The sequence below is a fragment of the Bacillus sp. FJAT-29814 genome, from assembly GCF_001510715.1.
In the GTDB taxonomy this organism is placed as follows: domain Bacteria; phylum Bacillota; class Bacilli; order Bacillales; family Cytobacillaceae; genus Neobacillus.
The window spans coordinates 1-96,384 of record NZ_LMTJ01000011.1 but is presented as its reverse complement, the minus strand read 5'-3'; the positions used below and the strand labels follow the sequence as shown (position 1 = coordinate 96,384).

Sequence of the window (96,384 nt, the reverse complement as noted above, 5' to 3'; positions counted from 1 at the left end):
TTCCCATCCCGAACACGGAAGTTAAGCTTCTCAGCGCCGATGGTAGTTGGGGCGAAAGCCCCTGTGAGAGTAGGACGTTGCCAGGCTGTGTTTTTAAAACACTATATTCTTATTGTCGCGGGGTGGAGCAGTCTGGTAGCTCGTCGGGCTCATAACCCGAAGGTCGCAGGTTCAAATCCTGCCCCCGCAATTCGGTCTGGTAGTTCAGTTGGTTAGAATGCCTGCCTGTCACGCAGGAGGTCGCGGGTTCGAGTCCCGTCCAGACCGCCACTTTTATAGCATATAAATGAAGTTCGAAACACGGTTTCGGCTTTTTTTATGTTCATTTTTTAAATACATAGGAAATAAATAGCCTTAGGAGAGCTCCTAAGGTTTTTTTTGCAAATAATTAAGGTACAATGAGGATATAGATTGCTAAAAGGTGATGGCATGGATAAATTTAAATTAGTAACTTCCAATTCGGAAGAGACTGCGCAATTTGCTGAAAAATTGGGTGGGCAATTGCAGCCCGGGGATGTGATCGCCCTGGAGGGTGATTTAGGTGCGGGAAAAACCACTTTTACTAAGGGATTAGCTAAGGGTTTGGACATAAAGCGTACTGTCAATAGCCCGACATTTACGATTATAAAAGAATATCAGGGCCGGCTGCCCTTATACCATATGGATGTGTATCGTGTTGCTGATGCCATGGAGGATCTCGGCTTTGATGAATACTTTGAAGGCGATGGTGTAACAGTAGTGGAATGGGCCCATCTGATTAAGGAACAGCTGCCTACTGAACTGTTGACGATTTACTTATACCATGAACAAGAGGACCGACGAAAACTGGTTCTCGTGCCGAAGGGCAAACGTTACGAGGAATTATGTAAGGAGCTTTTTCAATGACGATATTATCAATCGATACTTCCAATTACACGTTGGGGGTAGCACTTTTAGAAGAGGATCAGGTACTTGGCGAGTATATAACAAACTTGAAAAAGAACCACTCCATCCGTATCATGCCGGCCATCCAAACCTTAATGAAGGATTGCGGCAAGGCACCTGCAGATTTGACTAAAATTGTCGTGGCAAAAGGTCCGGGCTCCTATACCGGTGTAAGGATTGGTGTGACTATTGCCAAAACCTTGGCATGGACCCTGAATATCCCGCTTGTCGGGATTTCCAGTTTAGAGATTTTAGCTGCTGGGCCAGGGCGGTATTTTTCCGGATATATTTCCCCAATATTTGATGCTCGCAGGGGACAAGTCTATACAGGGTTGTATCATTACAAGGATGGCAGCCTGGTAGCCGTAGAGCAGGATCAATTGGTCATGTTGGCGGATTGGGTTGAGAAATTAACTTCATCCAATGAACCCATTTTATTTATCGGGAATGATTTGCCGATTCATCGAGCAAAGATTGAAGAGGTACTGAAGGCCAAAGCGATGTTTGCAACGGTCACGGAACAAAATCCCCGTCCGGCTGAACTAGCCCTACTAGGCAAGGATATCCCGGGCGAGGATATCCATACATTTGTTCCGAATTACATTCGCCTGGCTGAGGCAGAGGCAAAATGGCTGGAGGCCAAGGGCAAAACTTTAAATGGATAAGGGTAGAGAGAAATGGAAGATTCGTTTGTTTTTCGGTATATGCGGGAAGAGGATCTGGACCAAATAATGGAGGTAGAACATGCCTCATTTACGGTCCCATGGAGTCGGGAAGCTTTTTACAATGAATTATATAACAATAAATTCGCGGTTTATCTTGTTCTTGAAACGGATAATCAGGTAATAGGGTATTGCGGGGTTTGGATTGTCATTGATGAGGCTCACGTGACAAATATTGCGGTTCTGCCTGAATATAGAGGCAAGAAGCTAGGAGAAGCGATGCTGCGCAAGCTGATGTCCATTGCGAGGGAGAGGGGCGCAAGGAGCATGACTCTGGAGGTTAGAGTGACAAATCATGTGGCCCAGTCTTTATACCGAAAACTAGGATTCCAAAATGGCGGGATTCGCAAAAACTATTACTCGGATAACCAGGAAGATGCATTAGTAATGTGGGTGAATTTATGAAAAAGGATCAATGGATTTTAGGAATTGAAACAAGCTGCGATGAAACAGCTGTTGCGATCATAAAAAATGGCCGTGAAATTGCGGCGAATGTGGTTGCCTCCCAGATTGAAAGTCATAAGCGCTTTGGCGGCGTAGTTCCGGAGATAGCTTCGCGCCACCACGTTGAGCAAATTACGATTGTCATGGAAGAGGCGTTAAATCAAGCGGGGATTACAATGGCTGAAGTAGATGCGATTGCGGTAACAGAAGGTCCCGGCTTGGTCGGTGCACTGTTAATCGGGGTAAATGCCGCCAAAGCGCTAGCTTTTGCCCATAACAAGCCGCTTGTCCCTGTTCATCATATCGCGGGGCATATTTATGCGAACCGGCTCGTGACCGAATTACAGTTTCCTTTATTGGCGCTGGTCGTTTCAGGCGGCCACACGGAACTGGTTTATATGAAAGAGCACGGCAGCTTTGAGGTAATTGGTGAAACCCGGGATGATGCGGCCGGTGAAGCATATGATAAGGTAGCGAGGACACTAAATATGCCCTATCCGGGCGGACCGCATATTGACCGCTTGGCTCACGAAGGCAGTCCGACGATTGATTTGCCACGGGCTTGGCTTGAGGAAGGCTCTTATGATTTCAGCTTCAGCGGATTAAAATCAGCCGTGATCAATACAGTCCACAATGCCGAGCAACGCGGTGAAACGATTGCTCCGGAGAATTTGGCGGCGAGCTTCCAAGCCAGTGTCATTGACGTGCTGGTAACGAAGACGCTTAATGCCGTGGCTGAATACGGTGTAAAGCAAGTGTTGGTAGCCGGAGGGGTTGCTGCCAATAAAGGGCTTAGAAATGCCCTTGAGGCTGCTTTTACAGGCAGGGACGTCGAGCTGGTCATTCCGCCGTTAAAATTGTGCACGGATAACGCGGCGATGATTGCCGCTGCCGGGAGTGTCATGTTTGAAAAAGGCATCCGGGCCGATTTGGCTCTAAATGCAAATCCGGGCCTGGATATTGAAATTTATAATTAGACCCTTTCCTTTAAGGAGAGGGTTTTTTAGTGGAAAAAACTAATCAAACGATTAATTAAAAAGTCCGGCGAACTAAATAAACGTTTGTATAGTATAGCCTAATACTAACCAAACGTTTGATTAAAGCGACCCAAAGCCAAGATAGGCTTAGATTCTTAAAAATAGTGCAAAACTAGCCAAACGATTGATTAGTAAAGCATATTCTTAATCAGACGTTTGATTGAAACGTTTTGTGGATACTTTTTTTAAAAAAAATCGTAAGAATGTGGATAAAACGCGTTTTAATGTTGATAGTGTGGATAAGTTCGGCTTTTTCTGTGGATAATGTGGAAAAGCGAAGGGAAGTCCTGAAATAATGGTATTTTAATTGTGGATAACCTTGTGGAAAACGTAGGCCTTTTGACCTTATTGAAAACAAGGATGTGTCGAAAATATGGCAATTGTAGATATCCTTTAAATTTTGTAGATATCCCTTCAAAATTGTAGATATATCCCTAGAATTGTAGATATCCATCCATAATTTGTAGATAAAATACAAACTCACCACATCTGAACAAAAAACCGAGCCTAAAGGCTCGGCGTTATTTATTATTCGGCTAATTCCGCCCATTCTTCCATCAATTCATCGAGTTCGGCCTTCGCTTTTTCGTTCTTCAGATTGATTTCCAATACCTTTTCGTGGTCCTGGAACACTTCCGGGTCACATAATTGTTGTTCGAAGCTTTCAATCTGCTCCTCAAGCTCAGTAATCCGCAGTTCAATCTCTTCCAATTTACGTTTTCGCTGGCGTTCGAGCTTTTTCGTCTCTTTATCCAGTTGATAACTGGATTTATCCACAGGCTCAAGTGCAGCCGTCTTCTTTTGGGCGGCGGCCAAGGCGAGCGCGGCTAATTCTTCCTGCTCGAGCTTTTTCTCAACATAATAGTCATAGTCCCCAAGATATTCGGTACTGCCCTGTGGACTCAACTCTAATACCTTGGTGGCAATCCTGTTAATAAAATACCGATCATGGGAGACGAACAAAAGGGTCCCTGGATAATCAATCAAAGCATTCTCTAAAATTTCCTTGCTATCAAGGTCAAGGTGGTTGGTCGGCTCGTCCAAAATTAAAACATTTGCCTTTTCCAGCATTAGTTTGGCGAGAGCCAGGCGAGCTTTTTCACCACCACTCAAGGATGACACTGTTTTTAAAACATCATCGCCGGAAAATAGGAAATTCCCCAGCACTGTTCGGATTTCCTTTTCCGGTTTAAGCGGGTACTCGTCCCATAGCTCGTTCAGTACCCGTTTATTCGAGGTCAAATTTGCCTGTTCCTGGTCGTAGTAGCCGATGGAGAGATTGGTTCCGTAAGCAATTGAACCTGCCAGGGGCGGCAATCGCTTAATGATGGTCTTTAACAGCGTTGATTTACCGATGCCATTTGGGCCGACAAGCGCAATGCTGTCGCCTTTAAAGACGCGGAAGGAGATCCCTTCAGACACCTTTTCACCATCATAACCGACCGCCAGTGAATCAACGGTCAACACATCGTTGCCGCTTTGGCGCTCAATTTCAAACGAGAAGCTAGCAGATTTTTCATCGCCGAGCGGCCTGTCGACGAGCTCCATTTTTTCGAGCTTCTTCCGCCGGCTTTGGGCCCGCTTTGTCGTCGTGGCCCTTGCTATATTCCTTTGAATAAAATCTTTAAGCGCCGCAATTTCTCCCTGCTGTTTTTCATATAGCTTCATGTCACGTTCATAATTGGCGGCTTTTAGCTCAAGATAAGAACTGTAGTTGCCGGGAAAACGTTGTATCTGCTTGCGCGAAATTTCATAAACCTCTGTAACTACCTTATCTAAAAAATAGCGATCGTGCGAGACGATTAAAATGGCTCCGTCATAGCCCTGCAAGTATTGTTCTAGCCAGGATAATGTCTCAATATCGAGATGGTTGGTCGGCTCGTCCAAAATTAAAATATTGGGCTTTGTTAATAGGAGTTTGCCCAGTGCCAAACGCGTTTTTTGTCCGCCGCTTAAACTGGAAATCATCGCATTATGGTCCCGGAAACTTAAACCATGCAGTACGGAGCGAATATCAGCTTCATATTGATAGCCACCCTGTTCTTTAAATTTCACTTGCAATTCGTCATATTCTTTTAATACCCGATCGTACTTTACCGAATCTTCAAAGATAGTGGGGTCCGCCATTTGCGCTTCAAGCCTGCGAAGTGATTTTTCCATATCCTGAAGGCCCGTAAAGACGGTCAGCATTTCTCCCCAAATGGACAAATTGGATTCAAGGCCGGTATTCTGTGCCAAATAACCAATTGTGACATCCTTTGGTTTGATGATCTCACCGCCATCATAGCCCAGTTCCCCAGCGATTATTTTTAACAGTGTAGATTTGCCCGCACCGTTCCGTCCGACAAGGGCAACACGGTCCCGGGTTTGTAATTCTAGCTTTATATTGGATAAAATAAGGTCAGCACCATAATATTTTTCAAGTTGGTTAACCTGCAATAAAATCATTTTTTGTCACCTCTATTACCTATGAATAGTGTACCGTATTCCTTGATGGTCGGCAATAAAGTGCGGTAAGCTTAATTTTTGTATATAAAAGTTCAAAGTTTCACAGACATTGGTGAAAAAATATTGTATCATTTGATGGGAGGCATGTAATGATGGCTGATTTTACGCATTTTAATGAAGAAGGCAGAGCTAAGATGGTTGACGTCAGCGACAAGCCGGAAACGGCACGCACGGCGATCGCCCGTTCCAGCATAACAGTAAGCAACGAAATTTATCAAAAAATAACGAATCATGAAATGAAAAAAGGCGATGTATTGGCGGTGGCCCAAGTGGCGGCAGTAATGGCGGCCAAAAAAACTTGGGACATTATTCCAATGTGCCATCCGATACCGTTGACAGGGGTAAATGTCCGCTTCTCTTGGGAAGAGGTTCAGCAGCAGTATATATTACATATAGAGGCATCGGTTAAAACAAAGGGCAGCACAGGTGTTGAAATGGAAGCGCTGACAGCAGCCTCGGTTTGCGCCTTAACCGTGTACGATATGTGCAAGGCCGTGGATAAGGGAATGGTGATTGGCCCAACTTATTTAATTGAAAAAACAGGCGGCAAAAACGGCGATTTTAAACGAGAAATGTAACGGGGTGTAGAAGTATGGCAAATGAAACAACGAAAATACCGCAGGCCACGGCAAAACGACTGCCTTTATATTACCGATTTTTGAAAAATCTCCACTCTTCCGGGAAGCAGAGGGTTTCCTCAGCGGAATTAAGTGAAGCAGTAAAGGTTGATTCTGCGACAATCCGCCGTGATTTTTCCTATTTTGGGGCCCTCGGAAAAAAAGGCTACGGGTATAATGTCAACTACTTGTTAAGCTTTTTCAGCAAGACGCTGGATCAGGACGAATTGACAAAGGTGGCGCTAATCGGGGTCGGTAATCTGGGGACTGCCTTTTTGCATTATAATTTTTTGAAAAATAATAATACGAAAATAGAATGCGCGTTTGATGTCGATCCGGGGAAAATTGGCACTTCCATCGGCGATGTCCCGATTTATGCGCTGAATGATTTGGAGGAGCGTTTGCTGGCGGATAATATATCGGTGGTCATCCTTACGGTTCCCGCTCCCGTTGCCCAAATGATTACGGACCAAATTGTCAAAGCCAATGTAAAAGGGATATTAAATTTCACGCCGGCAAGGTTAAATGTACCGCCCGGCATTCGTGTCCATCATATTGACTTGGCCGTTGAACTGCAATCGCTGGTCTACTTCTTAAAGCATTATCCAAATGATGAAGAGATAGAAGAATAATCGGTTTAGGGGCGTTTCACAAATTAAGTGAAACGCCCATTTTGTTATTATAACTATACAAAATGGAGAGAGGGCGATAAAATAGTATATAAATCCAATATGAAAGGTTGGAATTAAATTGACTTTGGGGAATTCTGTTCGTTCTATCCCGCGGCCACTTGTTAAGGCGAACCAATGGACGATTGTTTTAAGTGTGATTCTAACATGGCTAACAGGTCAAGAATGGATATTGTTAGTGCCATTGTTGGCCGGTCTATCTGGTTTGATATTTGGATTTAATCCGGTTATGCAATTGGCAAAAATATTTTTAAAAAAAGACCCTAAAGCATATATTCCTGAAGACTGGGAGCAGCAGCAGTTTAATCAAAAAATTGCCGTTACCTGTCTTGCGGTCGGTTTTACCGGCTTTTTACTCGACTGGAATGGAATTGGCTATGTGTTTACGATTATGGTAGCGGCAGCAGCATTTATAGCGATTCTTGGTTTTTGCATCGGCTGTTTTATTCACTATCAATGGAAACAATATCGCTTTCGAAGGGCACACAGATAATCGTAATAGGTCTGACACAGTCAGGCCTTTTTATATTTTTAGGATTTGTTTGACGCTTACAATATTTACCTTTACAATATTACTGAAAATTAAGAATCTTTGGAAGGTGTGACAATAATGAACATAGCTTCTCAGGATACTGAACTCAGAGGGAAAAATACGTATAGCTTTGATGAGTTTCTTCAAAAGCGGGACAGTCTCGACTGGTATCGCGATGAGCCGTTTTTGCAAAAAGCTGCACAACATTTTATCGGAGACCAGTTTGGGGAAATTAGCAAAATGCTGCAAGATTTCGCACCTGTGGTATCGTCCAAATGGAATAGGCTGGCGGAGCGGATTGCCCGACCTGAGGTCCGTCCATACATGCTCCATTATGATGCCTTCAATCATCGTATTGACAGGATCGTCCGGCCCCAGGAGGTTCACCAGCTTGAATCAGAGATTTTTGGCGAAGGTCTATTCTCCAGCAAAATGCCAGCTTGGGAAAGCTTTGTGAAAAGAATGCTGATTCATCAATTGGGCGAAGCCGGAGTTACCTGCCCCTTGACCTGTACGCATGGCTTGGTGGCGCTATTGGACCAGTTTCCAGACGAAGCTTATCCGGAGCTTTATGATGTTTTAATGCATACAAAGGAGGGCGTGAACGGTGAGTTTGCGATTGGCGCCCAGTATATGAGTGAAATTCAGGGCGGCTCGGATTTGCCGGCCAATGTTTTAGAAGCTATTCCCGACGGCCAGCATTATCGATTATATGGAAACAAGTTCTTCTGCTCTGCGGCACATGCCGATTATTCGGTTGTTACGGCAAAAATTTCTGGAACTGACAAAGTATCTACGTTTGTGGTCCCAGCTTGGCTCCCTGGCGATAAGGAGAAAGAAAAACGAAACGGATATGAAATTAACCGAATTAAATGGAAGATGGGGACTTCTGAGCTGCCAACCGCAGAAATTCAATACAAAGGGGCGATTGCCTATCCAATTGGTCCAAAGGATAGGGGAATCGCTGTTGCGGTTGGAATCGTGTTGACTTTATCGCGGCTGGAAATCGGCATTGCCTGTGCCGGGTTTATGCTCCGTGCTTCCCGTGAGGCCAATCTGTACGCCGATTTCCGGTCGGTGTTTGGAAAAAAGGTAAAGGACTACCCGTTATCCGCCAGCAAACTGAAGAAAATTGAAAATGCTGCACAGCGGACCACGGCTGGCGCTTTTAAGATTTATGATATGTTTCTGCAATTGGAGAAGCCACTTAATCCGGGAATAAAGGCGGATCAGCCGCTGGAAATCAGGAAAAAGCTGTTTATGTTGCGTGAGCTTGTCCTGCTGCAAAAAATTTGCGCCACTAATGAGGGGGCTGAGGTATTGCGTGACGCCATTTCCGTGTTTGCCGGTCACGGGGTGATGGAGGAGTTTTCTTCGTTGCCGCGGATTTTCCGGGATGTCGTAGTGAACGAGCAATGGGAAGGTCCGCGTAATCTGCTGCTGACGCAAATCTACCGCGATTTAGGCCGGGTAGCCGAGTGGTACCCGCCTGGGGAATTTGTGGCGGATGTGCTTGAGGGTGCAGAGACCGCTATTATGCAGCGATTCACTGCGCAGTTGGAGGACCTCCTGCAGAGACCTGTGTTGGGAGAAGTCAGCGATGCTTCACTTGAAGCCGCAGCCGAATGGGATACGTTTTGTGATGAGTTTTTTAAGGCGTATCAGGAAGTGGCACTAAAAGAAATTGGGTAAGGTTTTATTGACGACAGGATGGGTGGAAATTATGAGGAAAGTATCGTCAATAAGGCCTCTTGGCGACAGAGTTGGTGGAAATTATGAGGAAAGTGTCGTCAATAAGGCCTCTTGGCGACAGATTTGGCGGAAAACCAGAGGAAAGTGTCGTCAATAAGGCCTCTTGACGACAGTTTTAGTGGAAAACCAAAGGAAAGTGTCGTCAATAAGGTCTCTTGGCAACAGTTTTGGTGGAAATCCAAACGGAAATGTCGCCAATCGCCCCAAAAATAAAAGGAAAATCCCTATCTTCATACGAAGAGGGATTTTCCTTTTATTTTTTCAACTGATCTTTATATTTAAAATGAAACACAAGCATTTTTAGCCCCGAGCCGAAGTCAAACGTGGCCAAGATGACGAGCAGGTAACTGAAGAAGCCCCAGCCATTATTTTGAACATCGTCAATGGCAAACCAGGTGAACAACGCGCCCAATAAAAAATAAATCAAACCGGAAATCAAGGGTGAACGTTTCATAAGAAGAATCCTCCGATAAAGTTTTGAATCGCTTCAGCCTCACGCATCAGCCGCTCGATATCATCCTTGTAAACGGACTGGACCAAAACGACCATCGTATTCATAGCCACATGGGCAAAGATCGGGACGATAATCCGCTTTGTTTTTACATAAAGAAACGCAAACGTAAAGCCCATTCCTGAATAAATGAGGATATGTGCAGGATCCATATGCACGAGCGCAAAGATGAGTGAACTGATCAATGCTGAAATAAAGAAATTAAAGCGTTTGTATAGCGCGCCAAAAATGATTTTTCGAAATACGATTTCTTCCAAAATCGGCCCGACAATACTGGTAACCAGAATCGCCAGTGGGAACGTTTCGATAATGGAAAGAATCTGCTCCGTATTCTCAGAGCCCATTTTAATGCCAAGCATACTCTCAATGATGGCTGCGAGATACTGGGCGAACAACGCCATAAAGAATCCGAGGATGCTCCACTTTATCAAAAAGCCGGCAGAGTTTCCCCGTTCGTTTAATCCAGTGGCACCCATTTCCTTTCTTAAAATAAACAGAATAATGATGAGTGCAACCGTAAAGCTAAAAATTAGCCAAATTGGTACAGCCAATCCCACGTCTTTTCCTAGGAACCCAAACACAAACATCAACACCGGAATTCCAGCAATGCCGGAAAGCTGCATGGCGATGTAGACAATTAAGATAATCCAAAATTCTCTTTTCAAATAGTTTGTCTCCTTTATGTTCTTTTTAAAAAGGACAGAGATTCATATCCTTCATTGTACCGTTAAAATCCCACAAGTTTCAATTTTGAGGGACTTTGGACAAAAATGATGAATAGAAAACGAAAACAATCACATACTTTATAAGGTGGAAAAAAGCGGTAACTTTTTTTAATAATTTTTATGCATGATACTTGCAAAAGATTTTTAGATTCATTATTATAATAATTGTGTTAGCACTCATTGAGAGTGAGTGCTAATAATAAACATAACCACATATATTTGAGGAGGTTGTTTATAGTGTTAAGACCATTAGGTGATCGCATCATCATCGAACTAGTTGAATCAGAAGAGAAAACTGCAAGCGGTATCGTGTTGCCGGATACAGCAAAGGAAAAGCCTCAGGAAGGAAAAGTTGTAGCCGTAGGTACTGGCCGCGTGCTTGACAATGGTGAGCGCATAGCTGTAGAAGTTTCTGTAGGCGATCGCATTATCTTCTCAAAATACTCTGGTACTGAAGTGAAATACCAAGGTACTGAATACTTAATTTTACGTGAAAACGACATCCTTGCTATCGTTGGCGAATAACTAGAAAAAAGAATAACGTCTGTTCGGGACGCTGAAAACAGAAATGTTGTCTAAGTTCATAAAATAAAAGTTCTAATTTTACGAGGAGGTTTTTTAACAATGGCTAAAGAGATTAAGTTTAGTGAAGACGCTCGCCGCGCGATGCTTCGCGGTGTTGATACCCTTGCTGATGCAGTTAAAGTTACTCTTGGACCTAAAGGACGCAACGTGGTTCTTGAGAAGAAATTCGGTTCACCGCTTATCACGAATGATGGTGTAACGATTGCAAAAGAAATCGAACTGGAAGATGCATTCGAAAACATGGGTGCAAAGCTTGTTGCTGAAGTAGCAAGCAAAACAAACGATGTAGCCGGTGACGGTACTACAACTGCAACTGTTCTTGCTCAAGCGATGATTCGCGAAGGCTTAAAGAACGTAACTGCAGGCGCTAACCCAATGGGTATCCGCAAAGGGATTGAAAAAGCAGTTGCTTCAGCTGTAACGGAATTAAAGGCTATTTCAAAGCCAATCGAAGGAAAAGAGTCAATTGCACAAGTTGCTGCAATTTCTTCCGATGACAAAGAAGTTGGCCAATTAATTGCTGAAGCAATGGAGCGCGTTGGCAACGACGGCGTTATCACAATCGAAGAGTCAAAAGGCTTCACTACTGAGCTAGACGTAGTAGAAGGTATGCAATTTGACCGCGGCTACGTATCGGCTTACATGGTAACAAACACTGAAAAAATGGAAGCCGTTTTAGAGAACCCATATATCTTAATTACTGATAAGAAAATCTCCAGCATTCAAGAAATTCTTCCTGTTCTTGAGCAAGTGGTTCAGCAAGGCAAGCCACTATTATTGATTGCTGAAGACATCGAAGGTGAAGCATTATCTACATTAGTAGTGAACAAGCTTCGCGGAACATTCAATGCAGTAGCTGTTAAAGCTCCTGGCTTTGGTGACCGTCGTAAGGCAATGCTTGAAGATATCGCAACTTTAACTGGCGGTGAAGTGATCACTGAAGAGCTTGGCCGTGACCTTAAATCGGCAACAATCGCCTCTTTAGGCCGCGCTGCCAAGATCGTTGTAACAAAAGAAAATACAACAATCGTTGAAGGTGCTGGTTCTACTGAAGATATCCAAGCGCGCGTAAACCAAATCCGTGTTCAATTAGAAGAAACCACTTCTGAATTTGACCGTGAAAAACTGCAAGAGCGCTTGGCTAAATTAGCTGGTGGCGTAGCAGTAATCAAAGTTGGTGCTGCAACTGAAACAGAATTAAAAGAGCGCAAGCTTCGTATTGAAGACGCGTTAAATGCTACTCGTGCAGCTGTTGAAGAAGGAATCGTATCCGGTGGTGGTGTTGCCCTTCTTAACGTATACAGCAAAGTGGCTGAGCTTCAAGCTGATGGCGACGAGCAAACAGGTGTCAATATCGTGCTACGTGCGATGGAAGAGCCAGTTCGCACAATCGCTACAAACGCTGGCCTTGAAGGCTCCGTTATCGTTGAGCGCTTAAAGCATGAAGAAGTTGGCGTTGGCTTCAATGCAGCTACTGGCCAATGGGTAAACATGGTTGATGCCGGTATCGTTGACCCAACTAAAGTGACTCGTTCTGCCCTTCAAAACGCAGCTTCTGTTGCGGCTATGTTCTTAACAACTGAAGCAGTTGTTGCTGACAAGCCAGAACCTGCTGGCCCTGCAATGCCTGACATGGGCGGCATGGGCGGAATGGGCGGCATGATGTAATAACGCCCTCAAACCCTTGATATGACTGGGTTTTGGAGTAAGATGAGAGTGGAATGCTAACATTTTGCTAACATTGAGGAAATTAACGGAGGCTTCTCATGAGTTCAGCGAACTTTTGAGAGGCTTCTTTTTTCATTTCTTGGGTTACATGGAGATACACATTTTTTGTGATTTGGTCATCGGTATGACCAAGACGGTCCATAATTTGTTCAAGTGAAACACGGGCTTCCGCAAGAAGCGACGTATGCGTGTGTCTTAGACTATGCGGTGTTAAATCCTCATTTAAACCTGCGATAGCAAGAAGTCTTTTCATTCGATCTCGTACGTTTTTAATCACAATAGGATAACCAAATTGCCGTTCCATTTTGGCAAAGATAAAGTCTTTGTTATGGTAAGCATCCCCTAACCGCTTGATGACTTCATCTTGAACCTTTTTATGTTCCTTCAAAACGTTAATCACCTCTTCATCCACAATAATTTTTCTTCGTGATTTTCTCGTCTTCGGTGTGACTAGTTGATATTCCAAGGCATTATTATTTGGATTGTAATACGTTTTGGTAATGCTTATCGTGTGATTGATGAAGTCAATATCTTTCCATTTTAGAGCAACTAACTCTCCAACTCGGATTCCCGTATAGGCTAGAATCAAAAACACCAAGTAATCATGTTCAAGTCCATGACTTTTAGCTGTTTCTAAAAACAAGGCAAGTTCTTCTTTTTCAAGATACTTTGGGATTTCTTCTTCTTCCAATTGTTCAACTGTTTTCTTATCGATTTTTACATAAGCAGCACGCTATCTTGTTATTCAGAGCTGGTGTTTCTTGCGAACTTATTAAGGTCCGGTTAGGTAATAAGAGATTGGAGACAATACTAAACAGATTTTATCCAAATAGTTCTTAATGGCGACACAAATTTAAAAGGTAAATAGCATAGCATTCCTGAAAGGAGCTCAACTACAAGTTAATTGAGCTCCTTTTTTGATTGTAAAAGAAATAAATAACGATTTTATATTTAGTTTTATCACTGGTGCGTAAATTAAAATATAATTTAAAAATAAATTTCACTGGAGTGTTGACAATTCATTGCTTAAGTGATTTAATGTAAATATAGATAAAACGCGCCAATGGATTTAAATAATAATTATTAAAAGGAGGTAGTCGCGTCAATGGGTGAACAAAGGTATTGGAGGGTGGTATGTCGGTATGGTCATGTAGGGAAGAAGAAAGAGGTTAGTGTTCCACGTTATCTTCAAACAGATTGCAATTGTGTGTTAATGGATGTACTGGAGATAGTGGCAGAAATGCCAGGTGTAAAAAAGAGCAATACTATTTTATATAGTATTGCCGACGCTAAGGCTATTGATAAGATAGAATATGAACGCGGCAAAGAGGAAGAAAAAGAAAACTTTTACTTGCAAAGGTTAATGAAATTTAATGAGAAAACAGGAGCAATTAGTGCTTAGTTGAAGAGGAGTGAACTCCAGTGGAATTATCACTTGAGAGAAAGTTATTAAATCAAACTGAAAAAGAATTAAAGCATAAAGGGTTACCTATTGTTAAACGGGATGTAAAAATAGGACGTGGTGGCCCTGATTTAGTTGGTTATACATTAGATAATGATGGGAATGAAGAGGTTCAGGTGGTAGTTGAAGTAAAAGAAAAACCTGAACCTGCAGCCCAACAACAATTAATGAAATATGTTCAGGGAATCAAAGCGCCATATGCATTGTTAGTGTTCCCAGATAATAAATACTGGTTTGAAGGAAATACATTTCTACCAATTAATGAGCCTGAATTCGAAAGTAAACAATTATTTATCACTAAAGATGATTTAATTGAAAGAACTGGTTGGGAAGCTTTAGAGGGGATAAGAGGATATCTTCCAAGCGAGCAATATGGAAAGGTAATGGCCCATTCATTATTGGTAAGAGCTTACTTGAGTGCGCAGAATCAAATAGATAGGTGGGTAAAAATTGAAAATTTCCAACATTTTAAAGATATGCTCCTTGAAGCATCAAAGTTTTATAGGGTAGACATTCAGCATGTAAACTATGAGCTTCAATCAGAGCAATTAGTGACCTTTTTAAACAAATTAAGTGTTCTACCACCTATCCATTCAGCATTAAGATGGTTAATTATGAAATGTTTTGAGGTTAACAAACCAATTATAGGTCAATTCAATGCTCCTACTCATTTGCGGGAATTGTATGTTGGGTTAGTTAAGCAATTAGATTTTGAAAAGGGGAGTGTTGTGGATTTAGCATCTGGTTATGGTTCAATAGCTTTTGATGTAATTGAAGCAAATAACATTCTAAATCTTGTTGGGTTTGAGGTTTATCATGAAACATGTATCATTTCAAAGATAATAGCTATTGTGACCGGAATAAACGCATTTGAAGTAAATTGCGCAGATTCAATTAGAGAACAAGAGCAGTTACAAACTAATACTTTTTCTCTAACTTTACTAGATCCACCATTAGCTGGGAAATATGACTTACCTGAAGAAATACGAAGCAATTATATATTAGCTCAAAAAAGAGTTGATCTAACAGATTTATTTATTGAAAAGGCAGTTAATGTAACGAAACCAGGTGGATACATTGTAATGTTAACTCCTGAAAGTACATTGTTTAGTGAAAAGTATGGAAATACAAGAGAGTTTATAAAAGAAAAAACAATTATTGAGTCTATTGTAAGTTTACCACCACATACGTTAAAGCCATATACTAGTGTGAAGTTGAGTGTATTAGTTTTACGTAAGAAAAAAGAAGAGAATGAGTCAGCTGATGAAGTTTTCTTAGCAAGAGCAGATAGCGTTGAAGATTTTAAGGATATTGTTAAAGGGTTTTCCCAATGGAAAAAAGGGGGACTGCCAAATGGGTGAAATGAGATCGCTTCCATATGACATCATTAATAATGATGAATGGGTTGTAGCTTCATTATTTTCAAAGCAGAATATGGAGTCAATAAAAGGTACGCCATTAAATGAAATTGTAGATTTTAATCCAGAACGATTAAATGAAGATCAAATCGTAGATAATCGCGAATATCGGTATGTTGATTTGAGTTGTATTACAGACGAAGGGATCCTTTTATCTGCGAAAAAAATGCAAGGAAAAGAACTACCAGCTAGAGCGAGGCTAATAGTGAAACAAGGAGACATCCTTATTTCAACAGTTCGTCCTGAGCGTAATTTAGTTGCGGTTGTTACTGATGAATTTGAAGGGTGTATTGTAACTACAACTTTTGCGGTATTACGCCCTCAAGGAATACTGGCCGAAGTCCTTTACTTTCTATTAAGAAGTATTCCTTTTAATGAGCAGATTACCGCTTTGTCAACAGGAATGACAGTTCCAACAGTTAAGTTAAAAGACTTAAAAGACTTAGAAGTTCCTGATAATTGTTTTCATGATGCTATTAAAAGGGAAGCCCCAAAACATTTCTCCCTATGGCTAGAACGAAATAATAGCATAAAAACTACTCAACAAGTTGTAGAAGAAGTGTTTTCTAAAAACAATGTATTAATAAAAGAAGATTTGTTAGAGCAGTCTTCTCTGTATATACCCTATTCCTATAAAAAATTGAAAGATAGACTCGATGTAGGTTATTACATGGATAGCACGAGACAAGATTGGTCTGTAGAAACTAAATCGTTGGATGATGTCACCATTGAATTTAGGGCAGGCGCAGCAATTCCTTCTAAGGAGTATAAAAGTGAAGGTGTACCATATGTTCGTATTAAGGATCTAAAAGAAAATATTATATCAGATGAAGAACTAGTATTTATTGATGAAAAAATTAAGGATAAGAATGATAAGAGTACAATGCATACAAAGGAGTTACTTATTTCTCGGGTAGGAACTATTGGTAAAGCTGCATTAGTTAATAAAAAATATGAAGGGGCAGTTGCCAATCAGCATCTTACTATTGTAAAGCCAGATATAAATCAAATTATACCGGAGTTTTTGGTTTATTACTTCAATACAACATGGGCTGAAAAGCAATTTGTAAGCCGGTCAGGAGGGGTTGCTCAACAGTTTATAAAGCTTGGAGCAATCAAAACAATCAAAGTACCTGTACCGACTATCCAATTACAACAAAAGATAATCAATGAAGTTAACCAAGAACTGAAATTAATGGATCACACAGTTCTCAAAAAGCAAGTTGAGGAATTCTCAAACTTATTATTTAACTAAGGGGGTATTCTTTTGTCAGACAATGAGTTAGTAATGGAAATGGAACTTGTAATTGATTATATCGTTAAAGAGATAAGTGTTTCTAATGAAATTGTAGAGAGGGTATTGGATAGTGAACTAGACTTTTTAAACGAGAAGGGGTTAGTGGCAGATGCCCCTCATAATATTGACCTCCATGAAAGTGATAACTTTGTTGATGTAAATGAATTACTAGATTTTGTCGTTAAGAAAACTGGACTGTCACCAGAGGTTGTGCAGAATGTTCTTGAAAAAGAAGAGGAATACATGGTCAAAAATAATTTTATGTATTAAGTTGGATGTACCAAGCTAAAAATTAGTGGTTGGTGGTAAGAGCTGTAAAGAACCTTTTACTGCCAACCAACTACTATAAGGAAATTCTAGATAGTGATATAATAATAGTTGGAAAAATCAAGGAGGTAACAGGATGATAACAGGTGAAATTAGAAATAAAGTAGATAAAATATGGGAAACGTTTTGGACAGGCGGTATTACAAACCCATTAACAGTTATAGAACAATTTACTTATCTATTATTTATAAAAGGACTAGATGAAACAGAAACAACGAAAGAAAAGGAAGCCGAGTTTCTTGGAATGGAACATCAAGGCTTGTTTCCCAAAGATAAGCAGCATTTGCGCTGGAGCCAGTTTAAACAACTTGGGTCAGCTGAAGAAATGTATGAAGTTGTATCCAAAGAGGTATTTCCTTTTATAAAGAATTTACATGGTAAAGAAGATTCCGCGTACTCAAAATATATGAATGATGCAATGTTTATGATTCCTACTGCAAATATGCTTTCTAAGATTATTGATGGAATTGATAACATCCCAATGAAAGATCGTGATACAAAAGGAGATTTATACGAGTACCTGCTATCAAAAGTAGCAACTTCTGGGACAAATGGGCAGTTTCGTACACCACGCCATATTATCGATATGATGGTGGAACTCATGAAACCTACTCCTGAAGATGTTATTATTGATCCGGCAATGGGGTCAGCAGGTTTTCTTGTATCGGCGGCAGATTATTTACGTAAAAATCATAGTGATTTGTTTTTAGTGCAAGGCTTAAAAGAGCACTTTAACAACACAATGTTTTACGGAAATGATATGGACAGAACGATGTTGCGTATCGGTGCAATGAACATGATGCTACATGGCATTGATAATCCTAATATCGACTACCGTGATTCTCTTGCAGAAGTGAATAAAGATAAAGACCAATATACCCTTGTACTTGCAAACCCTCCATTCAAAGGTTCACTTGATGAAGAAGGAGTTTCAAACGAGTTATTAAAGATAACAAAAACTAAGAAAACCGAATTACTCTTCCTAGCTCTTTTTATTCGTATTCTAAAAGCTGGTGGTCGTGCGGCTGTGATTGTTCCAGATGGTGTTCTATTCGGTAGCACAAATGCACATAAACAGATCCGAAAAGAGATTATTGATACTCATAAATTAGAAGCTATTATTTCAATGCCAAGTGGTGTATTTAAGCCTTATGCTGGAGTATCGACAGCAATAATGATTTTTACAAAAACAGGAGCGGGTGGTACAGATAAAGTATGGTTTTATGATATGGAAGCAGATGGCTATTCGCTTGATGATAAACGAAGTCCTATTGAACAAAATGATATTCCTGATATCATTGCCCGGTTTAATGATTTACAAACAGAAAAAGATAGAAAACGAACAGAACAATCTTTCTTTGTATCAGTGGATGAGTTACGTGAAAATGACTATGATCTGTCTATTAACAAATACAAAGAGATTGAATATGAGGAAGTAGAGTATGAGAAGCCGCAGATAATTATAGGTGAAATTAAATCCCTAGAAAATGATATTATCTTGGGATTACATGAAATTGAAAACTTGTTAGGACTTGATAAGGATGAAAAATAATTGGAGATTAATTAAAATTAGTGATTTTGCCGAAGTAGTGACTGGAGGCACTCCAAGCACGAAAGTTAATGAGTATTGGAAAAATGGCACAATTCCTTGGTTACCTTCTGGAGCATGTCAAGATAGAAAAATATATAGTGCTGATAAATTTATTACAGAGTCCGGATTGAAAAATAGTTCTGCCAAACTAATGCCTAAGAAGACAGTAGTAATAGCACTTACTGGTGCTACTACAGGAAAAGTGGGATTATTAGAATTTGAAGCTACAGCTAATCAGTCAGTAACTGGAATTATTCCAAATGAAAAATTTGTTCCAGAATATTTATATTTCTTTTTAATTAGTATTAGAAAAAAAATATTATTTGATAGTTACGGTGGAGCGCAAAAACATATTAGCCAGGGTTATGTAAAAAACATTAAGTTACCATTACCTGATGTACCTACACAACAAAGAATTTCAAAAATATTAATGTTAGCTCTAAATTTAATCGACAAACGCAAAGCCCAAATCGAAGCAATAGACCAATTAAAGGAAAGTGTGTTTTTGGAGATGTTTGGTGACATTCCTTCAAATTCAATGAACTGGGAAATAAAAAAAATAAGTGAAGTTGTAGATTCTGTTGTTTCTGGTTGGAGTGTAGGTGGAGATGAAAGAGATAAAAAACCAAATGAAATAGCAGTTCTAAAAATTAGTGCAGTAACTAGAGGGGAATTCGACCCTAATGAATACAAAGTTATAGATAAAAATGTAGAAATAAAAAAGGCAATACACCCTAGTAAGGGAAGTATTCTATTTAGTCGAGCAAATACAAGAGAACTAGTAGGTGCATCTGCAATTATTAAAGAAGATTATCCAGATTTAATACTACCAGATAAATTATGGGAAATTATAGTAAACAAGGATATTGTTAGTACTGAATATTTTAAAGCTATTATCAGTCATAATTTTATTAGAAATGAGTTCTCTAAGAATGCAACAGGAACAAGTGGTTCTATGTTAAATATTTCCATGGAGAAATTTAGGAGAATAAATATTCCTGTTCCTCCTATTGATATTCAAAAGAAATTTACTGAGATTTTCAACAGAATTGATATACAAAAAAATCATATGGAGAAGTCACTAATTGAAATTGAAAGAAATTATAATGCCTTAATGCAACGTGCCTTCAAAGGAGAACTATTCACCCAAGAAAAACTTCCGAATGTCTAAATAAAGGAGGGATATTCTTGACCACTAATTTTGGCTTTCTTAAAGAACAAACTCAATATAAAAGTTTTGCTGATTCATGTTTAGAAGCAGAAAAAGCTCTAATTGTGAGTCCTGCGACGTGTGCAATTTTGTCACGTCGCGCTCTTGAACTTGCAGTAAAATGGCTTTATAGTTCAGACAGTGAATTAAAAGTGCCTTATCAAGAGAATTTATCTAGTTTAATACACGATTCAAATTTTTTAGCCATTATAGATGAAGAATTACTTCCTTTGTTAAAGTACATCGTTAAACTTGGAAATGTTTCCGTCCATTCTAATGCAAATATTAGTCGTGATGAAGCGATTCTTTCTTTACACAACCTTCATCAGTTTGTAGCCTGGATTGATTACTGCTATTCGGATGAATACACCGCAAAAGAATTTAACGAGTCATTACTTCAGGAGGGTAAAGAAAAACGGGTTCGACCGAAAGAATTACAAGATTTATACGAGCAATTAAGCTCTAAAGACCGACGTTTAGAAGAAATGATGAAGGAAAACGAGGAGCTGCGTAAGGCAAATACAGCTAAACGTGAATCAAATATAGATCATTATGACTTCCAAGTTGATGAATTAAACGAATTTGATACTAGACAGAAGTATATTGATCTTGATTTAAAACTGGCTGGATGGGAATTTGGTAAAGATGTGATTAGAGAATACGAAGTAACAGGAATGCCTAATAATCAAGGTATTGGCTTTGTAGATTATGTACTTTTTGGGGATAATGGAAAACCTATTGCTGTCGTTGAAGCAAAACGTACATCAAAAGATCCTAATGCCGGTAAGCAGCAAGCGAAACTATATGCAGATTGTATTGAACAAATGCATGGCCAACGTCCCGTTGTTTTTTATACAAACGGCTTTGAAACTTATATTTGGCATCAACCATATCCACCAAGAAGAGTATCGGGCTTCTATAATAAAGCCGATTTAAAACTAGTTATCGACCGTCGTACAATGAAACGTGAGCTTAAAAACATCAGTATTAACGATGATATTACGAATCGCTATTATCAAAAAGAATCTATTCTAGCAGTATGTGATGCTTTAGAAAACAACCAACGGAAGATGTTATTAGTTATGGCAACTGGTAGTGGAAAAACAAGAGTCTCTATCTCGATTGTAGATGTTCTCTCTCGTCATAATTGGATCAAAAACGTTTTGTTTCTGGCAGACCGTAAAACACTGCTACTGCAAGCAAAGAAAAACTTTAATAATCTTCTACCAAGCTTATCTTTATGTAATCTGTTAGATAACAAAGATAATCCTGAAGAAAGTCGGATGGTTTTTTCTACGTATCCGACGATGATGAATGCGATTGATGATACGAAACGCAAAGATGGAAAAAAACTTTTCACGATTGGTCATTTTGATTTAATTATTATTGATGAATCGCACCGTAGTATTTACAAGAAATATCGCTCGATTTTCAACTATTTTGATGGTATCCTGCTTGGACTTACTGCTACACCAAAAGACGAAATAGATAAAAATACTTATGAAGTATTTAACTTGGAAAGTGGTACACCAACTTATGCTTATGAATTGGAAAAGGCAGTAGAAGATGGCTACCTCGTTGATTACAGGACAATTGAAACAAAAATGAAGTTCCTTGAAGAAGGGATTCGTTATGATGATTTAACTGATGAAGAAAAAGAAATATATGAGGAAACGTTTGAGGATGAAGTTGGAGAGGATATCGATAGTGGCGCATTGAACGAGTGGTTATTTAATGCAGATACAATTGATACCGTTCTCAAGAATATAATGGAAAAAGGAATTCACGTTGAGGGCGGCGATAAGCTCGGTAAAACGATTATATTTGCTAAAAACCATCAGCATGCGGTTAAAATTGTCGAGCGATTTGATATTCTTTTCCCTGAGTATGGTGGTGAATTTGCTAAGGTTATCGACTATAGCGTTAATTACTACCAAACATTAATTGAAGACTTTTCAACTAGAGAAAAGATGCCACAAATTGCTGTATCCGTTGATATGCTAGATACAGGTGTCGATATTCCAGAAGTCGTGAATTTAGTTTTCTTTAAAAAGGTGCGATCTAAATCGAAGTTCTGGCAAATGATTGGGCGTGGAACTCGATTATGTCCTGACTTATTGGGTATAGGGAAGGACAAAACACACTTCTTGATATTTGATTATTGTGGTAACTTTGAATTCTTTAGAGAAAACCCAAAAGGAATGGAAGGTAAACATACGGAAGGACTAACGGAAAAACTATTTATTTCAAAGGTGGAAATCATTAAAGAGCTTCAAGGTATGGAATATCAAACAGAGGACTATATTTCACATCGTAACGAACTTATTAATGATGTTTTTGCAGATATAAATGGATTGGATGATGAAAACTTCCGTGTCCGCCAGCATATACAACATGTGCATAAATATAAAAATAAAGCTAATTGGAACTCATTAACGGTAATGAATGTAAATGAAATTAAAGAGCATATCTCTCCAATCATCGTGCCATTTAATGATGACGAATTTGCTAAACGGTTTGATTTAGTCATGTACACGATTGAATTAGCTAAACTACAAACAAAAAATGCTACTAAGCCAATACGCAGCGTTGTAACAACAGCAGAAGCTTTATCTAAATTGGGAACAATACCACAAGTAGTTGCACAAAAGCCTGTAATTGATAAAGTTTTAACTGAAGAGTTCTGGGAAAGTGCTGACATCTTTGAACTAGAGAATGTGCGTGAAGCTCTTCGTGACCTTATCAAATTTATTGAAAAAGAAAAGCAAAAGATTTACTTCACAAATTTCAAAGATCAAATACTAGAGGTAAAAGAAAACGGTCCAATTTTCCATACGAATGATTTACAAAATTATAAAAAGAAAGTACATCATTATTTAAAAGAACATCGTGATCAATTAGCTATCCATAAGCTTAGAAACAATAAGCAGCTGACTGAACAAGATTTACGGACTCTGGAAACGATCCTTTGGAATGAATTAGGTACTAAAGAAGATTACGAAAAGGACTTTGGTGATACTCATGTTACAAAACTTGTGAGACAGATTGTTGGATTAGACCCACAAGCAGCAAATGAAGCATTTTCTGAATTTCTTTCAGAAGAGCGATTAAATTTACAACAAAGTAAATTTGTAAAACTCATTGTGGATTACGTAGTGAAGAACGGTGTTATGGATAAGAAAGTTCTACAACAAGATCCATTTAAGTCTGTCGGAAGTATTGTTGAGCTGTTTAAGGACAATATGGATGATGCCCGTAGGATTATTGGGGTTATTGACGAGATTAATCGAAATTCGGAAGAGATTGCTGGGGCATAAAATTAAATTTGCTAACTACATTTGAAGGCACTTAAGATTTCTTAAGTTGCCTTTTATTTCAACTAAGGAAGTGAGGGATGTCAATTGGATAATGTTGTGTTCTCTACTTTAGCTGTAGAGAAATTAAAGGTGAAATACGGTGAGGAATTTGAGCCAATAAATAGTGAAAATGACTTTATGACAGTCCTTGTCTATCTTAAGAGTATAGGGATTGATTATAGTAACTCAAGAGAATTCTTTGATACGGTAAAAAGATTATTAGAATATATCCATAGAACAGAAAATGGAAAACTAGCTTTATTGCTTACTGAAAATTTACATAAAATAAGAATTCATACTAAACTTTTTTTAACAAACAATGCTACAATTGTTCATCAACTGTGTGATCTAATATTAATTCAGTTCAAGCATTCATTAAGAGATAAGGTTTATTACGATGTTCTAAAACTACTAAACTATTGTGAAGGGAGTTTGGGGAAGTTTAACATTGATTTAGTGGTTGGGCGAAGAATAGATGAGCTGGAAGGAAACATTTACGAATGCCTTAATTTAAAATTAACTATAGAGCTTCTTCATACATATCTAGTTTTTGACAATAAGAAAGAGTTGATGCAACTCTTTTTGGATATGAGAGTTGATTGGGAAAAACTTGACGAACAAGTTAATGAAAAAACTTTAGAAAAATTACTTTGGTATGGTTTTATATTAGATATGGACGAAGCTATTCAAAATCAAGTAACAAAATATAATAGATTAATAAAGAGTAATCGTTGGGCTATAAAATTCTATCGTTATGTTACGAAAGTTTTATCGGAAACAGGTAGTATGGATAAAGATAAACTGTTACTCCTTGTTAATCGTTTTAAAAAGATTAATGGTTATTCTATTATTGAAAAAGTAATTATTATAGAGCATATACTAAAAAAAATAAAAGCAAAGCAAGTGACAACTGAAGTAGAAAGACTAGTATCGTATAATCTTCCTCCCGGGGATAACCTAAGTGATATAAACCAAGAGATAATAATTAATTTAGCAGTCTATGAAAATAAAGAAATGATAAAAATAAAAGAAATAATCCAAGTGGAAGCTTTAAGTCATCCCAAGAGAGAAGAAATATATGTCAACAGACAAGTATTAAGAACAATCATAGAAAAAAATCAACCTGGTTATATACATGTAAAAGAAGACAAGAAAAACAGTCCTAAAGAGAGTATTGAAAGTAAAAGTGAATGGTTCAAGTGGCCTTCGACAGAGGTAATTGGCAATGCTGATGATTCAAATGACGCTATTGGGTTAAACGAGAAAAGTGAATTACGGAAAAGAGGATATCAAATAACAGGAACCACCAGGGAGCAAAGGTGGAAGGTATTACAACGTACAGTTCCTGAAATTGGGTTAAAAAAGGTAGCGTACACAATCGCTGGTAACATTAAATTAAGAAAAGGGCAGAAGGATGGAGTAGAAAAATTCAGTTACGCTATATCAGAGTGGGAGCATGACTTAGCAAAGCATAAAAGGAAGTATTATAAAAAGGATTTTAACTGGCCAAAACATAGTTCAAGATAAAGCTACTTTGAGAACTCTTATTACTTCGAAAAAAGAAAAATTGAATTGTTGAAAAATATGAGTTATATGTCGGGTTAAAATAATCTTTTAAATGAGGTGTAAGTATGCCCATTGAAGTTGGGATATGGAAAGTAAACAGCGGTATAAAAAAGGTTTCATTTTCACCTATTGAGTCAGAGAAAAAATTAGAAGATATTTTGGCAAAGGATATCACTATACTGTCAGAAGACTTATTATTAGTAGGAAGACAAATACAAACGGACTACGGTAAGTTTATTGATATGCTTGCAATAAATCAGGACGGTAACCTGGTTATAATAGAGTTGAAGAAAAGTAGGACACCTAGAGATGTGGTAGCTCAAGCAATAGATTATGCCTCTTGGGTACAAAATCTTTCATATGATCAAATATTAAATATATTTGAAGAAAAAAATAATGCTCCATTAGAAGAGGCATTTGCTGAGAAATTTGAGAGCGGTTTACCTGATAAAATAAATGATACCCACCAAATAATGATTGTATCGGCTCAATTAGATAGTGAGACAGAAAGAATAATCAACTATTTATCTAATAATTTTGATGTTCCAATTAATGCTGTGTTTTTTAGGTATTTTGAAGAAGAGGGACAACAATTTATTACGAGAAGTTGGTTACTGGATCCGAATATAGTTGATGAAAAATCAAGTAATCCAAAAGTGGATAATAAAAAAGAAAAATGGAACAAACAAGATTTTGTAGTTAATTTTGAGGAGAATAATTCAAGAAATTGGGAAGACGCGGTTTAGTATGGTTTTATTGCTGCTGGCGGTGGGAACTGGTATAGCAAGACTTTAAAGCGACTATTTGTTGGTGCTAGAATCTTTTGTATGATCCCTAAGAGCGGTTATGTTGGAATCGGAAAGGTTGCTGATTTGAGTGTAAAAGCTCCTAATATGCTTCATGATGTTGATGATCCTGAAAAATGCGAATATATTGTTAAAGTAGAATGGGTTAAGACTGTCCCAAAGGAAGATGCTTATTGGATAAAGGGCTTGAAGGCTAACCAGAATAGTGCTTACAAATTGAGAAGCCAATACACCATTGATAAAGTATCTGAGTTCTTTGGCCTTGATATTGATAAGTAAAATAAAGAGATTATCCTAGAGAAGGATTGCTTCTTTCTTAACCTGCCTCAAATTTTCTACAGGATATATATATTATCATTAGGAAAATTGGAATTTGAAAGAATGGTTGGTATAAATTGTGAGTTTAAAAAAGATAGGTGAAAAACGAATAGTTTGCTTATGGAAAAGTCAGTAATTGGTAATCGATATTTTCGTAGATAGAGGAATATAATAGTTAAATACAGAATAATAAGTCAACCCTGTATACCGGCAGTTAATCGTTATAAAAAAGGACGCTTTTGGAGCGCCCTAAAGAAAAAAATTTATCTATCAATATTAAAGATGTCCAACTGAGTCGCTTCATCTTCCTTGTTATAAAAAACAGATGAAATAAAGTGAGTGTCGTTTAAGTATTTAATTTTTTTTAGACTAACTGCCTTTTTTAACCATATGTTCATTTGGTTTTGTTCAACCTGATATAGCTCGGCTAATTCCTTCTCTGTTTTGGGTTTTACTAGCGATTCCTCAATTATTGGCCAAACTGTAAAAAATATATCTTTACTTGTAAGTTTAGATAAGTTGTTAATTGTATTATCTTCTGTAGCACTAAGTTTGTTTTTTAAAATGTGTTCCAATGAAACATTCTCACTCGTCAATTCACTCTCGGTGATTGCAATAACCCCACGTTTAATTAACTCTTGATTGCCCACTGGAACAGCGTCTCCAGTTCTAACAAAAGCTGGAACCCACCCAGACTTCAAATTTTCAATAGCGCCTTTCCAAGTGCCACCTTTATTAAAGTCAGATGAAGAAATTAAAGTGTACTTTGACAGTCCGTAAATGTGCTTATTACGTCCTAAGGCATTGTAAGATGTAAACCTTGAGTTAGGGTGAAATGCGGATAATAACAGTAAATTCCCACTTATTACAGCATCTCTAATCTCTCTATTCTGAATAGTTTTAGAAAGACTATCGGACAAAACAGCAATAACTTTTCCATGTGATTGAAGAGCTGTTTCCTGTGCAATCATGTCAACGCCTCTGGATCCACCGGAAATAACAGTCAGGTTTTCCTCCGCACACTTTTTAGCTAATTTTGAAGTGAAAATCTGTCCTGGTTCATCAACATCCCTTGAACCTACAATCCCAATTCCATCTGTTCCAACTAAACTAATATCCCCAGAACCGTACAAAATTGTTGGAGAATCGGCCTTTAATCTTTTTTTATATTTGGTTGGATAATTAGATTCCGCCCGTGTGGTTACCCAAATCCCCATATTACTGAGCTTCTCGAGTTCCATAGTTAAGCTGGTTGTACGGTTCAGTAAATAAGAAATGCGATTAGCAGTCTCTTCTGGCAGATATAGATAATCCCTTATTTCGCCAGCAGTTAATTTAAATAATGCAGAAGGTCTCTCTAATCCCGATTTTATTATTCTTTGTGTTAAATTTAACCATTCCTTCTGAGAAAAGGGTTTATATTTCTCATGACTTTTGTTGGATGTATTTTCACCTTTCAGACCAAGTGCTGAACAGAGTAACAATATAGCATAACTATCCTCAGTTATATGTTTGTTCATTCAGATTCTCCTCTTGCTGGTGTCGCAGAAAGTGCAAATGGAATAACATCTCCACTTCCCGCCCTTTTTAATAGGACTCCGCAAATAGTAAAAGTCCAACCTGAATTCATTATATCATCTATAAGTAGAACGGTGCCAGGTGGACAAGGGGTGGTAATGGTAAAAGCGTCTATAATATTTCCTGCTTGTTGAAAGGAATTCCTCATGTATTTTTGTTCTTTGGTATCTTTAACTTTTGCTATTAACGAATAATAGGGCAAGTTTAATTGTTGAGCAACTCTTTTTGCAAAATCAGGAACTAGATTTGGATTTCTAAGTGAGGGCACTGCAGTAACCCATACTGGCGGATTTTGCATATGCCAATTGTTTTTGATAAAATCCACGGCATAATTGACTAATTTATCTTCAAAGTTTCCCTTTACATAACGATTTTCTTTAACGATATTTCCCAAGCCTGCTGCACCATACAAACAAAGGGCTCTACCTTCCAGGGTTCGTTCAGCAGTAGGTATTCTTCCACGCTCGCCCCCGACCCCATTTGCTGGCCAAACTTCTCTTGGTGTAATAATCATAGGTTGATTATAAAGAAAATCGTTTGCAAGCCTTAAAAGATCTTCATTTACTTGATCAGAATATATTTTTCTTTGTTGGCAATTTTCACACTTACCACAATCATTTAAAAAGCTATCATTAAGCTCGTGGGAAATAAATTTCATGAGACATTCATTTGTCATGGCATAATCAGTGACTTTTAGCAATTCATTCATTTTAATTTGTTTTGTTAACTCACCTTTTAACAATTTGTTTTGGACAGGATTTAGTGATCTATAATATTTGGAACCGTTTTTAAAAATTAATTCATCTATTTCTAATAGTGTTATACATTGTTTTACTTGTGAATTAGAATAGTTAACACTCGCCAAAATATTATTAACTGTTAAGCCACTGGAATTACTTATGATATTAAGAATATCTTCCAAAATTCTTTGTTCAGGTAATCCACTCTTTATGAACTCTTCATGGAGTGTATTATCCTCTTCATCATAAATTAGAATTATCTCAGCGTTGCTAATAGATCGTCCCGCCCTTCCGATTTGCTGATAGTAAGAGACAAGTGACCTAGGTCCTTGATAATGAATAACAAAACCTAAATCAGGTTTATCAAAACCCATACCTAATGCATCGGTTGCAATAAGGGCTTTTACATTGTTGTTCAAAAGGAGCTTTTCTAAAGCTTCCCTATCCCCGGCTCTACTATGATATGGCTTAACATTAATACCATTACTGACTAACCACTTAGCCACTCGCTCGCACTCAGCAATGGTATTACAATAAACGATACCAGTACCGGTAAGCATAGGAAGGTTTTGAGCTAACCAAGCTAGCCGTTGAGAGTAATCCGGAATCAATAGTCGGGATAATCTCAAGGATTCTCTATCTAATCGACCACGTAGTATTTTCATATCTTTCCCAATTTGTTCTCTAATATCCGATACAACTCTATCATTAGCTGTTGCTGTTGTTGCCAAAATCGGAACGTTCAGATGACTTAAGCTCTTCACTATTCTAATAATCCTTCTGTAATCTGGCCTAAAATCATGTCCCCAATCTGATATACAATGTGCTTCATCAACAACAAAACAGCCTATTCCACCATTATTATCTATTATTGGCAGAGTGTTTTCTCGGAAGAACTTATTCGATAGTCTTTCAGGAGAAATTATTAGTATATCTATCCTATTATTAAATAACTCCTGGTTAATTTCGACCCAATCTTGTTCATTATTGCTATTAATTGTAACAGCATTAATACCAATTCCTTTTGCCGATTCAATTTGATTTCTCATTAGTGATAGTAAAGGACTAATTAAGATGGAGGGACCAGCTCCTTGGCTTCTTAGCAGTTTTGTTGCAATAAAATAAACCATGCTTTTTCCCCAACCGGTTTTTTGTACTACTAGTGTTTTTTCTCTTTGAATTACGGAGTTAATAGCTTCCCATTGGCCCTCTTTAAATGAAGCATGATTACCAACCATAGTCCTTAATAAGTTTAAGGCTGTTGTTTGCATGTTGCTTCCCCCTCAAAAATTATCATACAATGAGTAAATACTACCATTTTTGACCCTTTTTTACAGCAATATTGGAAGAATATTACTCTAAACTTTATTTGATCATACGTACATGTGGATAAAATTAGCCTTTTTTTAGTTTCAAGGCAAGCGACTTTGGGAGCGGTATGGAGGAATTCGAAACGGCAGCAGAGGAAATACGGAACGGGCACCCGTTTAACAAAAGAAGAAGTCGAACATTTAGCGGCTTCTTTCCGTTTTATAAAGAGTGAATTCCGTTATATCACTTTTCTAAATAAAAATGGAAGTTGCCTTTTCATCAATGAATATGAATTGTTACATCTGACTGGCAGGTTACGTTATGTTTTTCTCCACTTCACTCCATCGGAACCGAGGGCGTTTTTGCAGTGTTGCAGCTCTGACCCATTCGAGATTTAACTCTATCGTTAATACAACCTTTTAACAAATATGATGCAACATTTAATTAAGAGTACTTGGAATTAAATATTTTGTCTTTTTACATAATTTTTTTGTAAAAATTTGGGTTAGTTTGTTATAATATGTTAATATTGAAGGCTTGTACTATTGGGGGAAGAATAATGGGCCAGGTTAATATTTACAAGATTGCAGAAAATAAACGGGTTGACCTTGTACGAGAGCTTTCAGAAAAACTCGATGAAATAGGGACAATTCGGATTGAAAGGGAAATGACAGACAATAATCCGGATGAGTTAAATGAAGAAACATTGGATATTAGTGAAGGCGTAGGTCACAAAACGGGAGGATCTGAAATTGTTAAAGAAATTTTTAACTTAACTTTATACATATCTTCACCTCAAGAACAAAAAGAAATTAGTTGGAATTGGTTACTCAATGAATTTAATCAAGAAATAAAAACTACAATACCAAATCCAAAAGCAGTTTTATCAGTCCGGCATATGGATGACTTTTATTGTGTTACCTTTGGTTTTGCATATTTTTTAGTTGATAAATATTGCGATAGAAACTTTGCCTTTAATTTTGCGCGAAAATTAAAGTACAAAGAAGTTAAAACAACAGCGTTGACGACACCTAATTCCCAAAAGAACAAATCAATAAATACTTATGTTAACTACAATAACTTTGAATTTGATAGTGGTGAGTCATTTACTAAAATTAAAGCAAAAGTAGAACTTGCTGAAAACTTTTCAATATTTAAAGAAAGTATTGAGGTTGGTAATTCTATTAAATTTAACATTGGACAAAACTCCTCAGAAAATATTGTGAATTTAATAATGTTTATTGAAGATGTGATGTTAAATCGTCCGGATCAAGTTAAAATACCTGTTTTCAGTAAAGTAGTTGAGGATGATTTAATTGATAAACTTAATAAAAAACTTCAAGAGGCAATCAAGGAAGAAATCTATATAGTTAACTTTTCTGAAATTGACATAATTGGGACCAATGAAACATTCAATCATAATGATAGTACTTATAGAATTTCTTTTAAAAATAAACAAAAAATGATTGAATCGCTTACCCAAGAAGAACTTCAAAAATTTGCTGATGAAAACGAGTTTAATTTAAATGAAAATATCCTTGATATTAAGGTAGTCAGTTTCCAAAATGGAGATTCAGTAAGAACAGATAAAATAAAGGATTTAATTGATTATACTGATGATGAAGAAAGGTGTCTTTTATCGAAAGGCCAGTGGTTTAAATTTAATGATGATTATCTGAATTACTTGGCAGATTCAATTAATGAGATTGAGACCATTTACGACCCGGAGTATGATTTTGACAAAGATAAGCACAAAAAATTTATTGATAATAAATTTACTTTGGAAAAAGGTGAAGAAATATACCAGGGTTTAACGGAGAAAGAAATAAAGAAAAAACTGAAAAATAAATACTATAGTGAAAAGTACTACAATATAAATTTGCAGGAGAAGTTTGGTTTTACAAATTATGATCGTGATTTTACAAGAGTCGGTACCGCCACGGTAGAAGAAATGGACCTGTATAAGGATGGAACAATCTTTGCTGTAAAGATTGGAAATTCATCTGGAAAGCTGAGTTATGTAGTTGACCAATCCATACAGACATTAAAAATATATAGACACAAAATGTCTGATAATGAACTGGAAATCAAAGATATTGGGTTATGGATTATTCTTGACAGAAGAACTAAACTACCATTAATTGCGGGTAAGCCAGATATAAATCATCTAGATATGCTAATTTTAAAAAATAAAATTGATCAGTGGAAAAAAGAGGTAAGGCTTTTGGGTTATAGGCCAGTTATTCGGATTAATTATGTAAAATAGGCATATTTATTACCAATAAACTCACTAGCATACTGTGTTCTACATAAACCCAAATCTGGTAATAAATGATTAAGTTAGGCTTGGTTGTTAAGAACCTTTTAGTATTTTCCGGGGAAGTGTACAATAAGTAAAAAAATCAAATTAAATAGAATTTCAGAAGCCCATTTTTTTATTAATGGTCTTCTTTTATTTTCATTTAGAGTTTGTCTTAGGAAGGAATTAACAATTTACTGTCGAAAGACTATTTTATTATATTGGTGGGTCTTACACTGGCGATTAATAACTATTTCCCTAACTTCTTAGAATAATTAGTTCCGATATTTGGTTTATGCCTAGAGGGTACGAGGGGACAAGTACCTTGTCCTACCTTTTAAAGGAAAAGGTGTCATGAAGTTATCGAAACTGGGACAGAAAACCAGTCCTTCACAAAAATTCTGCAGGCAACTAAAAAAGCAACAGACTTCGGATATTAAAGTCGTCCTTGATGATACTTTGGTCGAAAAACTTGCACCAAGTATAGATAAGGATTTAGCTGTGCTTAAACGCAGAAGTGTCGCTTATTTGCATTTTCCATAAAATGTCTATTGATTTCCGTGTATAATATATCTAATGAAAAGACCGAGGAGATAGTTTAAATGTCTGAAGATAAAATGATATATAACTCAAATGAAATCGAAGTAATTGTTGTCTCTAACCCTATAGGCGGTGAGCTTTCTTTGGAAAAAGTAACTGATGATAAATTGGAAACAAAGAAAAAATACAAGGAGGTCTTTGTATCAGACTTGTCATTGATGACGGGTAACGTTTCACAGACGGCATTGCAAGTTGCTAATCAAGGATTGACTTTAGCTCAAATTGCAAAACAAGCACCTAATGGCTTGTTTACTGCAACTGCAAGTCCCGCCAACTTGTCTAAATTTGCAAATGGAACTACATCAACAATGGTGCGAGACGCGTCGGGACGTTTAGTCGAGCACGCTGGTTTTGCTGACGTTGGTTTAAGTGCTTCAGTGAATCCAGCAATTATTCTTTCAGCAGGAATGCAAGTGATGTCAGCTGTTTCAGGGACATATTATTTGCATAAAATTAATGCTCAAATTACAGATATGGATGCAAAATTAGAAGAACTTTTAAATATTCATCATGATACAAACATTGGGCGTTTGATTGCAGCAAGAAAGGGTTTGTCTGAAATTGCAAATAGAGAAATTGTTGATACTACTGATTTATCTGCTATTAGGAACTATAAAAAAACTGCAGATGAAATTCATGAAGAATATACGTATCGGTTGAAAAGACAAGAAAGGGAATTGAACTTGGAAATTGATTCAAAAGTTGAGGAAAAGAAACTTAGGGATATTAATTTCACAATGACCATTGCTTTTGAGGCTAATAAATTATCTATGTTTGCAGAACTAATTGAGATTGGAACGAGAATGAAGATTGGTGGTCAAATAGAAATTATTAATGGACTAACAAGGCAATTAAAACAAAATTATGCTAATAGTTTTTATCATAATATTGACATAGAAGTTGAGAAAATCTATTCAATGAGACAGCGGTGGAGTAGTAACGAATTGGTTGATAAAAAGAAAAAATTTGAAAAATCATTAGATAAATTAACTGATATTCATATTTTTAATGGTTGGGGCATTCTACCTGAAATTGTCATCAAGACAGGTATTGCTTTTAAATCTAAAAGCGATGTTAATAAAGCAAAAGAAAAAGTTTTGTTAGAAAACAAAAACTTGAGCACAGTAAAAAAAGGTATGAAACAAAACAAGGAGAGCGATGGAATTGATAATATTATTGATGAAGTCGTTGAACTACCATATAAAGAAACAGAAATTCTGTATATTCCTACCCAAAATAACAAACAACGAGTATTTGTGCCAATTGAAGATGAGTAGAAAAATGATTTATGAATACGCTGTTTAAGCCTTCAAGATTATCTTGTTGGCTTTTTTGTTAGGCTGCTTTCTCGTCAATCAATCTCAAATGTATCAATCACCAGCTGTGTATTCAAAATGACAGGTACTTCGGTAAAGCGTAATCCAAAATGTTTAAAGGGTAGGGAAGTTTGTCTTTTTCTTTTAAAGTAGTCATCTCAGATAAAGGACAGTGGGTACTTCAAAAAGGTAAACACTACTACACCAATATGTCTGCGATCACCATTCAAGCCATGTGGAGTGTGTGAACAACGCCAACAGATTATCTATTTAATTTTGATAACATTTTGCTAACGCAATCCCATAAAAAACGGTAAATCCCCGTTAAAGATGTTACAGTCAACAATATCCAAAACGTTGATTTACCGCAATTTTTGCACCTCTCGTTAACGATAATACACACTCAAAGCTTACGGGCGGCTTGATGTGATAACTGCTGAATCCCTTGGTATATAAGGGTTTTAAAGAAACTTACAAACAAAATGCTAACAAAATCTAAATTAAAGAGGCTTTTCATTAGTTAACTAAACTTTTGGGATGTCTCTTTTTTTCTTTTCTACAATTTAAGTTGTGGTAAAATTTGTATATGAGCTGAGTTTTAAAATTGGGAAGGGAAATATTATGCAAAAACTAAAAGGCAATGCAGATGCGGATAAACTTTTTAATCTACTTTTATCGAGAGTATGTGTGAATGTTAATAATTTTAGAAAAAAGTTTACAATTGCTGAAATTGGAGAAATTATTCCAAAGAAAGATTCTGGAATACAAAAATATGAATCTTACAACTATGCAATGACAAGTATGTTTAGTGGACAAAACGGTAGAGATTATTTTATTTTTAATAATTCTAAGTTAAAAGATAAGTTTACATATTTAGCTAATGATGCAACTCGAAATAATCGTGCATGGAAAAATCTTCACGGAAATGAAAAGGTATGGATTAATCCTTTCTATTTACAGGTTTTTTTTCCGTATTTAACTGTTGATTCTATACGCATCTTACCGATGTCTGACAGTGATCCTGAATACTGAGGAGGAGGATGAGGATGAGTAAATACGATATTTTGACAAAATACATACCTATAATCCAGGCGGATAGCATTGGTGAATGGGTTGTTGATAAAGAGAACGATGGGACACCGGAGTATCCAATTCATATGCCTTTTGTGAGTTATTCCGAAATGGTACATAAATTCATCAATGATGTTTACACCTTTGAAGAAAGTAATAAAGATATGGAACTTACCCGCTATGGAGATATTCTCAAGGATAACGGCCTTGAATGGGGTACAGAATCTATGAAGAATGCTGACGTTTCAAATTTGAATGCACAGTGTGTGCTTTCGCTTATTATGGGTGCTGTTAGAGCTGAGCGCTTTTGCGATGGTGCATTATTAGATTTCTTTAAGAATGGATGCATGTTGAAGTGGCTTGAAAGATTAAACAGCATTGAGTAAAGGGGGTTCGACTTTGGATATAAACAAAATGAAAGCTTTATCATATGATGGGCTGCGTTCTTTATACAGAGGATTCTTACATAGCCAGAACATTTCAAAACTAACAATAAATACTGCTTACACAGACACCTTCTACCTTTGGAGAAAAGGGAGCAAAGACCTGTTCTGGAATGCAGTGACTGCCACTGATTTCGAGAATGAGGCGAAGAACTTATTAATAAAGGCTCTTTCTGAGAACTCGACCGGTAATGTTAAAACACTTGTTAATAGTTACTTGTCTCATCTAAGAAGGTTCCGTTTATTCTTAGCTTCTGATGGAGCTGCCGAACCATCAACGCTCATGCAGGAAAATGCTGCTAATCGTACAAATACTCGTAAGAAGAAAATGGACGTTGATGTTCCTAATCCATCAATCGAGCAGGTTGAGATGTATCTTACAAAGTGGGACGGCCTTGAGAACTACCACCTGCAGGAGGATGCACTTAATAAACTGTTCTTTGAGCTATGCCCGAAGAATACTGACATTATCGATGTTCTTTTGAAGGCATCAACGCTTAACGACTTTTATAGTACGAATATTTTCTCAATCTATCCGGTGGCTAAGCGCATATGTGCTCTGGATATTGATTCAAGACTTAAAGCTGGTGATGTTACCCTAGTTCGAGATATCCAGTATGTAACTATCGGTGATGCAGAGAAGAATTTTTACTCTTTTGCCACAAAGTATTGTAGCCATCACAATCCACTTGATTATCCGATTTATGACAGCTACGTCGATGAGGTGCTTCGCTATTTTAGGAATCGTGATAGTTTCTCGGATTTCCAAGATGACGATTTGAAGGCCTATATTAAATTCAAAGGTATACTGATTGATTTCCGTGCCTTTTATGGCTTGGATAAATATAACCTGAAGCAAATTGACCAGTATGTTTGGCTACTTGGGAAGGATTACTTCCCAAAGAACTACGGAAAGAAAAAAAGAGGAGATAAATAGTTATGAAGATTCATTATTTCCAGAGATACCATGAGAAAGAAAATGTTTCTACAGCAAATACGATGTTGCTATTGTCTCGGCTTTATTCATATTCTTCAGATAAGTTCTTTCGCTTTTTGAAATCCGAGTTCTTTTCTGACTCCTTTGAACCAGAGATAGTTTTTAATTTACAGGAAAAAAGTGTCGAAAGTATTCCGGATGCTACTATCACACAGGAGAGCTTCAAAATTGTTGTTGAGACGAAAATGTCTGACTGGTTTTATACAGATCAGTTGCTGCGCCATTTGAAGTCTTTCAGTGATGAAAAATATAAAGTTATGATAACTTTAGCACCTGAGTTGATGAAATCAGAAAAGAAAATAGAGTTCGAAGAGCATTTGAAGGCATATAACGCCACACAGACATATCCGGTAATGCACGTTAATACTACCTTCGAAGAGATCATTGATGCGATACGAGATGTTATTGATGACAGAGATTATGAAATGCAAGAGGTTCTGGACGATTACCTGAATTACTGCTATAACGACAAGTTAATTATTGTTTCAGATTCGTGGAAGCGTATGAGAGTCCAACTGGCAGGTACCACATTTAATTTTAATGTTAGTGAAAATCTTTACTATGACAATATTGAACGTGGATTTAGTGCACATGACTATCTTGGGCTGTATAAAGAAAAAAGTGTGAGGGCTGTTGGAAAAATCTCTGCAATCATTACAGCAGTTACTACGGAAGATGGCATTGAGTATAAAGCTGAACTTGGAGAACTTTCAGACGATAGGAAGCAGCAAATCTGCAAGGCCATTGAAGATGGGAGAAATTATGGATATGTGCTGTCTGCAAATAGATATTTCTTTGTTGATAAATTCTATGAAACAGACTTTAAGAAGATAACACCTAGAGCACCAATGGGTACACGAGTTTTTGATTTGTCCCAGATTCTTGAGACCGAGCAGTTACCTGAAACACCGGAAATTGCTGAACTTCTTAAGTCTAAGACATGGGGTTAAATACGGGAGGAATGAATATGTATTTGGGGTCATTGGAAGAACGCCGAGCTAGAAGCAATGAAATAAAACTTGTAACGGCTGCTTTGTATGAAGCAAAAGTTAAGGATGAAGAAATCCTGCGGGTATTGATGAAGGTATGTGATGCAGATAGAGAGGAAGCAACTAATGCGTTTCGTCATGAAAAGTTCATGTTGTACCCATGTAGAGAATTGTATAAATACATGATTCTAGAAAAAGGTTTCGAAGAACATGATGCTGATGTTTTTATACACAACAAAGCTAAACGTGCATTAGCTGACAACAGGGAGCTAAGCAAATTATCACCAGCTAAATTGTTTGACGCTATTAATAAGAGTATTTGATTACTTTGTTTAAGGTGGTGATGATGTGAAGTATAAATTTAAAAAGTGTGCTCTATGTGGTGCAGAGACTAACTTGGAGTTGAGCCACATCGTTCCAAAAATGGTTATGCGGACGCTTAAAAAAACCGCCGCAGGTAACATCAGGAATTCTGAAAATCCGAATATCCCTGCCCAGGATAGCGAAAAGCATTATATGCTCTGCGGGAGCTGCGAGGATTTATTCAGTGAAAAAGAGACGTACTTTGCAAACACTCTCTTTCATCCATATATAAAAAAGGAAAAGACGAAATTTGATTATGACAGCAAGCTTTTTTATTTCCTCACATCCTTGAGCTGGAGAAGCCTTTACTTAGATCTGATCGACTTCGTAGAAAACCATGTGGTCGGCATTGATGCCTTGGAACACTTAATATCTTGTGAAAAGATTATGAAAGACTACTTACTTAACAGCCGAAACGATATCGAAGCCATCGAGCATCACATATTTTTCTTTGATGAGATAAGGGAAATCACAGGTAATACTGAGATGGCTGAGTTAAGACCACATGGAACATTCCACAGGGGCATAATCAGCTATACCTTTTGCTTCGAGGATGATGGCACATATGGAACTATCACGAATATGATGGGTATCGTACTCATTACCCTCTATAAAAAAGGCAACCGGGAAAAATGGGAAAGAACACAAATTCTAAACGGTATTGGCAGTATAGAAGCAAAAGACCAGCTAATAACCAGTGTAGTCGGAAACGAATTCATGAACATCCTAAAAACAACTCAGTCTGCCTCGAATTCCATAAGTGAAAAACAAATGGGAAAAATCGTTGAGAACCTAAAAAATAAGGCAGACAAAATCAAAGACTATCCGGTATTCCAAGATTGGCTGAGCGACCGTGAATTGCATAACAAATAAGGTTTAACGTTGATATGTTCCCGTCTACCGATAACTAACAAAACGCAGTGGATTTGTTTCCGAGAACGGACAAACTCAAATGACATTCTTTCTGTCCTCTCGAGCCATGTGGAGTGTGTGGACATTGGTGATGATTTCTGTTTTTAATTGCTAACATTTTGCTAACGCCATCCCATAAAAAACGGTAAATCACCGTTAAAGATGTACAGTAAGTAATATCTAAAACGCTGATTTACCGCGTTTCTTGCACATGTCGTTAACGATATTACACTCTCAAAGCTTACGGGCGGCATGATGTAATAGCCCCCTCAAACCCTTGGTATGACTGGATTTTTAAGTAAGATGAGAGTGGTTTGCTAACATAGAGGAAATTAACGGAGGCTTCTCATGAGTTCAGCGAACTTTTGAGAGGCTTCTTTTTTCATCTCTTGCGTGACGTGGAGGTACACATTTTTGGTAATTTGATCATCGGTATGACCAAGGCGGTCCATGATTTGTTCAGGTGAGACACCTGCCTCGGCAAGAAGTGACGTGTGAGTGTGTCTTAAACTATGCGGTGTTAAAGCTTCGTTTAGACCGGCTATTCTAAGTAGCCTTTTCATTCGACCTCGTACGTTTTTAATCACAATAGGATAACCAAAATGCCGTTCCATTTTGGCAAAGATAAAATCTTTGTTATGGTAAGCATCTCCTAATTGCTCGATGACTTCATCTGTACTTGAAGGGAAGAACGGGAGGCAATATCGGGTCAAATCAAGAATCGGGAAGAGTACCGCTGGTACGCCAATCCTCGTTCTTTTTTTATTGATCAAACGTTTGATTAACAACAGAAAAAGTCAATCAAACGTTTGTGTAAATAAGGATAAAGCACGATACATCAACGATTATAAGCGGAAGAGAATAGCGGGGGAAGGCATATAGGCGAATATGATGGGCGGGAACTATTACTTCGACAAATATTTCCTTCTCCCTTCCTCTAAAGTGTAGCAATTGTAATATAATGGTTATAAAGTATCGAATTTTTTAAAATGTCATAGAAATAGGCTGAAAGGTTATGGAGTCAAAAGTGAGAATTTGGGTAAGTGAAAAAGGTATTAATGGTGAAAGAGAGTTTCGTAGATATCCTATTGAGGGCTTAAAGACTGCAAGAGTAGCCTTGCATATTTGATTTCAGAGCTGGAGCGGGTAAAAGAGTTATATCCCAATATGTTCGGATTAGAGGTATGGGATGAAGAGAAGGAAAATTGGTTTAAATGGGAGGATGAAGTCGGGAAAGAAATTAGAGATTATATTTTATAGAAAACGGTGATGTTGAATGAAGCAACTTTTGAAAGACCAGGTTTTTTTCAAATTAGATGAATTAATGACTCGAAAAGTAATTAAAGCTCAAATTAGCAGATTCGATAACTCTCCCTATTGGTATAAAGTATCTTACAAACCGTTTATTGGAAAATTCGATGAAACAAGGGGAAATTCAAGTATTGATGCTTGGGCTGAACGAGTAGCATGCATATATTCATGGCTTCCCAAAATCCCTCTAAAATCCTTTAAGTTAGAACAAAATTTTTTACAAGAAACACTTAATATATTGACCGAATTAGAATCTATTTATTACGATGCAGAATTAGAAACAATCGGTACTACATCATACCATGGGTATAAATATCATGGGGAAACTATTTTCCCATCATATAAAGGATATTATGACACTTCAATTAGGGAATTTTTACAGCCTTCAGGTTTTTTATTACATCAAGAACCAAATTTGGACACCCAGCTTTCATCCACCACTAAACTTCTTCATTTTATGTGTCCAAATTTATTCCCAATTTTTGATACTAAAGTATGCAAACAACTATTTAATACAACACGAAAGACATTTGAAAGATATCATGCTTATGTGTTCGGGCTTCAGAAGTTTCTTCAAGAGGGAGAATCGGCTCCATACATAAATACTATTGCAAATCAAATGGACTTATCGCCTTTATATATCATTGACTTTGTTATTTTTAATATGAATGATCAATGAATCTATTAATATAGTAACAAAGCAAAATTAATAGGACAGGGTTAAACAAGGAAACCAAAACAATTAAATAAAAAAAATTAGGTGATGTCATGAGCATAGTGGAATTTATTAAAAAATATTGCAGTTACAGCTACAGAGGCTATGTACAGGAAATTTTTGAAATGAAAGAAGGATTAGAAGACGGTATTCCTATTCCAGAAGGTTTCGAACTACTTACAGACATTTGCAGATTTCCCAATTATGCGATATTTGTTAATAAGGAAGAAGAGGCAATACTTCTTTGTGAAGATTATAAATATAGCCTTTCTATCTACGATAATTCAGTCGTATGGGAGGAAACTATTAAAGAAATGAGAGAATACTTTAATGGTCGATATGTAATCCAATGGTTTAGCCTTGTTACTATTGATGCTGTTGATGATTTGGATTTATTTTATGAAGGAGGAAACTTTTTGGGTGGTAGTAAAGGGTTTTATTATACTAATCGATTTGGAAATGTGTTTGCAGAATATGAATATTCATTAGAAGATATAAGAAAAATAAATCGGGACCTTCAAATAGATAAAACACCATGGTATTTAATTGTTGAAGCAGGATCAGAAAATGATGTTGAAGATTGGATTGAACAAATCCAGAATCCACTTTTTTCGTCTGGTGATATAGAAAAAGTGCGTTCCTATTTGTATGCAAACCGAAAAAAAGAATAAAAGAAAAATAATAAGACTCTCCCTAACCAGTGAGAATAAAAATATTCCAAAAAATGTGCGAGAAATGTCCGAAAAAACAGGTTCTTTTCTTGCGAAAGTGTGACACTCTTCTTAATTTTGTTCAAATATTTATATATAGGAAGATAAATTAACCAATAATATTCAGGTGATTATATGGAAAATAAAATGACTGTACATTGGTATGAAATTTCAGATATTGTTGAAGAAATGTTGTGGGGAATTGGGTGGTCAAATGATACTAAGTTGCTATGGGCTGAAAAAGCGTGGAAGGGTATAGTAAAGCAAGATCTCGCAAATTATTGTAATGATCTTGATAGGCATATGGTTTATATTCGTTTGTTTACAATTGTAGTTATATTAGGTGAATTCCATTCTAAAACAATGGAACAAGCATTTTATCCAAACTTTAATGATTGGATGGAAGAGTTTGAACTTAGTCCGATTCGTATTGGACAGTTGGTGGGAGACAAGTTTGGTTTAGAGGAATACGACAATTGCAATTTAATAGAATCTGCTTTTTCTGTATTAGTAGAACGAGCAAAGAATGAAGTATTAAAATCACTTTGCAAAGAATTTGCAGGTATTAACTCATTATTTGTGGGTCTTTGGCTGACATATGAGAATTTTAAAGAAGACATTAATGATGAAGATGATGAATTTGAAGAGGAAGGTGGTAATAAAGAAAACAATTTGAATTTGATAACGTATGAGAAATTAATAAATGAAAATATAGAAGATGTTTTAAATTACGATACATCATTTACTAAGTTAGAAGCATATTCATGGTTACTTGAATTGAAATAGGGAATCAATTATGGGACTATGCAAGATTTGAAAAAAGGGTGATTTAGTGTCTATTTACAAAAATATTTTTCACTATTATCGTGGGCAAACGAAAAAAGGATTAGAGGAACTAAAACAACTTCAGCTTGAAAATAACACCACCAAGGCATTCCTAAATGTATTACAAAGTTCATCTCCCACCTTAACAAAAAAATTCATCTCCCACCTTAACAAAAAAATTCATCTCCTGGTTAGGTTTAGTCGGAAATGAAAATGATGCATTTGAATATATGTATCAAGTATCCACTGAACTTCATAGAAAGACAACACAGGCGGTTGTAGTTGGCATCGCAGAAACAAAAAGGCTAATAAATAATGAGCAAATGAAAAAGTATTATATCCCTGATGGAGCAATTATTTCCGAATCGGTCTCAATATTAATAGAAGCCAAGATAGGAGCAAAATCATATTTAGAAATAAATCAACTTGAAGGGCATAAAAGGAGATTTGCGATTAATCAAATAGTGAATCCAAATATCTTAATAACATGGGAAGGGGTAAGATCCTTCTTTAAGGAACAACTCCAATTTTTTAAGGAAACCAATGATGTATTAACATGCTTTCTATTAGAACAGTTTGAAGAGTTTTGTGTTATCAATTGTATAGGCGGAGAGAAGACCAATGAATATTTCTTTTTGCAGTTTGAGAGAGTAAAAGCTCAACAAATGGCAAGAAAAATTCATAATTATATATGGAATGAAGCTGGGTACAGTGATATAGAGGATGCAGAAACAAGAGATGGTATTGGTTACAAACGTCATGGGAAGCCTAAATTTTCTACTTTATCAATTCAAAGGCAAAGACACTTTATACTCCATATCGGAAAGAAAGAAGAAAGATTAGGACTAAGATATCAAGAGGAAATAGATAAAGTGATTGGTAGAGGTTTTGATAGACAAGATTATGAAAATAATAAATATTCTCATGAGGCCTACATAAGATTGGAATGGGTAGATGATTTTGAACAAATACGCCCATATATAGATATTGCATATAGATTAAGGTGAAATCCGAGGAGAGGACTATGAATAAACCAAATAAGTTTTTAAAACTTCTTTTGCCAAAAGGCAATAATACTTTGGAAAAGGAATCTTTTGAGTTCTATAAAGGAAGAGTAGGTTCATTGGCTTCTAATATACCTGACTGTGTGCTTGAAAATTGGATATACAGACACTATACATGCGTAGTTTCGGATTATTCCTTCCTGAATTTTAACAAGATGCAATTTACCAATGAAAAGTGGGCTAAAGAGGATATATACCATCTAATAAAGTCCTTTGATGATAGTTGGATCAATAATTTGGATATCAGCTTTACAAACGTAACAATAAGAGCTGGTTGCAAGATTATATGCTTAAACTTATGACCTGGCCAGTTCCTATCATAGTCCTTGAAAACAAGGAAACGTTTTATTTGAATGAAAGAAATATGAAATTGGGCATTCCATTTCACTTATTAGAAGGTCATTTAAGATTGAATTATTTTAGAGAGATATACCGTACTGAAAAAGAATCTCTTAAAGACACACATTTAATTTGGAAAGTAAACATTAAAGGTTAATTAATCAGTAGCGATAAATAAGGAGAGAAAAAAGTTGAAATTAGATTTTCTTGAATTAGCTATATTAGATGACTTCAAGCAAGCAATTAATGATCACAGTGATTTCTTGATAAAAAGATACAGTAATTTTGACGGAAAGAATAAAATCAATGTCATTTTCTCTGCAAAAGACTGGCTCCACATTGTCGTGAACGGAATGCCGAATGTGAACATTCACCATGATAATGATGATATTCAATCGATAAACGTGATGCAATTCATCTCTTTAATAGATTTGCTTTCAGAAGCTATTCAACAGATTTACAGAGTTCTTTATAACAAAAAGAACTATTTTCTTGTCAAAGATAAAAGTATCTTCCAAAAGGGAATTTCAGATGATCAATATTTTTCCCATCTGCGAGCATCATTTGCGGCCCACCCTGTAAATCTGACCAGTTTTGACGGAAGTGAATCCGAATCCAAATATTATGCTTCATGGTCATCTAAGCATGGGAAAGGTGATTTTAGTGTTTACCTATACAGCAATAAACCAGGAGAACCCAATAGGGAATTGTCAATCTCTTTCGATCTACTTATCAAATATGCTAAAAAACGTTACTTACTACTTGAAGAATATGTAAAAGAAATTAAAAGACAGGAAAAAGATCATAACAATAATTGGAGCAAGATATCTATAAAAAATGAAAACGATCCACTAACACATTTATTAATTTTGAAAGAGGAAAACCAAAAAAGATTCGGAAATTACGGCTATAAAGAGGTTATTGAGGAACTAATTGAATTGTTCGAAGCACCAATGAAATTTCCATCGGACAATGAACTTTACATTAACTTTTTGAATAAATTAAAACCCGCTATTCAAGAAATCCATCAAAATCTACAAAATATGAATAATATAGACCTTAGCATATATCCTTATCCAAGGACTTATACTGTTAAGAAATTACGAGATTTTAGATATGATTTTGAAAAATTCGGTGAACATTTTACAAATCCTTATAAACAAAACAAGGATAACCTTGTATCGTACCACTTAAATAGGCTAATAAAGGAAGGAATCCTTCCTGAATATGCATCACTCGATATGGATAAACGTGATTTAAGGCTCCTTTATTATTCTTGGCTTGAAAAACATGGTGCAAGCATCGTTACACCTGTTTATGATTATGATTTTACTAATAGGAAAGTTGAAATTACTTTTATTGATGATTTAGATGAATAAAGTAATTGGGATTATGAAAAAGTTTCTCCCGACATACACACAAGACATTCACCTACATTGGGAAGTATTACATGTTTGGGATTAGATTGGTAGATGGAAAAACAAAAATGAAAATCAAATAGGGAAATGACGGTTTTGATTTTTTTATGGAAAAGAGAGGATAAATATGAGTTGGGAAGAAATGTACAGTAGAGATTATCCATGTAGCTGTGGTAAAGGTACATATACGGAAGTGGTTGAGATGGATGTCTGGAATAGGCGAAGAGAACATCGAACAATAAACTGTTCTGAATGTGCTGAGAAGGAAAAGTTAGCCAAAATTAAAGAGGCTGAAGAAAGAGAGAGATTAAAAAAATTGGATGAAGAAATAAAAAACTATTTTGAAGAACGGTACATGGAGGAATGGCTTACTTACTTTGCCTCTGCCAAAAATAAAAAAGAAATTTGGGCATTAGCAAAGGAAATAAGAGTTGAAAGAGATAGTCTATCTTCGTTTTATAATCGGAATAAATCTATAAATATGGAGGAATACGTTAGAAAGTTAGCAGTAACCAATAATATGCAAAAGATCATGGAAGTTTTAAATATTGAAGATATGCAACTAACATCCAAGATTGATGAAGCTCTAAAGTTAAAAAAAGCAGAATATGCAAAAGCAGTAGCCGCATGGCATAGGAACCATTGAAAAAGGTTTCCTATAAACCAGATAGAATTGTTTAACTATCTGTTGTACTTTCAAGCCTTAGATAAAACCTTAATCCTTAACCCTACTATGTAACTGAATTTTCCTCATTTTCCCCCTCATAATAAACATTTTCATTCTCCCCTCTCAGTGAGAATAAAAATGTACAGCCCTTACGGGCTGACGCATCAATATTTGGGAAAAAGCGTGATAGAGGCCTCAAATTGGAAGGCCCGAATGGTGTTTTTTACGTTATCGGAGTAGGAATTGAGGTATTTCTTGAAGTTTTCTTTAAAGTGTTCGTGGTCTTGTTCGGGCTTCTCGAAGGTAAATGGGGAATCATTGACGACCTTTAATCCAAACAGTTCTTTTAAAGTTTCCTTCGCATTTGGATTTTCTTTTAAATCCTCTGCTCCCTCCAAGATTTCCTTTTTATCATCTGCCAACACACTGTCAAAACGCTTTAACAGCACCATCGGCAAAATGATTTTATCGTATTCTTCTGGTTTAAATACGCCACGCAGAATGTCTGCTACCTTCATAATTAAAGTGGCTTTGTTTTGGAATGTTACCATTGGTTTCGCTCCTTTTCTCGCATCAAACTGATTCAATTTGATTTTTTTCGAATCAGAAAAATTCAAATTGATTTATCTATAGTCAATTTTAACGAATATGCAAGCAGGTGGCGATACTTCAACGGTTCGACCACGTTCGAGTCCAAAAAAACAATAAAAAAAGCAACAAAAATGGAGAATCCTCCAATTCTGTTGCCTGTATAACACTATTCGAATGTCATTCTTCCTACCATCAGAAAGGTTGTTTTGCATCATCCTTAATAACTAATCCAAAACAAATCGTGGTGCTTGTTCTTATACCATGATTGGCGATATACAGATTGTAACCCTCTTTGTCTTGTCGCTCACGCAGTTCCTTTATGACAGATGTATTTTCAATGATGAATTCCAAGGTAGCATCTTCCGTCAATTCATTTAAGATGCCATGCGGGACATAGTGTTTGGGCTTTAATTTTAACTTGTTCAATAATTCTCGTTTTTGTTCATCTGTCATTTTGATTTCACTGTAATTGGCAGGTCTTCTTTCACTTATCGTTTTGAGCCAATAATTTTGGTAGAACCACTTTTTGATGGTTTTCTTTTTTCGTTCGAACAGCTCCAACACCTTTACTTCGTTACGCAAATAGTCCTCGGTGATTTCAATTTTATGTTCCAACCTTTTCACTTTTTGCTGATGAATAACCTCATTCTGTTTTTGCTCTTCGGCGTATTTAGCTTCCAATTCTTGCAAATGTCTTTCCAGTCTTTTATCTTTCATCCTTTGATCTACTACCTTCGATGCTTCCCTATAAAATATTTTTGTGAAAGCCCGCCCAAAATTCATTACACAGCCCTCCTTTTGAATGTTTATCCCATGATTACTTCACTTTCAGTAAAAATATTCCAGTTATATAAGCTATTATAACAGCATTTTTCCTCTAATGGAGTGAAATCTGGAAACACGAATGAACTTAATCTTGTGGCTCCTTAACTTCCTTGTTTCGAAAATCTCTAAAAGGAACAACAAGTCCTCAAAACAAAAAGACTCCGCCCTACCCGTTGCCAGAGTGTATTATTAAGGACAGTCCTGTTTGGGTCATAAACAAAGACCTGTTTTTCAATTTTATTGAGTATGGTAATCATGAGAAGAAGTTGTTTATAAGAAAGATTATCAAAGCATTTAAGAAAGATTAACAAAACAAAGTATTAAATATAATGAAAAACGCTTGGATTCCAAGCGTTTTTATGTGGTGAAATAAATGCAAATATTTAAGTTATTACCACTGTTTTTTAACGAAAATTTCACTTTGAATTTGGATTTTCTTCACATTATCGAACCACTTATATTTAGGATAAGCCTTTTTTTAAAAATTTTATGTTTGAATAGAGTAGATTAGTTTTTATCGATTCCATTCTTCTTCTGATAATAAAGTATTTAGACCAGTATATCTTGGGTATTTAATTAGTGGATTTAAAATAAGGGTTCCTGTAGTATGAACCAATGCGTTAAATTGCTTATGTGCAATTTCAGAATAATAAATTCGTTCACCTTTATGAACAATTGCATTTCTGGTTGAGATAGCTCCTGTACAATCATCTATCCATCCAGAAAGTTTCTCCTCTAACATGCCGAGTATCCTTACCTTCTTAGCCAAACCCAATTCCTTAAATCTTTTATTAAAATGCTTTCTTGAAATGATATTTATTGTAGTGAGCCAATTTATATCATTATTCCTTTTTTTATAAGTAAATAACTCTTCTATAGCTATTTCCAACCCAGAAACACCTAAAACAAATGAATATGATGGATTGTCTCCTATTTCAAAATAACTACGGGCTTCCATAATTATTTTTGCTCCAAAAGATATGGAATCCTCCTCAGATATTTTAAATTGAAGTGAATTCCAATCTTCTTTAGTTAAAAATTCCCTGAACCATTCTTTAGGTGGTTTCAATCCTTTAAGATAAACCCTTGGGGTATTTGGAATGAATTTATTCCAGGAAATACCACTATCTATACTCCATTGCATTTTTAAATTTTGACAAAAGCCTCCAATGCTCTCATTCCTTTTATCCCAAACGGGTGCGGAAGGAAGCCAATGTTGTCCGTATTGAAAGCGTAAAAGATTTAATAATTTATTTATAGGCTCCTCAATCAAAGCAACGACTTTTTCACCGACACGTTCATATGCACTTTGATTTATGTCATTATTATTATAGTTCAAGTTTTCTTTGAATATCTCTATTTCTTCTTCGGTTAATATTTTTAAATTCAACATTAATTCACCAAATAGCGGTCCACCTTGAAGAACCCCCTGTCTTCTCATAATATTAGGGTCCACCTGATTTTTTGTTATATTAAACCTAATCATTTCTGAATTTTCACTAAATCCAAAACGTTTGAACCAAATTCTTAGTGAAGAACTTTTATCTTTAGTTACAAAATTCAACGAGTGTTGTTCTCCATCTGGTAACCATCTATGAAATGCTGGACCATGCATTGATCCATTTTCTAAAGGAACTACAAACCTTATTAGTAGCGAGTTCATATTCCACCTCTTAAAATACTTATTACATAAATTTTATAAACAAGGGTTTTTTATGTAATAATTTCTTAATTTCTATGATAGTAATTAAATCGTTTCATTTATTGTAACTAATGATTCGATTAGTTCGATAATATCTTCCCCATCCCAAATTAAGTCCTCAATATATGAAAATAACATATCGTCTGACCACCCTTTAAAATCAGAATACAATTTAATGGTGTTGCCATGGGCTACATGATTTCTTAAGTCAGTTATAACCTTGATACTATTAAACAATTCTTTGTTTTTTTCCATTAAAGAATACCCTTTTGAAAGTTTTAAACCTAAGTGGAAAAATTTTACTACATATCCTTTCTCACTAACTAAATCATGAGAAGAAATTCCATTTGAATAAACTGTTTTTTTAACGAGTGACTCTAACGACATTGCTAAATTCAATAAAGCCATATCAAAATATCCATTTTCCAAAAATACATTCGCCAATTTAATAAATTGATGTGAGACCGAGGGATGCGGATTAATGACTTTTTGTATAAGTTTATTATAATCTTCCTTGGTAATTACAGGTATTGAATTTAAAGCATCTAATCCGTCAAAAATTATATTTTCATCGTTATAAATTTTCATGATATATCCAGTTGTAAAATCTTCACCATTAAATAAATTGCCAATTGTAAAGTTATTCAGGAATGAAGTTAGTGAAGAATTGTAAATATTAACTGCGTGACCGACTCTCTTGGAAACAGTTAATTTAAAGTCAAGAGTTTTATGGTAATCGTGTAAATCTTTGGGAATAATTTCATCAGGCATGTTGGTTTCATATTGAACTTTTAACCCATTAAAATAGTTCTTATCCTGTAAAGATATAGGGATTAGGGATATTTCATCAATATTAACAGGATGAAATTCAAAATCTTCGCTTTTCCCAAACCTGTAAGGTAATTTAATAATCCATTCACATAAAACTCTCATAAATTATTTCCACCTCAACATAATAAAGTCCATAGGCCTCTTCATTCAAACATTAAAAAATTGTGTAATAAGGTATTCCTTGTACTTCTCACGATAAGGGTCTTACAACGAACTCATTTGATTATCTCTTCTGTAAAAATCTAATTAAATATATTACCATATATAGTATATAATGGTTTCCAAAAAGAGTGGAGTGAGGAAATGGGGAGAAAGGTGATATTAAGTAGAAAAGGCTTTGATGGAACAACGGGAGGGAAGCCAAGCCCTATAATGGATGATAAATTTGTTTCGTTACCAATTCCAAGGGCTGATTCGGGCGATTTCTATAAGAATCTTATTTACTCACCAACAAAGAGTTACCTAAAAGTAATGAAAGATTTAGGCATAAATCTATACTCAGAAGCACATTTAGATCCAGATTTACAAAAATCAATTAAAAAGGAAAGGCCTAATAATTGGAGGGGATTATTTGGACAGGCTGGAACTTCGCAAGGTACATTGCATAATCGAGATGTAGGTAAAGGAGATATATTTCTATTCTTTGGTTGGTTTAAAGAGGCAAGAAAAATTAACGGAGAATGGAAATATAATAAAACAGCTCCAGATATTCATGCTATTTTTGGATATTTAGAGGTAGATAGAGTATTTGATATAAGAGCCAGGAACCCAGTACCATCTTGGACAAAATATCATCCTCATATAAAGAAAAGGAAAGATTATGGAAATGATCGTAATAGTGTTTACATAGCAACAAAAGCATTTTCTACTCATTCAGATAAGCCAGGGTGGGGTTCTTTCATGTATGATGAAAAGCTCGTACTGACTAAACCTACCGCAAAAAGTAGGTCGTTTTGGGAATTACCGCCTGCATTTAGAGGAGAGCAAGACCAATTTACTCATGATATAAAAATTTGGAATGAATTGCCCAATGGAAAAATTGAAATGCAGACAAACGGAAGAGGGGATCAGGAAATGTATATCAGCGGTAATCCAGAAGTTGTTGCATGGGCAGAAAATTTGATTACTTCATGCTTAATATACGAATAGGAATTATTATTTGAAACAAATTTAGAACGGAGGAATTGGAGGGTAATATGGCGATTGGAAAATGCTTTAAATGCGGAAAGGAAAGAGAGTTGTTAACAACTACCTCTACTAAAATTGAAAATGAAAGAAGTTATTCTTTTTCAGTTCAAGAGCATAGTAAATGTTGCCGAAATTGTCTGGACATAGCAATGTGGTCAAGTCTAATTATTGATGATTATCGAAGGTTTGATATGTGGAAACAGTTCGCCCAAAGTAAAGGATATGATTGGAAATTACTTGAATTTAAGCCAACATATCCAAAAATAATTTCAGTTAAGGATAGAATTTATAAAAATAATGAGTATGAGCATGAATATATCCAAATAGGTTTTCGAATGAATGGAACTGAATTTACTGGGGCTGTTCATGTTTATAAAGGGTATGTAAATGGAATGACTCTTTTAAATATGGAATGCGGGAATAAGAAATATACATATCCTTATAACGAAAAACTATTAAAATTGACTGAGAAGCAACTTATTCCAAAATTAAAAAATAAAATTACTCCCTATATTATGGGGGAATCAGGGAAAAACAGGGAGTAGGGAAAAATGAAAATTACTGAAAATTCCTTGAAGAGAAATAAGTATATAAGGGAAGTAAGAGAGTCAGAAACCCATAACGATTGGTATGCTTGTACATGGACAAAATTAATAAGCGACGAAACAGGAAAAAAGTATACGATTGAGATAACTGAATATGATATTGGAAAGTTGGAACAGTTTGGCTTTCCTAAATATAACTGTAAAGCATCATTTTTTAGAAAAGATTATAGAGAATCCTTTACAGTTTCATATAGTGGTGATTCAGAAAGCACTAAACTGAAGGATATTGAAAATTTTTTTGATGAAGTTTGGATAAAAATGTCATGTCAGTATGATTATGAAGATTAATGCTAAATTTATTTGATTAAGAAGACAATGCAAACACCAACTTTTGATATTTTGTAAATCTCTATCTTCAATAGGAGTGATTGATGTGAAATATAGAACATTAAAATTGGATTATATACCTTCAGAAAAAAATGGGATCACAGGTGTTAAAGAGAAAAATATGAAGGATTTATCAAATATAGTTGGAGGAGGCTACGGAACATTTATTGAATCTACTTCTTCAGAGTTAATTCTAACTTTAATCGATGAAGAAAATAATCTGATTGAAATAGATGTTAAAAAGCAATTGCTTCCAGCAATAGGAAGAAAAAATCTGGGAGAAAAGTTGGAATTTGATTTATTTGTTTCAATGCCACAATATGTAGAGATTGTAGAAAAGGGGAATTCATATCGACTTAGCAATAATTCAGTAAAAGAATGGAAAGCTAATTTTTCCAATTAGGTAATTAAATGGGAATGAGAGAACGATTTTAACCCTTATCTCTACTATGTAACTAACTAATTCCTTCCCTCCCTCCCACAATAAACATTTTCTTCTCCCCCTCCCAGTGAGAATAAAAATGTTCCAAAAAAGCGGGAGAAACAGCCCTTCGGGGCTGTCCCATCAACATTCGTGAAAAAAGCGTGAGGGAAAATCTTTATTCTCACTCGGAAAAAAACGTGAAAAAAAGCGGGAAAAACCGATGCGATTTTTTGAAAAAATGGGGAAAAAGCGGGGAAAAGGAAAGAGTTTATTATCACCTGCGAACGAAGGAATGCGGGTTTGCGGGGTGTGAAAATGAACGTTTATTTTTTGGCAGTACAAAATAGTCTGCGACCTACAATCCAGTCATGTTGAGTGTGTGAACATTGGTGAAGATTTCTGTTTTAAATTACTAACATTTTGCTAACGCAATTCCATAAAAAACGGTAAATCGACGTTAAAGATGTTACAACCAGTAATATCCAAAACGTTGATTTACCGCAATTGTTGCACCTCTCGTTAACGATATTACACACTCAAAGCTTACGGGCGGCATGATGTAATAAGTGCCCAAACCCCTTGATATAAGAGGATTTTATATAAGGGGAGCCAGATGCTAACATCTCGCTAACATTTCTCACCTAAAATTAGAGGTTTCTCATGAGTTGCGCAAACTTATGGGAAGCCTCTTTTTTCATTTCTTTTGTTACGTGCAGATAGACGTTCTTGGTTGTGTCGTCGTCGCAGTGACCTAATCGTTCCATAATTTCTTCTAATCCCACCTTTGCTTCTGCTAACAATGATTTGTGCGTATGGCGCAGCGAGTGGGGAGTCAATCACGGATTCAAGCCGGCCAGCTTCAGCAGACGTGCCATTCTGTTTTCCACGGTCTAAATGAAAATAGGGTAGCCTGGTTGTTTCTCGTCCTTGGCGAAAATAAATCCTTTGTCAAGATAGGCCTCACCACAGTACTTCTGCACTTTCTGTTGCGCAATCATATGCTTCCTAAGTGCGGCAATCACCTCTTCATCCACCACGATGGTTCGTTTGGATTTGGTTTTTATCATAAAAGAATGGTCAGCGGCGCCGGGCATGACGCGCAATTTATTGCAAGCTACGTCCTGAAAGCGATGCTATTTGTCCAAATGCCATTGGCAAGTTGAATCATATATATATTTTTTATATTTATTCTGGGCTGTTCACTAACAGGGATCAGCCCGTTTTTCCATTTTGCAGCTGTTTTAGGCAAAATTTCCGCCAGTCAAAGAGTTTTCCTAAAATGATTACCTATTTACATCGTACTGTATAATAGCCGATTTCTTAGGGGAGAGGAGCCTATACCATTTATTTCGAAAAGAATAATTTAAAATAAGGAATATTAAGCGGCTAATGGGGGAAGAGGATACTCATGGAAATAGAGAAAAATAGATGGTGTATTTGTGAAGAAATGGAACAACTTCTTGAGGAACAGCAAAAGCTATCTTTTGAAGGCTTTCGTTTTATTTGCGAAAAGCTTGGCTTTGATACCATACCATTTATTATTACAAATGGGAAATGCGCATTTGAAACTTTTGGAGTTACAAGGTTTGGAGGATTTTTCACTACACAGGTTTTTAGGTTAGAAGACATTGACTCAAGAAATTGTTGTGCAAAATTGTCACTCCTAATGCCAGTTGATATGGAGGGTTGTCCGGTGGAGTTATGTGATGATGTATTTTCGCTGTTAAAAACTGATATATGTATCATTGTGGATTTAACTTGCTTTTGTACAATACAGCCGCTATCCCCAAAACTAGTTAATCGGGAACTGCCAATTATTGAACCGAAATGTTAATCATTAAGGGAAGAACACTACATCGAAAATGATAGGTTGCTAAAGTGAAGGATGGTACGAAGAAATGGTTAATTCTTTGTTCAAGTAGTCAAACAAGAGTGGTCAATTCTCGTACCAGCGCTATCTATCCTCGGGAGAAAACCCAGACAAACGTAAATTTATTCGCATTCGCTTCAATCTTTGTGCCATCAATAAAAATTGCTTCTTGATCGATGAGCTTTTCTTCGACTAATTAGGAACGGAATTGAACGAAATATTGGCGGATTAAATCTTTCATTTCCGGTTGTACACGATATCGATTAATCGTACTATAGTTCAAAGCCTGTGGAATTTTACTTGTTGTAAAATTCCACAGGCTTTTTCAATTTAGAGATGGGTTTTGTCCCAGCCTCATAATAAATTAATAATATACATTCACGGCATACTTAATGAGGTGTCAGGCACTACGGACTTGTCCACCTAGAGTGGACACTGTCTTTTTGTGGTGCCTGACACCCTTTTTTTAACACCTTTTTCAATGTAAAAGATGATGTACTAAATGTCTTAATCAATAGGATCAGATTTCTTTACTATTGTTTTTATCATATTTATTAATTCCTTCACTCTTACTTCTAATGAATGACGTTCACGCACCATTTCATAACCAGCTTGAGCGATTTTTTTTCGCTCTTCTTCATGAATTAAATAATATTCTGCTACCTGTTCAAAATTGTATTTATTGATTTCAACAAAGTTTTCATTAGGCTTAAACCCTAAATCTAATAGTTCCTTATTGGCAGGAGCTAGAAGGAGTGTGTTGCATGCTAACACTTCGTAATATTTCATAAAAGGCATATGGAATTTAGAATCATCTGTAATGAACATTTTAGCCCGATTTATTTCTTTTGCGTATTTTTCACCAACAAATATCCTCCTGTCTTGCTCATTTACGTTTTTATATCCTGGATGACCATGATGTACAAAACCGTTCTTATTTTTCATTCTCCGATAAATTTTTTGTCTTAAAGGGTAGTGATTTGTTACCCTCCCCATTAATAACCAGCTTATATCCTTAGGATACTGATAATCTTTAAAAATATTTATATTCACAAAGTGCGGCAGCCAAAACATCCTTTTTTTATATTGAGGATGTCTCTTTAGGAATTCATCTCGATAAATCGTAAACAAATATTGAATATCATACTGTTCAATAAATATGTTTCGTTTATTTACATTACGATGTGCATCGTGTATAAGTAATCCTATTGGAATATCTACTTCATCAAGCCCAGTAATGGAAGGGCATCCTGAAACATCATTAATCAATATAAAATCTGGTTGAAAATCTAATTCTTTGATGACTTCATGAATATTAGCCGGTTTATGCCAAACTCTGCAATCACATACATCCTCGAGCCCTTTACTTAAGTAGTAAAAATTTTTCACTACATGGTGTTGATAATCATTGACGAAATACAGAAGTTTAAGCTCTTCTTTCATTAATGTCTCTCCTTGTCCTTAAACTATATATACATATATATGAATAATCCATTTTAATGTGTGGGTTTAATACTTTAAAAGATTAGAATGGGGCATAAGTCAATAAATATACAATTACAACATCACTTCTTGATTGAGATAAGGTGACGAGGGACCCTTCGGGAAATCATATTCGATTAGTGGTTTAGAAATAGCGAAGTATCAGAGCCATTTTGATACCAGCGTCACTCCTATGAAATTTATACATGTAAAAAAAGTGGTCCCGAAAATTTAATTAGGGGAGCCACTCTTTTTTAAATAACCAGTTGGATCATTGAAGCGAACCTATCACCATCTACCTTCATGTTTAAACTATTAAAGGATGGCTCTTATGAAAAAATTAAAAGCTTTCAACGAGGATAATTTTTATAAAAAATAACCAATCAATCCCAAAAGTAACCGCTTAATGGCTGGCTTTTTCGCCTATACAAATTTATTTGGACTTGAATATATAGAAGAATAAGGTCATAAAGGAGTTAGCAAGGAGGACAGAATTTAGCAGATGGAAACCATAGGGGTTTTACTATCCATTAGGGATTGGAATCATTTAAGACGTAATAAAGACGACACTAAGAAGGGCATTTGGCATTTGTTTGCCGTAAAAGCGGAAGAGCTAAACCTGAAAATTGTCTATTTCACTCTTCAACACATTTCTCTGCCATTATTAAAAACCGAAGCAATTGTAATCGAAAATAATGCAGAAACAAAAAAGCAAACAATGGATATTCCTTCGATTATTTATAATCCAACAAAATTTTTTCAAAAAAAGTATATTAGACTATTAAGGGAGCTGTCAATTCATCCAAAATTTCAGGTGATAAATGAGCACCATGTCATTAAGAAAAAGAACTTATTTGAATTAATTCAGGCACAATCAGAATTGATCAGGGATATAAAAATTGATAATGAAAAGGAACATAACAATGCTCCTGTGAAAATTTATGTTCTGGGGCAAAAACTTTCAAATAGTGAATGGGAAATTCCCATTATTTATGTAGAGGACGCAGGTGGAATAAAACATCTTTTGGAGGATGCCGCTTCATTACTTGAAAATTTGCCGCAAAAGCCTAAGGATGTAATGGAATTACAGGAAATCCTTTATGAGCATAGTGAAAAACTATTGCAAATCATTCATTATTATTATCCTGGCATCTATGAGATTGGGCTGTTGTTTTCCATCAATAGCATTGGGCAAATAACGATCAACTCCACCTGTTCTTTTAATCTTATTTTGAAAGACCTTTATTCATGGAATCAGCAGATTTGTCAATCTATCTTCGAAACTCCCTTAAAAGTTGCCAAGGAACTGCTTCAACAAAAGGACAAATCAGATGAAGCGAATAGTCAAAGTCAACCCAATGATTTAATTAAAAGGAACGAACTTTTCTCTAGCTCGATTAAAGAAAATAAAAAAATAAAACAGTTAATAAAAGATGGTTCTTCCGTTTGGATCAAATTTAGTGCCTTTGAGGATGAAGAGCTGACACTCAAATTACCCGGCGAATTAATGAAATCTACAAGCAGCGAGCTTAACGTCCTTCAGTTTGGCGTCAAGGAACAGCCGTGTAACATTGTGAAAGAAGGGGCAGTTCTGTTAAAAAACAACACATTTCATACTCCCATTGAAATTTTAATCTCTCGTTCCTTATTAACAAAGCTGCATATTCCAAATGACATAGTGTACCAGCTCCATATTTCATCGCAAAAAGTAATCATCGGACCCACAATTGGTTTACTATTAGGAGAAAAAAATCAACTTTATACCCCTGCTTATATGGAAAAATTTTCCGACCGTCTTGGAATATATGAAAAATTCGGCGGCTTAGTGATTGCTTTTTCTTCCCGCTCTATCGATTGGGAGGAAAAGATTGCTTACGGAATGATTTATGATCCGATTCACAAAAAATGGGAATATGGAACAGCGCCCATACCTGCTGCCATATACCGAAGAAATTTCCATCAAAAAGCGGATCGGATTAAGCAATTAATCGAATTAACTGATGATAAATTATTTAACTCTCATCATTATAAGAAGTCAGATCTTTTAAATCTCCAGGATGAAAAGAAAATGAAAAATCATTTGCCTGATACTCATCTATATAAAAATATGAATGAGTTGATTGAATTTGTAAATGAAAAGCAAAAGGTTATTTTAAAGCCAGTGAGCCTATCCCGGGGCCGTGGCATTTTTGTCATTGAACAGAATGCAGGCGAAAGTGGTGAAGGATATATTCTTTATGACCATCGTAAGGGGTTTCGTCTCCAGCACCTTATTCCTGATGCAAAAGGTTTAGAGGAGATGTTGAGCAATTTAAATATATTTCATGAAAAGTATTTATATCAAACGTATATTCCATTATTAAAGGTTAACAACCGTCCTTTCGATGTCAGGGTTGTCATGCAAAAATATGATAAGGAAGACTGGATTTGTACAGGTATTGAATGCAGGGTAGCTGGTGAAAACGAGGTTTTAACGAATATTGCCAGAGGCGGAGAGGCAATGACTTTGGAGGAAGTGGTTAAGGAGACAGGCATTGATTTATCCTTTGAAAAGGTTCAAAAAAGCATTTTAAAATTATGTCGAAAATTCTGCAGATTATTGGATAAGAAAGAAAATGCACATTTTGCAGAGTTTGGCCTAGACATTGGCCTTGACCAAGAAGGGTTTCCATGGATTATTGAGGCAAACATTTTTCCAAGCTTTAAAGGTTTTAAAGCAATGGACATGAATACGTATTTAACGATTCGTTATCAGCCGATTATTTATGCAGTCCATTTACAAGGATTTGCCGTAACGGAAGCAGAAGGGGGAACGGAAGATGAGATTTATGATCAATACAACTCCAACTTCTAGATCCACCATTTCTTTTCCGACGACTGCAGTTGAAAAATTGCCATTGAAGGGAGAGGAGGTCCTAACGATAAGTATTGGGGCTATTCAGACAAGTGCTAGTGTAGCATACCATGATGACCATGAGCGATGTATCTATTTATCTGCTAATCTAGTAAAAGATATGTCACTTCCAGAATTTGTTGAATATGAAATACACATGCAGGAAGGCATCTTGATGATTGGGCCCATTTTGGGGATGCTGGTTCGCGGAAAAATCAATGAAATGAACTTGAGTAGAATAAAAATTTATAAGAATTATTTAAATGATTATCAACATATTAATGGGCTCATTGTTCTCTTTACTTCTGATGGAATCAACTATAAGAAAAAACTAATCAATGGTTATGCCTATAATCCATTAGAAATGGAATGGGTAAAAGGCGTATATCCAGTTCCATCAACAGTCTTTGTCAGAAAAACCATTAAGGAGTCAACACGCAATAAATTACAAGAATTAATTGGCGACAAATTTTTTAATTCACATGTTTTTAATAAATGGGAAATGTGGGAATGGTTTTCGGGACAGGAACAATTGAGGAGAAACCTGCCAATAACCGTTATGGCAGAAGATATGGAAGCTGTTAAACAGTTAATGGATGTTTACCAAAAAACTTTTGTTAAGCCAAAGGCAGGCATGCAAGGGACAGGAATCTATCAACTTTCAAGGTCCGGGCAAGAGTATAAATTGAGCTATCGCGTAAAAGGTAAAAATATCGTGACCATCCTAGACAACTGGGAAGCTGTTCAACTATATTTGCAATCAGAACTAGACCTGCAGAAATATATTATTCAACAGAAAATCCCCTTACTCCGAAATAATAATCGCGTAATGGACATTCGGGTGATTGCCATAAAAAATCAAAATGGGGCTTGGTCTGTTCCAGGGATGATAACAAAGTTTGGTGATGTAGATAGCATTGTGAGCAATATATCCAGCGGAGGGTCAGCAGAAAAAGGCTGGCAAGCCCTCGTGGATCTATATCCGGATGACCCCCAGCAGGCCTTTAAGAAATATAAGGAATTAGAGGCGTTAGCACTTTCCTGTTGTGAAGTATTAGAAAGAAAAGGACTTCACCTTGGCTATATCGGTATTGATATTGGGATTGACGAAGACCATCATCTTTGGGTGATTGAGATCAATAATCGTAACCCTGATATGACGATTGCCCTAGATGCAAATGACTTCCAGCTATACTATAAAATTAAATCAGCCCCATTCCATTATGCAAAATGGTTAGCAGGATTTGGGGGTGAACAAAGAAATGCTTTATGAAGTAGATACGGATGCTTTATCAAGTCATTCACTATTCTTACCTCAGTCAGCTGCGGAATTTTACGGAATTGAAAACAAGCAAACTGTTTCATTATCATTTGGAAAGAGAAGTCTGACGGTACATGTTAACATTGTAACTTCTATAAACAATAATCTGATTGTAGTTAGTGAGGATGTAAAATCAGAACTCCTAATGGATACTGATGTAAAATACGAAATGGTCTATTCAAACAATGAATTAATCATTGGACCGATCATTGGATTACTATTAGCAAAATCCGAAGTCAGGTTACAAAGGAATTTACAGCATTATTTAATTTATACAATGTTATATGAACAAATAAATGGAATATTATTTGTTTTTTGTGAGCAGCAGATTGATTTTACCAATGAAACAATAACTGGTTATATATTTGATCCTTCTTCATCTGAGAACTGGAGGGAAGCGGTATTGCCTTTTCCAAAGGCTGTTTTTAGAAGGGTGGAACTATCTCAAACAACATTGAAAGGACTCCAGGAGAAAATTGGTGAGGGCTTTTTTAATGCCCAGTATTTTGATAAATGGCAGTTTTGGAATTGGCTGTCACCATATGAGGAACTAAGGAAACATCTCTCGGAAACAACAAATAAAGTAACCTTAACCAATCTTAATACCTTTATTGAAAAATATAATGGTGTTTATCTAAAGCCGAAAAATGGTTCACGGGGACAAGGGATTTATTATATAGAAAAAAGTGAAAATCAATATGTCATGATGGAAAATTATCAAGACAATATTCAACATTTATCAGCTGAGGAGATGGATAAATTTCTAAAAAAGCACCCCTATTGCTTATTACAGCAGCCAATTCGCCTCCATACCTTTGAGGATCGGAAGGTTGACTACCGTGTTATATTACAAAAAGATGGAACGGGTCATTGGCAGTGTACGGGAATGATAGCGAGATTTGGCAATACAAATGCCATTTCTTCTAATTTTAAAGCAAATGGCTTTGCTATGGAGGGAACGTTGGCGTTAATGACTCAATTTGGCTATGACGAATTAACAGCATTTAAGAAATCTCAAGAAATCATTTCTATTTGTACAATGATGGCTTGTAAAATAGACGAAATGGCAGGAGCCTATGCTGATTTAGGGATTGATGTTGGCATTGACCAAGAGGATCATGTCTGGGTTATCGAAATGAATAAGAGACCTGATCACGACTTTCCATTAATCATCAAAGATCGAAAAATGTACTATTCAGTTAAATCAAATCCAGTGCTGTATGGAAAGTATATAGCGATGGGATTGTAGGTTGAAATGGGGAAAGGAACTCCGGAGTATATCCGGAGTTCCTTTAATGATAAAGTGAGAGGGAATGAATTCTATTTAAATAATTCAAAAATTTGATCAAGATGTCTCTCACATTCCTTGTGAATAAGTGGAATATTGCTCATGAGGGAAGGCCCATGTTCTTCAATATATTTAACAGCTGTAAGGAGGCTTTGCTCAAAATTAGGATCATCAGTTGAGACGACAAGCGATTCTAATCCAATGGATTGAGCAAAATCGAATGTTTTAAATCGATAGCCTAAAGCAATAAAAGGAATCCCACTGGCGGCTGAAAGAACATTTGCGTGTAATTTAAAATTAATCGTAAATTTGCAATCCTTAATTAACTCCATTATTTGATGTTGATCCAAAAGACTGGTTATTAATTCAACATTTTCATTGTCCCCAATAAGCTGAAAGAGTCGTTGGCACGGCAGTAGATCATCCTTCCAAATAGGATAAATCCGAATTTTATTTCCTTTTTCAGTTAATACTTTGATTGAATTAGCCATCTCTTTTTCTAACTTCATTTCATTTTTACCATATAGACGGTTTTTAGCTGTTCCCCAATTTACAGCAACAAGGTTCGATTCAGAAGTAAAACGATGTTCCCCATTTATTGGATGTAGCAGAAGACCCGGATCACCAGAAACAATGACTTTATCTACCGCCAATCCCATACTCTGCAGCATTTTGTACGTATAATGTCCACGAACACATATAAATGTTGCGTGGTTTATTACTTGCTGCATTTTAAACACAAAGCCTTTATGGGGAAAAATATTAAACTCATTAATTCTTCCTATGTTCCCTTTTTTTAAGATAAATTTGTTTAAATATCTTTTTTCAATCCAATCAATGCCGCTGCCCCAAATCATTATTTTAATATCTTTATTCACTTGGATAGCCTGGTACAAAATATTAATGCATCCAGGTGTGAGAAGGGATCCCCCACCCAAAACAATGATGTCATAGTTTTTAAGAAGATTCTTATTATAGGAAAGCTTATTTTTTATTCGTTTATCGGTGTGACTCAACCTATATACATCGTTATCGGCCTTCGTATAAAATTTCTCTCTGAATAAATCCCACATTAATTCGTCTCCAATATTCTGATGCCCTAACCAGCCTAAGTAAAGAACCTTTTTCACAATATTTCCCTCCAGTTTCTGGAATATCAATTCGCATATTACTAGTGTATGGACAGGAAAAAGAAAAGATTGGGTGTTTAATTGATAAGGGCATAGAATATAGACCCAATCATTTTGTACGAAGTTGAATATCCTTTAAATATGGGAATGTACCAATCGAAAAAACCGATAGAATTTCCTGGGGTACAGTTTGAATTTTAAGGTTGGGAAAGCAACAGGCCTAAAAAGATGGAAGGAACATTTCTAAATTTAAATTTTCAACAATTTTTCGACCAAAGAATAGAATATAGGAGAAATTATTGATATAGAAAGGGTGGGCATTCTTGAATGAAGTACCACTAAAAGGGCGTAAAGGAGTTTCGATTGTAACCGTAACAAATAGACTGGATTACATCGAGAATGTTTTTGCAAGCTATGGTAATCAAATATGGCCAGAAAAAGAACTGATTATTATTTTAAATAATGACTCAATGAATCTACTTGAGTGGGAAGAATATGCGAAAAACTACCACCATGTTTCCATCTTTCAACTTTCAGATCATATTACTCTTGGAGCATGTCTTAACTTTGGGGTTAATAACGCTAAATATAGCTATATTGCAAAATTTGATGATGATGACTATTATGGTTCATTGTTTTTAACTGAGGCAATGGACACGTTTGAAAAAAAGAATGCTGATGTAGTAGGAAAACGTACATGTTATATGTATAATGCCTTGACGAATGAGCTAAGGCTCCGCTTTCCCAAAAGAGAACACAAGCCAGTATCAATTCTTCAAGGAGGAACGATTGTGGCTAAGAAAGAGGTAATGGAAAAGGTTCCTTTTCCTGATAAGAACGTTGGTGAGGGTTTGAGCTTTACTACAAGATGCCGGGCGAAAGGCTTTCGGATCTATTCCACTAGCAGATATAATTTTGCCTATATCAGACACGGTGATGATTCACATACATGGAACCCTTCAGCAAATTACTTCAATCAAACCTCAAAACGAATTGCATTTACTGATAATTTCCAAGAATATGTTACCCCAGATTAACCGTATATTAAGCCGGTAAAAAGAAGGTGTAAAATGATCAAAATTACTCATATGACTGAACCCGACACGATTGAATTTACTATGAAATTCGCAGAGGTTTATGATATTAATTCTAAAAAACTAATCATCCGAATCGGTGCCTGGGTTAGAGAAATGGTTGTTAATATTAACGACGAATTACCCGAGGATACGATTGGCTTACCGAAAGAATTAAAAGAGTACTTTACAGTTCCGGAAGAACTTTCTTATGAAATGGTCATAAAGAATCGTACCCTAACAATAGGACCTGTCATCGCATTTGTGGCCTATCGCGGTAAGAGAACATTGTCACCGAAAAGCCTGGAGCTTTACAAACATCGTTTTACTAATTATAAAAAAGTGAATGGTCTGGTATTTATTTGTGCTGCCAGTGGAATCAATCCATCTACGAAAACCATTGAAGGCTATTATTATAATCCTAATGGGAAAGACGCTAATACACGATGGATGTACGGTGTCTTTCCTTACCCGAATGCCGTTTATAAAAGAAAACCGATTGATGGGTATCGCTACAATGATTTGGTTTCAACCATTGGAGATCGAATTATTAATTCTTTCTTTTTTCTAAAAGCGGATATTACCCAAATGACTCAAAGGGATAAAAATTTTCAAAAGTATTTCCCTTATTCTGAAATGCTGGATACTGAAGAGCAGTTAAGCAGGTTGATTGAACAATATCAATTTGTTTATATAAAGCCATCAAATGGACGTCAAGGGATCGGAATCTATAAAGTAACCAGGGACCTATCTGGAAATTATCAATTTATGGATAGACGTAAAAAGGTCTTTTCTCTTGCGAAAGGCGGACAATTAAATCATTTTTTAAATAAATGTAAAAGGAAAAAATATATCATTCAGCAGGGCATTGATTCTGAAGTGAATAATCAACAGGTTGATTTTAGAGTATATGCGCAAAAAAACAAAATGGGGCAGTGGGTTTGTCAAGGAATGATTGGGCGATTAGCCAAAAAGGGCTCGGTTGTCACAAATTTAGCCTTTACAGAAAAATTGCTGCCAGGCCTTGAAGCTATTAAAACAATCTTTCAAGCAGACAATAAAAATGCGAAAAAAATTCAAGATGAAATATATAAACAGTGCATTGGTGTATGTGAAGAATTAGATAAGAAGTTTGGGAAATACGGTGATGTTGCAATAGATGTTATCGTGGATGCCAGTCAGCGTGTGTGGATACTCGAGATTAATAAAGATTTCGGCTATCAAAGTCTGGTAAAGCTGAAAAATCGTAAATTGCTTCGTACACTCCGTACGACACCTTTCGAATATGCCAAGACTTTAGCTGGTTTTTAACGATACAGAATAATTAGGTAGATTGATAACCGCGGAGGTTTGATAAATTGGAAAACTCATATGTTGGGATTTTAGTTGATGGATTGGTGTATAGCGGAATTAAACGCGGCTATTCTTATTTTGAACGACTGGCTTTTTATGAAGAGGCTGGCAAAAGATTTGATCTCACTCCATGTTTTTTTCGATTAAGGGATATTTCACCAGAATCGGAATGGATTCAGGCTTTAGTGAAAGAAACGAATGGCAGATATAAATTAAAGACTATTTCAGTCCCTTCGGTCATTCATAATCGAGGTCTTTTTTTTACGAATCAAGCAAAGGTTAAACTTTTAAAGCTTCAACAATCAGGTATTACGATTTTCAATGGGTGGAATCGCTATGGGAAAATGACTGTTCATGAAATACTTATGCAAAATGAGGAATTACGCCCTCATTTGCCTGAAACAAAGCGGGCAAGTGTAGAAAACCTGAAAGAGATGATGAAAAATCATAATGAGCTGATGATTAAGCCAAATAGCGGCAGTCTTGGCGGAGGAATCATGATGGTTGAGAAAAAGGACAATGAAGTTTGGACAGTTAACAGCCATCATGAAAAGGTTCCTTTCACTGATGAATGGCCGGAAGTTCTGCGGAAAAAGGCGGCGAATAAATATTATTTGATTCAACAGCGAATCCCGCTAGCCAAGTACCAAGGCAGCCCTTTTGATTTGCGTGTTTCCGTGCAAAAAAATGGCTCAGGTAAATGGCAGGTAACGGGAATCGTTGGAAAGGTCGCTAAAAGTGGAAGTTATGTGACCAACGTCGCAAAGGGTGGAACGTGTAAATCACTTAAGGAATTGGTAAGCGACTCTTCTAATCTAGACTTTGATAAAGTCTATCATGATATTGAAAATTTCTCCATTAAAGCAGTGGAGGAATTAGCCGCTCATTTTCCGAGCCTGGCAGATGTGGGGCTGGATATTGGCTTAACGGAAGAGGGTTTTCCGATGTTTATCGAATGTAATGGACGCGATTTACGAATTACCTTTGGCAAAGCAGGGATGGTGGATGTTTGGAAAGCAACTCATACTACCCCTATAAGCTATGCCCGGTATCTTTTAGATTTAAAGATTGAACAGGAGTAAATTTTATGAAAACTATCAGACTTTCTGAGCTTCTTGGCACGATCAATGGACAACTGCTTCAAGGAAACACTGGCGATGAAATTCAAACAATCGTAAAGAAGGTACACAGTCTTAAAGAACATGCTTTGTATTTTCATAGTAATAAAAAAGCGATTAAGGCTGATTCCTTGCAGGGAAAATCGAATTACACGATTGTAACGGAAGATAAGGATATTCTTTCAAAGGTATCTGGTCCAGCAAATGTCATTTTGGTTGCAAATAGTAAGGATGCCTATTGGCGATTTATCGATTATTATCGAAATCAATTTCAGATCCCAGTCATCGGGGTAACCGGTACATGTGGAAAAACAACGACGAAGGATATGATTAAACATATTTTAAATCCTAGAATGAAGGTCCATTCTACTCTGTACAGTCAAAACGGCCTGCATTTAAATTTACACTATTTGCTGGGATTAAATGAGCAAACGGAGGTGGCAGTATTTGAAATGGGCGTTGCCTATCCGGGCAATATTAAGAACAGCGGTAAATATTTTAAACCAACTATCGGTATTATTACGAATATAGGAGAAGCCCATTTGGAAGGCTGCAGGACGGTAGAGAACTATATCAAGGCAAAGGGAGAAATGTTGGACGTTCTACCTGATGAAGGAATGTTATTGATTAATGCAGATGATGAAAATATCAAAACCCTGCCCATTGATTCCTATAAAGGAAGGGTCCTAACGTTTGGAAAAGATCCGGCAGCTGTATTTAGAGCAGGGAATATTCAATTTGAGAATAATAGAATGCTATATTCGCTGCGGGTAGAGAATAAAGAATATCAAGTGTCGATTCCTGGGTACGGCGAGCATAATGTGTACAATAGTTTGGCGGCCATCGCCGGGGCAAGTGTACTTGGTATCCCGATTGACGACTCTATTCAAAGACTCAGTACCTTTAGAACAATGGAGCGGCATGTAAAAATGTATCAGGGCGCGGGGAATGTGACGGTTATTGATGATACATGGAGCTGTAATCCCAGTTCTGTCAGGTCTGCCATCGATGTTCTGAAAAAGACGTCGAACGGTAAAACGGAGGTACTTGTGCTTGGGAAAATGCAACGCCTCGGAAATCAGGAAAAAAAGCAGCATATTCAGATGGGGAAAACCATTCTCGATGTTGGCGGTGTAGATCATATCATTACCGTCGGTGCCTCAGCAAGGCTGACAGGTGAGCAGGCGATTGCATTAGGCATGGATCCAAATAAGGTGCATGCTGTTATGAATGCAAGAGAATTGGAGGCCGTTCTAGCTGAAATTCAGAAAGAAGACATGATCATTTTATTTAAAATGTCTCTTGGTAAAATGGATCCTTCATTCCGGAGGGTTGTAGAAAAATATCGATTTAACTAAGATTGTTCAATATGTAGGTCAAAAGCCGGTATGTTTGCTCTTAGCGGCTTTTATGTGACATTCGTTCTATCCATGACATACGTTATGATAGAACAATTTTAAACAGGGGATGAATGGTTGGTATGCAAACGATCGTCTTCATAGGAAGCAATAAATCCGGAACGAGCAGGGAAGCCCTCATCACCTCTACTGAAATGGGATACTATACGGTTTTATTAACGGATCGAAAAAAATTCATTCAGCAAAGAGATGAGTTCCCCGAGGTTCAGCGAATGATGTTTGTTGAAAACTTATTTGAGGAAAGTAATGTTTTCTCGATTGTTCATGATTTAGAACAAGAAGGAAAACAAATCTGTGCCATCATTAGTTTCATTGACCCATTTGTTTCTTATGCAGGAATGCTTTCACAAGCATGGGGATTTGGGCGTGGTAATTTATCGATAGAGGCTTTATCGGTGATTGAGGATAAAAATCGTTTTCGATCCCATTTAAAAGGACTTCCTGTTTCCCCTCGATTTTCAGTTATTCCATTCGACGAACCCATTGATAAATTAATAAAAGAATTTGAAGGTTCTTTTCCGGTCATTTTAAAATCACCTGTTTCCAACGGTTCAAAAGATGTGCTGCTGGTCCATACATTTAATGAAATGAGGGAAGGATTTCAATTATTAAAAAGAAGGTTTCCAAATCAGGCTGTATTAATGGAAGAATATCTTATTGGACCGCAATATTTAATTGAAGTCATGGTCGTAAACGGGGAAATTTCCATAATTGCCGTAATTGAACAGGAGATTTTAAATGGGCAGCGATTTATTATCACCGGTTACCAATATCCGGCCATTTTAAGCATGGAAGAAAATGAGACATTGGAACATGCCGTGATAAGTATCATCCGCGAGCTGGAATTGATAAATGGAACTTGTCATCTTGAAATGCGGAATGTGAATGACCAGTGGAAATTGATTGAAATCAATCCGAGAATGTCCGGCGGGGCCATGAATCGCATTATTCAAGAAGGAACAGGAATGAATCTGGTCAAAGAAACAATTAAGCTGTTCTTAGGCATCGAACCTAACTTGGAAAAATCCTTTATGAAATTTGTTTATACCAAATATCTGGTTGTTGAGGCGAAAGGGAAGTTAATAAAGGTGACGGGTAAAAATAGAGCATTAAAACATGAGGGGATAAAGGAAGTTTTCGTGAAACCTAAAAAAGGAACGGTATTAAGGGAACCGCAGTCAATGGGAGATCGGTATGCCTATGTTATTGCTGTTTCTGATACGGAGGAAGGGGCAAAATTCGCAGCTATTACAGCCGCGAGTGAAATAAAATTTTATTTAGAACCTCTTTAAGGACGTGAGGCTATGGTGCTTGTTGGGATGCTTCACTATCGGAACAATCCTGATACAGTGAGGAAAGCCTATCCATTTGCAGCAGTTGCAAAGATGGAAGGGCTTGACTTTATCTATTTTACTTATCATGATGTCGATTTTAATAAAAAAATCGTGAAGGGCTTGGTTTATGAGCAAGGAATATGGCTTGCAAAACAGACGGAAATTCCTGCGGTCATTATCAATAGCTGTAATCCCAAAAACAATAAACAATCCATGATTATGGAGCGGTTAAAGAGACACGCTGTGTTTACCAGTTACCCGGTCGGCAATAAAATCAAAGTCTATCGGAAGATAAAAAAGGCCAAAACATTTGCCGCCTATTTAATTCCTTCGATAGTGGTTAATAGTGAAAATGACCTTTATTCCTTTCTAGAAAAACATTCCGCCGCTGTTTTAAAACCCTTGTCGGGGAATCACGGTAAACGGATTTACTTTATTAACAAAATAAATGATATGTACAAATGGACAGATGGGTTAAACGAACAATTTTATAAAAAAGAAGAATTGAAAGCTTTGATTTTACAAGTAATAGTCAAACAAAAGTACTTGCTGCAACCTTTTATTGAATGTAAAACGAAATCAGGATTAACCTACGATTTTCGGCTCCATGTACAAAAAAATGGTACTGGACAATGGGAGAAAACGTTAATCTATCCGCGTATCAGCGGCAATTCGAAGAAGGTTAGTAATATCAGCAGCGGCGGGTATCGCGGAGAATTGGATCCATTTCTCAAAGCGGAATTTGGTGAGGATTCGCTGAAAATGAAACAGACTTTGGAAGAATTCGCTTTAACATTTGCAGCTCATTTCGACTCCCTTTATCCGAACCCATTTGATGAGCTAGGGATAGATATTGGCGTAGATCAGCAGCAAAAGCTGTGGATTTTTGAAGTGAATTGGCGTCCAGGGTCAAATAACCGGGAGTTTGAAGTAGGGAAACGGCTGATTCCTTATTGCCGCTTTTTAGCAGCAAAAAAAATGAAACAATAAGCTGTCATGAGTTGCCACTACACTGATGTAGGGTCATAAAGGGCAGAACAAACCTTGATAAATTCGCTTGAAGATTGACAGAAAGATGACGGTAGAAGAAGCAGGCCGCAAAGGCGGAGAGGCTCGTGCCAAAAATCGTGACAACGATTAATCTGTTAAAAACACTTATCGAAATCAATTTCGAGAAAGGATTAAAATAGGAGCGGGGCAGTCTAAAAGCCCCTCAATATAAGAAGCTGGTAAAAAACATTTTGTTTTTACCAGCTTCTTTTTTGTTTTTTGAAATTTAAAATGTATACATATTACTCCCTGTTGAAACAAAATTTAAAATGATATATTCTAGATTTGGGAGAAATTTCATATCCTATATTTGTAAATCTCCATTAGGTCTCCCATACGATCATTTAAATGAGAAAGCAAGGGGAAAAATTGAACGATAAAAACGGAATACCATCGATTGATCAATTAATAAGGACAACGATGAGGACGGTTGGAATGGATATTGAACTTAAGCAGACACATACTGGGATAAATATGAGCTATAATTTTATCCTTAACTATTTAGGTTATGATGTTCATCGCATAGGAGAAGCAATAAAGGAAATGCAGGTCCCAGTTCCACTCGAATCATATATTAAAGCATTTACACTTCATGAGTTAGGGCATGCGTTAGACCGGAAAGCTTTAATGGAGTCGCTGCCCAAAACGATTCAATATTATGAAATTAAAAAAGCCCATAACCTAAACGAACTATACAGTGACTACACTCTTCTTGCAATGCTAATCGAAGAGCATGAGATGAATATCGGCTTTGAAGAAACAGCTTGGGCGAATGCTGAAAAATTAAATAGAGAATTCGGTATTGTTGATGGGGAAAGCTTTGATAAAGTAAAGAACCAAGGAATGTCAACTTACATGAATTTTTATGAAAAAGATGTACAGCTATATAACAGGCTTATAGCGGAACAAACTGTACAAAGTGCCTAATCAGGATAAACAAAAGACGACCGCTTTATTTGGTTGATCAAAGTCCAGAATGAAAGATGAGAGTATATAGCGTTAAAGGAGTTAACAAGAACATTATATTATATAGTAGTCATCAAGGTGTTAATGGTCACGAGCTGTGCTCGTGACCTTTTTTAAACCGTACTTATTAATATGGAATAAAATCTATATCCGCATTAATGCACCATTAGGCTCTGGTAACTCTTTCTCACTGATCCGATTCGTTTTACAAAAATATTCAAAGAAGTTCTGTGCTAGTTCCTGTTCCTGTGTGTCACTTTTTAACGAAACAATATCAAGTAAGATTTGAGCCATCCATTCATTATCAAAATAACGGTATTTACCTGTATTCCAAGTCATTTTGTGAGGGGATTTTTCATTTACATAATATTTCCAAAAAGGCATTCTCTCAGATTCCTGTTCTGTAAGTTGTAGTCTGTATTCTGAATGAGCAGGAATATAACCATCTTCACAAAACTGACCGATAAAATCTTCATTCACCATATAAACACCTAAGATACGTCTGTCTTTTTCAGGCGTATTGGAATCTCTTGCTGTTAAAAGGCAAACACTATTTGGGTATAGGCGGGTAGGTTTGTTTGGCTTTCCTTTGTTATTACCGCTTTTTATTACGCCAGTAAAAACTTTCCACTCTGTAAAAACTTTACTCATTTCTTCGGCATCACACCAAAAAACCATTTGTGACTTAGGATGAAGTTTATGATTCTTCATGAATTTTTCATGTTCCAAACGAAGTTGCATTTCTTTACGTTGTTGTTCTTTTATTTCTTCCCTTTTCTGTTCTTCCTCCTCTTTTTCTAATTCCATTTTTCGTAAAATATTTTTAAGTGAATTGGCAGCGCTATGATCATGCATCTTTAGGTGTTTTCCAAATGCATCGGGAAAAACAAACTTTTTATTTTCCGTTGCAAAATGTATTTCTATGATAGAATCATTATGTTTAACAATACTTCCCTTGCCAAAACGCTTATGTGTTACTTCTTTATTGATTAGATTCATTATTTTTGTCCTCCTTTTAATACTAAAACTTGGGTGTGCCTTTTCCTCCTATCTGGTTGAAATCTTTAACAGGTGACTTTCAATATTTAAACTACTGGTTCCATTACAACTTTCCTTTTTCTTCAGTTTCTTCGATTGAAGAAGAGATATAAAAAAAACGCATTCAAATTCTTATCTGCAAAAAGATTACATAAGAATTTGAAATACGCTTAAAAGAGTATTGTAATATCATTGTAACATTTTTCGAAAGAGTAATGCAAATATTGTGTTGACAAAGAAATTTATTGTGATGTAGAATATAAGATTATTTTATTTTCCTAGCTTGTATTTATCTCCATATTCGAGGAACTGGAACTTGTCCTAAGTATTTTTGCTTAAAGTGAAAAAATGCGTATAATAAAAATTATTATTAAAAGAAAGAAATGGAGTACATCAAATGGTCCAATCAATCAATACAAAGGTCGATTTAGTTATTGATGCAACCTCCCACATGGGACTTGCAGAGTATGGTAAAATCATGATCGGAGACAAAGGATTTGAATTCTTTAATAGTCGTGATGTCCGTAAGTTTTATCAAATCCCATGGGAAGAAGTGGATTACGTGATTGCTTCTGTCATGTTCAAAGGGAAATGGATCCCCCGTTATGCTATCCGAACGAAACGAAATGGGACGTATACATTTTCTTCTAAAGATCCCAAAAAAGTGTTGCGCGTAATTCGTGAATATGTTGATCCTAACCGTATGGTCCAGTCATTGAGTTTCTTTGATGTTGTCAAACGCGGCTTGAAGAGCAAATTTTCGAAAAAATGATTTCCCTCTTGAAGAGAAATATTCGCTATGCTATAATCACAAACAGAAGCTCATTAAAGTGATGTATCAAACATTAGTGCTAAAAGTTGTTTATTTAACACTCTAATTACAGCGTTTGCAAAATAAATTAAATAGCTATCGTTATTATTTTTTGCGTGTTACTGATTCGATCAGGCATGAGTGAAAAGTATTGATTGAAATGAAGGATAAGGGGCATTCTATACCCATATCTTCATTTAATCGACTTTTTACTCATGCCTTTTTTGTGTTTTGCCGATACTGTAATCGCTTAAAATGAGCAGAAAAATACAGCTAAAAAAATCATTCCTTAAATTTGCTAGTTTAATTAGCTGTAAAAATCCTAATAGGAGGGAAAGAGATGGTAGGAATTATTATTGCTAGTCACGGTGAATTTGCCACTGGTATCTTGCAATCTGGAGAGATGATCTTTGGAAAACAAGAAAATGTCAAAGCTGTTACATTGATGCCAAGCGAAGGACCTGATGATGTAAAGGCAAAAATGCAAGAAGCAATCGCCTCTTTCGACAACCAAGACGAAGTATTATTCTTAGTCGATCTTTGGGGTGGAACTCCTTTCAACCAAGCCAACAGCTTGTTTGAAGGACACAAAGACAAATGGGCAATCGTTGCTGGTATGAACTTGCCAATGTTGATTGAAGCTTTTGCATCACGCTTCTCAATGAACACAGCGCATGAAATTGCCGCGCATATTTTGGGCACAGCTAAAGAAGGGGTAAAAGTAAACCCTGAGGAATTAGAACCAGCAGCACCATCTGCTGCAGCCGCAACTGCAAAACCAGTAAATGCAGGTGCCCCTGGCAAGTTTGAATATGTGTTAGCGCGTATCGACTCTCGTTTACTTCACGGACAGGTTGCGACTACTTGGACCAAAACGACACAGCCTACACGAATCATCGTTGTATCTGATGCAGTAGCTAAGGATGAACTTCGTAAGAAATTGATCCAACAAGCTGCTCCTCCAGGTGTTAAGGCTCACGTTGTTCCTGTCAACAAAATGATCGAACTTGCAAAAGATGATCAGCACTTTGGTGGCCAGAGAGCGTTACTTCTGTTCGAAAACCCGCAAGATGCGCTCAGAGCGGTTGAAGGCGGCGTTCCATTGAAGACAATCAACGTTGGTTCGATGGCACACTCACCTGGTAAAGTTCAACCCAACAAAGTGTTGGCCTTTAGCCAGGCGGATATTGATACGTTTAAAAAGTTAAAAGAACTTGGTTTGAACTTCGATGTCCGTAAAGTTCCGAACGATTCTAAAGGCGACATGAACGAAATTATCAAGAGAGCTCAAGAAGAGTTAAACAAACAAAAATAATCCTAATTATCAAAGAGAATGGAGGATTAATCATGGATTTGAATGTGATTCAAATAATATTAATCTTTATCATAGCGTTTTTAGCTGGTATGGAAGGTATTTTGGATGAATTCCAATTCCATCAACCACTCGTTGCTTGTACGTTAATTGGCCTGGTTTCAGGAAACTTAGTACCATGTCTTATCTTAGGTGGTACTCTTCAATTGATCGCTTTAGGTTGGGCAAACATCGGAGCTGCCGTAGCACCGGATGCTGCGTTAGCCTCAGTTGCTTCTGCCATTATTTTAGTTTTAGGTGGACAAGGTAAAGAGGGTGTGGCTTCTGCCATCGCGATTGCTGTTCCGCTTGCAGTTGCTGGCCTTTTATTAACAATCCTCGTTCGTACACTTGCAACAGCAATCGTACACTTTATGGATGCTGCAGCTCTAGAAGGAAACATCAAAAAGGTTGAATTTTGGCAAATCGTTGCAATCTGCATGCAGGGGTTACGTATTGCCATTCCAGCTGCATTAATTATAGCTATTGGTGCAGGTCCGGTTAAAGACTTACTCACATCAATGCCAGCTTGGTTAACAAGCGGATTGGCAATCGGCGGGGGAATGGTCGTAGCCGTTGGTTATGCAATGGTTATTAACATGATGGCTACAAGAGAAGTATGGCCATTCTTCGCAATTGGTTTCGTGTTAGCGACTGTTTCACAAATCACACTTATCGGTCTAGGTGCTATCGGTGTGGCTCTCGCCCTTATCTATTTAGCGCTTTCTAAACAAGGCGGTTCAGGTAATGGCGGAAACGGAAACACCGGTGATCCTATCGGCGATATAATTGATAATTACTAAGAAGGAGGGCGCATAAAAATGGCAAATGAATTAAGATTATCAAAAAAAGATCGTATTTCTGTTTGGTGGCGTTCCACTTTCATTCAAGGTTCTTGGAACTATGAACGTATGCAAAACGGCGGCTGGGCATATACGATGATTCCCGCAATCAAAAGATTATATAATACTAAAGAAGATCGTGCTGCTGCACTAAAACGTCACTTAGAGTTCTTTAATACTCACCCATATGTAGCTTCACCTATTATTGGTGTAACGCTAGCGCTTGAAGAAGAACGTGCAAATGGTGCGCCGGTTGACGACACAGCCATTCAAGGGGTTAAAGTCGGTATGATGGGGCCTTTGGCAGGTATCGGGGATCCAGTTTTCTGGTTCACGGTTAGACCGATCCTTGGTGCGTTAGGTGCTTCTCTTGCCTTGACTGGTAATATCCTTGGCCCGATTATTTTCTTCGTTTTATGGAATCTCATTCGTATGGGATTCACGTGGTATACGCAAGAATTTGGTTACAAAGCTGGTTCTAAAATTACGGAAGACTTATCTGGCGGAATACTTCAAGATATCACGAAAGGTGCATCCATCTTGGGTATGTTCATCCTTGGTGCATTAGTTAACCGTTGGGTATCTGTAAAATTTACGCCAGTTGTATCCGAAGTTAAACTTTCCAAAGGTGCTTATATTGACTGGAGTAACTTACCTGCCGGAGCGGAAGGGATTAAATCTGCGTTACAACAGCAAGCTGCGGGTCTTTCATTAGAACCTGTTAAAGTAACAACTTTACAAGCCAACTTGGATAGCTTAATTCCTGGTTTTGCTGGATTGCTGTTAACACTTCTTAGCATGTGGCTGCTTAAGAAGAAAGTTTCCCCAATCATTTTGATTCTAGGATTGTTCGCGGTTGGTGTCGTCTTCCATCTATTGAACTTAATGTAATAAATAAAAATTGAGCAGCACCTCCTTATAGGATAATCCTATCAATTTAAGGAGGTGCTTTACATATTTCCATATCTTTTAGGGGGTTGCTATGCTTACGATCGGTTATATTGGAAACGGAAAAAGCACGAACAGATATCATCTGCCATTTGTCCTGCAAAGAGACAATATAAAGGTAAAAACCATTTATCAAAGAAATCCTAAGCATGAAAGTTGGGAACGGATTGCAGGAGTAAATTATACTTCTGATTTGGATGAACTATTAACTGACAAAGACATTCAACTTATTGTGGTTTGCACAAGACATGACAGTCATTATGAATACGCAAAATTAGTCTTGGAACATAATAAACACTGTTTGGTTGAAAAGCCTTTTATGGAGACCTCAGAACAGGCTAAAGAAATATTTGCTATGGCAAGAGAAAAAGGATTAATTGTACAGGCGTATCAAAACCGTCGTTTTGACAGTGATTTTTTAACCGTTCAAAAGGTCATCGAAGAAGGGAAACTAGGGGACTTGCTGGAAATCGAAATGCATTATGACTATTATCGTCCAGAAGTACCAGAGTCTGTTCATTCTTTTGATCCTGCTTCGTCCTTTTTATATGGCCATGGCACCCATACACTGGATCAGGTGATCAGCCTTTTTGGAAATCCGGATCATATCCATTATGATGTGAGGCAATTATTAGGCCAAGGAAGAATGAATGATTATTTTGATTTGGATTTATATTACGGTACGTTAAAAGTATCGGTGAAATCCAGTTATTTTAGACTGAAAGAAAGACCAAGTTTTGTTGTATATGGCAAAAAGGGATGCTTTGTAAAAGAAACCAAAGACCGTCAGGAAGAGCATTTAAAGTTATTTTACATGCCGTATAACAAAGATTTTGGAATCGATACAATCCAACATTATGGTGTACTGACCTATATCGCCGAAGAAGGTACAATCCACGAAGAAAAAGTAAAATCCGTAAATGGCGATTATGGAAGAGTTTATGATGATTTATATGAAGCCATCATAAATGGTAAAGATAAAACCATTACAGACGAACAAATACTCCTGCAAATGGAGATATTAGAAACTGGAGTTAAAAATTTGAAGTAAGATAAAAAAGGTCTTTCATCCTAAATGGATGAAGACCTTTTTAATTTTATATAGAGGTTAATGCCTTATCTTTCGTTAATAAATATGGTCGATAGTAACCAACGGTGTTTGATAGAGGAAGAATTTCTTCCGATAGATGGATGTTTAACTGTTCTTGAATGTAATTTCTTCGTTTTTGAATTCTATTCCATACTTGCGGGTATTCATTTTTAAGCTTAGTTCTTAATTCTTCATTTGCAAGAGCAATGGTATCTTCCGCACTAACACCTGCATAGCCTTCAATGGAAGGGATAATATCAATTTGGAGAATCATTCCACTTTTAATTTCTTCCGTTGAATCTGGGTAGATCGGTGAAGACATCCATTCTTCATCGGAAGTAAGATGCCCCGGGTTTAATTGCCAGTTGTACTTTTCCTTTGGATAGACACCTTCTATTAAATCGTAAAAGGTTCCACCGGACATCCCGATTTTAATGTTCTCTAACCAATATACAACAGTCTGATAATAAGGAATGGCGACTTTATCTAAATAATCTTTTTGAGAAGAAGGGAGTTGTTCTTTATTTTCAACAATAAACCCAGTTCTGCTAGTCAGCCCGCCCTTATAGCCTGTTGTTAATGATATAGGATCTCCTGCTTTTGTCTGTTTATCAGTAGGATAAAGATTTGCATATTCAAAACGCTTGCCAGTAGCCGCAATGGTCACAACAGTATTGGTTTGCCCATCACCATTCAGAAGATTCCCCAAAAAGGATTCTTTAACATCTATATCAATCGCATTCAAAGCTTTTAGCATACAAGATGAAGCGAGGTTTGACCCATATTCATAATGGGCAATTTCATTCGCGTTATTTGTTGTCCTAGCCCCAATGTCCCCTCTGATAAATAAGTAAGCTGCATTGACCATCTTTGCATGATCATGCTTTGCATTTCTAAATGCCTCAACAACAAAATTAGGAATGTCAAATAAAGTAGAGTTATTTTGTCTTTTTGAAGTAAACATTTTCCATCCAACAAGACCAATCTTTTTACTCGTTCTGAAATTAATTTGATCCAATATATTTTCTAAGGGAGTATTATCGTACATTGGCTGATTAGGTAAAGAAAAAAGTGGATAATGATAAACAGTACCCATTGTACGGGCATGCTTTGCCAGTTTTAGATTTTCATTCCCCAAAATATAGGAACAGTCTCCATTGCTTTTCATGACAAAAAGGGCTTCTTCAAATCTTGGAATAAAACCCGTCAAGTATTCAAAATTACTTCCATGTTCCTTATCAGCGTATATCGCCAATACATCAAACTCTTCTTCTTTCATCAATTGTAGAAGTTTTTCTTTTCTTTCGTTGATCGTCTCATCAGTTAAATAAACTGGGGGAACATTTTCATAAATTTCAGGCTGTTCTATTTGTATCAATTTTACTTGTTTCTTCATATTCATAAACGTATTCTCCTAATCATTCGTCAGTAATTACAAGATCTACATTATTTTGTGCTAGTAACTCCACAAACTTTAGCTCCGGCATCTTATCAGTAACCAATATATCAATTTCATCGAGGGAACATACTTTGAAATAACCCGTTGTACCAATTTTTGTATGATCGGCTAATGCAATGATCTTGTTCCCTCTTTGGACCATTGCACGTTTAACCAACCCTTCCTCCTCTGTATGAATAAACAAGCCCTTTTCAGAAATGGCAAATACCCCTAATAATGTATAGTCAACATGATATTGTCTAATTTTATCCACCGTATCTGCCCCATATAAAAACAACTGCTCATTATTAAGTTTGCCAGGAAGAACTGAAACACTTGACCTTTCATTCTTAGCAAGAAGAATAGCATGAGTAAGAGAGTTGGTAATCCCTTTCAAACTCTTCTCGTTTAATTTAGGAATAACAGCTTCCACAGTAGTTGATGAATCAAATATAACGGATGAATGATCTTTGACTAATTTAGCAGTCTTCTCTGCAATTTTTTCCTTAATTGTGTTTTCCTGATTAGCTCTTTCTGAGTATTTAAAAATAGGAGCCTCTTTACTAGCTAACACGACTCCCCCATGTATTCTTCTAATAACATTCTTTTTTTCTAGTTTCATTAAGTCTCTTCGTATCGTATCTTTTGAAACACCTAGTGCTTCAGCAAGACTTTCTATTGTCACTGTCTTATTTTCTTCAATGATTTTCATTTCTTTTTCAAGTCTCTCTTCGATTAGCATGAAACACCTCCATGTGTATAGTTTAATTACATTTGCAATAAAATGCAATCTTTTGCGATGTTATAAAAAATACCGCAAAAGATTGCATGATAATTTATACTAATATCAGCTGCTTGACTCAGTTATCCAATCAGGTAAGTTTGAAATAATATATTAGATTAGATATACTTAAATTGTATAAAATTTTTAGACATTTTTTTAACAAGTGTCTGAAATTTAAATAATGTGGAAGGTGGAATAAAAATGAATACGCTAGTAGCTCAAGAAAGAAACAATTTCAAAAAATCTTCTTTGAAAAAACTAAGAAACAATGGGAAAATCCCTGGAATTGTTTATGGAAGCGATATTGATACTAAATCCATCTCTATAAAAAACTCAGATTTACTGAATGTGATGAAGGGTGTTGGCAGATACGGCATTATCTCCCTAAATCTTGATGGTAAATCAAAGAATGTTATTTTAAGAGATTACCAAAGTGACCCTTTAATAAGAGAGGTCCTTCATGTGGATTTTCTTCAGGTCGATCAGCATACGGAACTCGATACAAAAGTAAGTGTCATTTTAAAGGGAACATCTAAAGGCGAGAAAGTCGGAGGAATTGCAAAACAATATCTTCATGAATTGGATATTAGAGCAAAAGCGGATGATATTCCGAATGAAATTGAAATTGACATCACGGATTTTGAAATCGGCCATACTGTTAGAGTGGCAGATATTAAAGAGGGTTATCGTAACTGTACGATTAACCATGAGGATGATGAAACCATAGTGATGATCGACTATGTGAAAGCTGAAGCGGAAGATGAAGAGGATACTAGTAAGGTTGAAGTTGCTAGTGTCTAATCGTAATTTCACTTGGGCTTTCATGTGAAGAAATAAACAGTCTATAGCAGAAGCATTTTTTTGTGCTGCTGCTGTAGACTTTTTTTTAGGGGGAAATTACCTTATTCCCAATAATTAGCTATAATGGTGTATAAATGTTGGTGGGGGGCTGAAAACTTGTACATGGTTTTTACATATTTTGTTTCCCTTATTGTCATTGTGATTTCAGTGTTTGTTACGTTGTTTTTTAAGTATGAACTAGAGCGATTGTTTCGGGAAACCGGGGATGCAGTCGCTTTCCATATATGTAATGTGATTATCACCATTATGGTGTCGATTACGGCGCATGCGATCATGACTAATTATATCGCTGGAAATGAGTTCGAGTTGATGCCCACATTAATAATTCTTGCGGTCATTGTCCTGCCTATTTATCTTTTAGGGCACTTGGCTTTCGAAAAATATAAAACCGTTTATCGGAAATTCACTCCTGCTGAGAATGGGAAAGTGATGGTGCTTAACGAAAAGTACCTAAAAAAGAAAAAACGATTTACAAAGTTGGATAATTATAATGCTGTTTCGAAAGAAAAAGGCAACAAGAAAAAGTTGAAATTTTAGTTTAAAGGACCACTCCCTAAAGGCAGGAATAGGTCCTTTTTTGCCTGCCAAAATTTTTAAGTTCCCTGTAATACGGGTATAACACTATGAAAGTGGTCATTTTAATCATACGTATACTTTACGGGGAGGCACAGGAAATGAAATGGAAAGGGAGACGGCAAAGTACAAACGTTGAAGACCGAAGAGGCATGGGTATGGGCGGCAAAACGGCAATAGGGGGCGGAATTGGCGGCCTCATAATGGTCCTTCTCTTTACGCTGCTCGGCGGCAATCCTGAAGACATTGTTAATTACCCACCACCGGATAATGGCACAGGATCAAATGTTGCTTACGAGGAGTCTGCAGAGGAGAGGGAGCTGGCGGATTTTGTTTCGGTGGTTCTTGCCGATACCGAGGATGTATGGTCAGAGCAATTTAAAAAGCGGGGGTTGGATTACGAAAATCCTAAGCTCGTTCTATACAGCGGCAGTGTCCAGTCAGCCTGCGGATCGGCGAGTTCAGCGGTAGGGCCGTTTTATTGTCCCGGTGACCACAAGCTTTATATTGACCTTAGTTTTTATGAGGAACTCAAACAACGATTCCAGGCACCAGGCGACTTTGCGATGGCTTATGTCCTGGCCCATGAGGTTGGCCACCACGTCCAAACTATATTGAATTTAGGTGGTGAGGCTGCAGCTTCCGAAAAGCGGTCGAATGAGTACTCTGTCCGCTTTGAATTGCAGGCTGATTATCTCGCAGGTGTGTGGGCCCATTACGCCCAAGGAAAGGGCTACCTTGAAAAAGGCGACCTTGAAGAAGCGCTTAATGCGGCCAATGCTGTCGGCGATGACAATATCCAGAAAAAAAGCCAAGGCTACGTTGTTCCAGAAAGCTTTACCCATGGCACTTCCGAGCAGCGGAAACGCTGGTTTTACAAAGGATTTAAAAATGGGACAATCGAAGGCGGAGATACCTTTAATGTCTCAAATCTTTAAAAATGGCTGCCCAAGTGGCAGCCAAAAAATTTTTATATTAGACAAAATTCATAAGTTAGAGAGTAAAAGTGTCTAATAGGAGGCGTCTAAAAGACAAAATGATAGGGATTTAGCATGAAAGTGTCTAATAGAGGGCTTCTAAAAGACAAAATGGGTAGGACTAAGTCCAATAGTGTCTATTAAAAAGCTTCTATTAGACTAAATTATCTGGAAAAACGAAGAAGTGTCTAATATAAGCAGCCCTTCATCTAAATGCCCAATAATTACCAAAACCCTTCATTGAAACCCTCCCCCCATTCCCCACGTCTAATATTTGAACTTTCTATGTCTTTTTTACAGGAATTTTTCAGGAAAAATCGAATACATAGATAGAATGTTATAAATTCGCACCATCGACCCCAATGAGGAGGAATTACCTTGGCACACGAACATATGAACCCTGTTATAGATCAAATAATAGCCAATATTGAAAAAGTCATGATTGGAAAGCGGAACGTTGCTGAGCTCAGTCTCGTCGCCCTGCTTGCAGGCGGCCACGTGCTGCTTGAGGACGTGCCAGGCGTCGGCAAAACTATGATGGTCCGCGCTCTTGCGAAATCGGTGAATGCCAAGTTCCGCCGGATCCAGTTCACACCGGACCTGCTCCCGTCCGACGTAACGGGTGTATCAATTTACAATCCGAAAGAAATGGAATTCCAATTTCGCCCTGGTCCGCTAATGGGCAACATCATTCTTGCTGATGAAATTAACCGGACTTCGCCGAAAACACAGTCGGCGCTCCTTGAAGGAATGGAGGAAGCGAGCGTCACCATTGACGGCGTGACCCATAAACTAAGCAAGCCGTTTTTCGTCATGGCAACGCAAAACCCAATTGAGTATGAGGGTACATATCCGCTGCCGGAAGCCCAGCTCGACCGTTTCCTTTTAAAAATGAAAATGGGCTACCCGGACATACAAGAAGAAATCGAGGTCCTCAACCGGGCGCAAAAAACACCGCCAATCGAGGACTTGCAGCCGGTCATTGACCTCGACGGCCTTCTCCAACTGCAGCAGGAAGTAAAGGAAGTGTTCGTTGATGATACCATTAAGCGTTATATCGTCGACATCGTCAACGGCACTAGGGGCCACGGAAGTGTCTACCTGGGCGCCAGCCCGCGCGGTTCCATCGCCCTGATGAAAGCGGCACAAGCGTATGCGTATGTGAACAACCGCGATTATGTGCTGCCGGACGATGTTCAATACTTGGCTCCGTACGTCCTGTCGCACCGAATCATTTTAAAATCGGAAGCAAAATTCGAGGGCATCTCTGCTGAAGAAGTCGTGAACCGTGTGGTGGCCAGAGTCCCTGTTCCGATTCGAAGGCTTGTGAAGTAGAATGAAGACACTTTGGAAATTCACCCAAAAAGCATGGAGGTTTATTCTGCTGTTCCTGTTAATCCTCCTAGCCTTTTCCTATGCAATGTTCCAAGGGGGATTCGTCAGCTGGTTTTTGTTTTACAGTTTCTTGCCGTTTGCCATCTACTCAGTGGCGCTATCGCTCTATTCCTTGAATGAGCTAGAAGTGTCCAGGACCTTAAGCAAAACGGATTACAATGCTGGCGAGCCGTTGAAGGTCACGGTCAATATTAAGCGGTCAATGGGGTTTCCGTTATTTTACTTGATCATTAAGGATGAGTTGACCGAAGCATTGGAATATGCCGAGAAACTCAGTTCTTCCAAGGCAATCCTGTTTCCGGGCTTTAGCAAACAACTTTCCTATGAATATACGATTAATAAACTGCCTCGCGGCGAACATTTTTTCCAAGCTATTACATTGAAAATTGGCGATCCGCTTGGATTGTTCGAAAAGGAAAAGACTCATCCTGTTGAAGGGAAAATTATCGTCTATCCGGCGTTTACCGAGCTGCTCTATCGGCCGTTTGAAAACCAGTATGACCAAGGGTTAACGGCATCACGGGAAAGGGTCCAGCGCGATACGACTATGGCCGTTGGTGTTCGGGATTATCAACCTGGCGACCGGTTTTCCTGGATTAACTGGAAGGCGTCTGCCAAGAGAAACGAGATTATGACGAAGGAATTTGAACAGCGGCAATCACATGACGTGTCCGTGGTGATGGACTGTGTACCGGATAAGCGATTTGAAGCTGTCGTATCTTTTACCGCTTCACTATTAAGGGCGGTTTTAAAGAAAGGGGCCCAAACTGGACTCCTGACAATTAGCAAAGAACGGGTCTCGTTTCCAATCAGAGGCGGCGAGCAGCATTTACAGCAGCTGTTTTACCATTTGGCGAAAATTGAAGCAAAGAGCTTTATACCACTGGAAAAAGTGTTGGAGACCGACGGGGCATTCATCCAACAATCTGTCTCGTTTATGCTTATAACAGCACAGCTGAATAAATCGCTCATTGAAAAAGCAAGCTTTCTAGGACAGCGTAAAGGCAGTATTACGTTGTTTTTAATGAAAGGCAATAAAGAATTGCCGACTGATGATGAGCGTTCGCTCATTGCGATTGCAAACGCCCGTGGTGTCCGGGTTGTCATGGTGCATGAAGGCGATTTTGCAGCCGCGTTCTCGGAGGTGAGCCTGCGATGATAAAACGGGATTTTCCCACCTTTCTTTTATACGTATTTGGCTTTTTGCTGTTGTGGGAATGGCTACGGCCGGTTGAACAATTGACCGATACCGACAATATAGAAACGTTCATCATTTTTTTAATTGTTGCCTTCGCGGTATCGTACCTCCGGCTGAAGTGGAATTGGCAATTGCTGATTAATGCACTTTTTATCCTGTTTTCTGTTAATCGGCTCTATTATGAGGCCGGATTTTTCCAGCCTGAGTGGCTGAACGCCTTCTTATCCGATATGACGGAAAACCTTGGATTTATTTTTGAGAGAAATTGGAATGATCTAACCGATGAATTTCGCACCATCTTATTTTTCGTCCTGCTGTGGTTAATGGTGTACCTGCTGCATTATTGGCTGTTGCGTCAGCAGCGGATCTTCATTTTCTTTTTTATGACATTAGTTTATATCACTGTGTTGGATACCTTCACCGAATATGACGCCACTGTGGCGATTGTCCGTACGGTTGGCGCAGGATTTGCCGTGATGGGGATGTTGACCTATTTCCGAATCAGTATGAGAGAGCATGGCAGCCAATCCTTCTCAATGAAAAAATGGATGGTGCCGCTGGTCGGCATGATTGCTTTTAGTGTGCTGCTTGGTATTGCCGCTCCGAAGGCGGCGCCGATTTGGCCCGATCCGGTTCCGTATTTGACGGCAGCCAATGGAAAAGGCGGCAGCGACGGCCCTGGCGGAATCAGTCGGATCGGCTACGGGTCCAATGATGAGAGACTTGGCGGCCCGTTTATCGGCGATAATACAACTGTGTTTACAATCGAATCAAACGGCAAGCACTACTGGAAGGTTGAAACGAAGGATGTATATACGGGCAAGGGCTGGATTGCCTCGGGATCGACCCCGATTGATTTTACGAAGGCCGACCTTGTTCCGGTATTTTCAATCCCAAGTAGTGTTGAAACAAGGGATGAAACCGCGAGAATCACTTCTGTTAGGGAATCATCATTAATTGTTTATCCGGCAGGAATCCAAAGATTTATTGAAGTTAATATTCCTGATAGATATCCGATCCGGATAGATACAACGACCGAAAAAATTAAAAATCTCAAAACCAATGATTATAGCGTTGACTTTAAGGTGCCAAGGTATAAGGCAATCGATTTAAGGAAACCAACTGGATTTGACCCGACCGTCATGAACCAGGAATTTTACGAAAGATATACAAAGGTTCCGGAAAATCTTCCCGCAAGAATTAAGCAATTAACGGAAGAAATAACTGCGGGCAAAACCAATTGGTTTGACAAGGCAAAGGCTGTGGAGAGTTACTTCGGGAATACCGAGTACACGTATGACCAAAAAAATGTTGCCCTTCCTGGAGAAGAGGACGACTACGTAGACCAATTCCTGTTTGATACAAAAGTTGGTTATTGCGATAACTTTTCCACCTCTATGGCAGTCATGCTGCGGACAATCGGTATTCCGACACGCTGGGTAAAGGGCTTTACCGGCGGAGAGTTCACGGAATACACTCAAGGGGATGAATCGAAGGAAATTTATCAGATTACTAATAATAATGCTCATTCATGGGTTGAGGCATTTATCCCGGGGCAAGGCTGGGTTCCATTTGAACCAACCAAAGGGTTTTCAAATGAATTAAGCATTGATTATACGTCCGGTAATACGACGTCCAGAACCGAAACCCCTGCTCCCGCACCGGCTCCCAAGCCGCAGAAGGAAGAGATTGATGAAAAGCCGGCCACGGCAAAAGATTCATCGCTTGACTTTACGTTGATTTGGAAAGCTACGGAAAAATTTTTCAAAAACAATTGGCTTTCACTTGTGGTCTGGTGTTTGGCTATTGCGGCCGTTGTGTGGGTCCTTTACCGCATCCGTGGTAAGTGGGTTCCGTACATTTTGATGTTCCGCTACCGTTTCAAGAAGCAAGACGATGCGATCGGGACTGCCTATTTGATTTTACTGAAACAGCTTGACCGCTACGGATTAAAGCGCCAGGAACATCAAACCTTAAGCAGCTATGCCCGTTATATCGACAACTTTTTCTCAACCCGAGAGATGACGCGGCTGACAAACAGTTATGAGCAGTACTTGTACCATCAAACTCTCCCTAAGGGAAGCTGGGAAGATAACCGGGAGTTGTGGGAAAATTTAATCAAAAAGACTATTGCTTGACCAAAAAAACATCCTATTGTTACAATATGTTGTAATTTAATGTGTACCTTCATATATCCTCGATAATAGGGTTCGAGAGTCTCTACCGGGCTGCCGTAAATGGCCTGACTATGAAGGCAGAATCGGTCATAGAGCAAATGCGAGAGAACTAGAATTCTGCCTTCCTAAGAGACTTTGGGGGGAGAATTCTAGTTTTTTTTATTTCTTAGTAAAAATGGCAAAACTAAACTAACTTAATCAGATTGAGGTGGCTAGACTTGACAGGAAAGCAAGATATGATCGTCGTATTGGACTTTGGCAGTCAATATAATCAGTTAATCACAAGGCGGATCCGCGAATTCGGCGTGTACAGCGAACTACATCCACATACGATTACCGCAGAAGAAATCCGCAAGATGAACCCAAAAGGAATTATTTTTTCCGGGGGTCCGAACAGTGTTTACGATGAAAATTCATTCCGCTGTGACGAAGAAATATTTGAAATGGGCCTGCCGATTCTAGGAATTTGCTACGGAATGCAGTTGATGACCGTTCATTTCGATGGCAAGGTCGAAAAAGCCAAGCATCGTGAATACGGAAAAGCGACAATGAAGGTAGAAAAGCAATCTCAATTGTTTGCCGGCCTTCCGGAGGAACAGGTCGTCTGGATGAGCCATGGCGACTTGGTGGTAGAGGCACCTCAAGGATTTACGATTGACGCGACAAGCCCATCGTGCCCGATTACATCAATGAGCGACAAGGAAAGGAAACTTTATGCCGTTCAGTTCCATCCGGAGGTACGCCACTCAGTTTATGGAAATGACCTGTTGAAAAATTTTGTTTTCAACGTGTGTGATTGCAGTGGCGATTGGTCAATGGAAAACTTTATTGAGATGGAAATGGCGAAAATTCGCGAAACAGTTGGCGATAAAAAGGTTCTTTGTGCCTTAAGCGGCGGTGTTGATTCTTCCGTTGTTGCCGTCTTGATTCATAAGGCAATCGGTGACCAATTAACCTGTATTTTCGTTGACCACGGTTTACTCAGGAAAAATGAAGCGGAAAGTGTCATGAAAACATTCTCCGAAGGTTTCCATATGAACGTGATCAAGGTCGATGCCAAGGATCGTTTCTTATCGAAACTTGAAGGTGTTTCTGACCCTGAGAAAAAGCGTAAGATTATCGGCAATGAATTTATCTATGTGTTTGATGATGAAGCAGCCAAGCTAGAAGGAATTGAGTTTTTAGCCCAGGGTACTCTTTATACAGATATCATCGAAAGTGGAACAGCGACGGCCCAAACGATTAAATCGCACCACAATGTCGGCGGCCTGCCAGAGGACATGCAGTTCAAATTAATTGAACCGTTGAATACACTATTTAAAGACGAAGTCCGCGCGCTCGGAACCGAGCTTGGCATTCCGGATGAGATTGTTTGGCGCCAGCCATTCCCGGGACCAGGTCTAGGCATCCGTGTTCTTGGAGAAATCTCGGAAGATAAGCTTGAAATCGTCCGCGAATCGGATTGGATTCTACGCGAGGAAATTAAAAAGGCCGGCCTTGACCGCGAAATCTGGCAATATTTTACCGTGCTGCCGGACATCCGCAGTGTGGGGGTAATGGGCGATACCCGTACCTATGATTATACAATTGGTATCCGTGCCGTGACATCGATTGATGGCATGACGTCTGACTGGGCCCGGATTCCATGGGAGGTGCTGGAGGTCATTTCGACCAGAATTGTCAATGAAGTTGCCCATGTGAACAGGGTCGTCTATGACATTACCAGCAAGCCGCCTGCTACAATTGAGTGGGAATAATGAAGTTAAATACGAACGATGGTAAAATTTTTTCCATCATCGTTCGTATTTTTTATTGACGAAACAGTAAACCGCTGTTATGATAAATGTGAAAATAATATTGTCGAATTGCGTCGTATAATATTGGGGATATGGCCCAAAAGTTTCTACCGAGCCACCGTAAATGGCTTGACTACGAGCAGTGTTTAATAGAGTGCATCATCTGTTCTTTTCCTCTGTTTACACATGCCTAGTCAACGTTCCGGTAGATATACCCGGAACGTTTTTTTATTTTTAAAAAGAAAATATTGGGGGAAGAGACATGCAGAAATATTTTGAGTTTGAAAAATATGGAACGAATTATCGCCGCGAATTCATCGGCGGGCTGACTACTTTCTTGGCTATGGCCTATATTTTAGTGGTAAATCCGCTTACGCTATCGCTGGCATCGGTTGAAGATCTGCCTGATGCATTGCGAATGGACTATGGTGCCGTGTTTGTGGCGACTGCATTGGCGTCGGCACTGGGCTCGATCATCATGGGGCTTGTCGGTAAATATCCGCTCGCATTGGCACCAGGGATGGGCTTGAATGCCTTCTTTGCTTACACGGTCGTATTGGGTAGCGGGATTCCTTGGCAGCATGCCCTTGGCGCTGTATTTATTTCTGGAGTATTTTTCTTGATTCTTACATTGACTGGACTGCGCGAAAAAATTATCAACGCCATTCCAATTGAATTAAAACATGCCGTTGGGGCCGGAATCGGTTTATTCATTACCTTTGTCGGACTGCAAAATGCAAAAATTATTGTGAATAACGACGCAACGCTTGTAGGGTTGGGCGATTTATCGGCACCTGATACGTTGCTTGCAATTTTTGGTATTCTCGTAACAGTCATCATGATGACAAGAGGCATAAATGGAGCGGTGTTCTATGGAATGGTCGTTACGGTTATAGTCGGAATGATTTTTGGGTTGATTGATGTACCGAAGCAAATCGTCGGCGAAGTGCCAAGCATCTCCCCGACATTTGGGGCAGCCTTTTCATCTTTTGGCGATAGTTCATTTTACTCCACCGCGATGGTCGGGATTGTTCTGACGTTCTTATTCGTTGACTTCTTTGACAATGCTGGAACGCTCGTTGGGGTAGCCAGCCAAGCCGGCTTGATGAAGAACAACAAGCTGGAGCGTGCTGGTAGAGCCTTGATTTCCGACTCAATTGCATCAACAACAGGCGCGATTCTTGGTACATCGACTGTTACTTCTTATGTCGAGTCAACTGCCGGGGTTGCTGCCGGAGCAAGAACAGGGTTTGCATCTTTGGTGACAGCCGGTTTGTTCATTCTATCAATCTTTTTCTTTCCGTTACTATCTGTAGTAACTGCTCCGGTAACTGCACCTGCGTTAATCATTGTTGGGGTATTGATGGTATCATCATTAGGGAAAATTGAATGGACTCGTTTCGAAATTGCCGTTCCGGCTTTCTTGACAGTGATTGCGATGCCTTTATCATACAGCATTGCAACCGGGATTGGCCTTGGATTTATCTTCTATCCGATTACCATGCTGGTAAAGGGCAGGGCGAAGGAAATTCATCCAATCATGTACTTTTTCTTTGTTATATTTGCACTGTATTTTATATTCTTACAACATTAAAGATGAAAAAAAGGGCTTCGGACCATGTGTTCACGGCCCTTTTTTTCCTTCTTTTTTCCTATAAAAATATATTTTTTTCCAATTTGCTGCTGTATGATAGAGGTGATAGTGACAATGAATGGGGAAGTGATGAGCGTGAACATGCTGACCGTTCAGGATTTACGAAAAAGCTTTGGTCAGTTTGAAGCGGTAAAGGGAGTTTCTTTTTCAGTGGAAAAAGGTGAGTCATTTGGCCTGCTGGGACCCAATGGGGCGGGGAAATCAACAACCATCAATATGATTACGGGATTGTATCCGCCGACAGCCGGTACAATCCAGGTAAAAGACATTGATGTCATTAAAAATGCGAAGCAGGCACAAAAGTGGATTGGCGTTGTCCCGCAGGAAATTGCGCTTTATCAGGAAATGTCGGCACGGGAGAATCTGAAATTTTGGGGCAGGATGTACAACCTTAGCGGAAAGGCGCTTGAGAAAAGTGTTGACGAAGTGCTTGAAATTATTGGCTTAACGGACCGGGCCAAAGATAAGGTTGAAACCTTTTCCGGCGGGATGAAGCGTCGGGTCAACATTGGGGCGGCCATTTTGCATCGGCCGGATATGCTGATCATGGATGAACCGACTGTCGGCATCGACCCGCAGTCGCGGAATCACATTTTAGAGACAGTCAAGCGGTTAAACAGCGAAGGCATGACGATTATTTACACGAGCCATTATATGGAGGAAGTCGAATACCTTTGTGAACGGATTGGGATCATTGACCACGGTGAGTTGATTGCCAGCGGCACATTAAAGGAACTCCGGGAAACGATTGGCGACCGCTCGAGAATTAATCTGACGCTTGACAGCAATGCCACAGATACCGAGAAAATCACAGCCGCGTTGGAAGGTCTATTTTTGGAAAAAGATCTTAAACTACAGGACCATTTGTTAACGGCCTTCCATAAGGAACCGCAATCGGTGCTAAGTGAAATCATTCAACGGGTTACAAAAACAGGGGCTAGGGTTAGTTCGGTCGATATTGTTGAGCCGAATCTTGAAAGCATCTTTCTTCATTTAACCGGCCGCAGTTTAAGAGATTAGGGGGGGAAAGTCATGGCGTTTTGGTGGTTGGCGTGGAAAGATTTGTTGATGCTCGCTCGTGATAAAAAAGCATTGCTCACGCTTGTTGCGATGCCGCTGTTGCTGATTTCCATCCTGGGTGCTGCATTTGGCAATATGTTTGCTGAAGAGGATGCCGTCCCGATCAAGAAATTCACCCTTGGGGTTGTGAATTTGGACGATGGGCCACTTAGTACTGCGTTAATCGAAGAGGTTTTTCAAAAGCAATTAGCAAAAGATATCAAAATCAAACAGTTTAATGAAGAGGACCTACATAAAAAGATTGAAAATCGGTCACTTGCGGTTGGCTTGATCATTGAGTCTGATTTCTCATCATCATTGGCGGCAGGAAATGAAACGAAGGTGAAGCTGCTGACAGGACCGGACCCGGGAATTAGGGATGATATCGTTGAAAAAGTGATTGAGCAATTTGCCGATTCCATTCCGATTGAGATAATGGCGAGGCAGGCAGCACAGCCGGTTCAGGCTGGCAGTGCTGGAGCGGAAATCCCTTCAAGCCAACCGGCACATGCAGCCCCAACTACTACAGATCATCCTCAAGAACAATCTGTATCACAGCCTCTCATCAAAGAAACGACCGTCAATGCAAAAACCAAAATCGTCAGTTCCTTTCAATATTATGCTGCGGCGATGGGCGTAATGTTTTTGTTGATGACGGTTGTTCAGGGTGTTTCCAACATGATTCTCGAAAAGGAACAAGAGGTTTATAAACGACTGCTGCTGTCCCAACTAACCTATACCAATTATTTGATTGGTAAAATGCTCGGCCTTGTGATTATTTGTTTGCTCCAGGCTGTCATCATAATCGTCGGCACAAAGTATATTTTCGGTGTCGATTGGGGGGCATCAGCTTTCGGAATTGCCATTATGACGGCTGCATTTGTCATCAATGCCTGCGGACTCGGGGTATTGGCGGGTGCTTTTGTCAAAACCGAAAAAGCCTTCTCGGTTGCGGGGATGTTTGGCTCGCAAATTTTAGCCGCCTTGGGAGGAAGCATGGCGCCGCTTTATATTTTTCCGGACTGGGTTGTTTCAATGACAAAGCTGCTGCCAAACGGTCTTGCACTCCAAACTTATTTGAAACTGATGACTGGTGCGTCTTTGGCTGATATCCTGCCTGCAGTCGGCGGTGCGGTAGGCCTAGGAGTACTCTTTTTTGCGATTGGATTAATTCGCCTTTCGATCGAAAGGAGGGGGAAATATGCGTAAGACGTGGACGATTCTAACCCTTCATTTTAAAAAATTTTTCAAGTCGCCGGGTGCAATTGTGCTGATGTTTGTCATGCCGGCGCTGTTTAGCTATATTTTTGGAGGCATGACGGTAAAATCGCAAGAAACAAAACCGTTGGTCAATGTTGTTGTCAGCCAAGGAGAATTTAGCACCGAAGTATACAAGCTTTTGAAAAAAAATAATCAATATAATTGGAAAAAAGCCACGTTACAGCAGGCAAAGACCAATGTTTCCGAGCAAGATGCGATTGCTGCGATCGTCATTTCAGATGACCTTGGGCAAAGAATCACTGAACAGAAGCCGTTATTCGATGTCGTAATCCAACGGAAGACGGAGCAATATTATGCGTTAAACCCCTATTTACAGGGAACAGCAGGGTTAATCCTCCGCTCTTACCAAACAGCGGCCCTGTCAGAACCGTCGGCTTTTCCGAAGCTGCTTGAAGCGGTTGCTGTCAATAAAGGGATCAAGGTCGAAAAACAAATGATCCAAAAAGAGCAGAACGATAAGTCGGATATTAATTTAATGTTTGTCGGTTTTGCGATTATGTTTATGATGTTCGGTCTTTCTGGAGCGGCATCAACGATTCTTGACGAAAGAATCGGCGGTACATGGGGGCGCCTGATGATTTCCCCTGCCACAAGGCTCCAAATCATTCTCGGTTATATCCTGTCCTATTTTCTGGTGGGCTGGATTCAGCTTGGGGTGTTAATGATGGCGATGAGCCTGATGTTTGACATTGGCTGGGGCAATTTAGCGTATTTAATCCCGTTTGCGTCACTGGTGATTTTAATGGTTGTTGGCTTCGGGTTAATGATTGCCGGTCTTGTCAAAACGAAGCAACAAGCATCAGCCATCAGCGCGGTGTTAATTGTGAGCACGTGTATGGTCGGCGGATTATATTGGCCAATCGAGATCATGCCAGAGTTCATGCAGACAATTGCCCTCGGCGTTCCGCAAAGCTGGGCGATGGCCGGCTTCAAGGAAATTGTTAGCGGCAGTCTTCATGCGGTAACGATTTGGAAGGATGCGGTTGCTTTAATCGGATTTTCGCTATTGTTCTTTTTCTTGGGATTGAGAGGCATCAAATTCGAATAGCACTTATGGTTGTCGAGTGTATGTCGAACATTGTCGTTGACTTCTTGTTAGGACTCTTTTACTATGAATACTAATGATAGTTTGAGCGAAACGGGGAAACGGCATGGCAGGACTGCGGATAGAAAAAGCTTTGAATAACAATGTGCTGATTGCGGAGCACCCCGCTTACAATGAAGTCGTGCTAATCGGCAAAGGTATCGGGTTTAACCGCAAGCGGGGCGATCTCATCGATATCGATAATGTGGAAAAATTGTTTGTGTTGAAAAATGAAAAGGAGCAGGAAAACTATATTAAGCTGCTTCCGTTTCTAGACCAAAATTTCCATGAAGTGATTATCTCAGCTATTGACCTTATCAAGCAGCGAACCAGTTCGCTATTAAATGAACATATTCATGTTGCCCTGACAGACCACTTGATGTTTGCCTTGACTCGAGCTTCGCAGGGCATGGAAATGAGCAACCCCTTTTTGGTCGAAACGAAAGCGCTCTATCGCCGTGAATATGAGGTGGCGAAGGAGGTCGTTGAGTTCATTAAAGAAAAAACAGAGATTGCTTTGCCTGTTGGAGAGATTGGCTTTATTGCGCTCCATATCCATAGCGCCCTAACCAATAAGGAGCTTTCCGAGGTAAACCAGCATTCCCAGCTGATCAGCAAACTGGTAGGTATAGTCGAAGAGAGGTTTGAGATAGAAATTGACCGGGATGGTATTGATTATATGAGGCTAGTCCGCCACCTCCGCTTTGCCATTGAAAGAGTAAAAAGGGGAGAGCGGGTGGAGGAACCGGAAAAAATCGCCGCCCTCTTAAAACAAGAATATCCGGTGTGTTATAGTCTGGCATGGAAGCTCATTAAAGTAATGCAGCAAACACTGAGAATGAAAGTTTTTGATGCGGAGGCAGTCTATCTCACAATGCACTTGCAACGTCTGCAAAAAAAATATAAATAGCCATCATATGACGTGTTACTGATTCGGTCAGGCATGAGTGAAAAATTGATTGAAATGAAGATTTGCGGGAAATTTATACCCATATCTTCGTTCAATTGATTTTTTGGCTCATGCTTTTTTATTTTCTGGATACAAACGCTTATAAGCTAAAGAAATAGTATTAGGAGGATTACTTTTATGTTTAAAAACGCATTTGGCGTTCTTCAAAAGATTGGAAAAGCATTAATGCTTCCAGTTGCACTTCTTCCGGCAGCGGGATTATTGCTGGGTATCGGAAATGGATTGCAGCAGCCTACAATGCTTGATTATTTGCCGTTTGTAAATGCGGATTGGATTCAACTGATTGCAAGGGTAATGGAGGACGCCGGGTCGATTATTTTTGGCAACTTAGCACTTATCTTTGCGGCAGGTGTTGCATTAGGTTTAGCGGGAAATGGAGCTGCTGTACTTGCGGCTATAGTAGGCTACCTGGTACTAAACCAGGTAATGAGCACGTGGGCGGGTGTTACAGCAAAGATGGTCGCTAATGATCCGTCTTATGCGTCTGTTTTAGGAATCCCGACGTTGCAAACGGGTGTATTTGGGGGTATTATTGTCGGACTCATTGCGGCTTTTGCCTACAATCGATATCACGATATTGAGATGCCTTCTTTCCTTGGATTCTTTGCGGGTAAACGGTTTGTCCCAATTGTAACTGCCGCTTTTTCGTTGATTGCTGGTTTATTGCTATTAGTGATTTGGCCGCCAATTCAGCATGGTATGAACAGTGCTTCTAACTGGCTGCACGGAAGTGGAACCTATGTTGCTGTGTTCTTTTTTGGATTTGTAAAACGAATGCTTATTCCGTTTGGATTGCATCATATTTTTTATGCGCCATTCTGGTATGAGTTTGGTTCCTATAAAACTCAAGCAGGCAATATTGTTCATGGTGATATGACGATTTTCTTTGCACAGTTAAAAGATAATGTAAAATTAACTGCAGGCTACTTTTTGCAGGGGGAATTTCCAATCATGATGTTTGGTTTACCAGCTGCTGCGTTGGCTATGTACCATACAGCCAAGCCTGAAAAGAAAAAACTAGTGGCCGGCCTCCTTGGGTCAGCTGCCTTAACATCATTTTTAACAGGAATAACAGAACCAATTGAATTTTTATTCTTGTTTGTATCACCGCTATTATTCTTTATTCACGCCGTACTGGATGGACTTGCATTTGTATTAATGGCTTTATTTAAAGTTCACCTAGGATATACATTTTCTGGCGGTGCCATTGACTTCTTCTTATTTGGCATACTTCCAGGAAAAGAAAAATGGTGGATTGCTATTCTTTTAGGTGTTGTTTTTGCCATTGTTTATTACTTCGTTTTCCGCTTGTTAATAACAAAGTTAAACCTAAAGACACCGGGTAGAGAAGACGAAGAAACCCCAGTTTTAGAGTCAGGAGGAGAACGACAGGCTGGAGATCTTCCATATAATATTCTTGAGGCAATGGGCGGACCGAAAAACATTATCCATCTAGATGCGTGTATCACACGCCTGCGCGCTTCGGTGAATGATATTAAAGAGGTTAATAAAGATGAATTAAAACGACTTGGAGCTGCTGGTTTACTCGAAGTAGGTAATAATATACAAGCCATCTTTGGGCCCCGTTCTGAAACAATAAAGAGCCAAATGCAGGATATTATGAGTAGTGGACCTCAAATAGTTGAAAAGGCGTCTGAAAAAGGCGTTGAACAACAACTTAAAGAAGTTAATCAAGAGGCAATACAAAATGATTATCATGATTACGATAGCATTGTTGTTCCGATTAAGGGCGAAATCAAACCAATCTCCGAAGTGCCAGATTCGGTATTTGCGGAAAAAATGATGGGCGACGGCTTTGCGATTGTTCCGGAGGAAGAAACCGTTGTTTCCCCTGTTGATGGAAAAATCGTCAACCTGTTCCCGACAAAGCACGCAATCGGAATTCTTTCTGACGGCGGCCGTGAAATTTTGATCCATGTTGGTTTGGATACAGTAGATCTGAAAGGTCAGGGCTTTGAACCTTTGGTATCTGAAAACGCCACTGTCACAAAAGGGCAGCCATTATTGAAATTTGATATTTCATATATTAAAGAACATGGAAAATCAACAATTACCCCGATTGTCTTCACAAACTTAGCGCAAGGTGAAAAAGTTGTGATTGAAAAGCGAGGCCTAGTTGAACAAAGTCAGGAAGGCATTGTTAAAATTACAAAACAAATGAGGTAACCGCCCGAGTGATTGGGCCGGTTATTTTATTTAAAAAATAAATCGATTAAGGTGTTGACGAATAAATGTCATAGTGATAATATATTAAAGCAGTCGTTACTGACGAGTTAACAACACGATGATGATAAAAAACATCTTAAAAAGTTGTTGACGACGAATGGACGATGTGATATATTAATAGAGTTGCTTCTGACAAGCAACATAACAAATTGTTCTTTGAAAACTAAACAAACAAAAACGTCAACAATAAAACATTCATTTCTTTCGAAATGAAGCCAACGTAACATT

At 37.8% G+C, this 96,384-nt stretch carries 88 protein-coding genes, 2 tRNA genes, 1 rRNA gene, 1 pseudogene and 2 riboswitches; of the genes and pseudogenes, 74 read left to right on the top strand and 18 right to left on the bottom strand.

Annotation, left to right across the window (positions count from 1 at the left end; genetic code table 11):
* From rrf to tsaD, 7 genes are all read left to right on the top strand, one after another.
* Positions 1-86, top strand: a 5S ribosomal RNA gene (gene rrf / locus AR334_RS25250); the annotation flags it as partial.
* A gap of 30 nt (positions 87-116) precedes the next feature.
* A tRNA-Met gene (locus AR334_RS25245) sits at positions 117-190 on the top strand.
* Positions 191-193: 3 nt separating this feature from the next.
* Positions 194-270 (top strand) — tRNA-Asp (locus AR334_RS25240).
* Between the two features lie 159 nt (positions 271-429).
* On the top strand, positions 430-885 hold the full coding sequence (gene tsaE, locus AR334_RS25235) for a tRNA (adenosine(37)-N6)-threonylcarbamoyltransferase complex ATPase subunit type 1 TsaE (RefSeq protein ID WP_066320606.1): 456 nt from the start codon (positions 430-432) through the stop codon (positions 883-885).
* A complete protein-coding gene (gene tsaB, locus AR334_RS25230; protein WP_066320590.1) occupies positions 882-1,589 on the top strand; it encodes a tRNA (adenosine(37)-N6)-threonylcarbamoyltransferase complex dimerization subunit type 1 TsaB in 708 nt (235 codons plus the stop codon). Before tsaE ends, tsaB begins: the two co-directional genes overlap by 4 nt.
* 12 nt (positions 1,590-1,601) lie before the next feature.
* Positions 1,602-2,051: a ribosomal protein S18-alanine N-acetyltransferase gene (rimI, locus tag AR334_RS25225; RefSeq protein ID WP_066320585.1), complete on the top strand. Its 450-nt coding sequence runs from the start codon at positions 1,602-1,604 to the stop codon at positions 2,049-2,051.
* Complete coding sequence (tsaD, locus tag AR334_RS25220; RefSeq protein WP_066320582.1) at positions 2,048-3,067, top strand: tRNA (adenosine(37)-N6)-threonylcarbamoyltransferase complex transferase subunit TsaD; 1,020 nt, start codon at positions 2,048-2,050, stop codon at positions 3,065-3,067. The genes rimI and tsaD overlap by 4 nt, the downstream gene beginning before the upstream one ends.
* Before the next feature lie 588 nt (positions 3,068-3,655).
* On the opposite strand, the gene AR334_RS25215 is transcribed toward tsaD, so the two are convergent.
* Positions 3,656-5,575, bottom strand: coding sequence for an ABC-F family ATP-binding cassette domain-containing protein (locus AR334_RS25215; protein ID WP_066320578.1), 1,920 nt, complete (start codon positions 5,573-5,575; stop codon positions 3,656-3,658).
* A gap of 152 nt (positions 5,576-5,727) precedes the next feature.
* Here AR334_RS25215 and moaC point away from each other — a divergent pair, with 152 nt between their 5' ends.
* The 4 genes from moaC to AR334_RS25195 all read left to right on the top strand — a co-directional run bounded on the left by moaC (position 5,728) and on the right by AR334_RS25195 (position 9,165).
* On the top strand, positions 5,728-6,213 hold the full coding sequence (moaC, locus tag AR334_RS25210; RefSeq protein ID WP_066320601.1) for a cyclic pyranopterin monophosphate synthase MoaC: 486 nt from the start codon (positions 5,728-5,730) through the stop codon (positions 6,211-6,213).
* Positions 6,214-6,227: 14 nt separating this feature from the next.
* The gene (locus AR334_RS25205; protein ID WP_066320577.1) at positions 6,228-6,884 is read left to right on the top strand and encodes a redox-sensing transcriptional repressor Rex; all 657 of its coding nucleotides are present in this window, start codon (positions 6,228-6,230) and stop codon (positions 6,882-6,884) included.
* Between the two features lie 118 nt (positions 6,885-7,002).
* Entirely contained in the window at positions 7,003-7,434 is a 432-nt protein-coding gene (locus tag AR334_RS25200; protein WP_066320576.1) for a DUF4395 domain-containing protein, read from the top strand.
* 117 nt (positions 7,435-7,551) lie between these two features.
* Positions 7,552-9,165: an acyl-CoA dehydrogenase family protein gene (locus tag AR334_RS25195; protein WP_066320575.1), complete on the top strand. Its 1,614-nt coding sequence runs from the start codon at positions 7,552-7,554 to the stop codon at positions 9,163-9,165.
* Between the two features lie 313 nt (positions 9,166-9,478).
* On the opposite strand, the gene AR334_RS25190 is transcribed toward AR334_RS25195, so the two are convergent.
* Together AR334_RS25190 and AR334_RS25185 are read right to left on the bottom strand one after the other, a co-directional pair.
* Complete coding sequence (locus AR334_RS25190; protein WP_066320573.1) at positions 9,479-9,679, bottom strand: YdiK family protein; 201 nt, start codon at positions 9,677-9,679, stop codon at positions 9,479-9,481.
* Positions 9,676-10,401, bottom strand: coding sequence for a CPBP family intramembrane glutamic endopeptidase (locus AR334_RS25185; protein ID WP_066320571.1), 726 nt, complete (start codon positions 10,399-10,401; stop codon positions 9,676-9,678). The genes AR334_RS25190 and AR334_RS25185 overlap by 4 nt, the downstream gene beginning before the upstream one ends.
* 297 nt (positions 10,402-10,698) lie before the next feature.
* Here AR334_RS25185 and groES point away from each other — a divergent pair, with 297 nt between their 5' ends.
* Positions 10,699-10,986: a co-chaperone GroES gene (gene groES, locus AR334_RS25180; RefSeq protein ID WP_066320566.1), complete on the top strand. Its 288-nt coding sequence runs from the start codon at positions 10,699-10,701 to the stop codon at positions 10,984-10,986.
* A gap of 99 nt (positions 10,987-11,085) precedes the next feature.
* On the top strand, positions 11,086-12,714 hold the full coding sequence (groL, locus tag AR334_RS25175) for a chaperonin GroEL (RefSeq protein WP_066320564.1): 1,629 nt from the start codon (positions 11,086-11,088) through the stop codon (positions 12,712-12,714).
* 82 nt (positions 12,715-12,796) lie between these two features.
* On the opposite strand, the gene AR334_RS25170 is transcribed toward groL, so the two are convergent.
* The gene (locus AR334_RS25170) at positions 12,797-13,465 is read right to left on the bottom strand and encodes a site-specific integrase (RefSeq protein ID WP_253701365.1); all 669 of its coding nucleotides are present in this window, start codon (positions 13,463-13,465) and stop codon (positions 12,797-12,799) included.
* 414 nt (positions 13,466-13,879) lie between these two features.
* On the opposite strand from AR334_RS25170, the gene AR334_RS25165 reads away from it, so the two are divergent.
* The 10 genes from AR334_RS25165 (at position 13,880) to AR334_RS30185 (ending at position 26,086) form a co-directional block, all read left to right on the top strand.
* Positions 13,880-14,176, top strand: coding sequence for a hypothetical protein (locus AR334_RS25165; protein ID WP_066320563.1), 297 nt, complete (start codon positions 13,880-13,882; stop codon positions 14,174-14,176).
* A 20-nt stretch (positions 14,177-14,196) separates the two neighbouring features.
* Positions 14,197-15,597, top strand: a complete 1,401-nt coding sequence (locus AR334_RS25160; RefSeq protein ID WP_066320561.1) for a class I SAM-dependent DNA methyltransferase — start codon at positions 14,197-14,199, stop codon at positions 15,595-15,597.
* Complete coding sequence (locus AR334_RS25155) at positions 15,590-16,909, top strand: restriction endonuclease subunit S (RefSeq protein WP_066320555.1); 1,320 nt, start codon at positions 15,590-15,592, stop codon at positions 16,907-16,909. The genes AR334_RS25160 and AR334_RS25155 overlap by 8 nt, the downstream gene beginning before the upstream one ends.
* 12 nt (positions 16,910-16,921) lie before the next feature.
* Positions 16,922-17,221 (top strand): hypothetical protein, encoded by a 300-nt coding sequence (locus AR334_RS25150; protein ID WP_066320546.1) that lies wholly within the window; start codon positions 16,922-16,924, stop codon positions 17,219-17,221.
* Positions 17,222-17,354: 133 nt separating this feature from the next.
* A complete protein-coding gene (locus tag AR334_RS25145; protein ID WP_066320543.1) occupies positions 17,355-18,830 on the top strand; it encodes a class I SAM-dependent DNA methyltransferase in 1,476 nt (491 codons plus the stop codon).
* On the top strand, positions 18,820-20,040 hold the full coding sequence (locus AR334_RS25140) for a restriction endonuclease subunit S (RefSeq protein WP_066320541.1): 1,221 nt from the start codon (positions 18,820-18,822) through the stop codon (positions 20,038-20,040). The genes AR334_RS25145 and AR334_RS25140 overlap by 11 nt, the downstream gene beginning before the upstream one ends.
* Before the next feature lie 17 nt (positions 20,041-20,057).
* On the top strand, positions 20,058-23,396 hold the full coding sequence (locus tag AR334_RS25135; protein ID WP_066320540.1) for a DEAD/DEAH box helicase family protein: 3,339 nt from the start codon (positions 20,058-20,060) through the stop codon (positions 23,394-23,396).
* 84 nt (positions 23,397-23,480) lie between these two features.
* Complete coding sequence (locus AR334_RS25130) at positions 23,481-24,962, top strand: hypothetical protein (protein ID WP_066320538.1); 1,482 nt, start codon at positions 23,481-23,483, stop codon at positions 24,960-24,962.
* A gap of 104 nt (positions 24,963-25,066) precedes the next feature.
* Entirely contained in the window at positions 25,067-25,747 is a 681-nt protein-coding gene (locus AR334_RS25125; RefSeq protein WP_066320535.1) for an endonuclease NucS domain-containing protein, read from the top strand.
* An 81-nt stretch (positions 25,748-25,828) separates the two neighbouring features.
* Positions 25,829-26,086 (top strand): hypothetical protein, encoded by a 258-nt coding sequence (locus AR334_RS30185; protein ID WP_066320529.1) that lies wholly within the window; start codon positions 25,829-25,831, stop codon positions 26,084-26,086.
* A 302-nt stretch (positions 26,087-26,388) separates the two neighbouring features.
* Here AR334_RS30185 and AR334_RS25115 read toward each other — a convergent pair whose 3' ends face one another.
* Together AR334_RS25115 and AR334_RS25110 are read right to left on the bottom strand one after the other, a co-directional pair.
* On the bottom strand, positions 26,389-27,645 hold the full coding sequence (locus AR334_RS25115) for a DNA-processing protein DprA (protein WP_066320525.1): 1,257 nt from the start codon (positions 27,643-27,645) through the stop codon (positions 26,389-26,391).
* Positions 27,642-29,714: a RecQ family ATP-dependent DNA helicase gene (locus AR334_RS25110; RefSeq protein ID WP_066320514.1), complete on the bottom strand. Its 2,073-nt coding sequence runs from the start codon at positions 29,712-29,714 to the stop codon at positions 27,642-27,644. The genes AR334_RS25115 and AR334_RS25110 overlap by 4 nt, the downstream gene beginning before the upstream one ends.
* Before the next feature lie 599 nt (positions 29,715-30,313).
* Here AR334_RS25110 and AR334_RS25105 point away from each other — a divergent pair.
* From AR334_RS25105 to AR334_RS25065, 9 genes are all read left to right on the top strand, one after another.
* Positions 30,314-32,020 carry a DUF6119 family protein gene (locus AR334_RS25105; protein WP_066320513.1) on the top strand — a complete coding sequence of 569 codons (1,707 nt, stop codon included), beginning with the start codon at positions 30,314-30,316 and terminating at the stop codon, positions 32,018-32,020.
* 387 nt (positions 32,021-32,407) lie between these two features.
* Positions 32,408-32,596, top strand: a complete 189-nt coding sequence (locus tag AR334_RS25100) for a hypothetical protein (RefSeq protein WP_066320509.1) — start codon at positions 32,408-32,410, stop codon at positions 32,594-32,596.
* Positions 32,597-32,655: 59 nt separating this feature from the next.
* On the top strand, positions 32,656-33,930 hold the full coding sequence (locus tag AR334_RS25095; protein WP_066320507.1) for a hypothetical protein: 1,275 nt from the start codon (positions 32,656-32,658) through the stop codon (positions 33,928-33,930).
* A 660-nt stretch (positions 33,931-34,590) separates the two neighbouring features.
* The gene (locus AR334_RS25090) at positions 34,591-35,001 is read left to right on the top strand and encodes a hypothetical protein (RefSeq protein WP_066320505.1); all 411 of its coding nucleotides are present in this window, start codon (positions 34,591-34,593) and stop codon (positions 34,999-35,001) included.
* A gap of 14 nt (positions 35,002-35,015) precedes the next feature.
* The gene (locus AR334_RS25085) at positions 35,016-35,426 is read left to right on the top strand and encodes a DUF6508 domain-containing protein (RefSeq protein ID WP_066320503.1); all 411 of its coding nucleotides are present in this window, start codon (positions 35,016-35,018) and stop codon (positions 35,424-35,426) included.
* A gap of 13 nt (positions 35,427-35,439) precedes the next feature.
* A complete protein-coding gene (locus tag AR334_RS25080; protein WP_082693110.1) occupies positions 35,440-36,420 on the top strand; it encodes a PD-(D/E)XK nuclease family protein in 981 nt (326 codons plus the stop codon).
* A gap of 2 nt (positions 36,421-36,422) precedes the next feature.
* Positions 36,423-37,430 carry a hypothetical protein gene (locus tag AR334_RS25075; RefSeq protein WP_066320501.1) on the top strand — a complete coding sequence of 336 codons (1,008 nt, stop codon included), beginning with the start codon at positions 36,423-36,425 and terminating at the stop codon, positions 37,428-37,430.
* Positions 37,431-37,447: 17 nt separating this feature from the next.
* On the top strand, positions 37,448-37,792 hold the full coding sequence (locus AR334_RS25070; RefSeq protein WP_066320498.1) for a hypothetical protein: 345 nt from the start codon (positions 37,448-37,450) through the stop codon (positions 37,790-37,792).
* A gap of 25 nt (positions 37,793-37,817) precedes the next feature.
* Positions 37,818-38,705: a hypothetical protein gene (locus AR334_RS25065; protein WP_066320495.1), complete on the top strand. Its 888-nt coding sequence runs from the start codon at positions 37,818-37,820 to the stop codon at positions 38,703-38,705.
* Positions 38,706-39,076: 371 nt separating this feature from the next.
* Here AR334_RS25065 and AR334_RS29180 read toward each other — a convergent pair whose 3' ends face one another.
* On the bottom strand, positions 39,077-39,532 hold the full coding sequence (locus AR334_RS29180; RefSeq protein ID WP_253701364.1) for a tyrosine-type recombinase/integrase: 456 nt from the start codon (positions 39,530-39,532) through the stop codon (positions 39,077-39,079).
* 337 nt (positions 39,533-39,869) lie between these two features.
* Here AR334_RS29180 and AR334_RS30695 point away from each other — a divergent pair, with 337 nt between their 5' ends.
* The 8 genes from AR334_RS30695 to AR334_RS25015 all read left to right on the top strand — a co-directional run bounded on the left by AR334_RS30695 (position 39,870) and on the right by AR334_RS25015 (position 45,772).
* Entirely contained in the window at positions 39,870-40,004 is a 135-nt protein-coding gene (locus AR334_RS30695; protein WP_301337182.1) for a hypothetical protein, read from the top strand.
* Between the two features lie 16 nt (positions 40,005-40,020).
* On the top strand, positions 40,021-40,734 hold the full coding sequence (locus AR334_RS25055; RefSeq protein WP_066320492.1) for a hypothetical protein: 714 nt from the start codon (positions 40,021-40,023) through the stop codon (positions 40,732-40,734).
* Between the two features lie 89 nt (positions 40,735-40,823).
* Positions 40,824-41,441 carry a hypothetical protein gene (locus AR334_RS25050; RefSeq protein ID WP_066320491.1) on the top strand — a complete coding sequence of 206 codons (618 nt, stop codon included), beginning with the start codon at positions 40,824-40,826 and terminating at the stop codon, positions 41,439-41,441.
* Between the two features lie 174 nt (positions 41,442-41,615).
* A complete protein-coding gene (locus AR334_RS25045; protein ID WP_066320488.1) occupies positions 41,616-42,266 on the top strand; it encodes a hypothetical protein in 651 nt (216 codons plus the stop codon).
* Between the two features lie 269 nt (positions 42,267-42,535).
* On the top strand, positions 42,536-43,312 hold the full coding sequence (locus AR334_RS25035) for a hypothetical protein (RefSeq protein ID WP_066320483.1): 777 nt from the start codon (positions 42,536-42,538) through the stop codon (positions 43,310-43,312).
* 17 nt (positions 43,313-43,329) lie between these two features.
* Positions 43,330-43,671 carry a hypothetical protein gene (locus tag AR334_RS25030; RefSeq protein ID WP_066320482.1) on the top strand — a complete coding sequence of 114 codons (342 nt, stop codon included), beginning with the start codon at positions 43,330-43,332 and terminating at the stop codon, positions 43,669-43,671.
* 228 nt (positions 43,672-43,899) lie between these two features.
* Positions 43,900-45,087 carry a hypothetical protein gene (locus AR334_RS25020; RefSeq protein WP_066320477.1) on the top strand — a complete coding sequence of 396 codons (1,188 nt, stop codon included), beginning with the start codon at positions 43,900-43,902 and terminating at the stop codon, positions 45,085-45,087.
* 166 nt (positions 45,088-45,253) lie between these two features.
* Positions 45,254-45,772 (top strand): hypothetical protein, encoded by a 519-nt coding sequence (locus AR334_RS25015; protein WP_066320474.1) that lies wholly within the window; start codon positions 45,254-45,256, stop codon positions 45,770-45,772.
* A 185-nt stretch (positions 45,773-45,957) separates the two neighbouring features.
* Here AR334_RS25015 and AR334_RS25010 read toward each other — a convergent pair whose 3' ends face one another.
* The 4 genes from AR334_RS25010 to AR334_RS24990 all read right to left on the bottom strand — a co-directional run bounded on the left by AR334_RS25010 (position 45,958) and on the right by AR334_RS24990 (position 49,844).
* Positions 45,958-46,344 carry a type I restriction-modification system subunit M N-terminal domain-containing protein gene (locus tag AR334_RS25010; RefSeq protein ID WP_066320469.1) on the bottom strand — a complete coding sequence of 129 codons (387 nt, stop codon included), beginning with the start codon at positions 46,342-46,344 and terminating at the stop codon, positions 45,958-45,960.
* 232 nt (positions 46,345-46,576) lie between these two features.
* Complete coding sequence (locus AR334_RS25000) at positions 46,577-47,167, bottom strand: hypothetical protein (RefSeq protein ID WP_066320464.1); 591 nt, start codon at positions 47,165-47,167, stop codon at positions 46,577-46,579.
* 556 nt (positions 47,168-47,723) lie between these two features.
* Positions 47,724-48,872 (bottom strand): hypothetical protein, encoded by a 1,149-nt coding sequence (locus tag AR334_RS24995; RefSeq protein WP_066320459.1) that lies wholly within the window; start codon positions 48,870-48,872, stop codon positions 47,724-47,726.
* An 84-nt stretch (positions 48,873-48,956) separates the two neighbouring features.
* Entirely contained in the window at positions 48,957-49,844 is an 888-nt protein-coding gene (locus tag AR334_RS24990; RefSeq protein ID WP_066320458.1) for a hypothetical protein, read from the bottom strand.
* Positions 49,845-50,045: 201 nt separating this feature from the next.
* Here AR334_RS24990 and AR334_RS24985 point away from each other — a divergent pair, with 201 nt between their 5' ends.
* The 4 genes from AR334_RS24985 (at position 50,046) to AR334_RS24970 (ending at position 52,265) form a co-directional block, all read left to right on the top strand.
* Entirely contained in the window at positions 50,046-50,891 is an 846-nt protein-coding gene (locus AR334_RS24985; protein ID WP_066320457.1) for a hypothetical protein, read from the top strand.
* 47 nt (positions 50,892-50,938) lie between these two features.
* A complete protein-coding gene (locus AR334_RS24980) occupies positions 50,939-51,475 on the top strand; it encodes a hypothetical protein (protein ID WP_066320456.1) in 537 nt (178 codons plus the stop codon).
* Positions 51,476-51,481: 6 nt separating this feature from the next.
* On the top strand, positions 51,482-51,823 hold the full coding sequence (locus AR334_RS24975; RefSeq protein WP_066320445.1) for a hypothetical protein: 342 nt from the start codon (positions 51,482-51,484) through the stop codon (positions 51,821-51,823).
* A gap of 85 nt (positions 51,824-51,908) precedes the next feature.
* Positions 51,909-52,265, top strand: a complete 357-nt coding sequence (locus tag AR334_RS24970) for a hypothetical protein (protein WP_066320442.1) — start codon at positions 51,909-51,911, stop codon at positions 52,263-52,265.
* A gap of 668 nt (positions 52,266-52,933) precedes the next feature.
* On the opposite strand, the gene AR334_RS30455 is transcribed toward AR334_RS24970, so the two are convergent.
* Positions 52,934-53,068, bottom strand: a complete 135-nt coding sequence (locus AR334_RS30455; protein WP_253701363.1) for a hypothetical protein — start codon at positions 53,066-53,068, stop codon at positions 52,934-52,936.
* Positions 53,069-53,098: 30 nt separating this feature from the next.
* On the opposite strand from AR334_RS30455, the gene AR334_RS30450 reads away from it, so the two are divergent.
* Both AR334_RS30450 and AR334_RS24955 read left to right on the top strand, forming a co-directional pair.
* Positions 53,099-53,449, top strand: a complete 351-nt coding sequence (locus AR334_RS30450; RefSeq protein ID WP_253701367.1) for a hypothetical protein — start codon at positions 53,099-53,101, stop codon at positions 53,447-53,449.
* Positions 53,450-53,694: 245 nt separating this feature from the next.
* Entirely contained in the window at positions 53,695-54,120 is a 426-nt protein-coding gene (locus AR334_RS24955; RefSeq protein ID WP_066320434.1) for a CotY/CotZ family spore coat protein, read from the top strand.
* Between the two features lie 142 nt (positions 54,121-54,262).
* On the opposite strand, the pseudogene AR334_RS29170 reads toward AR334_RS24955, so the two are convergent.
* Both AR334_RS29170 and AR334_RS24950 read right to left on the bottom strand, forming a co-directional pair.
* A pseudogene (locus AR334_RS29170) lies at positions 54,263-54,436 on the bottom strand (IS5/IS1182 family transposase); the annotation flags it as partial.
* A 227-nt stretch (positions 54,437-54,663) separates the two neighbouring features.
* Complete coding sequence (locus tag AR334_RS24950; RefSeq protein ID WP_066320432.1) at positions 54,664-55,599, bottom strand: glycosyltransferase; 936 nt, start codon at positions 55,597-55,599, stop codon at positions 54,664-54,666.
* 541 nt (positions 55,600-56,140) lie between these two features.
* Between AR334_RS24950 and AR334_RS24945 the strand changes: the two genes are divergently transcribed.
* From AR334_RS24945 to AR334_RS24935, 3 genes are read left to right on the top strand one after another with little or no spacing between them, the layout of a single operon-like run.
* Positions 56,141-58,492 (top strand): YheC/YheD family protein, encoded by a 2,352-nt coding sequence (locus AR334_RS24945; protein ID WP_066320430.1) that lies wholly within the window; start codon positions 56,141-56,143, stop codon positions 58,490-58,492.
* Entirely contained in the window at positions 58,458-59,804 is a 1,347-nt protein-coding gene (locus AR334_RS24940; protein WP_066320428.1) for a YheC/YheD family protein, read from the top strand. Before AR334_RS24945 ends, AR334_RS24940 begins: the two co-directional genes overlap by 35 nt.
* Entirely contained in the window at positions 59,782-61,101 is a 1,320-nt protein-coding gene (locus AR334_RS24935; protein WP_156431396.1) for a YheC/YheD family protein, read from the top strand. The genes AR334_RS24940 and AR334_RS24935 overlap by 23 nt, the downstream gene beginning before the upstream one ends.
* 71 nt (positions 61,102-61,172) lie before the next feature.
* On the opposite strand, the gene AR334_RS24930 is transcribed toward AR334_RS24935, so the two are convergent.
* Positions 61,173-62,270: a polysaccharide pyruvyl transferase family protein gene (locus AR334_RS24930; protein ID WP_066320420.1), complete on the bottom strand. Its 1,098-nt coding sequence runs from the start codon at positions 62,268-62,270 to the stop codon at positions 61,173-61,175.
* A gap of 323 nt (positions 62,271-62,593) precedes the next feature.
* Here AR334_RS24930 and AR334_RS24925 point away from each other — a divergent pair, with 323 nt between their 5' ends.
* From AR334_RS24925 to AR334_RS24895, 7 genes are all read left to right on the top strand, one after another.
* Positions 62,594-63,307, top strand: coding sequence for a glycosyltransferase family 2 protein (locus tag AR334_RS24925; RefSeq protein WP_066320417.1), 714 nt, complete (start codon positions 62,594-62,596; stop codon positions 63,305-63,307).
* Positions 63,308-63,340: 33 nt separating this feature from the next.
* Positions 63,341-64,654: a YheC/YheD family protein gene (locus AR334_RS24920; RefSeq protein ID WP_066320415.1), complete on the top strand. Its 1,314-nt coding sequence runs from the start codon at positions 63,341-63,343 to the stop codon at positions 64,652-64,654.
* A gap of 47 nt (positions 64,655-64,701) precedes the next feature.
* Entirely contained in the window at positions 64,702-65,778 is a 1,077-nt protein-coding gene (locus tag AR334_RS24915) for a YheC/YheD family protein (RefSeq protein ID WP_066320414.1), read from the top strand.
* A 5-nt stretch (positions 65,779-65,783) separates the two neighbouring features.
* Entirely contained in the window at positions 65,784-67,172 is a 1,389-nt protein-coding gene (gene murF, locus AR334_RS24910; RefSeq protein WP_066320412.1) for a UDP-N-acetylmuramoyl-tripeptide--D-alanyl-D-alanine ligase, read from the top strand.
* A 122-nt stretch (positions 67,173-67,294) separates the two neighbouring features.
* Positions 67,295-68,524, top strand: coding sequence for an ATP-grasp domain-containing protein (locus tag AR334_RS24905; protein WP_066320409.1), 1,230 nt, complete (start codon positions 67,295-67,297; stop codon positions 68,522-68,524).
* Positions 68,525-68,536: 12 nt separating this feature from the next.
* Positions 68,537-69,556, top strand: coding sequence for a YheC/YheD family protein (locus AR334_RS24900; RefSeq protein WP_066320408.1), 1,020 nt, complete (start codon positions 68,537-68,539; stop codon positions 69,554-69,556).
* A 429-nt stretch (positions 69,557-69,985) separates the two neighbouring features.
* Positions 69,986-70,543, top strand: a complete 558-nt coding sequence (locus AR334_RS24895) for an integrase (protein WP_253701362.1) — start codon at positions 69,986-69,988, stop codon at positions 70,541-70,543.
* A 183-nt stretch (positions 70,544-70,726) separates the two neighbouring features.
* On the opposite strand, the gene AR334_RS24890 is transcribed toward AR334_RS24895, so the two are convergent.
* Positions 70,727-71,581: a malate synthase gene (locus tag AR334_RS24890; protein WP_066320405.1), complete on the bottom strand. Its 855-nt coding sequence runs from the start codon at positions 71,579-71,581 to the stop codon at positions 70,727-70,729.
* Positions 71,582-72,017: 436 nt separating this feature from the next.
* Between AR334_RS24890 and AR334_RS24885 the strand changes: the two genes are divergently transcribed.
* From AR334_RS24885 to AR334_RS24865, 5 genes are all read left to right on the top strand, one after another.
* Positions 72,018-72,392, top strand: coding sequence for a DUF956 family protein (locus AR334_RS24885; protein WP_066320404.1), 375 nt, complete (start codon positions 72,018-72,020; stop codon positions 72,390-72,392).
* A gap of 379 nt (positions 72,393-72,771) precedes the next feature.
* The gene (locus AR334_RS24880) at positions 72,772-73,746 is read left to right on the top strand and encodes a mannose/fructose/sorbose PTS transporter subunit IIA (RefSeq protein ID WP_066320402.1); all 975 of its coding nucleotides are present in this window, start codon (positions 72,772-72,774) and stop codon (positions 73,744-73,746) included.
* Between the two features lie 32 nt (positions 73,747-73,778).
* Positions 73,779-74,585: a PTS mannose/fructose/sorbose transporter subunit IIC gene (locus AR334_RS24875; protein WP_066320399.1), complete on the top strand. Its 807-nt coding sequence runs from the start codon at positions 73,779-73,781 to the stop codon at positions 74,583-74,585.
* A gap of 18 nt (positions 74,586-74,603) precedes the next feature.
* Positions 74,604-75,515 (top strand): PTS system mannose/fructose/sorbose family transporter subunit IID, encoded by a 912-nt coding sequence (locus AR334_RS24870; RefSeq protein ID WP_066320397.1) that lies wholly within the window; start codon positions 74,604-74,606, stop codon positions 75,513-75,515.
* Between the two features lie 91 nt (positions 75,516-75,606).
* Positions 75,607-76,623, top strand: a complete 1,017-nt coding sequence (locus AR334_RS24865; protein WP_066320392.1) for an oxidoreductase — start codon at positions 75,607-75,609, stop codon at positions 76,621-76,623.
* A gap of 46 nt (positions 76,624-76,669) precedes the next feature.
* On the opposite strand, the gene AR334_RS24860 is transcribed toward AR334_RS24865, so the two are convergent.
* Positions 76,670-78,064, bottom strand: a complete 1,395-nt coding sequence (locus AR334_RS24860) for a Xaa-Pro peptidase family protein (RefSeq protein WP_066320390.1) — start codon at positions 78,062-78,064, stop codon at positions 76,670-76,672.
* Between the two features lie 16 nt (positions 78,065-78,080).
* The gene (locus tag AR334_RS24855) at positions 78,081-78,842 is read right to left on the bottom strand and encodes a DeoR/GlpR family DNA-binding transcription regulator (protein WP_066320388.1); all 762 of its coding nucleotides are present in this window, start codon (positions 78,840-78,842) and stop codon (positions 78,081-78,083) included.
* A 243-nt stretch (positions 78,843-79,085) separates the two neighbouring features.
* Between AR334_RS24855 and AR334_RS24850 the strand changes: the two genes are divergently transcribed.
* The 13 genes from AR334_RS24850 to ptsG all read left to right on the top strand — a co-directional run bounded on the left by AR334_RS24850 (position 79,086) and on the right by ptsG (position 96,096).
* The gene (locus AR334_RS24850; RefSeq protein ID WP_066320386.1) at positions 79,086-79,685 is read left to right on the top strand and encodes a 50S ribosomal protein L25; all 600 of its coding nucleotides are present in this window, start codon (positions 79,086-79,088) and stop codon (positions 79,683-79,685) included.
* A gap of 162 nt (positions 79,686-79,847) precedes the next feature.
* The gene (locus AR334_RS24845) at positions 79,848-80,282 is read left to right on the top strand and encodes a hypothetical protein (protein ID WP_253701366.1); all 435 of its coding nucleotides are present in this window, start codon (positions 79,848-79,850) and stop codon (positions 80,280-80,282) included.
* A 137-nt stretch (positions 80,283-80,419) separates the two neighbouring features.
* A complete protein-coding gene (locus AR334_RS24840; RefSeq protein ID WP_066320382.1) occupies positions 80,420-81,256 on the top strand; it encodes a neutral zinc metallopeptidase in 837 nt (278 codons plus the stop codon).
* A gap of 417 nt (positions 81,257-81,673) precedes the next feature.
* A complete protein-coding gene (locus AR334_RS24835; protein ID WP_156431394.1) occupies positions 81,674-82,630 on the top strand; it encodes a MoxR family ATPase in 957 nt (318 codons plus the stop codon).
* A 1-nt stretch (position 82,631) separates the two neighbouring features.
* Positions 82,632-83,849, top strand: coding sequence for a DUF58 domain-containing protein (locus AR334_RS24830; RefSeq protein ID WP_066320380.1), 1,218 nt, complete (start codon positions 82,632-82,634; stop codon positions 83,847-83,849).
* Positions 83,846-86,026 carry a transglutaminase domain-containing protein gene (locus AR334_RS24825; RefSeq protein WP_066320378.1) on the top strand — a complete coding sequence of 727 codons (2,181 nt, stop codon included), beginning with the start codon at positions 83,846-83,848 and terminating at the stop codon, positions 86,024-86,026. Before AR334_RS24830 ends, AR334_RS24825 begins: the two co-directional genes overlap by 4 nt.
* A gap of 29 nt (positions 86,027-86,055) precedes the next feature.
* Positions 86,056-86,157: riboswitch (purine riboswitch) on the top strand.
* Positions 86,158-86,301: 144 nt separating this feature from the next.
* Positions 86,302-87,822 carry a glutamine-hydrolyzing GMP synthase gene (gene guaA / locus AR334_RS24820; protein WP_156431400.1) on the top strand — a complete coding sequence of 507 codons (1,521 nt, stop codon included), beginning with the start codon at positions 86,302-86,304 and terminating at the stop codon, positions 87,820-87,822.
* Between the two features lie 92 nt (positions 87,823-87,914).
* Positions 87,915-88,017: riboswitch (purine riboswitch) on the top strand.
* A 106-nt stretch (positions 88,018-88,123) separates the two neighbouring features.
* Positions 88,124-89,455 carry an NCS2 family permease gene (locus tag AR334_RS24815; RefSeq protein ID WP_066320374.1) on the top strand — a complete coding sequence of 444 codons (1,332 nt, stop codon included), beginning with the start codon at positions 88,124-88,126 and terminating at the stop codon, positions 89,453-89,455.
* 141 nt (positions 89,456-89,596) lie between these two features.
* Positions 89,597-90,535, top strand: coding sequence for an ABC transporter ATP-binding protein (locus AR334_RS24810; protein WP_066320593.1), 939 nt, complete (start codon positions 89,597-89,599; stop codon positions 90,533-90,535).
* 12 nt (positions 90,536-90,547) lie between these two features.
* Entirely contained in the window at positions 90,548-91,783 is a 1,236-nt protein-coding gene (locus AR334_RS24805; protein ID WP_066320371.1) for an ABC transporter permease, read from the top strand.
* Positions 91,776-92,903: an ABC transporter permease gene (locus tag AR334_RS24800; protein ID WP_066320367.1), complete on the top strand. Its 1,128-nt coding sequence runs from the start codon at positions 91,776-91,778 to the stop codon at positions 92,901-92,903. Before AR334_RS24805 ends, AR334_RS24800 begins: the two co-directional genes overlap by 8 nt.
* Before the next feature lie 103 nt (positions 92,904-93,006).
* Positions 93,007-93,849 (top strand): transcription antiterminator, encoded by an 843-nt coding sequence (locus AR334_RS24795; RefSeq protein WP_066320363.1) that lies wholly within the window; start codon positions 93,007-93,009, stop codon positions 93,847-93,849.
* A gap of 177 nt (positions 93,850-94,026) precedes the next feature.
* The gene (ptsG, locus tag AR334_RS24790) at positions 94,027-96,096 is read left to right on the top strand and encodes a glucose-specific PTS transporter subunit IIBC (RefSeq protein WP_066320360.1); all 2,070 of its coding nucleotides are present in this window, start codon (positions 94,027-94,029) and stop codon (positions 96,094-96,096) included.
* The last annotated feature ends 288 nt before the right edge of the window (positions 96,097-96,384 follow it).

Coding starts and splice junctions, on each gene's coding strand:
- tsaE (WP_066320606.1), top strand. CDS start 430: ATGGATAAATTTAAATTAGTAACTTCCAATTCGGAAGAGACTGCGCAA.
- tsaB (WP_066320590.1), top strand. CDS start 882: ATGACGATATTATCAATCGATACTTCCAATTACACGTTGGGGGTAGCA.
- rimI (WP_066320585.1), top strand. CDS start 1,602: ATGGAAGATTCGTTTGTTTTTCGGTATATGCGGGAAGAGGATCTGGAC.
- tsaD (WP_066320582.1), top strand. CDS start 2,048: ATGAAAAAGGATCAATGGATTTTAGGAATTGAAACAAGCTGCGATGAA.
- AR334_RS25215 (WP_066320578.1), bottom strand. CDS start 5,575: ATGATTTTATTGCAGGTTAACCAACTTGAAAAATATTATGGTGCTGAC.
- moaC (WP_066320601.1), top strand. CDS start 5,728: ATGGCTGATTTTACGCATTTTAATGAAGAAGGCAGAGCTAAGATGGTT.
- AR334_RS25205 (WP_066320577.1), top strand. CDS start 6,228: ATGGCAAATGAAACAACGAAAATACCGCAGGCCACGGCAAAACGACTG.
- AR334_RS25195 (WP_066320575.1), top strand. CDS start 7,552: ATGAACATAGCTTCTCAGGATACTGAACTCAGAGGGAAAAATACGTAT.
- AR334_RS25190 (WP_066320573.1), bottom strand. CDS start 9,679: ATGAAACGTTCACCCTTGATTTCCGGTTTGATTTATTTTTTATTGGGC.
- groL (WP_066320564.1), top strand. CDS start 11,086: ATGGCTAAAGAGATTAAGTTTAGTGAAGACGCTCGCCGCGCGATGCTT.
- AR334_RS25165 (WP_066320563.1), top strand. CDS start 13,880: ATGGGTGAACAAAGGTATTGGAGGGTGGTATGTCGGTATGGTCATGTA.
- AR334_RS25155 (WP_066320555.1), top strand. CDS start 15,590: ATGGGTGAAATGAGATCGCTTCCATATGACATCATTAATAATGATGAA.
- AR334_RS25145 (WP_066320543.1), top strand. CDS start 17,355: ATGATAACAGGTGAAATTAGAAATAAAGTAGATAAAATATGGGAAACG.
- AR334_RS25140 (WP_066320541.1), top strand. CDS start 18,820: ATGAAAAATAATTGGAGATTAATTAAAATTAGTGATTTTGCCGAAGTA.
- AR334_RS25125 (WP_066320535.1), top strand. CDS start 25,067: ATGCCCATTGAAGTTGGGATATGGAAAGTAAACAGCGGTATAAAAAAG.
- AR334_RS30185 (WP_066320529.1), top strand. CDS start 25,829: ATGATCCCTAAGAGCGGTTATGTTGGAATCGGAAAGGTTGCTGATTTG.
- AR334_RS25115 (WP_066320525.1), bottom strand. CDS start 27,645: ATGAACAAACATATAACTGAGGATAGTTATGCTATATTGTTACTCTGT.
- AR334_RS25110 (WP_066320514.1), bottom strand. CDS start 29,714: ATGCAAACAACAGCCTTAAACTTATTAAGGACTATGGTTGGTAATCAT.
- AR334_RS25105 (WP_066320513.1), top strand. CDS start 30,314: ATGGGCCAGGTTAATATTTACAAGATTGCAGAAAATAAACGGGTTGAC.
- AR334_RS25100 (WP_066320509.1), top strand. CDS start 32,408: ATGAAGTTATCGAAACTGGGACAGAAAACCAGTCCTTCACAAAAATTC.
- AR334_RS25095 (WP_066320507.1), top strand. CDS start 32,656: ATGTCTGAAGATAAAATGATATATAACTCAAATGAAATCGAAGTAATT.
- AR334_RS25090 (WP_066320505.1), top strand. CDS start 34,591: ATGCAAAAACTAAAAGGCAATGCAGATGCGGATAAACTTTTTAATCTA.
- AR334_RS25085 (WP_066320503.1), top strand. CDS start 35,016: ATGAGTAAATACGATATTTTGACAAAATACATACCTATAATCCAGGCG.
- AR334_RS25075 (WP_066320501.1), top strand. CDS start 36,423: ATGAAGATTCATTATTTCCAGAGATACCATGAGAAAGAAAATGTTTCT.
- AR334_RS25070 (WP_066320498.1), top strand. CDS start 37,448: ATGTATTTGGGGTCATTGGAAGAACGCCGAGCTAGAAGCAATGAAATA.
- AR334_RS25055 (WP_066320492.1), top strand. CDS start 40,021: ATGAAGCAACTTTTGAAAGACCAGGTTTTTTTCAAATTAGATGAATTA.
- AR334_RS25050 (WP_066320491.1), top strand. CDS start 40,824: ATGAGCATAGTGGAATTTATTAAAAAATATTGCAGTTACAGCTACAGA.
- AR334_RS25045 (WP_066320488.1), top strand. CDS start 41,616: ATGGAAAATAAAATGACTGTACATTGGTATGAAATTTCAGATATTGTT.
- AR334_RS25035 (WP_066320483.1), top strand. CDS start 42,536: ATGTATCAAGTATCCACTGAACTTCATAGAAAGACAACACAGGCGGTT.
- AR334_RS25030 (WP_066320482.1), top strand. CDS start 43,330: ATGAATAAACCAAATAAGTTTTTAAAACTTCTTTTGCCAAAAGGCAAT.
- AR334_RS25015 (WP_066320474.1), top strand. CDS start 45,254: ATGAGTTGGGAAGAAATGTACAGTAGAGATTATCCATGTAGCTGTGGT.
- AR334_RS25010 (WP_066320469.1), bottom strand. CDS start 46,344: ATGGTAACATTCCAAAACAAAGCCACTTTAATTATGAAGGTAGCAGAC.
- AR334_RS25000 (WP_066320464.1), bottom strand. CDS start 47,167: ATGAATTTTGGGCGGGCTTTCACAAAAATATTTTATAGGGAAGCATCG.
- AR334_RS24995 (WP_066320459.1), bottom strand. CDS start 48,872: ATGAACTCGCTACTAATAAGGTTTGTAGTTCCTTTAGAAAATGGATCA.
- AR334_RS24990 (WP_066320458.1), bottom strand. CDS start 49,844: ATGAGAGTTTTATGTGAATGGATTATTAAATTACCTTACAGGTTTGGG.
- AR334_RS24985 (WP_066320457.1), top strand. CDS start 50,046: ATGGGGAGAAAGGTGATATTAAGTAGAAAAGGCTTTGATGGAACAACG.
- AR334_RS24980 (WP_066320456.1), top strand. CDS start 50,939: ATGGCGATTGGAAAATGCTTTAAATGCGGAAAGGAAAGAGAGTTGTTA.
- AR334_RS24975 (WP_066320445.1), top strand. CDS start 51,482: ATGAAAATTACTGAAAATTCCTTGAAGAGAAATAAGTATATAAGGGAA.
- AR334_RS30450 (WP_253701367.1), top strand. CDS start 53,099: ATGGCGCAGCGAGTGGGGAGTCAATCACGGATTCAAGCCGGCCAGCTT.
- AR334_RS24955 (WP_066320434.1), top strand. CDS start 53,695: ATGGAAATAGAGAAAAATAGATGGTGTATTTGTGAAGAAATGGAACAA.
- AR334_RS24950 (WP_066320432.1), bottom strand. CDS start 55,599: ATGAAAGAAGAGCTTAAACTTCTGTATTTCGTCAATGATTATCAACAC.
- AR334_RS24945 (WP_066320430.1), top strand. CDS start 56,141: ATGGAAACCATAGGGGTTTTACTATCCATTAGGGATTGGAATCATTTA.
- AR334_RS24940 (WP_066320428.1), top strand. CDS start 58,458: ATGAGATTTATGATCAATACAACTCCAACTTCTAGATCCACCATTTCT.
- AR334_RS24920 (WP_066320415.1), top strand. CDS start 63,341: ATGATCAAAATTACTCATATGACTGAACCCGACACGATTGAATTTACT.
- murF (WP_066320412.1), top strand. CDS start 65,784: ATGAAAACTATCAGACTTTCTGAGCTTCTTGGCACGATCAATGGACAA.
- AR334_RS24905 (WP_066320409.1), top strand. CDS start 67,295: ATGCAAACGATCGTCTTCATAGGAAGCAATAAATCCGGAACGAGCAGG.
- AR334_RS24900 (WP_066320408.1), top strand. CDS start 68,537: ATGGTGCTTGTTGGGATGCTTCACTATCGGAACAATCCTGATACAGTG.
- AR334_RS24890 (WP_066320405.1), bottom strand. CDS start 71,581: ATGAATCTAATCAATAAAGAAGTAACACATAAGCGTTTTGGCAAGGGA.
- AR334_RS24885 (WP_066320404.1), top strand. CDS start 72,018: ATGGTCCAATCAATCAATACAAAGGTCGATTTAGTTATTGATGCAACC.
- AR334_RS24880 (WP_066320402.1), top strand. CDS start 72,772: ATGGTAGGAATTATTATTGCTAGTCACGGTGAATTTGCCACTGGTATC.
- AR334_RS24875 (WP_066320399.1), top strand. CDS start 73,779: ATGGATTTGAATGTGATTCAAATAATATTAATCTTTATCATAGCGTTT.
- AR334_RS24870 (WP_066320397.1), top strand. CDS start 74,604: ATGGCAAATGAATTAAGATTATCAAAAAAAGATCGTATTTCTGTTTGG.
- AR334_RS24865 (WP_066320392.1), top strand. CDS start 75,607: ATGCTTACGATCGGTTATATTGGAAACGGAAAAAGCACGAACAGATAT.
- AR334_RS24860 (WP_066320390.1), bottom strand. CDS start 78,064: ATGAATATGAAGAAACAAGTAAAATTGATACAAATAGAACAGCCTGAA.
- AR334_RS24855 (WP_066320388.1), bottom strand. CDS start 78,842: ATGCTAATCGAAGAGAGACTTGAAAAAGAAATGAAAATCATTGAAGAA.
- AR334_RS24850 (WP_066320386.1), top strand. CDS start 79,086: ATGAATACGCTAGTAGCTCAAGAAAGAAACAATTTCAAAAAATCTTCT.
- AR334_RS24845 (WP_253701366.1), top strand. CDS start 79,848: ATGGTTTTTACATATTTTGTTTCCCTTATTGTCATTGTGATTTCAGTG.
- AR334_RS24840 (WP_066320382.1), top strand. CDS start 80,420: ATGAAATGGAAAGGGAGACGGCAAAGTACAAACGTTGAAGACCGAAGA.
- AR334_RS24830 (WP_066320380.1), top strand. CDS start 82,632: ATGAAGACACTTTGGAAATTCACCCAAAAAGCATGGAGGTTTATTCTG.
- AR334_RS24825 (WP_066320378.1), top strand. CDS start 83,846: ATGATAAAACGGGATTTTCCCACCTTTCTTTTATACGTATTTGGCTTT.
- guaA (WP_156431400.1), top strand. CDS start 86,302: ATGATCGTCGTATTGGACTTTGGCAGTCAATATAATCAGTTAATCACA.
- AR334_RS24815 (WP_066320374.1), top strand. CDS start 88,124: ATGCAGAAATATTTTGAGTTTGAAAAATATGGAACGAATTATCGCCGC.
- AR334_RS24810 (WP_066320593.1), top strand. CDS start 89,597: ATGCTGACCGTTCAGGATTTACGAAAAAGCTTTGGTCAGTTTGAAGCG.
- AR334_RS24805 (WP_066320371.1), top strand. CDS start 90,548: ATGGCGTTTTGGTGGTTGGCGTGGAAAGATTTGTTGATGCTCGCTCGT.
- AR334_RS24800 (WP_066320367.1), top strand. CDS start 91,776: ATGCGTAAGACGTGGACGATTCTAACCCTTCATTTTAAAAAATTTTTC.
- AR334_RS24795 (WP_066320363.1), top strand. CDS start 93,007: ATGGCAGGACTGCGGATAGAAAAAGCTTTGAATAACAATGTGCTGATT.
- ptsG (WP_066320360.1), top strand. CDS start 94,027: ATGTTTAAAAACGCATTTGGCGTTCTTCAAAAGATTGGAAAAGCATTA.